Source organism: uncultured Agrobacterium sp. (assembly GCF_913777885.1).
Classification (GTDB): domain Bacteria; phylum Pseudomonadota; class Alphaproteobacteria; order Rhizobiales; family Rhizobiaceae; genus Agrobacterium.
Window position 1 is genome coordinate 1 of record NZ_CAJYTV010000021.1, and the last position, 115343, is coordinate 115343.

Annotated in this window: 103 protein-coding genes and 11 pseudogenes (1 of these 114 running past the window's edge); 59 read left to right on the forward strand and 55 right to left on the reverse strand. The window is 56.8% G+C overall.

The window, feature by feature from the left end:
- Positions 1-177: 177 nt before the first annotated feature.
- Positions 178-1239: pseudogene (locus QZ869_RS19035) on the forward strand (RHE_PE00001 family protein); the annotation flags it as partial.
- A 49-nt stretch (positions 1240-1288) separates the two neighbouring features.
- On the opposite strand, the pseudogene QZ869_RS19040 reads toward QZ869_RS19035, so the two are convergent.
- The 7 genes and pseudogenes from QZ869_RS19040 to QZ869_RS19070 all read right to left on the reverse strand — a co-directional run bounded on the left by QZ869_RS19040 (position 1289) and on the right by QZ869_RS19070 (position 9211).
- Positions 1289-2971: pseudogene (locus QZ869_RS19040) on the reverse strand (Na/Pi cotransporter family protein).
- Between the two features lie 162 nt (positions 2972-3133).
- Positions 3134-4042 (reverse strand): inositol monophosphatase, encoded by a 909-nt coding sequence (locus QZ869_RS19045; RefSeq protein ID WP_296021635.1) that lies wholly within the window; start codon positions 4040-4042, stop codon positions 3134-3136.
- Positions 4043-4069: 27 nt separating this feature from the next.
- Entirely contained in the window at positions 4070-4930 is an 861-nt protein-coding gene (locus QZ869_RS19050) for a glycerophosphodiester phosphodiesterase family protein (RefSeq protein ID WP_296021637.1), read from the reverse strand.
- Complete coding sequence (locus QZ869_RS19055) at positions 4927-6033, reverse strand: ABC transporter ATP-binding protein (RefSeq protein WP_296021640.1); 1107 nt, start codon at positions 6031-6033, stop codon at positions 4927-4929. The genes QZ869_RS19050 and QZ869_RS19055 overlap by 4 nt, the downstream gene beginning before the upstream one ends.
- Before the next feature lie 2 nt (positions 6034-6035).
- Complete coding sequence (locus tag QZ869_RS19060; protein ID WP_296106680.1) at positions 6036-6950, reverse strand: ABC transporter permease subunit; 915 nt, start codon at positions 6948-6950, stop codon at positions 6036-6038.
- A 3-nt stretch (positions 6951-6953) separates the two neighbouring features.
- Entirely contained in the window at positions 6954-7844 is an 891-nt protein-coding gene (locus tag QZ869_RS19065) for a carbohydrate ABC transporter permease (protein WP_296081776.1), read from the reverse strand.
- Between the two features lie 59 nt (positions 7845-7903).
- Positions 7904-9211, reverse strand: coding sequence for an extracellular solute-binding protein (locus tag QZ869_RS19070; protein ID WP_296021839.1), 1308 nt, complete (start codon positions 9209-9211; stop codon positions 7904-7906).
- A gap of 189 nt (positions 9212-9400) precedes the next feature.
- Here QZ869_RS19070 and QZ869_RS19075 point away from each other — a divergent pair, with 189 nt between their 5' ends.
- Entirely contained in the window at positions 9401-10555 is a 1155-nt protein-coding gene (locus QZ869_RS19075; protein WP_296021647.1) for an ROK family transcriptional regulator, read from the forward strand.
- 160 nt (positions 10556-10715) lie between these two features.
- Here QZ869_RS19075 and QZ869_RS19080 read toward each other — a convergent pair whose 3' ends face one another.
- Positions 10716-11618 carry a LysR family transcriptional regulator gene (locus tag QZ869_RS19080; RefSeq protein ID WP_296021649.1) on the reverse strand — a complete coding sequence of 301 codons (903 nt, stop codon included), beginning with the start codon at positions 11616-11618 and terminating at the stop codon, positions 10716-10718.
- A 94-nt stretch (positions 11619-11712) separates the two neighbouring features.
- On the opposite strand from QZ869_RS19080, the gene QZ869_RS19085 reads away from it, so the two are divergent.
- From QZ869_RS19085 to QZ869_RS19095, 3 genes and pseudogenes are all read left to right on the forward strand, one after another.
- Positions 11713-12729 (forward strand): NADP-dependent oxidoreductase, encoded by a 1017-nt coding sequence (locus QZ869_RS19085; protein WP_296021652.1) that lies wholly within the window; start codon positions 11713-11715, stop codon positions 12727-12729.
- 60 nt (positions 12730-12789) lie between these two features.
- Positions 12790-13089, forward strand: coding sequence for a putative quinol monooxygenase (locus QZ869_RS19090; RefSeq protein WP_296021653.1), 300 nt, complete (start codon positions 12790-12792; stop codon positions 13087-13089).
- 119 nt (positions 13090-13208) lie between these two features.
- Positions 13209-13373, forward strand: a pseudogene (locus QZ869_RS19095) (IS3 family transposase); the annotation flags it as partial.
- Between the two features lie 529 nt (positions 13374-13902).
- Here QZ869_RS19095 and QZ869_RS19100 read toward each other — a convergent pair.
- A complete protein-coding gene (locus QZ869_RS19100) occupies positions 13903-14931 on the reverse strand; it encodes an AraC family transcriptional regulator (RefSeq protein WP_296021656.1) in 1029 nt (342 codons plus the stop codon).
- Here QZ869_RS19100 and QZ869_RS19105 point away from each other — a divergent pair.
- Complete coding sequence (locus tag QZ869_RS19105; protein WP_296021658.1) at positions 14924-15259, forward strand: EthD domain-containing protein; 336 nt, start codon at positions 14924-14926, stop codon at positions 15257-15259. The genes QZ869_RS19100 and QZ869_RS19105 overlap by 8 nt on opposite strands.
- 114 nt (positions 15260-15373) lie before the next feature.
- On the opposite strand, the gene QZ869_RS19110 is transcribed toward QZ869_RS19105, so the two are convergent.
- Positions 15374-15976, reverse strand: a complete 603-nt coding sequence (locus tag QZ869_RS19110) for a TetR/AcrR family transcriptional regulator (protein ID WP_296021661.1) — start codon at positions 15974-15976, stop codon at positions 15374-15376.
- Positions 15977-16052: 76 nt separating this feature from the next.
- Between QZ869_RS19110 and QZ869_RS19115 the strand changes: the two genes are divergently transcribed.
- Positions 16053-16847 (forward strand): inositol monophosphatase family protein, encoded by a 795-nt coding sequence (locus QZ869_RS19115; RefSeq protein ID WP_296021663.1) that lies wholly within the window; start codon positions 16053-16055, stop codon positions 16845-16847.
- Between the two features lie 17 nt (positions 16848-16864).
- Positions 16865-17512, forward strand: a complete 648-nt coding sequence (locus QZ869_RS19120) for an NAD(P)-binding domain-containing protein (RefSeq protein WP_296021666.1) — start codon at positions 16865-16867, stop codon at positions 17510-17512.
- Between the two features lie 123 nt (positions 17513-17635).
- Here the strand turns inward: QZ869_RS19120 and QZ869_RS19125 are convergent, their stop codons facing one another.
- Together QZ869_RS19125 and QZ869_RS19130 are read right to left on the reverse strand one after the other, a co-directional pair.
- On the reverse strand, positions 17636-19315 hold the full coding sequence (locus QZ869_RS19125; RefSeq protein ID WP_296106683.1) for an FAD-dependent monooxygenase: 1680 nt from the start codon (positions 19313-19315) through the stop codon (positions 17636-17638).
- Between the two features lie 8 nt (positions 19316-19323).
- The gene (locus QZ869_RS19130; RefSeq protein WP_296021841.1) at positions 19324-19737 is read right to left on the reverse strand and encodes a MarR family transcriptional regulator; all 414 of its coding nucleotides are present in this window, start codon (positions 19735-19737) and stop codon (positions 19324-19326) included.
- A gap of 9 nt (positions 19738-19746) precedes the next feature.
- On the opposite strand from QZ869_RS19130, the gene QZ869_RS19135 reads away from it, so the two are divergent.
- Positions 19747-20460 carry an IS6 family transposase gene (locus QZ869_RS19135; protein WP_296106686.1) on the forward strand — a complete coding sequence of 238 codons (714 nt, stop codon included), beginning with the start codon at positions 19747-19749 and terminating at the stop codon, positions 20458-20460.
- Between the two features lie 73 nt (positions 20461-20533).
- Entirely contained in the window at positions 20534-21430 is an 897-nt protein-coding gene (locus tag QZ869_RS19140) for an ABC transporter ATP-binding protein (RefSeq protein WP_296106770.1), read from the forward strand.
- Positions 21431-22976: 1546 nt separating this feature from the next.
- Here the strand turns inward: QZ869_RS19140 and QZ869_RS19145 are convergent.
- Positions 22977-23381 (reverse strand): hypothetical protein, encoded by a 405-nt coding sequence (locus QZ869_RS19145; protein ID WP_296021673.1) that lies wholly within the window; start codon positions 23379-23381, stop codon positions 22977-22979.
- A gap of 590 nt (positions 23382-23971) precedes the next feature.
- Positions 23972-24436: a hypothetical protein gene (locus QZ869_RS19150; protein ID WP_296021676.1), complete on the reverse strand. Its 465-nt coding sequence runs from the start codon at positions 24434-24436 to the stop codon at positions 23972-23974.
- A gap of 369 nt (positions 24437-24805) precedes the next feature.
- Here QZ869_RS19150 and QZ869_RS19155 point away from each other — a divergent pair, with 369 nt between their 5' ends.
- The 7 genes from QZ869_RS19155 (at position 24806) to QZ869_RS19185 (ending at position 30189) form a co-directional block, all read left to right on the forward strand.
- Positions 24806-25297 carry a hypothetical protein gene (locus QZ869_RS19155; protein ID WP_296021678.1) on the forward strand — a complete coding sequence of 164 codons (492 nt, stop codon included), beginning with the start codon at positions 24806-24808 and terminating at the stop codon, positions 25295-25297.
- A 7-nt stretch (positions 25298-25304) separates the two neighbouring features.
- On the forward strand, positions 25305-25790 hold the full coding sequence (locus tag QZ869_RS19160; RefSeq protein WP_296021681.1) for an ABZJ_00895 family protein: 486 nt from the start codon (positions 25305-25307) through the stop codon (positions 25788-25790).
- A gap of 75 nt (positions 25791-25865) precedes the next feature.
- On the forward strand, positions 25866-27065 hold the full coding sequence (locus tag QZ869_RS19165) for a hypothetical protein (RefSeq protein ID WP_296081782.1): 1200 nt from the start codon (positions 25866-25868) through the stop codon (positions 27063-27065).
- Between the two features lie 237 nt (positions 27066-27302).
- Entirely contained in the window at positions 27303-27665 is a 363-nt protein-coding gene (locus QZ869_RS19170) for a hypothetical protein (RefSeq protein WP_296021687.1), read from the forward strand.
- A gap of 64 nt (positions 27666-27729) precedes the next feature.
- On the forward strand, positions 27730-28263 hold the full coding sequence (locus QZ869_RS19175; protein WP_296021690.1) for a hypothetical protein: 534 nt from the start codon (positions 27730-27732) through the stop codon (positions 28261-28263).
- Positions 28264-28329: 66 nt separating this feature from the next.
- Positions 28330-29376 carry a DUF3829 domain-containing protein gene (locus QZ869_RS19180; RefSeq protein ID WP_296021691.1) on the forward strand — a complete coding sequence of 349 codons (1047 nt, stop codon included), beginning with the start codon at positions 28330-28332 and terminating at the stop codon, positions 29374-29376.
- A 78-nt stretch (positions 29377-29454) separates the two neighbouring features.
- Positions 29455-30189 (forward strand): SDR family oxidoreductase, encoded by a 735-nt coding sequence (locus QZ869_RS19185; RefSeq protein WP_296081785.1) that lies wholly within the window; start codon positions 29455-29457, stop codon positions 30187-30189.
- A 34-nt stretch (positions 30190-30223) separates the two neighbouring features.
- Here the strand turns inward: QZ869_RS19185 and QZ869_RS19190 are convergent, their stop codons facing one another.
- Positions 30224-31117: a LysR family transcriptional regulator gene (locus QZ869_RS19190; protein WP_296021696.1), complete on the reverse strand. Its 894-nt coding sequence runs from the start codon at positions 31115-31117 to the stop codon at positions 30224-30226.
- A 157-nt stretch (positions 31118-31274) separates the two neighbouring features.
- Between QZ869_RS19190 and QZ869_RS19195 the strand changes: the two genes are divergently transcribed.
- The 4 genes from QZ869_RS19195 to QZ869_RS19210 are packed head-to-tail and all read left to right on the forward strand — an operon-like array spanning position 31275 to position 35136.
- A complete protein-coding gene (locus QZ869_RS19195) occupies positions 31275-33521 on the forward strand; it encodes an IPT/TIG domain-containing protein (RefSeq protein ID WP_296021698.1) in 2247 nt (748 codons plus the stop codon).
- A 25-nt stretch (positions 33522-33546) separates the two neighbouring features.
- Positions 33547-33834 (forward strand): hypothetical protein, encoded by a 288-nt coding sequence (locus tag QZ869_RS19200; RefSeq protein WP_296021700.1) that lies wholly within the window; start codon positions 33547-33549, stop codon positions 33832-33834.
- A gap of 41 nt (positions 33835-33875) precedes the next feature.
- The gene (locus tag QZ869_RS19205) at positions 33876-34703 is read left to right on the forward strand and encodes a tetratricopeptide repeat protein (protein WP_296021703.1); all 828 of its coding nucleotides are present in this window, start codon (positions 33876-33878) and stop codon (positions 34701-34703) included.
- Positions 34704-34740: 37 nt separating this feature from the next.
- On the forward strand, positions 34741-35136 hold the full coding sequence (locus tag QZ869_RS19210; protein ID WP_296021705.1) for a hypothetical protein: 396 nt from the start codon (positions 34741-34743) through the stop codon (positions 35134-35136).
- A gap of 279 nt (positions 35137-35415) precedes the next feature.
- On the opposite strand, the gene QZ869_RS19215 is transcribed toward QZ869_RS19210, so the two are convergent.
- Positions 35416-36009: a bifunctional 2-polyprenyl-6-hydroxyphenol methylase/3-demethylubiquinol 3-O-methyltransferase UbiG gene (locus QZ869_RS19215; protein WP_296021707.1), complete on the reverse strand. Its 594-nt coding sequence runs from the start codon at positions 36007-36009 to the stop codon at positions 35416-35418.
- Positions 36010-36716: 707 nt separating this feature from the next.
- Positions 36717-36923 (reverse strand): annotated as a pseudogene (locus QZ869_RS19220) (integrase core domain-containing protein); the annotation flags it as partial.
- Positions 36924-37119: 196 nt separating this feature from the next.
- Here QZ869_RS19220 and QZ869_RS19225 point away from each other — a divergent pair.
- Positions 37120-38473, forward strand: a pseudogene (locus tag QZ869_RS19225) (HD-GYP domain-containing protein).
- A 590-nt stretch (positions 38474-39063) separates the two neighbouring features.
- Here the strand turns inward: QZ869_RS19225 and QZ869_RS19230 are convergent.
- Positions 39064-39550, reverse strand: a pseudogene (locus tag QZ869_RS19230) (4-hydroxy-tetrahydrodipicolinate reductase); the annotation flags it as partial.
- 238 nt (positions 39551-39788) lie between these two features.
- Positions 39789-40517 (reverse strand): FadR/GntR family transcriptional regulator, encoded by a 729-nt coding sequence (locus QZ869_RS19235; protein ID WP_296021710.1) that lies wholly within the window; start codon positions 40515-40517, stop codon positions 39789-39791.
- A 405-nt stretch (positions 40518-40922) separates the two neighbouring features.
- Between QZ869_RS19235 and QZ869_RS19240 the strand changes: the two genes are divergently transcribed.
- From QZ869_RS19240 to QZ869_RS19285, 10 genes are all read left to right on the forward strand, one after another.
- Entirely contained in the window at positions 40923-42515 is a 1593-nt protein-coding gene (locus tag QZ869_RS19240; protein ID WP_296021711.1) for a choline dehydrogenase, read from the forward strand.
- Positions 42516-42569: 54 nt separating this feature from the next.
- Positions 42570-43658 (forward strand): substrate-binding domain-containing protein, encoded by a 1089-nt coding sequence (locus QZ869_RS19245; RefSeq protein ID WP_296021712.1) that lies wholly within the window; start codon positions 42570-42572, stop codon positions 43656-43658.
- 132 nt (positions 43659-43790) lie between these two features.
- Complete coding sequence (locus tag QZ869_RS19250; RefSeq protein ID WP_296021715.1) at positions 43791-44810, forward strand: ABC transporter permease; 1020 nt, start codon at positions 43791-43793, stop codon at positions 44808-44810.
- Positions 44811-44820: 10 nt separating this feature from the next.
- Positions 44821-46335 carry a sugar ABC transporter ATP-binding protein gene (locus QZ869_RS19255; protein ID WP_296106688.1) on the forward strand — a complete coding sequence of 505 codons (1515 nt, stop codon included), beginning with the start codon at positions 44821-44823 and terminating at the stop codon, positions 46333-46335.
- Between the two features lie 55 nt (positions 46336-46390).
- A complete protein-coding gene (gene attM, locus QZ869_RS19260) occupies positions 46391-47179 on the forward strand; it encodes an N-acyl homoserine lactonase AttM (RefSeq protein ID WP_296021721.1) in 789 nt (262 codons plus the stop codon).
- Positions 47180-47305: 126 nt separating this feature from the next.
- Positions 47306-50353 carry an FAD-binding and (Fe-S)-binding domain-containing protein gene (locus QZ869_RS19265; protein WP_296021723.1) on the forward strand — a complete coding sequence of 1016 codons (3048 nt, stop codon included), beginning with the start codon at positions 47306-47308 and terminating at the stop codon, positions 50351-50353.
- A 38-nt stretch (positions 50354-50391) separates the two neighbouring features.
- Positions 50392-51828, forward strand: a complete 1437-nt coding sequence (locus QZ869_RS19270; RefSeq protein ID WP_296021725.1) for an aldehyde dehydrogenase family protein — start codon at positions 50392-50394, stop codon at positions 51826-51828.
- A 34-nt stretch (positions 51829-51862) separates the two neighbouring features.
- On the forward strand, positions 51863-52672 hold the full coding sequence (gene fabG / locus QZ869_RS19275) for a 3-oxoacyl-ACP reductase FabG (RefSeq protein ID WP_296021727.1): 810 nt from the start codon (positions 51863-51865) through the stop codon (positions 52670-52672).
- A 43-nt stretch (positions 52673-52715) separates the two neighbouring features.
- Entirely contained in the window at positions 52716-53558 is an 843-nt protein-coding gene (locus QZ869_RS19280; RefSeq protein WP_296021729.1) for a shikimate dehydrogenase, read from the forward strand.
- Between the two features lie 108 nt (positions 53559-53666).
- The gene (locus QZ869_RS19285) at positions 53667-53849 is read left to right on the forward strand and encodes a hypothetical protein (protein ID WP_296021733.1); all 183 of its coding nucleotides are present in this window, start codon (positions 53667-53669) and stop codon (positions 53847-53849) included.
- 290 nt (positions 53850-54139) lie between these two features.
- Here QZ869_RS19285 and QZ869_RS19290 read toward each other — a convergent pair whose 3' ends face one another.
- Together QZ869_RS19290 and QZ869_RS19295 are read right to left on the reverse strand one after the other, a co-directional pair.
- Complete coding sequence (locus tag QZ869_RS19290) at positions 54140-54277, reverse strand: hypothetical protein (RefSeq protein WP_296021737.1); 138 nt, start codon at positions 54275-54277, stop codon at positions 54140-54142.
- Positions 54270-55139 (reverse strand): annotated as a pseudogene (locus tag QZ869_RS19295) (RtcB family protein); the annotation flags it as partial. The gene QZ869_RS19290 and the pseudogene QZ869_RS19295, both read right to left, overlap by 8 nt.
- A 62-nt stretch (positions 55140-55201) precedes the next feature.
- Between QZ869_RS19295 and QZ869_RS19300 the strand changes: the two are divergent.
- Positions 55202-55489 (forward strand): annotated as a pseudogene (locus QZ869_RS19300) (hypothetical protein); the annotation flags it as partial.
- The gene (locus QZ869_RS19305) at positions 55437-55613 is read left to right on the forward strand and encodes a hypothetical protein (RefSeq protein ID WP_296021856.1); all 177 of its coding nucleotides are present in this window, start codon (positions 55437-55439) and stop codon (positions 55611-55613) included. The pseudogene QZ869_RS19300 and the gene QZ869_RS19305, both read left to right, overlap by 53 nt.
- 66 nt (positions 55614-55679) lie before the next feature.
- Here the strand turns inward: QZ869_RS19305 and QZ869_RS19310 are convergent.
- A pseudogene (locus QZ869_RS19310) lies at positions 55680-56471 on the reverse strand (SDR family NAD(P)-dependent oxidoreductase).
- 156 nt (positions 56472-56627) lie between these two features.
- Between QZ869_RS19310 and QZ869_RS19315 the strand changes: the two are divergent.
- The gene (locus QZ869_RS19315) at positions 56628-57425 is read left to right on the forward strand and encodes a dienelactone hydrolase family protein (RefSeq protein ID WP_363315126.1); all 798 of its coding nucleotides are present in this window, start codon (positions 56628-56630) and stop codon (positions 57423-57425) included.
- A 129-nt stretch (positions 57426-57554) separates the two neighbouring features.
- Positions 57555-57743, forward strand: a complete 189-nt coding sequence (locus QZ869_RS19320) for a hypothetical protein (protein WP_112360776.1) — start codon at positions 57555-57557, stop codon at positions 57741-57743.
- A 550-nt stretch (positions 57744-58293) separates the two neighbouring features.
- On the opposite strand, the gene QZ869_RS19325 is transcribed toward QZ869_RS19320, so the two are convergent.
- The 3 genes from QZ869_RS19325 to QZ869_RS19335 form a co-directional block, all read right to left on the reverse strand.
- Positions 58294-58632 carry a hypothetical protein gene (locus QZ869_RS19325; RefSeq protein ID WP_111851030.1) on the reverse strand — a complete coding sequence of 113 codons (339 nt, stop codon included), beginning with the start codon at positions 58630-58632 and terminating at the stop codon, positions 58294-58296.
- A gap of 262 nt (positions 58633-58894) precedes the next feature.
- Positions 58895-59554 carry an SOS response-associated peptidase gene (locus QZ869_RS19330; protein WP_296021751.1) on the reverse strand — a complete coding sequence of 220 codons (660 nt, stop codon included), beginning with the start codon at positions 59552-59554 and terminating at the stop codon, positions 58895-58897.
- A gap of 237 nt (positions 59555-59791) precedes the next feature.
- Positions 59792-60028: a dehydrogenase gene (locus QZ869_RS19335; RefSeq protein ID WP_296106690.1), complete on the reverse strand. Its 237-nt coding sequence runs from the start codon at positions 60026-60028 to the stop codon at positions 59792-59794.
- Between the two features lie 271 nt (positions 60029-60299).
- Here QZ869_RS19335 and QZ869_RS19340 point away from each other — a divergent pair, with 271 nt between their 5' ends.
- Together QZ869_RS19340 and QZ869_RS19345 are read left to right on the forward strand one after the other, a co-directional pair.
- Complete coding sequence (locus QZ869_RS19340) at positions 60300-60782, forward strand: thermonuclease family protein (protein WP_113262250.1); 483 nt, start codon at positions 60300-60302, stop codon at positions 60780-60782.
- A 110-nt stretch (positions 60783-60892) separates the two neighbouring features.
- Entirely contained in the window at positions 60893-61033 is a 141-nt protein-coding gene (locus QZ869_RS19345) for a hypothetical protein (RefSeq protein WP_162741965.1), read from the forward strand.
- A gap of 93 nt (positions 61034-61126) precedes the next feature.
- On the opposite strand, the gene QZ869_RS19350 is transcribed toward QZ869_RS19345, so the two are convergent.
- Complete coding sequence (locus QZ869_RS19350; RefSeq protein WP_296021762.1) at positions 61127-61402, reverse strand: hypothetical protein; 276 nt, start codon at positions 61400-61402, stop codon at positions 61127-61129.
- A 270-nt stretch (positions 61403-61672) separates the two neighbouring features.
- Between QZ869_RS19350 and QZ869_RS19355 the strand changes: the two genes are divergently transcribed.
- From QZ869_RS19355 to QZ869_RS19365, 3 genes and pseudogenes are all read left to right on the forward strand, one after another.
- Entirely contained in the window at positions 61673-62425 is a 753-nt protein-coding gene (locus tag QZ869_RS19355) for an ImuA family protein (RefSeq protein WP_296021765.1), read from the forward strand.
- The gene (locus QZ869_RS19360; RefSeq protein WP_296021770.1) at positions 62346-63857 is read left to right on the forward strand and encodes a DNA polymerase Y family protein; all 1512 of its coding nucleotides are present in this window, start codon (positions 62346-62348) and stop codon (positions 63855-63857) included. The genes QZ869_RS19355 and QZ869_RS19360 overlap by 80 nt, the downstream gene beginning before the upstream one ends.
- Positions 63854-67113 (forward strand): annotated as a pseudogene (locus QZ869_RS19365) (error-prone DNA polymerase). The gene QZ869_RS19360 and the pseudogene QZ869_RS19365 overlap by 4 nt, the downstream one beginning before the upstream one ends.
- Before the next feature lie 610 nt (positions 67114-67723).
- On the opposite strand, the gene QZ869_RS19375 reads toward QZ869_RS19365, so the two are convergent.
- Positions 67724-68593, reverse strand: a complete 870-nt coding sequence (locus QZ869_RS19375) for an NmrA/HSCARG family protein (protein ID WP_113327782.1) — start codon at positions 68591-68593, stop codon at positions 67724-67726.
- 121 nt (positions 68594-68714) lie between these two features.
- Between QZ869_RS19375 and QZ869_RS19380 the strand changes: the two genes are divergently transcribed.
- Both QZ869_RS19380 and QZ869_RS19385 read left to right on the forward strand, forming a co-directional pair.
- Entirely contained in the window at positions 68715-69605 is an 891-nt protein-coding gene (locus QZ869_RS19380; RefSeq protein WP_296021779.1) for a LysR family transcriptional regulator, read from the forward strand.
- Positions 69606-69632: 27 nt separating this feature from the next.
- Positions 69633-69782: pseudogene (locus QZ869_RS19385) on the forward strand (LysR family transcriptional regulator); the annotation flags it as partial.
- A gap of 12 nt (positions 69783-69794) precedes the next feature.
- Here QZ869_RS19385 and QZ869_RS19390 read toward each other — a convergent pair.
- A complete protein-coding gene (locus QZ869_RS19390; RefSeq protein WP_113180142.1) occupies positions 69795-70697 on the reverse strand; it encodes an AraC family transcriptional regulator in 903 nt (300 codons plus the stop codon).
- 97 nt (positions 70698-70794) lie between these two features.
- Here QZ869_RS19390 and QZ869_RS19395 point away from each other — a divergent pair, with 97 nt between their 5' ends.
- Together QZ869_RS19395 and QZ869_RS19400 are read left to right on the forward strand one after the other, a co-directional pair.
- Positions 70795-71553, forward strand: a complete 759-nt coding sequence (locus QZ869_RS19395) for an SDR family oxidoreductase (protein WP_296021783.1) — start codon at positions 70795-70797, stop codon at positions 71551-71553.
- Between the two features lie 39 nt (positions 71554-71592).
- The gene (locus tag QZ869_RS19400) at positions 71593-72537 is read left to right on the forward strand and encodes a dienelactone hydrolase (RefSeq protein ID WP_112360144.1); all 945 of its coding nucleotides are present in this window, start codon (positions 71593-71595) and stop codon (positions 72535-72537) included.
- Positions 72538-72754: 217 nt separating this feature from the next.
- Here QZ869_RS19400 and QZ869_RS19405 read toward each other — a convergent pair whose 3' ends face one another.
- The 3 genes from QZ869_RS19405 to QZ869_RS19420 form a co-directional block, all read right to left on the reverse strand.
- Positions 72755-73033 carry an HU family DNA-binding protein gene (locus QZ869_RS19405; RefSeq protein WP_296021786.1) on the reverse strand — a complete coding sequence of 93 codons (279 nt, stop codon included), beginning with the start codon at positions 73031-73033 and terminating at the stop codon, positions 72755-72757.
- Positions 73034-73482: 449 nt separating this feature from the next.
- Positions 73483-74664 (reverse strand): SGNH/GDSL hydrolase family protein, encoded by a 1182-nt coding sequence (locus QZ869_RS19415; protein ID WP_296021788.1) that lies wholly within the window; start codon positions 74662-74664, stop codon positions 73483-73485.
- Positions 74665-74667: 3 nt separating this feature from the next.
- Entirely contained in the window at positions 74668-75630 is a 963-nt protein-coding gene (locus QZ869_RS19420) for a TetR/AcrR family transcriptional regulator (protein ID WP_296106693.1), read from the reverse strand.
- A gap of 594 nt (positions 75631-76224) precedes the next feature.
- On the opposite strand from QZ869_RS19420, the gene QZ869_RS19425 reads away from it, so the two are divergent.
- Complete coding sequence (locus tag QZ869_RS19425; RefSeq protein ID WP_296106695.1) at positions 76225-76749, forward strand: hypothetical protein; 525 nt, start codon at positions 76225-76227, stop codon at positions 76747-76749.
- 72 nt (positions 76750-76821) lie between these two features.
- Here QZ869_RS19425 and QZ869_RS19430 read toward each other — a convergent pair whose 3' ends face one another.
- On the reverse strand, positions 76822-78195 hold the full coding sequence (locus QZ869_RS19430) for an ISNCY family transposase (protein WP_296081794.1): 1374 nt from the start codon (positions 78193-78195) through the stop codon (positions 76822-76824).
- A gap of 470 nt (positions 78196-78665) precedes the next feature.
- On the opposite strand from QZ869_RS19430, the gene QZ869_RS19435 reads away from it, so the two are divergent.
- Positions 78666-79739: a GSU2403 family nucleotidyltransferase fold protein gene (locus QZ869_RS19435; RefSeq protein ID WP_296106697.1), complete on the forward strand. Its 1074-nt coding sequence runs from the start codon at positions 78666-78668 to the stop codon at positions 79737-79739.
- 275 nt (positions 79740-80014) lie between these two features.
- Here the strand turns inward: QZ869_RS19435 and QZ869_RS19440 are convergent, their stop codons facing one another.
- The 8 genes from QZ869_RS19440 to QZ869_RS19475 all read right to left on the reverse strand — a co-directional run bounded on the left by QZ869_RS19440 (position 80015) and on the right by QZ869_RS19475 (position 88921).
- On the reverse strand, positions 80015-80707 hold the full coding sequence (locus QZ869_RS19440) for an autoinducer binding domain-containing protein (protein WP_296021796.1): 693 nt from the start codon (positions 80705-80707) through the stop codon (positions 80015-80017).
- 60 nt (positions 80708-80767) lie between these two features.
- Positions 80768-81991 carry an aminotransferase class I/II-fold pyridoxal phosphate-dependent enzyme gene (locus tag QZ869_RS19445; protein ID WP_296021800.1) on the reverse strand — a complete coding sequence of 408 codons (1224 nt, stop codon included), beginning with the start codon at positions 81989-81991 and terminating at the stop codon, positions 80768-80770.
- 107 nt (positions 81992-82098) lie between these two features.
- Entirely contained in the window at positions 82099-82944 is an 846-nt protein-coding gene (locus tag QZ869_RS19450) for a response regulator transcription factor (protein WP_296021802.1), read from the reverse strand.
- Positions 82945-83618: 674 nt separating this feature from the next.
- Entirely contained in the window at positions 83619-84278 is a 660-nt protein-coding gene (locus QZ869_RS19455; protein WP_296021805.1) for a response regulator transcription factor, read from the reverse strand.
- Positions 84279-84299: 21 nt separating this feature from the next.
- Positions 84300-85079, reverse strand: a complete 780-nt coding sequence (gene fabG, locus QZ869_RS19460) for a 3-oxoacyl-ACP reductase FabG (RefSeq protein WP_296021807.1) — start codon at positions 85077-85079, stop codon at positions 84300-84302.
- The gene (locus tag QZ869_RS19465; protein ID WP_113327774.1) at positions 85076-86791 is read right to left on the reverse strand and encodes an acetolactate synthase catalytic subunit; all 1716 of its coding nucleotides are present in this window, start codon (positions 86789-86791) and stop codon (positions 85076-85078) included. Before QZ869_RS19465 ends, fabG (QZ869_RS19460) begins: the two co-directional genes overlap by 4 nt.
- On the reverse strand, positions 86791-88125 hold the full coding sequence (locus tag QZ869_RS19470; RefSeq protein ID WP_296021809.1) for an aspartate aminotransferase family protein: 1335 nt from the start codon (positions 88123-88125) through the stop codon (positions 86791-86793). The genes QZ869_RS19465 and QZ869_RS19470 overlap by 1 nt, the downstream gene beginning before the upstream one ends.
- A gap of 109 nt (positions 88126-88234) precedes the next feature.
- Positions 88235-88921, reverse strand: coding sequence for a GntR family transcriptional regulator (locus QZ869_RS19475; protein WP_062597711.1), 687 nt, complete (start codon positions 88919-88921; stop codon positions 88235-88237).
- 194 nt (positions 88922-89115) lie between these two features.
- Here QZ869_RS19475 and QZ869_RS19480 point away from each other — a divergent pair, with 194 nt between their 5' ends.
- The 8 genes from QZ869_RS19480 (at position 89116) to QZ869_RS19515 (ending at position 97730) form a co-directional block, all read left to right on the forward strand.
- Positions 89116-90234, forward strand: coding sequence for an ABC transporter ATP-binding protein (locus QZ869_RS19480; protein WP_296021813.1), 1119 nt, complete (start codon positions 89116-89118; stop codon positions 90232-90234).
- 119 nt (positions 90235-90353) lie between these two features.
- Entirely contained in the window at positions 90354-91130 is a 777-nt protein-coding gene (locus QZ869_RS19485; protein WP_296021848.1) for an ABC transporter permease, read from the forward strand.
- A gap of 70 nt (positions 91131-91200) precedes the next feature.
- Positions 91201-91974, forward strand: coding sequence for an ABC transporter permease (locus QZ869_RS19490; protein ID WP_296021851.1), 774 nt, complete (start codon positions 91201-91203; stop codon positions 91972-91974).
- Between the two features lie 113 nt (positions 91975-92087).
- Positions 92088-93086 carry an ABC transporter substrate-binding protein gene (locus tag QZ869_RS19495; RefSeq protein ID WP_296021852.1) on the forward strand — a complete coding sequence of 333 codons (999 nt, stop codon included), beginning with the start codon at positions 92088-92090 and terminating at the stop codon, positions 93084-93086.
- A 258-nt stretch (positions 93087-93344) separates the two neighbouring features.
- Positions 93345-94820, forward strand: coding sequence for an NAD-dependent succinate-semialdehyde dehydrogenase (locus QZ869_RS19500; protein ID WP_296098103.1), 1476 nt, complete (start codon positions 93345-93347; stop codon positions 94818-94820).
- Between the two features lie 931 nt (positions 94821-95751).
- Positions 95752-96069 (forward strand): hypothetical protein, encoded by a 318-nt coding sequence (locus QZ869_RS19505; RefSeq protein ID WP_153312772.1) that lies wholly within the window; start codon positions 95752-95754, stop codon positions 96067-96069.
- A 537-nt stretch (positions 96070-96606) separates the two neighbouring features.
- A complete protein-coding gene (locus QZ869_RS19510) occupies positions 96607-96915 on the forward strand; it encodes a DUF736 domain-containing protein (protein ID WP_062597706.1) in 309 nt (102 codons plus the stop codon).
- A gap of 437 nt (positions 96916-97352) precedes the next feature.
- Positions 97353-97730 (forward strand): hypothetical protein, encoded by a 378-nt coding sequence (locus QZ869_RS19515; RefSeq protein WP_210251745.1) that lies wholly within the window; start codon positions 97353-97355, stop codon positions 97728-97730.
- Here QZ869_RS19515 and QZ869_RS19520 read toward each other — a convergent pair.
- The 4 genes from QZ869_RS19520 to traC form a co-directional block, all read right to left on the reverse strand.
- On the reverse strand, positions 97709-98047 hold the full coding sequence (locus QZ869_RS19520) for a WGR domain-containing protein (RefSeq protein WP_296021823.1): 339 nt from the start codon (positions 98045-98047) through the stop codon (positions 97709-97711). The two genes, QZ869_RS19515 and QZ869_RS19520, sit on opposite strands and share 22 nt — an antisense overlap.
- Positions 98048-98385: 338 nt before the next feature.
- Positions 98386-100320, reverse strand: coding sequence for a Ti-type conjugative transfer system protein TraG (traG, locus tag QZ869_RS19525; RefSeq protein ID WP_296021825.1), 1935 nt, complete (start codon positions 100318-100320; stop codon positions 98386-98388).
- Positions 100307-100522 (reverse strand): type IV conjugative transfer system coupling protein TraD, encoded by a 216-nt coding sequence (gene traD / locus QZ869_RS19530; RefSeq protein WP_153312769.1) that lies wholly within the window; start codon positions 100520-100522, stop codon positions 100307-100309. The genes traG and traD overlap by 14 nt, the downstream gene beginning before the upstream one ends.
- Before the next feature lie 4 nt (positions 100523-100526).
- Positions 100527-100823 carry a conjugal transfer protein TraC gene (gene traC, locus QZ869_RS19535; RefSeq protein ID WP_112360148.1) on the reverse strand — a complete coding sequence of 99 codons (297 nt, stop codon included), beginning with the start codon at positions 100821-100823 and terminating at the stop codon, positions 100527-100529.
- Positions 100824-101077: 254 nt separating this feature from the next.
- Here traC and traA point away from each other — a divergent pair, with 254 nt between their 5' ends.
- The 4 genes from traA to QZ869_RS19555 are packed head-to-tail and all read left to right on the forward strand — an operon-like array spanning position 101078 to position 106716.
- The gene (gene traA / locus QZ869_RS19540) at positions 101078-104398 is read left to right on the forward strand and encodes a Ti-type conjugative transfer relaxase TraA (protein ID WP_296021829.1); all 3321 of its coding nucleotides are present in this window, start codon (positions 101078-101080) and stop codon (positions 104396-104398) included.
- 32 nt (positions 104399-104430) lie between these two features.
- A complete protein-coding gene (traF, locus tag QZ869_RS19545; protein ID WP_296021831.1) occupies positions 104431-104961 on the forward strand; it encodes a conjugative transfer signal peptidase TraF in 531 nt (176 codons plus the stop codon).
- The gene (locus tag QZ869_RS19550) at positions 104951-106117 is read left to right on the forward strand and encodes a conjugal transfer protein TraB (RefSeq protein WP_296106700.1); all 1167 of its coding nucleotides are present in this window, start codon (positions 104951-104953) and stop codon (positions 106115-106117) included. The genes traF and QZ869_RS19550 overlap by 11 nt, the downstream gene beginning before the upstream one ends.
- Positions 106118-106131: 14 nt before the next feature.
- Positions 106132-106716: a TraH family protein gene (locus tag QZ869_RS19555; protein ID WP_296021835.1), complete on the forward strand. Its 585-nt coding sequence runs from the start codon at positions 106132-106134 to the stop codon at positions 106714-106716.
- Between the two features lie 95 nt (positions 106717-106811).
- Here QZ869_RS19555 and trbI read toward each other — a convergent pair whose 3' ends face one another.
- The 11 genes in view from trbI to trbB are tightly spaced (at most 21 nt apart) and all read right to left on the reverse strand, a layout consistent with a single transcriptional unit that may run on beyond the window.
- Positions 106812-108110: an IncP-type conjugal transfer protein TrbI gene (gene trbI / locus QZ869_RS19560; RefSeq protein WP_296106703.1), complete on the reverse strand. Its 1299-nt coding sequence runs from the start codon at positions 108108-108110 to the stop codon at positions 106812-106814.
- Positions 108111-108123: 13 nt separating this feature from the next.
- Complete coding sequence (trbH, locus tag QZ869_RS19565; RefSeq protein ID WP_288427368.1) at positions 108124-108561, reverse strand: conjugal transfer protein TrbH; 438 nt, start codon at positions 108559-108561, stop codon at positions 108124-108126.
- 3 nt (positions 108562-108564) lie between these two features.
- On the reverse strand, positions 108565-109377 hold the full coding sequence (trbG, locus tag QZ869_RS19570; RefSeq protein ID WP_296106706.1) for a P-type conjugative transfer protein TrbG: 813 nt from the start codon (positions 109375-109377) through the stop codon (positions 108565-108567).
- Positions 109378-109393: 16 nt separating this feature from the next.
- Positions 109394-110056 carry a conjugal transfer protein TrbF gene (locus QZ869_RS19575; RefSeq protein WP_296106707.1) on the reverse strand — a complete coding sequence of 221 codons (663 nt, stop codon included), beginning with the start codon at positions 110054-110056 and terminating at the stop codon, positions 109394-109396.
- Between the two features lie 21 nt (positions 110057-110077).
- Positions 110078-111256, reverse strand: a complete 1179-nt coding sequence (trbL, locus tag QZ869_RS19580) for a P-type conjugative transfer protein TrbL (protein ID WP_153312760.1) — start codon at positions 111254-111256, stop codon at positions 110078-110080.
- 4 nt (positions 111257-111260) lie between these two features.
- A complete protein-coding gene (gene trbK / locus QZ869_RS19585; RefSeq protein ID WP_153312759.1) occupies positions 111261-111437 on the reverse strand; it encodes an entry exclusion protein TrbK in 177 nt (58 codons plus the stop codon).
- Complete coding sequence (trbJ, locus tag QZ869_RS19590) at positions 111431-112195, reverse strand: P-type conjugative transfer protein TrbJ (protein ID WP_236769804.1); 765 nt, start codon at positions 112193-112195, stop codon at positions 111431-111433. Before trbJ ends, trbK begins: the two co-directional genes overlap by 7 nt.
- Before the next feature lie 10 nt (positions 112196-112205).
- Positions 112206-114662 carry a conjugal transfer protein TrbE gene (locus QZ869_RS19595; RefSeq protein ID WP_296106712.1) on the reverse strand — a complete coding sequence of 819 codons (2457 nt, stop codon included), beginning with the start codon at positions 114660-114662 and terminating at the stop codon, positions 112206-112208.
- Positions 114663-114672: 10 nt separating this feature from the next.
- Positions 114673-114957: a conjugal transfer protein TrbD gene (locus QZ869_RS19600; protein ID WP_296106714.1), complete on the reverse strand. Its 285-nt coding sequence runs from the start codon at positions 114955-114957 to the stop codon at positions 114673-114675.
- Positions 114954-115331 carry a TrbC/VirB2 family protein gene (locus tag QZ869_RS19605; protein WP_153312756.1) on the reverse strand — a complete coding sequence of 126 codons (378 nt, stop codon included), beginning with the start codon at positions 115329-115331 and terminating at the stop codon, positions 114954-114956. Before QZ869_RS19605 ends, QZ869_RS19600 begins: the two co-directional genes overlap by 4 nt.
- Positions 115321-115343: the 3' portion of a P-type conjugative transfer ATPase TrbB gene (gene trbB, locus QZ869_RS19610; RefSeq protein WP_153312755.1), read on the reverse strand. The gene runs 943 nt beyond the window's last position; the window shows 23 of its 966 coding nt (coding positions 944-966); its start codon lies beyond the right edge, outside the window; the stop codon is at positions 115321-115323. The genes QZ869_RS19605 and trbB overlap by 11 nt, the downstream gene beginning before the upstream one ends.

The window sequence follows — 115343 nt, forward strand, 5'->3', positions numbered from 1 at the left end:
GCAGCCGCCCAATCGGCTTCAGTAGATTCACGGGCAGGTGTCGATCGGCAATATTGAAATGGATTTGGCACATCTGGCCTCATCGAAATCGTTAGCGATAATCGTTCCTACCAATAACGCCTAACTCCAACAGCCTAATGACGATTTCCAGTTTGAAACCTCAAAGTAAAAGCCACAGCCGGTGTCGCTCTGACGCGTCTCGACGAGCGCATCGCCCGCTCGCGAGTCGGTCAGGGATGGATCGAACGATCCCAGTTCACCGACGCCTGCGCCTCGCTATGGATCGATGGCGAACTGGTCCATCTCGAAGACCTCGTCCTCCACGATCACACCCGCGATATTCGCACACCCACGCATGAGCTGACAATCGCCCGCGATGTTTTGCGCACCCGTCGGCGGATCGCCGGCCAATCCCCGGATTGGGCGTTTTCTGGCGACGGCATCCGCTCGCTGCGGAAAACCTCGGAGATCGGGGCGGGCGACGCGGACGAGGTTACGACGACCGGAATTATTCGGCCGGCGATCGCGATCGACGCGGAAGGGGAGGGGGATGACACCGACGCCCAAGATCTCCCCGGCGTCGACTACGCTGCTATCGATGCGCTGCTCGCGCGCTCTGGCGCTGCGATCGAACGAGCCAAAAAGCCCGACCGGGCTCCGGCCGATCCGCTGGTCTATGATCTCGACTGGGACGAGGATGCCCGGCTCTATGAATGGCGTGGCGTGTTGCGCCAGGCCGAAAACTTGCCGGCGGTGCTGCAGGCGATCGTCGCCCTCGATGCGTGGAACGAGCTTTCGGTGCTGCAGCACGCGCCCTGGCTCGGCCGACTACTGGCCGCCTCCATCCTCCGCCAGGCCGGCATCACGTCAGGTGCCCATCTCGCCGCAATCAATCTCGGCCTGAAAACCATACCCGTCGATCGGCGGCGTCATCGCGACCAGGAAACCCGGCTTCTCGCCATCGCCCACGGATTTTTGGCGGCCGCCGAGATTGGCATGAAAGAGCATGACCGGCTGACGCTGGCGAAGACGATGATGGACCGAAAGCTGGAAGGGCGCCGGGCGTCTTCGAAATTGCCGGAGTTGGTCGAGCTGGTGATGGCGAAGCCGTTGGTTTCGGCCGGGATGGTGGCCAGGACGCTTGATGTGACGCCGCAAGCGGCGCGGCGGATTGTCGGCGAGCTCGGTCTCAGAGAGATGACCGGGAGGGGGCGGTTTCGGGCGTGGGGAATAATCTGATATAGATCGATGGCGAGCCATCACTGGGATGGCTATGACCTGAACCATCTTAAAGAAGTGTATCGCGCAGATATGCCTTCACGATCTCGAACGCGCACACCGCGCTCGTATGAGCGGCGTAAAGGCCGCTTTCCTGCATGATTGGGTGAGCGACGGAGACGATATGGGCGTTGATGCGTTTCAGATCGCGCAGCATGTCGAGATGGAGCGCGCTTGTCTGCAGGCTGTCCACGCGCCCGTCGCGCAGGCGCTCTAGATGACGCATGGAGGAACGTTTCTCCATACGGCGGACGGCGACCTTGACGTCCATCATCTGTCTTGCGAGGGCAAAGTCGCGAGTTACGAAAATCGTCTGGGCGATGCGCAGGTTGTCGAGTGTCAGCTGGAAAAGTGTTTTCAGCTCCTGAAAGCCGTCTTCGGAGAACTTCAGGCCAAGGGAGGCCTTCTTGGTCAGTGGCGGTAACAGTCCCTTTTCGATGATGTCGCCGATATGTTCGAGGTTGATGGCATGGTCGAGAACGACAAGCGAACGAGCACTGTCCTCCGCGGTCAGTCCCTGCCGTCCCAGTTTTGAAAGATAGATCTTCACCTCTTGCTGCAGGCTGTCGATCCGCTTCTCCAGAGAGGGAACGTCCTTGAGTTTCGACGGATCATTTGCCTCAAAGGAATCCGATACCCGCATCAGCATGCGCTCGACAAGATCGCCGATGCCAAGGGTCTCACGGGTGGCGCTGGCAAGTGCCACAACCGGTGTCGAAAGCTCGCTCAAATCAAGGTATCGCGGCGCATTGTCGGGCTGTGCATCCTGGGGGATCAGATGGAGCATCCAGCGAGAGAGTAATTGCGAGAACGGCCAGGCGAGTGCCGCGAGTATGAGGTTGAAGCCGAGATGGGCGTCGACGGGCAGCTTGGCCGGCGACAGCGGCAGCATTGCCAAGATGTCGGCACCATAACCTGCGAGCGGGAGGGCGACGGCGCAGCCGATCGCACGCACGATCAGATTGGCGAGCGTCACGCGCCTGGCCGATGTCGGACCGGAAAGTCAGGCGACGAGTGGCGGAATGGCGCCGCCCAGATTGGCGCCGAGCACGAGAACTATGATGAGCCCGGTTGAGAGAATGCCGGTCGATGCAAGCGACAGGATCAGCACGACGGCCGCCAGGCTGGAAGAGGAGATGAAGGCGATGCCGGCGGAGAAGGCAAGCGCGACCGGCCAGGCGTTATCCAAGAGCCCGATGAAGGCGGCAAGCGCCGGTGATTGTCGCATCGGCTCGGTCGCACTGCTCAGGAGATGCAGCGACAGCAACATCAGGCCAATGCCGATCAACGCGGTACCTCCGCCTTGGCGGGCGGTCGATCCACTGCGGTAAAGCACGATCCCGAGAAGGATGACGAGCGGCGACAGCCATTCGATGCCGGTCGCGACGATCCAGGCAGTGACGGCTGTGCCGACATTGGCGCCGAGAAGCACGATCTGCGCCATGCGCGGCTTGATCAGTTCACGCTCGACAAAGGATGCGGTCATGAGTGCGGTCGCTGTCGAACTCTGCAGTGCAATCGTGGCGATCAGTCCGGACAGAAACGAGCGAAGACTGCTACGGGTACCCGTCGCCAGCCCGGTTCTGAGCTTCGCCCCAAACGCCCGTGAAACGCCCTCCTTCACCTGCGCCAGTCCGAACAGCAGCAAAGCAACCGCTCCGAACAGATTGATCATGACGATCGTTGACGTCATCTCGCCACTCGCTCCTGCTGGTTGGTGGACAGATCTGAACCTCAGACCGCGCGTTTCCCTTAGAACCGTCGCCCGCCCCACAACAGGTCCGCCAGGGACGGGCGACAGCCTCTCTGGGAGGAGATGCTGGCTCTACTGCGCCAGCCGGCAGACAGCAGCTCTTCAGCTGCTATTGCGATGTTCAAACCGGCCATGCGATGGCCGAGCAGTGGCGGCAGATTGCTGCGTGTTTCCAGCCATCCATTCATCATGAGCGAAGACCTCGCGTGCCAGCATTTGCCAGCTGTCAGGATCGCTTGCTGTCAGCAACGCTCCGGAGCGTTTTGACGCGTCGTAGGGCAAACCGTCGACGCAAGCCACATAGGCTCCAGCCTCGGCGGCGATCAGCGTTCCCGCAAGATGATCCCAAGGCGTTAGGCGGTCCAGCATCACGAAATCCCCGTGGCCGCTGGCAAACGCACGGTACATGTGAGCCGCGCAACGGTGACTGGAAAACGCCCTTACCTTGGCGAGCCGCGCAAGAATCCCGGGTTTGATCTCTGGTGGCAGGAAATCGGTTGAGACGTATCCGACCATGTCGGGCAGTGGTGCTGGCTGTGACACCGCTAGCCGCCGTTCCGTTCCGTCAGGCCGGATGAGAAACGCGCCTCCTCCCTGCTCGGCCATGATCCAGTCGTCGCTCATGGGGTCGTAGATGACACCTGCGACAGCTTTGCCCTGCCGAACCACCGCTGCCATGACCCCAAACAGCGGCATGCCGGCCACGAAGTTGGCCGTGCCGTCGAGCGGATCGACCACGATTGCACCCTCGGCGTGGTCCAGACGCTCGAGAAGACCGGGTTCCTGCGATGCACTTTCCTCGCCGACGAACAGCACACCCGGCATGATCCGTTCGAACTCGCGTTTCAGGAAGCGCTCGGCCTCTTCGTCTGCTGCGGTAACCAGATCGGTCGCATCGGCCTTCGCACGAACGTCGAGGTCGCGGACGGCCTGAAACCGCGGCAGGATCTCCTGCCATGCGGCCTGCCGAACCTTGTCGGCGAGTTCACGAAGATCGAAGTGCATGGACATCAGCTCTCCTTGCCTGCTCGCGGCTGCCTAGATCCTGCCTCTTGCTTTCGTAGCCGCTCCAGGGTTTATCGTCTTGAGGTAGGAGCGCAGCGCCTCCATCTCGTCCGTCTGGATCGCGGAGAAGCCTGCCTTGAGCAGGCGACCCCAAATAGCGTCGGGATCTTCAAGTGCGGCGCTGTCTGTGAAACCTGGCGAGGCAACGGAATCGAGCGTATTCACCCAGAGCGTAATGCCGGCCTCATGGAAGCGATCCTGGATCGCCTCGACCTGAGACAGATCCCGAAACGACGCTTCGCAGATCAAAGGTTTCAGCTCCAAAGCAAGCTTCACCTGATTTCGCCAATCCTCATGCTCAAGGTGCGTGCGCGCGATGAATGGGACGTCATGCGAGGTAATATTGGCGCGGATCCAGTCGAGATCGTCCTCGCTCTTCAGGTCGGCCCAGAAATCAACCTGTTTCTCGACGCCCATCTGTCTCGCAAAAGCCAGAACCTCCGGAATGACATGTCGATCCTTGATATCGAGGTGGATGAAAATCCTGTCTCGCGTGAGCTCAAACACGTCTCGCAGGCTTGGCAAAGTCTCGTCCGTGAAAGCGTTACCGGGACCGCCGTCGCGGTCTCGCAACGGAAGCGATGTCAGTTCGGCCAGTGTCATCCGCTCTGGCTGGTTGTTTATACCGGCCGTGCGCTCCAGCGTATCGTCATGCAGCAGCACAAACTGGCCATCAGCGGTCCGACGAACGTCGATCTCCACGACATCGTATCCAGCCTCGATGGCACGGCGAATGGAGAGGAGGCTGTTTTCGGGTGCGTTGGTCCAGATGCCACGATGAGCGACAATCGCGCATTGACGATGCGGATCGGCCATATAGTCGAAATAATTCATGTCTTTTCCTTGAGGGCGCCGGGGATGGCCCTGCCGGTCTTCGTGTCGAAGAGGTGCAGGCGGTCGGAGGGGAATGAGAATGCCAAGACGTTGAAGTCAGGTGCGTCCGCGCCGAAAGGCGTGGCGGTACGCAGCGTTTCACCCGCAAGATCCGCTGCGATGATGGAGTGAGAGCCGAGATCTTCCCTATAACGGACCTGGGCCCTGATGCCGGATTGCATGCCGGAATTGCCCACGATGATATCCTCGGGACGGACCCCGAGATGAAAGTCGCCGGTCAGTTGGGATTTCACCACGGCCTGACCGTCAGCCAACCGCAGCGTCGTGCCATCGCCGGATACGGACAGGATATTCATTGGCGGAGAGCCGATGAACCTGGCCACAAAAACGGAGGCCGGCTGATGATAGATTTCCTTTGGCGTTCCGTATTGTTCGACTTCACCCTTGTTGAGGATGAGAATCCTGTCCGCGAGCGTCATGGCCTCCACTTGGTCATGCGTGACGAACACGGTCGTTGCCCCGATCCGTTTGTGGAGTTCGGCAAGTTCAACACGAGTATCATGACGCAACTGGGCGTCGAGGTTCGAGAGTGGTTCGTCGAACAGCAACACGGCGGGCTCGCGGACGATGGCGCGACCGATTGCAACACGCTGGCGTTGACCACCGGAAAGCTGACCTGGCTTGCGGGCCAGGTAGTCGGTGAGCCCGAGCATCTTTGCGACGACCTCCACCCTTGCCTGTCGTTCGGCCTTGGTAAAGCCCGCTATTTTGAGGCTATAGGCGATATTGTCGAACACGGTCATATGTGGATAGAGCGCATAGTTCTGGAACACCATGGCGCAGCCGCGTTCCTTCGGCTCAAGATCCTGGACTTCGCGATCGCCGATGACGATCTTGCCGCCGCTGACACGTTCCAGTCCGGCAATCATCTGCATCAGTGTGGACTTGCCGCAGCCGGAGGGACCTAGAACAACGGTAAACTCGCCAGCCCTGAACTCTACGTCCAGGTTTGGAATGATGTTGAGCTTGCCGTAGGTCTTGCTCACGTTCTGAAGCTTGATATTTGCCGCCGCGATATGGATCGCCGGATCGATGGCGTTCATTGTCATTTCTCCGAAAGGATGAGGCCCTGGACGAGATACCGCTGCAGAAGAGCGATCATCGTTAGAGGAACGATGGATACGAGGATGGCGCCTGCCATGATCAGCGGATAGTCCGGCACGGCGCTATCTTCGACGATGAGACGCGACAGACCGACGACCGCAGTCTGCGTGTCAGCCTTGGAGGAGGCGACGAGCGGCCAGAGGTAACTCGTCCAGCCGCTCAGGAACATCAGGACGAAGAGCGAAGCGAAGCTCGTGCGCGATAGCGGGAGCAGGATATCGAACAGGAAGCGGACTGGCCCCGCACCATCCATCCGGGCGGCTTTGAACAGGTCCTTCGGGAGCGTCAGGAAGAACTGTCGGAACAGGAAGGTGCCCATGCCATGGGCCAGAAGTGGCGCGATCAGACCCATTCGCGTGTCGAGGAAGCTCCATTCGCCGTGAAAGGGGGCGCCGAAGATCTTCGCGATCAGGTCATTCAACCCGGTTGCATCGAGAAGCGCGTTCAGCGGGGAAAAAACGTTGGATGCGACCTGGTAGGTGGTCACGAAGCGCATGTCGAGCGGCAGGATGACGGTCGCGAGGATCAGGGCAAAGGCGACGCCTGCCCATCGAACGTTGAAGTAGACGATCGCATAGGCTGACAGGAAGGACAGGGCGCACATTCCGGTCGCCGTCCCGACCGCAACAGCGAGGCTGTTGAGCATCTGGAGCGGGATAGACGTTTCCGTGAAGATCCGCCTGATGTTGACGAGGAACTGATCGCCGATCGACCAGACGAGCCCATTTTGCAGCATGAATTCGTACGAATGTGAAGCAGTGGTCAAAGTCAGGTAAAGTGGGATCAGGATGTAGGCGGTGCCGATGATGAGGATCAGGCTCGCGACGATATTGATGGTGCGTGCGTTCTCGACCATGGCTTAGCGCTCGTAATTGATGCGGCGGCCGAGCAGCAGGAACTGCAACGCGGCGACGCAGACGAAGAAGACCATCAGGATAACGGTCTGGGTGGAGGCGCCCGACAGGTCGTAGCTGGCAAAACCGTCGAGATAGATCTTGTAGACGAGGAGCGTCGTGGCGCCGCCAGGCCCACCCTTGGTAATTGTGTCGATTAGGGCAAAGGCGGATGTGACACTTTCGGTGAATTCCAGCACCAGCGTCAGGAAGAATTGCGGCATGATCAGCGGCAGCTGCACGTCGAAGATCCGGCGCCACGGTCCAGCACCATCCATGGCAGCCGCCTGAATGACGGTATGAGGAACAGCGCGAAGACCCGCCAGCAGGATCACGAAGTTGAACGGGATGTTGCCCCAGACATGCGCCGCGATCAACGTGACATAGGCGTCGAAGCTGTCGAATGCCGGATTCCAGAGGCCCGGAAACAGTTCGTTGAGCGGCGCCATGACGCCGACGAGCGGATTGAAGATGAAGGCAAACACTAGGCCAATCGACGCGCCGGCAATACCCTTCGGCCAGACGAGTATGTTACGGGCCGGGAGCGACATGCGGATGCCCCGATCGGCGGCAATGGCCAGGATCAGCGGCACGAGCACGGCAAGCGACGAAGCGGTGACCATGAAGATCAGAGTGCGCCAGCTTGCTTTCCAGAACTCCGGATCAGACAAAACGCGGGAGAAGTTGTCCCAGCCGACGAATTCCGAGCCGCCGCCAAAGGGGCGCTCAAGATAAAACGACCAGTAGAACGCCTGGACGATCGGCGCATAGAAGAAGAGAAGGACGAGCAGCAGCAGCGGCGCTATCAGGATGACAGGTAGCCAGCGATGCCGGAACATGGTGGATTCAAGAAACATCGTACACCCCGAACAATGGGATGGCATGAGGCGTAGACGCCCCATGCCAGATTAGCTGATCAGGGAAGTGTGACGCCCTTGTAGGTTTGCTGGAAGCGCCGCAGGAGTTCGTCGCCGCGCTTTTTAGAGTTGTCGAGGGCAACCTGCATGGTCTGCTGGCCCGCAAAGGCCTTCTGTGTCTCCTCAGTCCAGATCTGACGGAACTGGATGTACGACCCGAGGCGGATCCCGCGGGTGTCCGGCGTCGCCGGAGCACTCATCGAGTCGATACCGATGGAAGCGGTGGCGTATTTCGTCGACTTCGCATCCGGGCTTTTGCCGATCGCATCGAGCACGTCGTTCGTGACGGGCACATAACCGGTCGCCGCCGAGAAACTCATCTGCTGTTCTGGCGTGCGGACAAAGTTCAGAAACGCCTTGGCACCGTCGATTTCCTCCTTGCTGTGGCCCTTCATGATATAGATCGAGGCGCCGCCCACCAGGGTGTTGTGACGAGTTTCGCCCCTGTACATCGGCGTCAGGGACACGCTGAGTTCGTACTTGCCTTCGAACGCCTTGGTGAATGTCGTATAGGATCCAGACGAGGCCTCGATCATTGCGCATTCGCCGGACGAGAACGACGCAACAAGATTGCCGCCCTTCGTGTCGCCGTTCAGGCGGACGAGACCTTCCTTGCGCCAGTCGACGAGGTTTGTGAGATGTTTCGCGATCAGTCCCTTGTTGAAGTCGTATTCCGCATCAAGACCGTCATAACCATTGTGCTTGGTGGCTATCGGCTGGCCATGGCGTGCTGCGAACTGTTCGAAGACGATCCAAGGCTCCGCATTAGTGACGAATGGGCACGTGCTGCCCGCGGCCTTCAGCTTTCGGGCTGCGTCTACCACCTCTTCCCATGTTTCCGGGGTCTTGGTGATGCCGGCTTTCTCCAACTCGGTCTTGTTCGTATAGAAGAGAAGGGTCGACGCATTGTAGGGCTGCGCGAAGAGCTTGCCCTTCGACGTTTCATAATAGGAGCGGGCGGCAGAGATGTAGTCGTTCCATTTGACCTCAGGGAGTTCTTCCTGAACGGGTACGACCGCGTCGGACAGCATCATGTCGAGCGTTCCCGCGTCGAGCACCTGCAGAAGGACAGGCGCATTCTTGGCGCGATAGGCGGCAATGGCCTTTTGCATCAGGACTTCATAATTGCCCTGCCCCACGCAGTTGACCTTGTGCGCCGTCTGCGACGCATTGAACGCATCGCATTGCGCCCGGATCGCGGTCTCGACCGGACCCGTATTGCCATACCAGAATTCGATGTTGGCCGCGTTTGCAGTTGCGGACGCGCCAAAAAGCGCTGCGGCGGCAGCAAGCGATGACAGTTTCATAGAGACCTCCGTTTCAGACATCGCCGAGCCCTCCTCGGTCGATTGTGCGATGCCTTAGTTACTCAGGTAGGGTAACAACAATATGACGGAATGCAAGTGGTTGAATGTCGGAAAATTCAACGATATTGGTCTGGTGAGAAATTCTTGGCCGGGGAACTGTACTCCCCCTTGGTAGTCTGGGAGAGTGAAATGGCGTATTCGCCAGATCGACTGATCGCGCCGCATTTCTTTCGACCGACCGACGACATCGTTGCGACGCCAAACGAGCGAACGATCCTGCGCGTTATCTGGCGTAATCCTCGCGTGTCACGCACAGAGCTGCCGGGCATGAGCGAACTTGCTCAACAGACGGTCCATCGCCTACTGGATCAACTTGCAGATCGGGGTCTTGTGCACTTGGGCGAGCCGAAGCCCGGCCTTGGCAAAGGCCAGCCAAGTCCAATGCTGACCTTGAACAGCCGATATGCCTGGACATGCGGGATGTCCGTCAACGCCGACGTCATCGACGTCTGCCTGATGGACTTTTCAGGCGGTCTCCTCGCCGAGACAAACGTTCAATTGGCGGAAAAGACGGTCGCCCAGGCACTTGAACGGGTTCGCGCATGGGTAAACGAACAGCAAAAAATCCTTCAGCTCGATGATGAACGTTTCTTCGGCGTTGGGCTGGGGATCGCCGGTTTCCACGTCAGCGGCACGAGTTTCAATGCATCGCTTCCCCTTCACGAATGGTCGCTGATCGAACTCGGACCACTCGTCACCAGCTATTTCCGGAAGCCGGTATGGGCTCTGAACGGAGGCAAGACCGGCACAGTCGCCGAGGCCATGTTCGGGGTCGGTCGCTATATCAAGGATTTCGCTTATCTCAGCTTCAACTACGGCTTTGGCGGTGGTCTGATTTGCAACGGCGAACTCCTGCACGGAGGCAACGGCAATGCGGGTGAATTCTCCCAGATGTTCGACGATGAAGAAGTGACTCGACGACCCGCTTTGCAGCTCGTCATGGAAAAGTTGAAGTCACGTGGTGTGGAGGTTCCGTCCATAACCTATCTCCGTCGCCATTTCGATCCCCGATGGCCCGGTGTGGAGGAGTGGCTCAACGAGATCACTCCGGCATACAATCGGCTGATCAATGCGATCTGGGCCGTTTATGATCCCAAGGCAATCGTCTTCGGAGGGCAGATCCCAACATCGCTCGCGGACCTTATGATCGAGCGGACCCGATTGTTCGGCAAGCCGCGTTACGGCGTATGGCGCGCCAGCCCAAAGCTCATTGTCTCTGAAATTCTGCCGGACGCGGCAGCCATGGGTGCAGCTGCGACTCCGTTTATGCTGTCGTTTTTTTAGTGCACACATTGTTCGAGCAGTGAGGTCTAAGATCATGCGTCCGACCCGCCCGAATGTTCCGCCGGCACAACCGCAAGAGCAAGGCAGGTCCGCTTGCCGCCTGAAAGAAAAGTTGGTCTACAGATGCAATTCCGCTCTCTGCCCCGTATTGGTGCGCGCCCTAAGCCGCCTTCGTCAGCATTTCAATAAAAGCGCGAACTGCAGGATTGGTGCGGCGGCTTTGCGGCCAAACCGCAGTGATATTGTGCCTCGCGACGGCAAACTCGGACAGGATCGGCGTCAACTGCGCGCGCTTGACCCAGGCGGTCGCGGCAAAACTTGTAGCCATTCCGATTCCCGCGCCAGCCGCGACTGCGGTCATGACACCTTCGCTTGCATCGACAACAATGCCCGATGACGGGACGATTTCGACCTCACGTTCCCTAATACGGAACGGCCATCGAAAAAGCTGGCCCGTGCTTTTGTACCGCAAATTGACCGTCTCATGCTCCGCCAATTCGTCAGGATGTCTCGGGATACCATGTTTAGCCAAATATTCTGGCGATGCGTAGCAGCAAAGGCGATGGGGCGACAGACGCCGTGATAGGAGGCGCGAGTCGTCAAGTTCTCCGATGCGGATAGCCAGATCAACGCCCTCAGCGATCAGGTCGATCATCTGATCGCTGAGACGCAAGTCAATCGTAACGGTTGGGTACCGCTTCCTGAACTCCGCAACTATTGGAACGATGACATGCAGACCGATGGGAAGCGACGCCGCAATTTTCAAGTTGCCGGAGGGGGCGGCGCGGGCGGCCTTGGCCACCTGCTCGATTTCTTCTGCGTCGCGCAGAAGGCGAAGCGCCCGCTCATGCAGTTCTCGCCCCTCAGTGGTCAGCGTCAACGAGCGTGTCGTGCGGGTGAAAAGCGAGACCCCGAGGCGTTGTTCAAATCGCTGAACGCTCTTGCTGACGGCCGACGGGGAAATGGATAGCGATCGGGCCGCGGCCGTGTAGCTTCCCAAAGATCCCGCTTTCGCGAAAGCGATGAGGCCGGTCAATCTGTCCAAGGCGATTTGTTCCGTCATGGAATTATTAAAGTGAATTGCAGCGCGATTATCAATGCCGAAACGACATCTTATTTTCTGAGAGACAACAGAATTGCAGAGAGATGAGGTTACAATGACCCAGATGATGCAAGCAGTCCGACTGCACGAATTCGGTGGACCCGACGTTTTGGTGTATGAGGATGCTCCTCAGCCGGTGCCAGCGAGTGAGGAACTGCTGGTTCGTGTCCATGCGGCGAGCCTCGATCCACCGGATCTTTATTTGCGTGACGGTTATCGAGCCTTGCCTCCCGAATGGCGACCCAACGCTACCTTTCCGCTGATCCTTGGCACCGACGTCTCAGGTGTCGTCGCGGCAACGGGCAAGCAGGTCACGGAATTCAGTGTTGGGGATGAAGTCTACGCCATGGTCCGCTTCCCCGAGGACCTGATGAAAGGGAGTGGTGCTTACGCCGAATACGTCAGCGTGCCTTCATCGGAACTGGCGAAGAAGCCGTCGGGAATAGACCACCTCCACGCGGCCGGCGCGCCGATGTCGGCTCTGACAGTCTGGCAGTTTCTCGTGGAGCTAGGCCATGATGCACCCAACCCCTTTCAGTCCTTTCCGCATGCCCCAATTCCGCTTGAGGGCAAACGTGTCCTGATCAATGGCGCGGGAGGGGGCGTCGGCCATCTGGCAGTTCAGGTTGCGAAATGGAAGGGTGCTGACGTCACCGCGGTCGCCTCCGGCAAGCACGAGGTACTTCTGCACGAACTCGGCGCCAGCCAGTTCATCGACTACACCAGGACGTCCGTCGATGCAGCCGGACAGGATTTCGATCTGGTGATGGATGCCGTTGGGGGGCCAAACATTGAACGCTTCTTGAGCGTCATCAAGCCGGGTGGGGCTCTCTTCCTTGTCAATCCGTTGGGCTTTTCCGGCCACGAGGAGGCTGCCAGGCGTGGGATTACCGTCTCATCCATCCAGGTTCGCTCAAACGGCGAGCAGCTGGCTGAAATCGGTCGACTGCTTGACGACGGCATAATTCGCATCGTTATCGACAGAACGTTTCCGATGGCGGAAGCATCTGCTGCCCATCAGCGGGCTTCGCAAGGCAGCATTCAAGGCAAGATCGTCCTCAGGGCGGTTTAATGACATCAGGCCACTAGAGCGCAGCCAAACTGCTGAGGGCCCAACAGGAAGGTAATCATCATGCTGATCGTAACGGGATACATGCACGTCGATCCATCCGACGCTGCGCAATTTCTTAACGAACTAAAGGATCTTGCGATTGTGACAAGACGGCGGCCTGGAAACATCTCCTATGATGCCGCACTAGACGATCCCGGTACGGGCAGGCTGCTGATCGCGGAACGCTGGACCGATCAGGAGGCGCTGAGCGCTCATCTTGATGCACAGCAGACGAAAGCATTCGTTGCACGATGGCAGGGACGCATGCGGGGCGATGTGAGGAAGTTCGATGCTTCGAATGAAAGGGGCTTGTTGGATTGAGGCTCGCATGGAGCCTCAGCGGTCGCGGCCTGTCCGCCATCAACGCCTATGAGACAGAACTGGTTTAATTGAGAAGAGAGGATTTTCGGCTCATCGTAGCTCATTCAAAGGAAGCGAAGATGAGACAGAAAACCGGGCCGCAGACATCGTCGGCCGAGAAGACGATCAAGGATATTCGCCGCGCGACGAACAAGCTGCATTCGTCGAAGGAGAAAATTCGCATTGTGCTGGAAGGTCTGCGCGGTGAAGACAGTATTGCCGCGATCTGCCGCCGCGAAGGGATCTATGATGCCTCCACCCCCCAGGCGCTCAGGCACTGGCATGCGCGCCGCGTGAAGGGCATGCCACCTCATGTCGTCAGAGAATCCTTCGGACCTTTGTTCGTTGGTGAAGATCAGGTCGGAATGGGTCAGCAGAGCGAAGCGTTTTGCCGCCGACTTTCCGTTCCATTCTATCACCTATGCCGAGACCATGTGCAGGCGACAAGAATGGCGCCGTGGTTTTCTCATCCGAAGTCGAAAGTTGATGTCTGGGAAAATGCGGGCCACTGGATCATGCAGGATCGCGCGGATGACGTGAATGCCGCCATGCTTGGATGGATTGGCACTCTCTGAGTCATTGAAGAGCATTTTTCCAATGCTCGATGCGCCGAAAGCTGTCCCGTTTTGAGGAACTTTATCCGTGCCGTTCTCCATGTTGGCTTGATGCTGCCTATTGTGCGGAAGACATCATGGAGAACGTGCCGCGGGACAGCTGCTCCTGCAGCCTTGCCTTGGGGCAAGCAGAGCAGCGAAGCGATAGAGTTCGGCCTGGTCACCTCCTGTATTTTCCCGGCGCGCATCCGATCACGCGCTTGAACGCCGTGCTGAATGCAGAGTCTGACTGATAGCCAAGCGTAGCGCCGATCGCCGATAAGGAGAGCCTCCCCTCTGTCAGGTATTCACATGCCAGCAGCATCCGCCAGCGCAGGACATAATCGACCGGTGACGAACCCGTGACTGATTTGAACCTGAGGGCAAATTTGGAGCGCGACATGCCAGCTATTTTGGCAAGTTTCGGCAGGGTCCACGGCGCGCCAGGCTCCGCGTGAACTGCTTGGACCACCGGAGCCAGTTTTGGATCACCCAAGGCAAACAGCCAGCCGGTTCGCTCGCCGGCATCTGAAAGATAGAGCCTGAGGGCCTGAACCAGGAGAAGATGCGCAAGATTTTGGACCACAAGCCCGTGACCCGGCTGCGTTCCCGTCAATTCCTGCCGCATACGGTCTAGGGACCAGCGCAAACCTGCTTTTTCATCCTCATCGCGCAGGCGCATGATCGCCGGCATGACCCCCATCAGCATCTTGGTATAGTCACCTGAAAATGCAAAATGCCCGCCCAGGATCAAAGTGTGAGCGCCGCCACCCAGGGTCGCGATCCCGCCGCTCCAGTCGGATTCTAACAATTGGCCAATAGGTGTTGCCTCGAAACCCAGATCCCTTGCCAATCGGAATCGTTGTCCGTTTGGCAGGAGAACGCAGTCGCCTTCCTCTAGCAGAACAGGTTCGGGCCTGCCTTCGACGGCAAGCCAGCAGCAGCCCGAGACCACCGCGAAATATTTGATGCCTTCGTGTGTCTCGAATTGCAGAGACCATTGGCCACCAAGGTTGAAGCCGCCCGCCACAGAGGTATGTGGCTTCAGAAGCGAGATCAGTTCGGACAGAGGATCTATCAGCATTTTGGGACAATCGCGAAAGAATGAAGGACTTTCTATTATGGATCGGATCGCCTTGGGAAGATATCTCTCGGTTCCGCCTACGCAGGTGTGAAAAAGGTAAAGCAAGCAGGAGATCCCAATGATCAAGATGGCAATCACATTTAAAAGAAAGCAGGGAATGAGCGTCGAGGAGTTTCAGGCCTATCGTCGCGATGTTCACGCGCCGCTGCTCTTCGCTATTCCGGAAGCCGAGCTCATTCGTCGGTTTGTTGTTTCGTTTCCGATTGCTGCACCGAATTGGCCGGAACCGAGCTATGATGCGCTAGTAGAGGCCTGGTTCGACAGCGTCGAGGACATAGATGCCCTCTACTTCTCCGAGAACTTCCAAACGATCGTTGATCCCGACCACGTCAATTTCATTGACCTCTCGACGGCACAGCGGATGATTTCTCAGGAAATCGTTGTGGTCGAATAAGCGAGACATGGACCTATTCGCAGCTGCCGCTAGAAAACATTTTACATCAGAGCGGCTGATCGACGTCCAAAAAACATGATGTGACGGTGCAGAAACCCCAGCATCTGCCTGCGATCAATCCACGTTGATTCTGGCGCTCACCACTGCCTCGATCCGAAATAATATCCGATCTTCATCGCGCTCATCGCGTGACGCGGCGGCATTCACCAAGGTGGCGACAAGCTGCATAACATCCTGCACCAGATAAGGTGCAGCGGTATGTCCGCTGGCCGTGAGGATAGCAGAGAGAGCAACTGAAACCCGTTGGCGCACCGGATCGATATCGCCTTCGGCATCGAGCCGACCTTCTTCGACCTCAAGCAGCTGCGCCAGCACAGGTCGGCGCAGCTGCTGGTTTACCGCGACGCGCAAGAAGCAGCCAAGCGCGGACGAACCTAGCTGGGTCACATCGATCTGCTTTACTGCCAGCTCCAATGTTTCCAGCTCGCGACGGATCAGCGCCCGCGTGATCGCATCCTTATTCGGGAAGTACTGATAGAGCGATCCCACGCTCACCCCGGCCCGCTCGGCGATGGCGTTTGTGGTAAATGACGGCAGTCCCCCGGTCTCCAGAATGCGAGCCGCGGCTTCAATGATCACCTCTACGGTGGCGGCCGAACGCGCCTGGCGCGCGGATTTACGCGGTTTCATGGCGCTGTGGTCGGGTGTTTTCGTCATGAAAAATGCGAGTAGTGGGCAGCGGCTGGATTGGATAACCTTACTGCATCAATTCCCTTTTTAGAAGTCCACGAGAATGATCCCAATCGAAGACAATAACGCCCTTCTGGCCGAGGTCGCTTGTGCCGTACAATGGGCCGGCCAGACACTTTTGACCCGCTTTCGCACCATCCCCCCGCCGACCACCCTTGCGGAACTTCTCGGTGGCATTGAAGCCAACGACGCTGCTGTAGAGGCTGGGTTGCGGGATGCCCTGCTTGCCGCCGTTCCTGGGTCGCAGTGGGCAGCTGATGAGGAGGAGGAGGGCCCGCTTCCCGACGGCGATTGGTGGGTTGTTGACCCCGCTGAAGGCAACGTCAATCATCTGCATGGTCGACCTGGCTGGGCTGTGACAGCGACACTGGTCCGCGACGGCGAGCCAATGTTAGTGGTAGTCGATGTGCCTCTCACGGGAGATACCTACACCGCGGTCGTTGGGCGAGGTGCTTTCCTCAATGGCAAGCCAATCAAGGTCTCGGCCAAACGAGAACTGTCGGCCGCGATCATTGCGAGCGGGCAGGCCAGCCCAGGTGAGCCGGAAGTCGTCCGCATGGCAATGATAAAGTCGGCGGCAAAGTTGCTCGATGCGGCCTTGCTGGTGCGTTTGTCCGTACCCAGCACGGTCGAACTGATCGATGTCGCGACCGGGAAGCTTGACGCTTTTTGGCAGCACGGCAGTGTGCGCGCCGGATTGATCGGCGGGGCGCTACTCGTCCGCGAGGCAGGCGGAAGAGTCGTCAACCTTACAGGCGAGCGCTGGACTGCAGCCTCCGCCGATTTTCTCGCCGGTCCTGCCACGCTGGAGCCTGCCCTCCTTGCTGTCCTTTCATGAACCTCTTAGTAGATCCAATGATAAAAACACCGTCAACTATCGCAATCCTCGGGGCCGGACGCGTTGCAACGAGCCTCGCATCGGGTTTCGCCAAATCGGGACACCAGATTATCATCGGTGTTCGTGATGCCGGACACCCTGCCAGCTGGAGCGGCCCTGAAGTCCGCTTCGCTACGCACCCCGATGCAATCGCTGCGGCAGACGTCGTATTCAACGCTACACCCGGCGACAGCAGCGTTGACAGGCTGGGAGCAATGGCGGATGCGCTTGCTGGAAAGCTCCTCGTCGACGTCGCCAATGCGACGGGAAGAGACGAGCGCGGCGCGCCGTCTGGCATGCTCTACTTTAATGACAGCCTCGCCGAACGCCTCCAGTCGGCACTCCCGCTGACCCGTGTGGTCAAAACGCTCAACACTATGCTGGCGCCGGTGATGAGCAATCCGGCGATGGTCTTAGGATCGCCTGCTGTGTATTTGTCCGGAAACGACGCAGACGCTAAGGCGACGGTGCGGGCATTGCTGATCGAAATGGGCTGGGTCGACACACAGATACTTGACCTCGGCAGTATTGAAACTGCCCGCGGTCCAGAAGCCGTCATTTTGCTGGCGACCGATGTGATGAAAGTCACGGGCTTCAAGCCGTTCGCCATATCGCCGGTCAGCTGACCTTCAGTACGCACGACGCCGTCCGGCTCAACCCTCGCTCGGGGTTGAGCGTTCCACACCGCGTCGCCTCTTGCATCCTGACACCTCTGTGCCGCGTTGTCCTCAGTCAGCACTTGGCGCCACTCACGGATCACCGAAGACCCTCTGGCAATAGTCTCTCAGATTTTCGGGCCTATCTGCGTTGCCGCGATAGGCGATATGCCCATCCGGCCGCACCAGTATCAGCGAAGCCTTGTTCAGCCCATAGGCCGCATGGGCTTCATGGTCCAGATCGGAAAAGGCAATAAGGTCGCCTTCTTCCGGCGTGGCTGCTGCGAGAACATATTTTGGTCGCACGAAATCCCAATCAGCAACTTGTCTGCAAGCCTGCCGCAAAACGGGAAGCGCTTCCTTGTCTCGTCCGTCAAACGCAAGGAGCGACCAGCCCCAGCTCAGTCCACCCGGGTTATAGATCTGTTGAAACAGGGTCGTGGAACTGCCGTCCGTGGCAATGACTTGGGTATCCGGTGCCCGATCACCCGCTTTGGGACTTCCACTCGTAATCTTATCCGTGAGGCTAGTGAGTTGGTCCTCGTTCAGCGGGCTCTCTGGATAGCTGACAGACAATTGCTGCAGGTCGTCGGTGCCCTGGATCAGGGTTCCGATGTCAGGAATGACACGGGCGGCGAGATCCATCGCGGCGTCTTTGAGGGAGCCGCGATAGATGCTGTTCTTGAAGCCGCGGAGCTGCTGGTCATCGAGACGACGATGCTCTCCTCCCCGCTCCGAATCATAGGAATCAAGCACTGCTCTGCCGGCTTTGCCGTTGAGCACCATGGCCATTCGCCATGCGATGGCGACAGCGTCGTGGAAGCCGGAGTTCATGCCCTGACCACCGGTCGGCAGCGACTCATGACCGGAATCGCCAACGAGAAACACGCGGTCTTTCGCATAGTGCTCTGCGGCGCCATGCTGAAAACGGGTGTGATTGATCCAGATCGGATCATTTAAGGTCAGCGTCTCGTCTTCCGTCACTTCTCGAGCGAGAGCTTGCAACTCCTCAAGCGTTGGGTCCCGATCGGGAATGCCGGTGTCATCGGACAGGAAGAACATCCGGTGATAGCCCTCCCACACAGGCAGCACGCCGGCAAACCCACGGTGGAAGTAGAATAGCCAGATCCGGTCTCGATCGATGGAGCGCCGCCAGGATAGTTTTGCGTCGATCTGGCGGCTGATGACGTTCGGCAGCTTTTCGTGCTTGAATTCGAGGCCGAGTTCCTTCCGTACAAAACCGGAATTGCCGTCGGCGCCAATTAGGTAGCGGCAGCGCAGCGTCTCAATAGGTTCGACGACGGATTGGTTTTCATCGTCGCTGACCGTGCCAATGGTGACCAGCACCCCGTCTGCGTCCTGCACGAAAGACAGGACCTGGCGACCGCGCTCGACCTGTCGGCCGGCCTTCTCGATCTCGGCCGACAGCGTTTCTTCGATGACGTTCTGGCCGCTGTAAAGCACCGGACCATAAGGGCTCGGGACAGCCGCGACATCGACCGGATCGACGGGACGACCGTTCAGAAGCGTGTTCACCTTGGTGATGCGGTAGGATTTTTCCGCGAGCGCATCGCGCACGCCGATGCTTGCCAGAAGCTCCTGCGGACGCGCCCAGACATTATTGGCGCGCGAGTGGGTACGCGGCGTTTTACGCCTTTCGAACAGGCGGAAATCGACGCCATGATGAGCGAGCGCGCAGGCGGTGGTGAGACCGATGGGACCCGCGCCAATGATGATGACATCGGCATCAAAGCCGTCACTTCTATGGGACATAATCTCTATCATTCCTCGTTATGATGATGGGGTTCGCCGGCATGCGCCGCCAGATCGAAGCTTTCGTCGAGCACCGCGCTCATTTCGCGCAGGACGTCCATGGCGATCGCAAGACGCTGCTCGCCGATGCGGGCCAGGATGCGCTGGTCAAGGGGACGCACGGCGGTTTCGGCCTGCTTCAGCACCGCGTGTCCGGCAGCGGTGAGCACCACGAGCTTGGAGCGTCGGTGATGGGGATTGGGCTCCAGCCGCACAAAACCCTGAGTAACCAACAGGTCAGTCACGCGCTGCACAGCCTGGCGGGTCAGGCCCATGTTGCGGGCGATATGGGCTACGGGCAGAGGGGCCGCTGAATAGCCAAGGGCACCGAGTACCTGCCACGATGGCGTCGCCTTAACGGCCTTTTTGCACTGACTTGATATCGGGCTTTGATGACCGAGACCTCGCTAGCCCACTTCAGACGCCACCGCTTTCCTGCCGAGATCATCGCCCATGCGGTGTGGCTCTATTTTCGGTTCCCGCTGAGCCTGCGCGACGTCGAGGATCTGTTGGCGGAGCGCGGCATCAACGTCTCATTCCAGACCGTCTCGGAATGGGCGGCGAAGTTCGGTTTGAAATTTGCTTATCAGCTCCGGCGGTGCTCACGGGGTCACTTTGCCGACAAGTGGCAACTCGATGAGATGGTGGTGACGATCAAGGGAAAGAAATACTGGCTGTGGCGCGCCGTCGATGCGAATGGTTACGCTCTTGACGCCCTGCTGCAAAGCCGAAGGAACAAGAGGGCCGCCCTGCGTCTGATGAGAAAGCTGCTCAAGAACCAGGGCGCCACCCCGCGCGTGATGGTGACCGACAAGCTGCGTTCCTATTCTGCCGCAAAATCCCAGTTGATGCCGGGCGTCGAACATCGCTCGCACAAAGGGCTCAATAATCGGGCCGAGAATTCTCATCTTGCAGTGCGACGACGAGAGCGACGCATGATGCGCTTCAAGTCCGCGCGACAATGTCAGCGTTTCGTCTCAACTCACGGCCAGATTGCCAATCTCTTTCTTCTCCACCGGAAATTTCTGACCGCCGCAGACTATCGCCAGCTTCGCGCTCACGCCACCTCGACCTGGCGGGAAATCGCTTTGTCGATTGCCGTCTGAAACACGCGACACACGTCTTCACCGCGCGCTCCAAACCGTTAAGGCGACGCCACCCCTAGTAGGAATGATTTTGGTGCAGCTCAATCGTCCTTTCGAAATGATTGCGAGCGCTATCGAGGAATACACTACAGCACGTGTTCTCGCGGAAATGTTCCAAGACGAACTAGATCAACATCAGCAGAAGAACACGACGAAGCCTTCTCAGCTCTTTAAACCCGGCGTTGTTTCCGACATCGAAATCAAGGGCCTTTCGTTCGCCTATGCTCAAGGGGTGCCTGCTATCCTCAACCAAGCCTCCTCACACTTTAGAACTGGCGGTATAAACTTTATCGTGGGACCGTCAGGCGTTGGCAAATCAACCTTGCTGAGCATTCTGCTTGGAATCAATGAAGGTTATGAAGGCTCGGTTCGAGTCGGTGATGTAGAACTGAAAGACATCGAACGCGGATCATATCTTTCATCATTAGGATATGTGCCGCAGGAGCCCATGATGATGAACATGAGCCTGCGAGACAATGTACGTTTTGGCCGCGATTATCCGGACGCTGACGTCACAAAGGTTCTGGAGGAAGTTCAGCTAGGCTCTAAACTCGCGAGTCTCGAGCAGGGTCTCGATTTCCTCATCGGCGAACGGGGTCAGTTGCTGAGCGGTGGGGAACGACAACGATTGGCTATAGCTCGGGCAATGTTGGGAAGGCCCAAAGTCCTGATCTTGGACGAGGCTAGTTCGGCATTGGATCAGCACACCGAAGCTAGCATCTTTAGTAACCTCCGTAAAACCGCAAGAGATACCATCATCATAGCGGTGACCCATCGGTCGAACATCATTCTAAATACCGACAAAATCCTCGACTTGTCTTCAGGTAAGAACGATGTCAGACCTCGGATGGCGAAGGATGTTCCCCAAAGTGTTAAACTTGTTGACGACAAGAAGGCGACGTATCGTGCCGTTGGAAACAGGGACCGGTGAGCAGTGTGCAAGGAGAAAGATCGAATGCTTGGCTGCAATCAGTCTGTAGACCCATTTCGGAGCCGACTTGCACCGAGGCTCTACGCGATCTTGGCGCGGTCAGCGAGGACGGGTGTCGTATTTCGGCGCGGTCCGAGCCGACTGGTACAGCTCATCCGATGGGACTTACGAACTGACACATTTGAACATGGCCAATGGTTTAGTGGGCGCATCTACGAAAGACGTTGCGACCTTAGCCCGTCCGGAAAACTATTGGTCTATTTCGCTGCAACAAATCGTGCTCCCTATGGAAGTTGGACTGCCGTATCAAAGCCGCCGTTCTTATCAGCCTTGTCGCTTTGGCCCAAAGGAGACGCGTGGGGCGGCGGGGGTCTCTTTCAAGATGAAAATACTCTGCTCCTGAATCATGAGTTTGAGGATAGCAGTTGGTCGCTCGCACCAGGATTTGGATTAAAGCGAGGAATGCGAGTTTACCCGTGCGGTGTCTGGTCGGGACGTGGAGAAGATGAACCCATCAACGGGGACAGACTTGCGCGTGACGGTTGGCGGGTGATCGATGCAGCTGAGGAGCAAGTCAATGCGATAAACGCGTCAACCGTTCACAGTTTCCGAAGGCCCCGCGTTCTACAAAAATTGGCTAAGAACGGGCGGAGCCTTCAGATGATTCTTCATTCGATCGGCCGCAGTCAAAAAGCTTGGTACGGGCTGGACTACCGCGTGATTGACAGGGGTGGAGCCCTGCTTGTCGATCTTCCGGAAACGGATTGGGCAGAGTGGGATGGTGGCGATTTAGTGTTTGCACGAGCGGGATGCATTTATCGGCTCGCAAAAAGCGGCTTCCGATCTGGTGACGTTAGACCTCACAATTTATTCTCACGCCTACATGATTTTAATGCCGCACGGTTTACCGAGCTGGCGCCACCGCCAGCCGCTCTTCGTTACTGATGCATAGGGCTTTGTCGGCAACTCTGGCACCTTCATCGACTCCATCGGATACCCCGACAAGTAGAGATCGCCTTTACATCGCCCGGGAAAAATATGGCGGCGTTGTAACCGACACGGTGAATGTTGGCTATTGAGTGGATACTTCCCACGCCACGTCGCCTTTGTACGAAGACGGTTGTGTTGGTGCCATTAGAAGCGAGAAAGTCGAAAAAAGGTAGGATAATTGCCTTGATGTGGGCTACGATATTGTTTGGCTCAGGCATCCAGCACGATGGGGGCAAGAATTTTAGCTCAACATAGGCGGCGCGTCCCACTTGCTTATTACTGGTTATAAAACCGTCAACACACAGGACAAAGTTCGCGACATGGATATCGAGATGGGTCGGAAATCTTAGCGCGATGTTGTCGCCAACAGGCTCGTAAGCATACTTGGAGTTGGGCCTATTTGGGCGATGGCGCTCGAGGCCTCGCTGTCGCCCGCTAGATGCTTCCACGCAGTCCAGATATGCCTGCGTCCGATGGCCTTTGACGCGGCGGCGTTCGCTTGGCGGCAAGCCCGGCAAGGCGAAGCTCCGGTTCAGGGCCCAATGCATGCTTGAATTCATCTTTGGTTTTGGGTTGGGCCGAAGCGCCCGAACGCAATAAACCAGAAGGAGGCACCGATTAGTGTGGCATGCAGTGCGATAAAAAGCGCGCCAAAAGTGACCGACAGCGCAGAGAACCCACCCGCTTGGCCTCCTCCAATAAGTACAGTCAAACCTACCGCAAAAAAGCCCAGAACACAGCTGCCGAGAACCGTTGATTTTAAATCCGTGAGGCCAAGGTGACGCGCCACAAGGAATGACGGTATGCCGAGGAACCAGCTGAACGGATAGGTAAATATGAGGATTAGCGCTGCGCCGTGAGATCCCATTAGAAGTGTTTGTAAGCCGGCAGATACTAAAGGTGCCAACAAAAAACCAGAAACGCATCGCATAAAATAAATGTAACTGCGTTGCATCTTCATTTTATTCTTTTCGTGTTCCTGCTTGCCATGCGTGGATTGGTGGCTCGCTTTCGGTTGCGCAAATAGTCTTACAACGTTGATGCGACTTCGCAGAAATTGTCCACGACGACACGCCCTAAATCCGCTTTTGTGCAGCCCGGTTGAAGTTCATATTACACTTGGATGGCAAAGAGCTTTAAAACGAATAACGAGATATTGAGCGGCTGCAAGATCAAACGTCGCGACGATGCCTTTTACAGTGAAGCTCGCTTTTGTCGTAGAGACTACGGGTAGAACGGCCGTGATCGCCGGACACCTCCCATCACAAGAAACTCTCCGTCGCTGTTCATCGGCAGCTCGACCTTTTTGGAATCCGTTTGAAAAATGACTGTCTCTCCCTCAATGTTCCAAATTGCTCCAACGCCAAAATCGATCACAACAGCATAGGTTGTTGGGTCATCGAGTTTGCAGGACATCAACCTCAAGACGTCACGTCCGTCCGGCATTCTATCTGTTAGCGCGATTTGATGCCGGTCAAAGCCCTTAAAGCCGAGTCGCGCCAATTGAAGTGTCGCCTCCGTATGGCAACAGCCGCGGCCGTATCCAGAGCCTCACCCACAATCTTCAAGGTTTCCTTTTATTGAGGCCTCTGCCAAAGCGACGCCACCAAGGGCGATTTTCTTCATATCTGCTGTGTCGGCATCTAGAGCCTTAACATAGTACTTAATCTGACGCTCCGAGCCTGTGGCAATGAGGCGACACGACAAGTCATAATCTTTCTGTTTCGCGATTCTGCTGAAATCGCCCTTCAATCGGTCCAATCCCGCCTTGTCACCCGCATTGTAGAAAGCCGTCATCTTCTCGCGAAGCGCTACCAGTCTGGCGTAAACCTCCGCGTCCGCGCCCACCGCCGTTTGATCTTTGACACCATCGGGTCCCTTTTTTGCGGCGATTTCGACAAGCCGCCTCGCCATAGAGGGGAGGTCCACCATTGTTAAGCTGGCGAACTCCGCTTTCGCAATCTGAGGCTGTATCAAGAGAAATCCAGCGACGATCTTGGGCAAACAGGTGGGCATTCGATGGCTCCTCACTTCTTCTGTCGCACTTTGTCTTCTCTCGAAGAAAGATAGCCGCTTATAGCTGCTGGCGGCAGTTACGTTGCTGATTTAAAGCGGTATTAACTGACATTCCAACCGCGGATCGCGAACGGCGACTGGAAGCTGGCAATGGAATTCAGCAAGGTCAAATAGAAAATTTTTATACTTATTCATAAAATCAAAAAATTTGTAATTATGCAACTTGTGCAGGATGATCTGTTGCCTGACTTCAGGCAGGCGTTTGCCAAAATATATGTCTTTCCGCAGCCGATCGTTCTCCGGCTGTTTGCGAATGTCGATGTTACGACGGCACAAGCGCCCAGTTAGAAATTTTGCAAGGTGTCGCAAATGACAGGTTCTGGTTCAGTGAGTACGTCTGTTTCTCACAATATCTATCGCTCGCCCATAAAATTAACCGTTATGACGACGATCATTCTCGGTTTCGCTTCCGTTCTCGGGTTTATAGCTTATGCGCGGTTCGCTGATCGCGCGCGGGTGCCGCTCGATCACACCATCTACTGGCTGATTGGGCTTTCCGGTTTCGCGGTGGTCCTATTTTGTGTTCGGGTCCTGCCGCTTTGGAAGCATGTCGCATCGCCTGCAATCAGTTTGTCAGCCGATGGGATAACCTTTCCCGGCCATCCCACCGCAACCTGGAAGGATATCACGGAAAACGATTGGCATAGTCTTGGCGTCATTTTCATCACAGCCGGAGCCACTGTCGTTGTGCGGGCAAGAGGAAAGAGGATGGGTAGTGAAGCGATGACGCTTACGTGCAGCGCAGACGAATATTTTGCTTTGTGCGACAAATTCCGTGCCCGGGTAACACATCGTGACTAAGTGTTCTGTGTCCGACAAAGAGATCGCGGCCGTTTTCACCCGTTGGCTGTTTGGCTTTACGCTGGGTTATGCTGCAACTGGCTTCATAATGGACGTCCTACTTGGTTTTGCGCCGCCCGCGCACATGATGGGTATCGTCATAGTTTCTGCAGCCTCGCTGATTGCAGGCGATCGTTATTACAAGCGCACAGGCATTTTACCCGAGGCTACGCTGGCGTGGCGCGTATCCGCTTTGTTTATGCTCGTTAACATTGTCGTGATGGTCGTGATGACGGCGCTGGTTTCGCTGATTATCCTTTTAATGGGGGGCGAGATATTGTCGTCCCAGGATCTGACTCTCTATTCAACCTATCGCTGGGTTATCCTTGCGCTCATCGCGATGATGCTGCTCATCGAATTGCTGGGCTGCCGGATCTGCTTCAGTCTGGGCGCGCGGTCTGCGAGGCAGTACCTCCAAAAGCGGGCCGGTGACAACGTCTCCCGATCGCCTTGACCGCATTATCTTTGCCAAATTGCGGTTGCCACGGCGTACGCGCCTCCTTCAACTTTTATCAAAGGTTCAATTCTCATGATGCCAAAGTTGGTGATCGGCTCATTCGCCGGTTTGATGTTCGCCACCTCCGCGCACGCGCTGGACGGACAACGTTTTCTGAATGTCATTAATTCGCTGACCAAGCCGCAAGGCACAATCGTGTCTGCCGGCAGTGTCGAAGTGAACGGCGACGACGTCCATTTGAAATCCGTACAGCTGACGTTTCCTGCACTCGAGCATGACAGCCTCGAGATCAGTGACCTGACATTCGAAGACGTACAGCCGCTCGCTGGCGGTGGATATGTCATTGGCCGATTGTCCTTGCCGGATTTTAAGCTGGCAGAAGAGGATGTAGGCTTTTCCTACGAAGGTGTGGAACTGCAAAAATGTCAGATTTCAGGTAATCCCAAAGGTGTAACGCTTAACGAAATATCATTCTGTGAAGTGATGAAAACCGGTGCCGTCTCGCTTATCGATAAGGGGCGTGAACGCCTGCGCTTTGGTAGTTCGCATTTTACTGCGACACGCCAGCCGGATGACACGGGGCTCGGTTTTGATGGCAGCGTCGACGACTTGTTGGTGTCCTTCGAAGATACGTCTGATGCGCTTGACGAGGTCGGAGCAACCTGGAAGGCGATCGGAGTGCCGGAAGGACGGGGATATTTCAGGACAAAGGGCAGTTGGACGCTGGCCGACGGTCGCTTGACGCTTGCCGACAATGTACTTTCAATTGGCGACATCGGCACTTTGACTCTCGGTTTCGATGTTTCCGGCTACACGTTGAAGGCGATTTACGCGTTGCAAGACGCGACTGCTAAAGCCGAACAGGAATATGCGAGCCAACCGGAAATGAAGGCCCATGTTCTAACAGCTGCGATGACTGATCTATCGCAGCAGGTCAGTCTTCATTCCGCTCGCATCAGGTTTGAGGACGATGGCATCACGGGGCGTCTCATCGCTCTGGCGGGGCAGGGGAAAATGGATGCGCCTACAACAGCCAAGCTGATGTCTATCTCTGCTACGCAGAAACTCACAGAATTACAGCCCCTTCTCGGCAAAGTTCTGGTGGACGATCTAACAGCAGCAGTGACGGCATTCCTTCAAAAACCGCAGAACTTTGAACTTTCCACCCAGCCGAAGCAGCCTTTAAAGCTGCAAGACATAATTACTACAGCGCGAAATTCTCCCGACATGTTGCCCGGACTGTTCTTGATCAAGGTCACAGCCAATGAATGAGTGCCAGGATAGGAAGCAATCAAGAAGGGCGGCAAACCGCGGGATGTCAAAAATCGGAATTGAAAAGGCTTTTGTTGATTTCAAGCGGGCTGCCGCTGGATGACTCCATTTTTGCCTGCAGTCGAGGTGTTTCTCATCGGGTCATTCAAGCTCTAGATAGCGAATGGCATCCCTGAGCGACCATCAGGCACCCGTTTATGCCGGTGCCATCCATTTCATTAAACAGAAAGGAAAATTATGACGCGTCTTACTCGTCTCCCTGCGGTTTCTCTAATCGCGGTATCAATTTTCTCTGCATCACTGGCGGCTGCAGAAGATTCAGAGAAACTCTATAACGGGGCCCGCAATCAGCTGGGCCTTATCAAGTACTGCGTCGAACAGGGCCACTCGCCGGCCCAGGCCGTCACCAATTATCAAAAGATCATCGCGACCCTACCGGAGCCAAAAGATATCTCGTCTGGCGATCGATATGAAAAAGAGGGCGTGGCGGGGAATAACTTCGATGGGGAAACGTCAGTGTCTATGCAGGCGATCGCCGAAGGTATGGGCATCACTGTCGCCGATCGGTGCTCGCAACTGACAGCTCTTGGTAACCAATGATTCAGCATCCAGCCTTCCCGCTCGCTACGGCGCAGTTGGTCGGTCTGTAATCGCAAGTGCTCGCATGAGCAAAAATGTCCAAATGAAAGCAAACAGCATGCCTAGAAAATCCCTTCTTATTTTCTTCTCTGCCTTTGTCATCATGGCGCCAATCACTAGCCTCGCCCAGGAAGCTGGACTAGCAGAGCGGAGGGCCATGGCCGCCTATTCCAAGGACGTATGGCCTTCCATCGAAAAGTCCATCCAGGAGGCCGCAGGCTTTCCAGTGGCGGTATCGCTTGATCTCGGCAGGCTTGCCCTGCCCGGATACGCTGATTCCTATAAAAGCGACGATTACCTTCGTAAACCAATCATTGACCCACTGTTGAAATCGCTTGCTGCCATCAGTCACGACGAAATGGGTAAGGAAGCTCTTCAGAGCAAACTGAAAAAAATCGTTATTACCTACGACGAAGCGACAGCCCCCGCGTCGAATTATGAGAATGGTGTGGTCTTCGAGAGCGGAAATCTCACGATCAACTGGAAGCCGTTTACAAATGTCGATGAAATTGAAGCAAGATCACAGGCGGTAACGACGGTTCTCGAGAGCAACCTCTGAGTTTTTTTTCCCGAAAGACTGCGAGGCGGGAAGTGCCTCGCAGCATCAGGCCGCTGGGTGAACTGCGTGACGACTTTGAAAAAACTAGGATCCGCCGTCTTAGGTATCATCCTGCTGGCAATCATTTTTCTCGCTAAAGGAGGGGATGTTCCCTCGCTCCTGCGCGACCTCGGACTGAGCCATCTTTTTGAAAGCAAAGCGGCGTCCACCTTTCGAGAGACGTTGCAACATTCCGAGAGTGGTGGAGAAGCTGCTGCTCGGACCTCCAAGCTTGCCTCGTCAATTGATTGTATCAATCGCGTCGACGGACCTATGCAAGCAAACGCCGAAGCCTATCGTCGTTCCTTTCCCGCAGCCTTTACGGGCGGCCCGATCATCCATCGCAGTTTCAAGATTGTGCCCTACGAGGTTGACTACCAGTTTATAGAGGCATGCACCACCGAACTGCGAGAAGCCACCAGCACATCGCCCGCTAACGAGCCGTTGGACGCCGCAGCGATGGAGTATGCTAGTGCTTTGAACAATCTCATTCCCGTGATGAGGGAGGTTGACGACTATTTAACTCAGGAAACCTATCGCGATGACGACTGGCGCCTGATGAGAGACAAACTTCATCCGCAGATCATCAATCTTTTCGAGGCCTTCCTGCCTGCATCAGAAAAGCTTCGAAGAGAGATAGACGGCGCCAATCTCACACTCACGATGGAGCGTCTCGCCGAAATTGAAAGATCGAACGGCCGCGATTCTTCCTGGCATCAAATGAATCTGATGTATCAGGCACGCCTTGTGTTCAATTTGATAGTGAAGGCATCGAAACAAAACGGTCTTGCAGTCGAGAGAATCAGTTCCGCTGAAGCTGTTTTTGAGGACGCCTTGCAATCGGCGCGAAACGTGATGGCAAAAGATCCTGACGTCAGGACGCCTGCTGGAAACAGACCTGTGCTGTTCTACATAGAGCCGAGGGCAGTTAATTTTTTGACTGCTATAAGGACTTTGCGGCGAGATTTGATGGCCGGCCAGAGAGAAAAAATGGCCGAGGATATTCAGCGTATGACAGACGCTTTCAACACGATGGTCCGTGACTACAACAGCCGTATAAAAAATGGCCAATGAATACATGGCTAGTGCTTGCAGACCGCCAGTCGCAAGAAGCCCCTTGCGTTCGATTTGCGCTGGCTGTGGAGGTGCGTCTTGGATCTTGGAATAAGAGGCAAGAGGGCGATCATCTGTGCTGGCAATGACGGTATTGCTCTTTCGGCAGCGGAAGCCCTGGCACATGCGGGTGTGGCACTGACGCTGCAGGGGCAGGACACAGCGGTTCTTTCTCGTGCTGCGGATCATCTTCGAGCCGTCTATGGCGTTTGCGTTGACGTTGTTGTCATAGACGTCCGTACCGCCAATGGACGCAGGCTATTGCTTGAAGCGGCGCCGAACGCGGATATTCTCATTACGAGCGGTGATATGCCCTATGGCAACATGTGGTTCGATTGGAAGGAGGACATGTGGCGGGATACCCTTCAGGTCGGGATGTTGACCCCAGTCCTGCTGATCAGTGCAATTCTGCCCGGAATGATCGAAAGAGGCTGGGGCCGGATCGTCAATATCACGGCAGCCTCTCACAACTCCGGTCTGTCTGCTTCGGTTTTCGGTGGTCTTGCCGGTTTCGTTTCGGTGGCCGCCAGGCAGGTCTCGAGACACGGAATTGCCATCAATAATCTTTCGTCCGCAAACTTGCGGGAACCCGCCAACTATGTCCATGCGCGTGCGCCCGGTGCCGCGGGCGACAAGGCGTTCGCTCGCAGCGTTTCTGGCAGATCGCAGTTTGCACAGACACAGCGGTTCGCTGCAATGGCAGCGTTTTTATGCAGTCAACATTGCGGGTCGATGATCGGTCAGACTGTCCATATGGAGAGCGAAACAACCTGAGCAGACGATGGCTGCTTGGTCGGCGAATGTTTGGCTACCGGATGTTTTCGTTCGCGGCGACACTCAGTGCTAAGGCGAAGATACGTTCAGGAAGTTGGCTCTGCGGGCCCGGAAGCCAGAAGGCTGAGAAAGCGAGGTCAGGCAGCGAGAATGGTATCGTAAGTTCAACCAGCTCATTTCGCTTCAGGGGCCCCTCGACCAGTTCTTTTGGAATGGCGGCGATGCCCATGCTTGCAATGGCCATGTTGACAACGACGGCGATGGAAGAACTGGCATGCAGCTTGGGCGTACGAAACAGCGGGTCAGATAGAAACTCGGAAACGTAAGCATAGGGTTGCGTCATCCGGGCATAGGTCATGATAGGGAACCGGGAAAAGTCCTCAGCCAGATTACCACTCATCTCCTTCATCAGATTAGGGCTGGCGAAAAAACGGAGAGAGAAATTGCAGAGTGGCTGACTGATGGCCGTGGAACTTCCTGACGAGCCAATAAAAAAAGCGAGATCCAGTTTCTGCAAAAGCAACCTCTCTCTCAAATAGGCTGCTGTATCGACATCTATTTCCAAGGTGAGCTTCGGAAAATATTCCCCGATCTTGTCCACCAGTTTGGGAAGCCAAGTATGAGCAATGGTTTCGCCAAGACCCAGGCGAAAATTCTGCGCAATGCGAGAATTATCGGATATGCTGTGGATCATCTCCGCCCTCATCCGAAGCATGCGTTCCGCATAATCGGCAACTTCACGCCCGGCTATGTTGGGAATGACGCTTCGTTGCGACCTGTCGAAAAGCTTTACGCCAAATTCGTCTTCGGTCTGAATTATACGCGCGGAAATGGCAGGCTGGGTCGTGTTTAGCTTGTCAGCAGCAGCCGTAACGCTGCCGAGTTTTATTGTCCAGTACACCGCCTCCAATCCTTTGAAGTCGACCAACTACTGCTCCTATAATGAATATTTATCGATATGGATAAAAACAAATAATTTGTAACAATGCAATCCTTGAGCGAAAATCCGCCAATGGGGTCATGTACTAACTTCCCCTTCAGCGTGCGGGCTGATGGGGCGTGTGCAAAAGGGCGGACACTTCTTTATGATGGAAAAACTGAACGTGGTTGCATCGACAGGCAAACCCGTGAACGCGGTTTGTCGTGGATGGGGATCGAGCTTGCAGGCTGCTGTGATCAATTGTTTCGTCGCGATTATCTCGGTCGTCCTCGTAACCTTGCCTGTAAGCGCTGAAGCAGCAGGACCGTCAATATCGAGCGTCAGCCCGAATTCTGGCTCCGTGGACGGCGGTGAAACTGTCACTATCAACGGCAATGGCTTGAGCGGTACAAGAAGTGTTAAAATTGGCGGGAAAGAAGCAAGCGGCATCGTTGTTGTCGATGATCAGACAATAACCGCCATTACCCCCGAGACAGTGGTCGGCAACCATGACGTCGTCGTGACGACCGCAGGAATCCAGGCGTCGTTGCCCGCCGGATTTGAAACTACCTCTTTCGTCTCGGCACCCATCCTAACGTCAATTTCACCATCGACCGGACCCGTCAGTGGTGGGACGACCGTGACTATATCGGGTTATGGTTTCAGCAACGCGACAGGGGTTAGCTTTGGGGGCGTTGCCGCACGCAGTTTCCAGATTCTCAGCGATGGCCACGTTTCTGCCGTAACACCTAATGGCAGCTTGGGTCTCGTCGACGTCGAAATGACGAGCTCGATTGGAAGCTCGGCTGCATTGACGCAGAGTTTCACTTATATTCCGGCATCCACCAACAGCGACTTGAGCAGCCTCACGCTTTCGCAAGGCGCCCTTGCTCCCTCCTTTTCTGCAAATGTCACGGCTTATTCGGCCGAGGTCTCTGAGAGCACCGCGTCGATCGCCATTTCCGCAACTGCGCTTGAGAATGATGCGCTAGTCACGGTGAATGGTCAGCCTTCCACTTCGTCGGTTAATCTCCAGCCTGGCGCCAACACGATTACGATCGTCGTAACGGCTCAGGACGGTGTTACAACAAAAAAATATACGCTGACTGTCACCCGAAAATCGCCCGCCGGCGTGAGCGTCGCTGATCAGACAATCAACGTGCCTGCCGGCACTTCGCCCCCGGACGTCCGGCTCGACCGCAATGCCTCGGGCGGCCCTTTCACAAATGCAGCTGTAATTTCGGTTCAACCGGTCAATGCAGGCAGGGCTGTCGTTACCATGGGTGATTACGCACAGTTGGGTTCTGCCTCGCCCGTTGGATGGTATCTGAAATTTATTCCAGCACCGACATATTCTGGTACAGTCGTGGTCGACTTCAGCCTCACGAGTGCCGCGGGGAGTAATGCGGGCAGGATTACGTATAATTTGGGCTATGACCCCGCAGTTGTTGCCAACGAGATGGACAGCCTTGTCCATGGGTTCATTGAGAGCAGGCAGAACCTGATCGCCACGATGATCAAGGTGCCGGGGCTTCTCGAGCGGCGTCGAATGGATCTTTCTAGTTCCCCTGTCACCACGCGGCTTGTGCCGTCACAGCAAGGGATGTCGCTCGGCTTTTCAACAAGTCTCAGCCAGATGAATGCGGCGCGTGATGGCCAGCAGGCCGACGCCCTGCCTTTCAATATCTGGATGGACGGCGCTCTCATGTTGCACAACCGCAGTGAAAACGACGACAGATGGGGCAGTTTCGGCATGGTGTCGGCGGGTGTGGATTACCTTGTAAGCGACACGGCCCTTGTCGGCGTCTCCTTTCATTTCGATCGAATGACGGACCCCACCCGCGAAAATGCTGAACTCACAGGCAATGGTTGGCTCGCAGGTCCTTATGCTTCTCTGGAACTCGGAAAGGGGATTTTCTGGGATACGAGTATACTCTACGGCGGCTCCGCCAACGATCTCGAAACCGCATTTTGGGACGGAAGTTTCAATACAAAACGATGGTTGTTCGATACGTCGATAAAGGGGCAATACTATCTTGACGGCGTAACGACGCTGACCCCCAAAGCAAGGGCTGTCTATTTCTCGGAAAAGGTCGAAGACTATATTGTGAGAAATGGTTCGGGTAGCGAGTTGGCCGTGGAAGGTTTTACGTCTGAACAGCTCCGCCTGAGCCTGGGAGCAGAAATAGCCCGCGAATACAGACTTTCCGACGGCTCGCAGATGACGCCGAAAATTGGCGTAACAGGCGGATTTTCGGGATTGGATGGCGCAGGCGCTTTCGCGTCGCTAAACACCGGCGTCGTTCTCGAAACGGCTGAACAGTGGGCGATTGACTTCTCGATCCTCTACAGTTTGGACGGAGACGGCGGGAAGTCTGCCGGTGCGCGGGCCGCGCTAGGAAAACGCTTCTAAGCCTCCGAAAATGAGTCAACAGAAAATGAAAATAAAAACCGTAAAAAGTCGGCCTTACTTGACGTCGTTTGCATCCGCAGTGGTCACTTTTATTGCTTGCGTCTGCGCGTTGCTTTTGTGGTTTGGACAGCCGGGTAGCAATTATGTGGAAGCGCTAACGCGCTTAGCTCTCAATGTTTTCATGCCGGCATTGTTTTCCGGCTTTCTAGCAAAACGTGCGTCCAAGACGTGGCCGGTCTACAAAATCGTTGCAGTCTACGTTGCTGCTTTCCTAGCCCTTGGTGTTTTGCAGATGTTGGGCAACCATCGCTAACTTCGCATGCAATATTCAGTGGCCAGCGTGGAAAATAATCTATGATCAACATAATTCGGCATAGGGCTTTTCTCATAATTTATTGTGCCGTCTCGACGTCTTTCGTTTGCCATGAAGCTCGAGCATTTGATCCGACACTCAAATCCTCGCTTGATGAATGTCGTGTTCTCGTCACCAATCATACATTGGAGAAAAAAACAGCCGATTTTTGTGGGGATGCGGAGGCAAAGATCCGTGGGTCAAGTCCCAATACGCAAGAGCATGTTCAGGCTCTCGAACTGCTTGCCTTGCTTGCGGGTTACAATCAGCATGTCGGTCACACTGCGGATCGCTATTACAAACTGGCGCTCCAAGCTGCCCAAGCCGGTTTCGGCGATCGATCACCTGAGACTATCGAGCCACTCGTCAACCTGGCAGCTCTTTCCCTCAAATCCAACGACTGGCAAAGTGCGCGGGAAATGAGCTTGAAGGCTTTAGATGCAACTGGGAAACAACACTCGGTCGCTTTGGAGGAAAATCACAAATCCTCTCTCGAAGCGATTATCACGTCGTTCAGGATCGAGAAGAAATTATCACCGGAAACATATCGGATAGTGAACCACATTCAAGCTGAAGCAAACCTTGTGGACGCGCTCACGTTGTGGAAGGTTGCGAGCCGTGTGGAGAGAGAGGAGATTGGTATTGCCCTTCTCGAGGTCGGGAACCTACAAATGGAAGCGGGGATGCTTGAAGAGGCTGCGCGCAGCACTCAGAGAGCTCACTCTGCGCTGATCGAAACCCGGTCTGGAAACTGGGTTATTATAGCACGTAACCAGCTTGAAAAAATCGTCTCGATGCGTGACAGCGGCCAAAGTCCGGCTGCAAAGTAAAATTGAATATCTTGAACAGTGAAAGGTAAGTTTTATTATGGACGCCGGCTTTACATCGTTTATCCATGCTAGTTACCGTCTCGCGGTTTCTTCAGCGTCTGTGATGCTTGTAGGAGCAATGCCGGCACTGGCCCAAGACCAAGATCAGTTCTACTACCAAATGAGCAATCAACTCGGTATCCTGAGATTTTGTGTTGACAAGGGCTTTCCCTCTGAGAAGTCAGCAAAGATCTACGAAAGCTTTCTCGCGTCACTACCTCTTCCCAAAGACAGTACGACGGTTACAATTAATGAACAAAAGGGTCGTGAAGGTTACTATTATATGGGCGATGATAGCCAAATGGCCGTCGAGCAAATGGCTGAAGGCCTCAATCAGACGTTGGAGCAACACTGCCAGTCGTTTGATGAGAATGCCAAAGCCTTTGGCGGTTGATGTGGAAGTTCTTGGCTAATCGTCAACGGTAGAACACGACATCAGCATGACTCATGGGATGGCCGCATTGAGGCTTGGCGTTCTGTGGTGTTATGTTTCGCTCCTACCGGCACCGCGCATAAGTACTGAGCGGCGCTGCCCGTTCCCGCCGACCTCCAAACGCCGATCCAGTTTCCCATTGTGTGGTTTGAAGGGCGCCGGCCAAGTGTGCACACTCGGGTGTGTGCGAAGGTTCGGATCGTCATCCTGTTCGATTGATCATTTTACCAATTCGACGTGTCAGGATTTTTCAAAAACGACGAAACTCCATGCGACGTCAGATCTGCCCAACATATCCTCACGGATAACTTTTCGGAGCAGGTTGAGGCCAAATTCCGAGGCAAGGGCTGTTGTCTCGTCGGCCGAGACGCTATACATTTTGCGCCCTTCTGGAACAGGACCGTGCCGAAGTGAGATGCTGATACGCCCGCCAGTCGCAAGAAGGTGCTTGAGCGAAGCCATGCTCAACCACCGCTCTGCCGAATCAAGGTGCATCCAGACAGCGGTCAGAAGAATTAGGTCGTAGTGTTCGGCGCGAGCGCGGAGGTGACCGAGTGTGGGCAATGCGTCGTCGACCCACTCCAAGGCTTTTCCAGCGTGTATCCTTTGCCCTTCAAGTCGCAAGGCTTCTGTTGGTTCGACAGCGAGGACGCGGTGTCCCATATCGGCAAGAGCCGCTGCGTCGCGGCCAGAACCTGCTCCGATATCGCAAACGCTGGAAGATGCCGAAGGAAAGAGATCAAGGACATCCCGGTGTACGTCGAAGAATGTTATACTCTCGTATTGAAGCGCTAGCGTTTTGGCACCTTCAGTGTAGCCCATCTGGCCGTTCATTTTTCCCTCCAATGCCGAAAAGTTTTTCACGGCGCGATGGGTGCGCTTTCAAATTACAATAGCGCCCTACAATCTTTTTCGACTAAGCCTTTCGCCACCGTCGTTCCGCTGTCCGCACGGGCGACACTAGATCACCACACCACAAATAGCAACGATGATATAAAGACATATTTATATGATTATGTTATTTGCGAATAAGCTTAGCACCCAATTTCGGATTTTTTCCCACTTTGCCAACGAGTTATAACGCTAGGCAAGCGCCACGAGGCGCGGGCTGAGGACCATAAAAAGCGGCTGGCAGTGTCTCAATGACTTTAGCCTACATGTGTTTACCTGCGGAGGAGAGCATTGCTGTTTCGTACGCGAGGTGTGCCATCCGATCTATGCTCATCCAAGGTTCCTTTAAATGATAGCCGGGGCCGGCGGGTGAGTTCAGCGGGAAGGGGGAGGTCGTCCATCTCGTCGTACAGCAGCACTTCGACGGCTCAGGCGATCTGGTCGAGCTCTCTGGTCGTGAAGGCGGCATTGCGGCAGCTGGAGACCATTATCATCCCGATACCTAACGAGATCACCAAGGGTGTCGTCGTCTGTCGAGGTTGGCACGCTTCTTGTCGATCGCTCGATCGCAATGTCAAGCCAGGCGAAAGTTCTCTCGGGAGCCACGCCGACCATGCATACAAGGCCAGCGTATCGGGGGTATAGCAATCCTCCATCTTTTCGCGGCCATCCGCGAGGGTCGGAAACCAATGCTGGTTCAGGCACTCCATTCGGACGTGGCGATTGAATGCTTCAATGAAATTATCGGTCGGTTTGAATTGGCGCGAGAAGCCCAATGTGACGCCTTTGGCGTAAGCTCAAAGGTCAAGATCGCGAGACAGGAGCTCAGTCGCCTGATCGACACGCATCGTCTTCGGATCATCAACGCACCTTGGCCTAGACATTGCGGCCCGCCGGCCACCATTGTCGTAAGCCTTTGCCGGAGACGGGCTCTCTGTATATCTCAAATTTCTAAACTATTGAATTTTATAGAGTATTCGGTTTTTGATCTCTCGGCTCAACTGTTCAGCAACTATCGTCACGTACTCTCGCCGTCTCAACAGGGCACGTAGCATGACCGGCATCCAGATCCGACTGGCGGAAATAATCGAAGCACTGAGCAAGGCGCTCGATATGACAGAGGGGCAGCCTGATGGTCATTGCATTCGTTGCTGCTATATAGGCACGCATATCGGCCGGGAGATCGGTCTGAATGACGATGGCCTTCGAGATCTCTATTACACCCTTCTCCTGAAAGACCTCGGCTGCAGTAGCAATGCGGCTCGCATTTGCGAACTCTATCTCGCCGACGATTTGAGCTTCAAACACGACTTTAAGCGGGTTGATGGAAGTCTGAGCCAGGTTCTACGTTTTGTCATTGGCCACACAGGCATGCAGGCGGGTCTCGCGGAACGCTTCCGCGGCATTCTCAACATCCTCCAGAACGGCGGCAGGCTTTCGACCGAGTTGATCCAGACGCGTTGCCAGCGTGGGGCCGACATTGCCCGGCAGATGCGATTTTCCGAGAACGTCGCGCAAGGGATTCTCGGTCTTGACGAACACTGGAATGGTGGCGGCAAGCCGGACAGAATTGCAGCAACAGAAATTCCGCTATTTTCGCGAATTGCTCTGCTGGCGCAGGTCATCGACATTTTTCACGCAAGCGGTGGCCAATCCAGCGCGATGAAGGAAATCCTCAAGCGCAAGGGCGAGTGGTTCGATCCGACCCTTGTCGAGGTTTTTGAAGGCTTGTCGGAGCGTCCGGGCTTTTGGGAAACACTGCATTCAACCGATCTCGAAGCCACGGTTCTTACGTCCGAGCCCGGGCAGCAGGCCATTATAGCGGATGATGATTATCTCGATGATATAGCCGCCGCCTTCGCCAGGGTCATTGATGCTAAAAGCCCTTACACGTCCGGTCATAGCGATCGGGTCGCCCTGTTTACGGACCTGATTGCGGAAGAGATTGGAATAGACTTCGCGGGGGTGCAGGTTCCTGAAACGGGCGGCCCTGCTCCACGATATCGGAAAGCTGGGAGTCAGTAACAGCGTGTTGGACAAGCCCGGCAAACTCGACGATGCGGAATGGGCTCAGATGGAGCGCCACTCCGAATTCTCCGAGCACATCCTTTCCAGGATCGGCGCATTTGCGAGCGCCGCCGTCATTGGCGGAGCACACCATGAACGATTGGACGGTAAGGGTTACCCTCGCGGACTGTCGGCAGAAGAGATATCCATGGAGGTGAGGATCGTTTCAACGGCAGACGTATTCGATGCTCTGACAGCTGACCGGCCGCATCGCGCTGCCATGCCGATCGAAAAGGCCATCGCGATATTGTGGGACGGCGCTGGGCAGGCGCATGATCCGATCTGTATCGAGGCTCTTGAACGGGCTCTTGCCAAAACGGCTCTCAGACAGGCGGCGTGACCGTGGACACGCCCAAGCAATCCTGGCCGAGAGACCTGCCATCGCAGGAAATCGGTGTGCGTTAAGGCGCCCTTCAGACTGTCACTAGTAAAGCATGCAACATTGTCCCAGAAAACGTGATTTTTTTACAATGGGTTGTAAACTTCAAAGGTTCGATGCCTTTCAAGGCGAAGTACACTCGCATGTCAACGCCGGACTAAAAAAGCGGCCAGGCGGCGGACTAGAGGTGCATGACGATGGCCATGAACTTGTCGCTATTTCCCGGATACGTCATGAGCGAAAGGGGTTTCGAAGGTGAGCGCGCTGGCTCTGCTACAAGCCCGTCGATATTGGCTGGGTGGAAACTAACAGCTGGTACTTTTTGTCGGCATAGGGAATGATGTTGCAGCTTACATCTCACTCGAACCATCCACAGCGTGAAACTTGTGATCCCTACTGGAGGCGCAACGATGGGCAGGAAACCGGACAACGATCTCGTCAAGGAAATTCGCCGCGCAGCCGACCGGCCGCTTGCGTCAACGTACGTCCCCGAGGGATGGGCTGGGTTAGCAGGCGATAACTATCCAAAAATCTCCCGTTCCGAGCAGCGGCTTCGCCAGCATCAATGCCGTACCTGAAGGGGCATCGATTTTCCGCCTATGATGGGCTTCCAGAACTTCTATGTCCCAAGTTTCGGGCTGGAACGTGCCGGCAACTAGGCCGACAAGGCCGATCAGCATATTTATTTATACCGATTGAGAAGTTGCCCTAACGCACAATAGGAATCCGCTGCGCGGCTCTTCCGATCCTTGAGATTTCTTCCGGCCTGAACCCTGTCGCACCGATAACTAGAGCTGGTTTCCCGGTTTCGGCGCATAGCTCGGCCAGTTCGGTGGCGGCGCTTGCCGTCGAGAAGTCTAGGATCACGTCAGCCGCCTCGATTGCGGTCGCGTGCTCAACGAATTTGCTCCCCGTGTTGCCCGCACGCCGAAAGCTGCCTACATGTGTGAAGGCCGGATCGGCGACGAGAAGCGGGATGACGGCACGGCCCTTTTGGCCGTTTGCGCCAGCTACGGCAATTTTGATACTTGAGGCCAAGGTATTTCCTTTTCGCGAAATTTCAAATTGAGGCGAGACTTGTTTGCCTGCCTATGGGGCATCGCAGCATAGGAAGTTTTTAGGTTTTCGTTCCGACACCGGCCTAGCTTGGGAACAAAATGGGATTTAATGCGTCAGATGAAGCACTTCAAATCTCCTTTGAAAACCTCCTTACAGCCCGTCTCAATCTTCCTTGGCGGCGAGTACGGAACTGCTGCGGTTGTATTCAGTGAGAAGGCTAGGGTTCAATATAGAGAGCAAGCCGCTTAGCTGCCCCGATCAGATGAGCTTCTGCGGCTTTTCTGGCCGCCGGGGCCTGGCCGGAGGCAATTGCTTCAAGGATAGCTCGATGCTCACCTTGGACTTCTTGAACCAAGCCACTTTTTAAGCGGGCAGTGTTTTCTCGAGCTTTGCGAATGAAGTTCCTCACATTCGCATCCAGAAAATCCGACATGTCACGGAAATACGGATTCCGGGCTGCATCGACGATTGCGCGATGAAACTCCATGTCTTCTTCGACACCACTCTCACCGCGATCAATTGCGGTTTGCATGGCACGGAAGCAGCCCTCAATTGTCTTGAGGTCTTGCTCCGTTCGGCGTTCGGCCGCACGTGCGGTTGCCGCAGCTTCCACCGCCATCAGAAGCTCAATGACATTGCGAATGTCGAGCGCGTCATTCACGTCAAAACTTGTGAAACGAAAATTCTGCTCCCGCGTCTCGCTGACGAATGCACCGAGCCCCTGACGCGTCACCACGAGCCCATCACGCTTCAGCGAGTTAATCGCCTCACGCACAATAGGACGGCTCACGCCATAAGTGTCTGCAAGGGTTCTCTCCGTCGGAAGCTTGTCGCCAATAGCATAAGCGCCATTTATGATCTCGGCTCTAATGCTGTCGGAAACAGAATCTGCAAGCGATGGTCCTCGGTTGATCAGTTTTGTAGTAGGCATTTTGATTCCTCCCAACGCGCTACACACCTTGCTTCATGTTCTTGGGTCTTTGACCTCCAGGAATCAAATTCGCTCCCCATTTCGCACCAGGAATGTAGCATCTCCGGTAACACGTCTTGAGGGGCTTTAACCAAGAGTTCGGCATTTTTTTTGATTTAAGCAGATTTCCACTTGTCAGGCAACTTGGTTTCATGGTTAGTTTACATCAGAGGAAAAGGCCGCTCTGGAGACGGCCAATGTTCGACGGGCATTGCCGATCGCACGAAAGGGAGGAAAATCATGTGCATGAGATATTTGCGACAGATCATGGGTTTGTCTGTCTGCTGACTGCGTCGGTGGCAATACCCTAATCGGCTTGGCGCTGACGGCTTCCCGCTAGGCCTCGCTGTAAGACATCAAGACTTCAAAGCGAGTATTCCGATGAATTTCGACTGCGTCATCATTGGCGGAGGAACGGCCGGTTGCGTCCTTGCCAACCGTTTGACCGAAGACGCCAACCGCAAGGTTCTTCTGCTGGAGGCGGGAGGCGAGGGCAAGGGATTTTGGGTCAACATCCCCGCCGGTTTTGGTAAGCTGCTTGTCAATAAGCACTTCAACTGGCGCTTCTGGACCGAGCCCGAAGAGAATGTGCTGCAGCGACGAATCGTGGTTCCGCGAGGCAAGGGCCTTGGCGGGTCCTCTTTGATCAACGGCATGATTTTCGTGAGGGGACAGCCGCAGGATTTCGATAATTGGGCGCAGCTCGGCAACAAGGGTTGGGGCTTTCAGGATGTACTTCCCTACTTCCGACAACTGGAAAACTGGGAAGGCGGATCCAATGAACTTCGCGGTGGCGAAGGACCGTTGAATGTGGTCCAGGTGAAGGAGCGCCCCGTGCTCTCCGAAGCCTTCATCGACGCTGCTTTGCAGGCCGGATTTCGGAAGAACCCGGACTACAATGGCGCGGAGCAGGACGGGTTTGGGTACTACCAGGTCAATCAGCGTGATGGACGCCGCTGGAGCGCGTCGACGGCATATCTTCAACCAGCTCGGAACCGTCCCAATCTCGAAGTGCATACCAACGCGCATGTCACGCGTGTCATCTTGGATGGTACCCGCGTTACCGGCGTGGAATACTACCGAAACGGGCAGAAATGCCAGGTTTCCGCCAAGGAAGTCGTTCTGGCTGCCGGCGCTGTTCAATCCCCGCAGATACTCGAGCTTTCCGGGATCGGAGATGCTGAGGTGCTGAAATCCGCAGGCCTCCCCGTCAATCATGTATTGCCAGGGGTTGGCGCAAATTACGCCGATCATTTCTGCACCCGGATGAACTGGCGCGTCAGTCAGCCGATAACGTTGAACGAACAAACCCGAGGTGTCGCCCTTGCAAAGGCGGTCGCCCAGTATTTCACGACCCGCAAAGGCATCCTGACATTGGCGACCGGGCTGGCCCATGGTTTTGTCAAAACACGCCCGGGGCTTTCGTCTCCGGACGTCCAGTACTTCTTCATGCACGCAAGCTACGCCAATGCCGCGGACCGGAAACTCGATCATGAGCCGGGGATGACGATCGGCGTTTCGCCTTTGCGTCCGGAATCGCGTGGCACGATTCATGTCAAATCCGCAGATCCGTTTGCAGCACCCGCAATTCGACCGAATATTCTCGCAACGAGCGAAGATCAGGACACGCTCGTCCGCGGCATGAAAATCGCAAGAAGTATTGTCGGGCAGAGCGCTATGAAGCCCTTCGTTTCGCATGAGATGAGCCCCGGCAAACACGTCGAGACCGACGAGCAATGGCTGCATTTCGCGCGTGAAAACGGCCAGACAATCTATCACCCCGTTGGCACGTGCAGCATGGGAACAGGACCCCGAGCGGTCGTCGATGATCGTCTTCGCGTCCATGGAATTGAGGGTTTGAGGGTGATCGACGCTTCGATAATGCCAACGCAGATTTCCGGGAACACTTTGGCGGCTGTCCTCATGATTGCTGAAAAGGGCGCCGCCATGATCCGGGAGGACAGAGCAGCCTGACCCGCGCGGCAGGACGCTCTGAGAGGTAGAGACTTTTACAAGGGAGGAATGGAAATGACGAAGTTTTGGAAAGAAGAAATGCAGGAGCACATCGGCTTCAACCGGCGGCAGATTTTGGCCGGCCTTGGGGCCGGGATTGCTGCCGCTGGTGCGTTTGCCGCGACGGCTCAGTCGGCCTATGCCTTGACTAGCGAAATCCCGAAGTTTGTTTCGAACGGCAAGAAGGTCAAGGTCGGCCTTGGTCTTTGCTACGGCCCGTTCAACCAGCCGTGGCGGCGTGGTTGCTGGCGGATCGCAAAAACGGTTCTGGACAATGGTGGCGAGCTTGTGACGGTTCGCGGCGAACCTTCCAAGCAAAGCGAGCAGGACTCGGCGCGCCAGCTTCTGGACCGCGGCATCGACGTTCTCGTCCTGGGCATCTATTCCCAGGAATCTGAAACCGCATACATCGTTGAGGAAGCCCATCGCCGCGGCATCAAAACGGTTGGCTTCATGGTCCCGGTCAAGGATTCCCCGTCGGTCCAGGAAGACACCTGGGCAACTGGGACAGCAATGGGTTACTGGCTCCAGAACAAGCTGTCACGCCAGGGAACCATTATCCAGACCGCCGAAGATCGCGGCTTTTACACTCCGTTCGACCAGGAAGTCGATCAGCTTGAACTCATGACAAAGTTCGAACCGCGTATGAAGATGCTACCGTTCATGACGGGTTCGACATCGACGTCCGACCAGATTTCAAAGGGCCGTGAAAACGCCTTGTCGCTTTTGCAGTCGAATCCGGATCCGAAAAGCCTTCAGGCTATCGTCTCCTGGTGGTGGCCGCTGACCGTCGGCGCCTCGCAGGCCCTGACGCAGATGGGCCGCAATGCACTGGTTGTTAACCACTACTTCTCGGATCAGTTGCTCAACGAAATGGCGTCTCCTGACAGTCCGATCGCATTTTCCACGGACGTTCCCTACCACACGGCCGGCGACAAGATCGGCGAGATCGCAATGGCCCTCGGTCAGGGTCAGGAAATCCCGAACCATACGTACCGTGTCCCCGTGACGGCGATTGAAAAATCGGAAGCTGCGGGCGCTCTTGAGGAGCTTAAGGCGATGGACCAGAAGGCCATCGAACTCCTCAAGAACTACGGTGGCTAAACACCCTCCCCAGGGACCGGGTCCGGAGACAGGTCTCCGGGCCCGGCAAGACCGGGAAAAAATCTGGAAAACCGAGGGCGCGAGATGGAAACGCGGCGCCCGGTTCAACACCTTTCCAAGGAGACATCCGCGATGTCCACATCCTCGACAGGCGCCGTCGCAAAGGCCCGTACAGACATTCAAGCCGAAAGCGGCGCGAGCGCGATCCTTACCTTCCTTCGACGTTGGGGAACGATTCTGGTCATCATTCTCTTCGGGGTTTTCTTCTCGCTGATGAGCCCGTATTTCGGCACGGTTTCAAACTTCAACAATATCCTGTTCTCGATGATCGTCAGCGCGTTGCTATCGATGGGGCTGACCTATGTCGTAGCCGCTGGGAGCTTCGATCTGTCGATTGGCGCGGTCGTGACGACCACGTCGATCATTACCGCGCTGCTCATTCCAAGCATTGGCTGGATCGGGGCGACCGCCGTTGGCCTCGGTGCAGCCTGCCTCATCGGCGCAATCAACGGCATGCTCGTCACCTATGGCCGGCTCTCCGGCATCGTCACGACGCTCGGTGTGATGTTTCTTCTTGGCGGCGTGAATACCTATCTGTCGGGCGGCTATCAGATCCCGGTTGACTACAACGAAGCTGTATTTAGGTTCCTGGGGCAGGGGCGTGTCGGTCCGATTGCCTTTCCGGTCATCATCCTAGTTACCGTCTTCGTGTGCGGATATATCCTGTCAACGCGCAGCAAGGCCGGACACTACATCGGTGCGGTCGGCGACAACCCTATGGCGGCCTATTATTCCGGCATCAGCGTGTATCGCTGGGTCATCGTCAGCTTCATCCTTTCCGCCTTGTTCAGTGGCATCGGCGGCGTCCTTTTGACATCGATCTCTTCGTCGGCGCAGCCGGTCGGCGGCCAGGGCTATCTTCTGGAAGCATTCGCCGCCGTGTTCCTTGGTGCGACCATTCTGGGCAAGGGCAAGCCGCATGTTCTTGGTACGCTGCTCGGTGTTTTTTTCCTCTACATGGTCAGTTCCGGCATGAACATGATCGGGATCTCCTTTGCCACGCGACAGCTGTTCAATGGTTTCGTTTTGCTTGCCGCAGTTGGCGCCAATGCCGCCCTTAATCGTGAAGAAATTCACCTGAAGTTCATTTGAGGAGGCGACCATGGCAACTCCATTGATCGAACTCCGGGACCTGGCAAAGGATTTCGCCGGAATTCAGGTTCTCAAAGGCATTTCCCTCTCGTTCGAGCGCGGCGAAGTTCATGGTCTGCTGGGCGAGAACGGTGCCGGCAAGTCGACGCTGATCAAGATCCTAACGGGTGTCTACTCGCCGTCGAGCGGAGAGATATTGCTCGACGGCAAGCCGATCCATGTTCACCGTCCGGTGGATGCGCATGCCCACGGACTGGGTGCCGTCTATCAGGATTCCGAGCTGGCCGGCAGCATGACGGTGGCCGAGAACATTTTGCTCGGAAACGAACCGAGCCGTTTCTGGGTCAACAGACGCAAAATCCGCGAAGAGGCGGCCAGGATCATGCAGGAGATCGGTCTCGATCTCGATCCTGATCGTAGGGCATCGACCCTTACGGCAGCGCAAATGCAGATGGTGACGCTCGCGACGCTGTTTCACCGCCGTTACAAGCTGATCATCCTTGATGAACCCACAGCACGTCTGTCGGCGAGCGAAAGCGAGCTTCTCTTCAAGATGATCGCCACGTTCAAGCAGAGCGGCATCACGATCGTCTATATTTCGCACCGGCTTCATGAGGTGAAGTTGCTTTGCGATCGCGCAACGATACTTCGGGATGGCCGTGTTTCTGGGACGCTTGAACGTGGCAAGATCGAAGAGGAAGTTGTGACCCAACTCATGGTCAACCGAAGCTCGGCGGATCTGCAAATCGAAAATAACGGGCGCAGTCAGGAACGTGTGGTTCTTGAGCTCAAAGGGCTGTCGACGTCGAGACTGGCCCCGCTCTCCTTGACTGTCAGAGCCGGGGAGATCCTCGGTGTGACCGGCCCGCTGGGTGCCGGCATGGAGCAGATCGAAAAATGCCTCGGCGGACTTTCCGTCTATGACGGCGAGATCGTCATAGACGGATCGGTCAAGGTCATTCGTAGTCCAGGCGACGCGTTGAAAGCCGGAATCGCGCTCATTCCCGAAGAGCGGCGCAAGCAAGCCCTGTTTCCCAGCCTTTCAATGGCAGAAAATGTCAGCCTGCCGGCTCTTTCAAAACTTGCAAAGTTTGGTCTCGTCCAGGGAATGGCAAAGCGCCGTTACGCCGAAGGCATCATTCAGCGGCTCTCGATCTATCCCAACGCGCCCGATCGACCGATCCGATATTTTTCGGGCGGCAACCAGCAGAAGGCGGTGATCGGCAAATGGCTGGAACGCCAGGCGAAGGTCTATGTGTTTGTTGAGCCGACCTCGGGTGTCGATGTCGGTGCGATCCGCCAGATCTACGAAATCATCCTGAAAATAGCGGAAGCTGGCGCGGCCATCATCGTCATCTCCACATCTGTCAAGGAACTGCTGGCCCTGTCGGAAACAATCATGGTCGTACACGACGGTGCTGTATCCGCGCGTCTTCCACGATCAGGATGTGACAGGGACGGTCTGCTGGCGATGACGATCAGCAAAGATGCCAATCCCAAGGCCAACATGGCTGTCAGCGCATAGGCTGCGGTCGACAATAGCGGGCAGTTAGGAGCCCATCGTTCGAGGAGGAATGATAGTGACAGAGATCCGTCTTTACATGTTCCAGACGGGACACATCCGGCAGAAGGAAGTCGACATCAAAATGGGTAGGGGCCAGGGAGAGTTTATCACACCGATCCCATGGTACCTGATCACGCATCCAAAGGGCAATGTTGTCATTGATGGAGGGATTGCGCTTGAGGCTGCACAGGATCCGAAGGGTCATTGGGGCGCGACGGCCGACGTCTACTACCCATTGTTGACGGAAGACGAGACCTGCATCAACCAGATGGTCAAGGCCGGGTTCAAGGTCGAGGACGTGAAGTACGTTCTTCATTCTCACCTTCACCTCGATCACACGGGTGCCACCGGAAGGTTCCCGAACGCAACCTATATCGTGCAACGAAGCGAGTACCAGTATGCGTTCAACGCCGACTGGTTTTCGGCAGGCGGGTACATCCGCAAGGATTTTGACAAGCCCGGTCTCGACTGGTTCTTCCTTGAAGGCGACAAGACCGACGGGTTCGACCTTTACGGCGACGGTGTGATCAAGCTCTACACGTCGCCAGGTCACTCACCCGGCCATCAGTCATTCCTGATCACGCTTCCACAAACGGGTCCTATCATGCTGGTGATCGATGCTGCCTATACGCTTGATCACTGGAATGAAAAATGCCTTCCAGGCTTCATGACGTCAGCCGTGGAAACGGTGAGAAGCGTCAAGAAGCTAAAGATGATTGCCCAGCAGACGGATGCGATCGTCGTCACAGGCCACGATCTTGAGGGCTGGAAGCAATTCAAGAAGGCGCCCGACTTTTACGCCTAGCACAGCTTCAGCATCCGTGATGGGGCGAAAATCTTGCCCCATCACCACCATCCCTATGTGACAGTGACCGCTCCTTCGGCGGTATCCACGTTTCGTTGAACCTGATGCAGTCCAGGAAATGCTTCCATGATTCCGCGCCTCGCTCCAGATCCTCAAGATGCCTCACTAGTCAATGAGTATCTCGTCGCCGTTGCCAAAGCAGGGTTTGCCGGAGACCTAAGTGCAGACCGCTCGACCCAGGTGGTTTTCGCAACGGACAATTCGATTTATGAAATCGCCCCTCACGCCGTCTTGTTTCCCCGCACCTCAGATGATGTATCGGTGGCGCTCAGGCTTCTCGCGCAGCCCACTTTCAGAAACGTGAAACTGGCGGCCCGAGGCGGAGGAACCGGCACCAATGGCCAGTCTCTCGGCGACGGGATAGTCCTCGATCTTTCGAGGTATCTGAACGGCATCATCGAAATGAACGTCAGCGAGGGCTGGGTTCGTGTCCAGGCCGGGGTCGTTAAAGATCAGCTCAACGCTGCCCTTCAACTGCACGGGATGTTTTTCGCTCCGGAACTGAGCACATCCAACCGAGCAACGATCGGGGGAATGGTCAATACGGATGCGAGCGGCCAAGGCTCGTGTCTATATGGCAAGACCCGTGATCATGTTCTGGAACTGAAGTCGGTCCTGTCCGATGGCACCGTTTGGACCTCTCGCCCGCTCGATGATCTGCAACTGGAACACGCCAAGCGAACGCCGGGTATTGTCGGCGACCTTCACCGGTTCATCGATCACCTGCAGCGAGACAATGCCGCGGCCATCGAGCGGCAGTTTCCCAAGCTCAATCGCTGCCTAACGGGCTATGACCTTGCCCATATCAGAAACGGCGAGGGAAAGTTCGACCTCAATTCCGTTCTCTGCGGCTCCGAAGGCACCCTGGCCGTGATCACCGAAGCCAAACTGCGAATTCTGACGATCCCACAGCATTCGGTTCTGGTCAACGTCCGGTACGAGAATTTCGACGCCTGCCTGCGCGATGCGCGCTCCATCATCGCGTTCGGAGCGGCATCGATCGAGACGGTTGATTCGAAGGTGCTCGGTCTAGCGCAGCAAGACATCGTCTGGGATGGCGTGAAAGAGTTCTTCCCATCGATTGGCGGAGAGCCGACGCGCGGCGTCAATCTCGTCGAGTTCGTCGGTGCCACGGCGGATGAGGTCGAGACGCGGCTTGCTCGATTGGTAGCCTCGCTCGAAGCCGAGGGTCGTATGGCGGGCCGCCTCGGTTTTACGATCGCGCGCGGCGAAGCGGCTGTCCAGCGCATCTGGCAGATGCGAAAGCGCGCCGTCGGCCTTCTCGGCAACATGCAGGGCGACAAGCGACCGATTGCATTCGTCGAAGACACGGCAGTTCCCCCGGAAAATCTCGCCGACTACATCGCGGAGTTCAGGGCGGTGCTGGACAGGCGCGGCCTCGACTACGGCATGTTCGGCCATGTGGACGCGGGCGTTCTGCACGTCCGTCCAGCCATCGACATGAAGGCGCCGGACCAGGAAAGGCTTATTCGCGAGATTACTGACGAGGTCGCAAACCTGACTCTTAAATATGGTGGACTGCTCTGGGGCGAACACGGAAAGGGTGTTCGATCAGAGTATTCACCGCAGTTCTTTGGATCGCTTTATCCGCTGATCCAGGCGGTCAAGAAGATCTTCGATCCAGCCAATCAACTCAATCCGGGCAAGATCGCTGCGCCGGGCAGCCAGTCGCTCTTGAAGATCGACGGCGTCCCGACCCGGGGTCAGGCAGATCGGAAAATTCCGCAGGGTGTTCGAGCTGTATATACCGACGTGATCAACTGCAATGGCAATGGCGCGTGTTACGATTGGGATCCCGAAACGGCCATGTGCCCGTCCTGGAAGGCGACGCGGGAGCGCCGGCATTCGCCGAAGGGTAGGGCGATGCTGACCAAGGAGTGGCTGAGGCAGCTTTCAGCCAATGGGTCTGACCCATTGCTGGAAATGAAAAAGGTGCGCTCGCTCTCCTCTTGGCGTGACGTCCCCGCCAAGCTGCTGAACTCTGCTTTTCATGGCAGGGTGGAGGCCGATTTTTCGCATCAGGTCAAGGACGCGATGGACGGCTGCCTGGCGTGCAAGTCATGCGTGGGTGGTTGTCCGATCAAGGTCAATGTGCCGAGTTTCCGCTCGAAGTTTTTGGAGCTCTACCACAGCCGCTATGCGCGCCCGCCGAAAGACTGGCTGGTAGCGAGCCTCGAGCGCCTTCTGCCGCTCCTCGCCGCCGCACCCCGGTTGACAAACGCCGTGCTCAAGGCTTCACCCGTCACGGGCCTCTTGCGGGCTTTCGGACTGGTCGATCTGCCGCTGCTGACGGGGATAGACCTGCGCCGGGAAATGGCAGCAAGAGGATTGGCGTTCGCTACGCCTGCAGCACTGGCGTCGATGTCCGTAGAGGAAAAGAAACGCTCTGTTGTTGTCGTGCAGGATGCGTTCACCAGTTTCTACGAGACCCGGCTGGTCCTTGATACGCTCGATCTTCTGAAGGGGCTGGGCTTCAACCCGCTCCTGTCTGTCTATCGGCCCAACGGAAAACCTCTGCATGTCCACGGTTTTCTGAAGCAGTTTGAAGCCACTGCGCGATACCAGGCCGCGCTTCTGAGCAATTATGCCGCTCTTGGCATTCCACTTGTCGGCATTGACCCGTCCATGACCCTGACCTTTCGCTCCGAATATGTCGAAGCGCTCGGGCCGAGGGCCGCGCCGAAGGTTCACCTGTTGCAGGAATGGCTGGCGGCCAGACCGTCTCGTGGTGTCGTGGCGACGGGCAAGCGATATGCGCTGCTGCCGCACTGCACCGAGCGTGCGACGGCGCAGAGCAGTCTTCAGAATTGGGTTTCCATCTTTTCCGGCTTTGGTCTTCGCCTGAATGTTGTCGACGCGGGTTGCTGCGGCATGGCGGGCACATACGGCCATGAGGCCCGCAATGTCGAAACCTCAAAAAACATATTCGAGATGAGCTGGAGCAGACACATCGAAGAAAGCCAGCCCGAAGAGGAACTGGTGGCAACGGGCCATTCATGCCGCTCGCAGGCCAAGCGGTTCGGACAGGTGACCCTTCGTCATCCGGTACAGGTTCTGTTGCGGCATCTTCGAGAATTACCCCCGGCGAAATGACGCCGAAAGACAGCTTTTAAAGCATGCAGGAGACGCGAATGACCATTCATAAGAATTATATTGCCGGCCAATGGATCGACGGGGCCTCCGCCGTCCGGGACATCAATCCCAGCGACACCACTGACGAGGTTGGCGTTTATGCTTCGTCCAACCGAGCGCAAGCTGAAAGCGCCATCGACGCCGCCTATGAGGCTTTTCCTGGATGGGCCGCGGCAAGTCCTGAGCTCCGCTCCGACATTCTCGACAAAATCGGAACGGAAATCGTTGCCCGCAAGGACGAACTCGGCGGGTTGCTTTCGCGAGAGGAAGGAAAAATCCTGTCCGAAGGCATTGGCGAAGTCGTCCGCGCTGGACGAGTCTTCAAGTTCTTCGCTGGCGAAGCGCTTCGTTTGAATGGTGAGCGTGTGACCTCTGTTCGCCCCGGCGTGGAGGTGGAAGTCTTGCGGGAGCCAGAGGGCGTCATCGGCATCATAACGCCGTGGAACTTCCCGATCGCGATTCCCGCGTGGAAAATCGCTCCGGCACTGGCCTATGGCAACACGGTCGTCTTTAAGCCAGCCGAGCTTGTTCCAGGCTGCGGCTGGGCGCTGGCGGACATCATCGCACGGGCTGGCATGCCGGAGGGGGTGTTCAATCTGGTCATCGGCCCTGGGCGCGAGGTCGGGCAGGCCTTTGTCGAGTCCCGCAAGGTCCGTGGGATCAGCTTCACAGGCTCGGTCGAGACGGGGCGCCGTATCGGTGCTGCCTGCTTCGAACGCGGTAAAAAGGTTCAGCTCGAACTCGGGGGCAAAAATCCGCTCATCGTCATGGATGACGCAGACCTTGATGTTGCCGTGAATGTTGCCGTGAACGGCGCCTACTTTTCGACAGGGCAGCGGTGCACGGCATCAAGCCGGCTGATCGTCCAGTCCGGTATCCATGACCGCTTCGTGCAGGCGGTCATCGAAAAGCTTCAGGGGCTGAAGATCGGCCACGCTTTGGCCGCCGACAGCCAGATCGGCCCCGTCGTCAATCAGAGCCAACTCGACCAGGATCTGGACTATATCCGCATCGGCCAAGGTGAAGGGGCAAAACTTGCCTTCGGCGGCGCGCAGATGAAGCTTGAACATCCGGGGTTCTATATGTCTCCGGCGCTCTTCACCGAAACCTCCAATGATATGCGGATCAACCGTGAGGAGATTTTCGGTCCGGTTGCAAGTGTTATCAGGGTGGACAGCTTCGAGGAAGCAATAAACATCGCCAATGACACGGAGTTCGGCCTGTCGTCGGGGATATGCACGACGTCGCTGAAATATTCCTCCGAGTTCAAGCGACGTTCCGGTGCTGGCATGGCGATGGTCAACCTGCCTACGGCAGGTGTGGACTATCACGTGCCATTTGGCGGCAGAAAGTCGTCTTCCTACGGTCCGCGAGAGCAGGGCGCATATGCCCGAGAGTTCTATACGGTCGTCAAAACGACCTACACGCAGCCCTGAACCGAACGAAAATCCGCATAGACGAAAGGGTGCCATGCAAGAACGTGAAAAAAACACCATTGAAATCGCAAATCGCGCCAGTCACGCAGGGCGGCATGTTCTGGTCACGGGCGCCGGGCGCGGAATAGGCCGGGCGATCGCGATCGGTTTTGCCAGCCGCGGCGCGCATGTCGGCGTTGCCGACATGAATGAAGACGACATCAAAGAGACAATCGGTCTGATCGAGGCCGCCGGGAGAGGCTCGGGTCTGGCACTCAAACTCGATGTATCGGACTACGCCGCAGTCGAGAGTGGTGTGACCCATGCAGCCACATTGCTTGGCCGCCCGTTTGACACTGTCATCAATAACGCTGGGATCTCGCCGAAGCATGACGGTGTTTCGCACAAGATCTGGGAAATGGACCCCGCCGAATGGGGCCGTGTCGTCGGGGTCAATCTAACCGGCAGTTTCAACACGATCCGTGCGCTTTCGCCAGCAATGCGAGAGGCAGGTGCCGGCTGGATCGTCAATATGTCGTCCGTTGCCGGGCAAGCTTACATGCCGCTTGTGGCCTGCCACTATTCAGCGACGAAATCCGCAATCCTCGGATTTACCAGACACCTGGCAGGTGAACTTGGCCCCTTCGGTATCCGGGTAAACGCGATCGCTCCTGGCCGTATTGAAACGCCGATGGTTCGTGGGGTCGCGAGCGAAATCAATGATGAACAGGTTCGCATGACGCCCATGGGCCGTCTCGGTGCATCCGAGGAGGTCGCCGATCTCGCGCTTTATCTCACGTCACCGGAAGCCAGCTTTATCACCGGGCAGACCATTGATGTCGCTGGCGGGTTGCTCATGACCTGAGCAATTCGATGATGAATCAACGGCTGCAGTAGAAAGTGACATCATGTCAGACCACCAGAAAGCTGAGAAGATCCCTGAGAAGGTCAACCTGATTACGGGAAAAACGCGGGTGTTCGCCATTCTGGCCGACCCTATTTACCATGTTAAGACCCCGCAGACGATGAACGCCGTTTTTGATGCCCATGGGCTGGATTGCGTGCTCGTCCCGTTCCACGTCTCACCCGCCGGGCTGCCCGTTCTGGTCGAGGGGCTGCGCAAGCTGCAGAACTTCGGCGGGTTCATTGCTACCGTCCCGCATAAGCCCTCCATGCTCGCCCTTTGCGATGAGGTCACGGATGCAGCGCGGCAAATCGGTGCGGTGAATTGCGTGAGACGGGAGGAAGACGGGCGGCTGGTCGGAACGATGCTGGATGGCATTGGTTTCGTCGAGGCGATGCGTTTGCGCGGTGCCGACGTGTCCGGCATGAAGGTGTTCCTGGTCGGAGCAGGGGGCGCGTCGAGCGCGATCGCCTTTGGCCTCGCCGATGCAGGCGTCAGCCATATCACAATTTCAAACCGATCTGTCGTCCGCGCTGTCGAACTGGCATCCCGCCTGACGGCGGCCTATCCGGGTCTTTCGGTAAGCACCGACGATCAGGATATCGAGCATCACTATCTTATCGTCAACGGGAGTACGCTTGGGATGCAGTCGTCAGACGCCCAGCCCATCGATTTCACCCGGATACACGCAACGCATCTTGTCGCCGATGCGATCATGGAGCCTGCCATCACGCCGCTGCTTGCAGCCGCGCAGTCCAAAGGCGCTACGATATTCCCCGGAAAGCCGATGCTGGAGGCGCAGATCCTATTGATGGCCAAGCATATGGGGGCGCTGCCGCAAGACTAAAATGTGGCGCCGAAGCTTCGTGTTTTGCTGAAAGAACCGCTCTTCATCCGCCCGGGAGGTCGGGTGATGCAGACTTTCCCGATGTTTAACAATCCAAGGGAGGATGTAATGACACAGACCACTATTCAACTGGATACCCCGCTTCCGCTGCCTTGCGGCGAGACGCTGCCGAACCGGCTTGGCAAATCCGCCATGACCGAGGGGTGTGCCGACGCCCTTGGGCGTGCGACCGAATATCGTGAGCGTTGGTTATCGATGGTTATAACACCAACTGACAATCATACGATGTGAATAACCGTAATATTCTGATAGAGTTCCTATAAGAAATCATTTGCCATGATTTCAATGCCTTACGATTGTGCGAAAATAAGCATGACGGCCCTGATGCGGCCGGCTTTCGACGCCGGGTGTGGCTATTAGCTTCCGTTTTCAATTGAAGCGCTGAGCGAAAAACTTGGCTCTGAAATTTCCACTTGCGATTTCACTGTAGAGGAGGGGAGGGGCACTCAAGCCATTGAAGCTCTGGTCGATCCACCGCAAATTGTCGTGTTTGGAAGGTTATTGCGCTGGCCCTCGGCTGGTCAGCTCGTTGCGGGTGAGATGCTTTTGATATCGAGAGTGATCAATAGCGCGACCAGGAATGCTGCGATGGTGGCAAGCAGAAATGCTCCGACGAAGATCGCAAGTGCTCTTGCCAAGCCAATGTCTAGATCATGCATGAACCAACGGACCTGCGCTTGCGCGGGCATTGCCAAGTTGTTTTGCGTTGGGTGCATTCTTCTGCCAGTTGCCGGCCATGATGCTCCCGAACGGAATCACTTCGTCGACTACTTCGGCAAGACCATAATGCTCGATCTGCGCCCGCACATTTGCGGCGCTCTTGTAGGCGCTGGGAAGCTCCGACACGTCGGCAAAGCCAGAGAAGAAGCGAACATCGAGACCGCTTGTCTCCTTCTCAAGAATTGCCGCGATGTTGTTCGGGCTGAGCCCACGTGAATCTGCTCCATATTCTGCCGACAACTGGCGCACATGGGCGCTGCGCGAAATATTGCGCCCCGCGCCATGCGGCGAGAAGCCGAGACCATGAGCGGCATTCGCTCCGCGAACGATCAATACCGGTTCCGCCATATTGAGCGGGATGATGGTCAGATCGGTCGCATCATGTCCCCAATTGTCGAACGCAGGCGTCGCGCCCTTGCCGTGATAGAATAGCCCGTCAGACTTCCGGAAAACGAAATTGTGCTCGTTCCAGAAGCGATCGGCGACCTTGACCGAGAGTTTCTCCGCCGCCATGTCGTGAAGGATATAGTGGTTTTCCTTCGTCCACTGGCGAATCGTCTGCAAGGCGGACCAATAGAGATCGCCTTCCTCGGTATCTGCCGGGATCCATGCATTCTCTCGATGGGTCTCGGGCGATAGCTGTTCGCGAAACCGGTTGGCGACCTTCATACCCTTGTCGTAGAGCCGTGCACCCGGAGCTCGCGATCCATGATGGGTGACGAGCGCCGTTTCACCGGTCGACTTCATTGTGCCGACGTAGGCGAAATGGTTGCCGTCTCCTTGGGTTGCAAAGTGTTCGATGTCGGCCTGCAAGCGGGGTGCCGAAGAATCTAAGCACCCTAATAGTTCTTACATCGGATGCTGCACTACGGCACCTCTATCCGGACGACCGCATCTACAGGTTTTGGGCATGCTTCAGAAATGCCTTCGCACGCGACGCCGGCCTTTGGATCGACCACTTTCTGCTTAGCCCGGATCCCGTCGAAAAACTCGTGGGAGCCCAGGTCGACAAGCATGTCCGGGGCTGGGAGCACGCCAGTGATCACGCGCCAGTATGGATTGAACTGACTGAGAAGACTGCAAAAAAAGGAGAGAGAAATGATCGACGAGTGGAAGCGCGAGGTTGGCGCCAGGCTGGAGCAATTGGTTGATAGCCTGGTCGCTAACGGCGTCAGTTACGAGGACGCCTGCAGTATGATAGTCGTGCAGGTCAACGCCCTCATGGTGGCCCGTGAGCACGATCAGGATCCCGCTGACTATGAAAGCCGTCGATGAGCCGGCCAATGACTGGCCGGCGGTGGAAGAATGAAGACCCGTCGAATAGAACGTACCGCTCGATGCTTACTGGGGCGGCTGACCATTGGACGCCGATATGCCGCCATCGACAGGCAGGTTGACCCCGGTCACGAAGCGCGCATCGTCGCTTGCAAGAAATGCGATTACGGCCGCAACGTCTTCAGCCTCGCCGGGCCCCCTGAGCGCAAAGCGTTCGTTGAACTTCGAAATCAGCTTCTCGTCGTCCATCATATCCTCGGTCATGCCTGTTCGCGTCAGGCTTGGGCACACTGCGTTGACCCCGATGCCGTCCTTGCCATGGTCCATGGCCACAGCCCGCGTGAGATTGGTCACTGCACTCTTGGCGGCATTGTAGGCTGCCATTCCCCAATCGCCACCGGTGCCGGATACCGAGCTGACGTTGATGATGGAGCCCCGCGATGACTTCAGATGCGGGAGCGCCGCACGGCTGGCGTAGAAGACGCCATCGACATCCGTTGCCATTACTGTACGCCAATCGTCTGTGGTCAGGGTGCCGACGTCGCCTTCGGCGACGACGCCCGCATTGTTGACGAGAACGTCCAAGCGTCAGAACTTCTCGACGGTGCGAGAAATCAGCTCCTTTACTTCGTCCTCATTCGACACGTCCGCCTCGGCGATCATAAATTGATCATCACGGAAAGGCTTGGCGACCTCTTCGAGCTTCGATCTCGTGCGGCCGACCAGTGTCACGACAGCGCCTTCGTCGAGAAAACGCTCCGCTGTCGCCTTACCTATTCCTGAGCCTGCGCCAGTCACGACGACGACCTTGTCTGCAAATCGCTGCATTGAAATCTCCTTGAGTGCGCAGTGGTGCATCCGCTCGAACGGGAGATATGCGGGGTTGTTCCCGATCCAGGGGCTCGGCCGTTTTGAGGGACACCGTGACCGTAACGAGAATGTCAGTGCCGGTCTGGCAGCGAAGCGGAACGAACATTCGGAATGCAGGTTGATCGGATGCAACAGGAACGCCCCATGACGTCGTCACATCTCGCGACCCTAGTCTCTCTTTTCATCATCCTTGTCGGCGCGACCTACCTCGTCGCGAATCCGGATCGAGTGTTGGCCGCGGACAGAGGAAACAAACTCGTGTCCCAGGCGGTCGACCCTGCTGGGAAGCCTTTGCAAATTGTGCAGGCGGAAGGCACCCAGAAACAAACCGCCTCTCAAAAAGGAGTGGTTCGCGCCGATCATCTGGTGATCCTGTTCCACGGGATCCGAGGACGAGGGTCCGTTATGCAGGCAGTGGGAAATTCCTGGCAGGCGACGCTTCCGGACACGGCATTCGTCGCGCCTGACGCGCCGTTTCCGCATAGGTCAGGCGGTCGTCAGTGGTTCGCCGTCGATGACCAGATAATGCGTCCCGAGCGGATCGACGCAGCGCGTCGAGCGTTCGACGGCGTGGTCTCCGAGATCATCAAACGGGAAGGGTTCGAAAACGCGCTCGACCGGGTGGCCTTCGTCGGGGTCTCGCAAGGCGCCATCATGGCGCTGGATGCGGTTGCTTCGGGTCGTTGGAAGGTAGGATCTCTCGTCACCTTCGCCGGACTGTTGCCGTTGCCGCCGACTTCGTCTTCTGTCGAAACGGAAATCTTTATGATGCATGGTTCTGCTGACAGGACCATACCAGCCGCTGCGACGACGACTGCGGCGAACCAACTCAAAGCGGCGGGGTTTCCCGTGACGTCAAAAATCTATCCTGGCGTCGGTCACACGATCTCTTCGGAAGAAGCCCGAGATGCCGCGACCTTTCTTCGCGACCGTTTCAAATAGGCGCTGGCGAACCCGCAAGGCGCGGTATCTACAAGAGGTATCCTTCATCGCACCACGCTCGCCGCTTGAGCTTTCCTGATCATGTTGTAACCATGGCTTCGGCCAATTACGGCCAAGGAGGATTCGGGAATGTGGAAGTCGGTTTTGATTGTCGCCGCACTCACGTCTTTCGCCGCTGCGCCGGCGAGCGCCGAGCAGTGCCGCGATGCGAAAGGCAAGTTCGTCAAATGCGAGACGACTAAGAAGAAGGTCCAGTGCAAGGATGCCAAAGGCAAGTTCGCCAAATGCGGCACTGCCGGCGCCACGCCTGTGAACTGAGCCGAGATGGTGGATGGCGGCCTCCAGGTGGGCTGCCATCAGCCGCTAGGGATTGCCGTCAGGCTCACCTTCGTCGTTTTGATCCAAGACCGGTAGGTAGGCGTTTTGCTCCAACCATTCTCTGACGATAACCCCGCAGCAATTGTTCACGGCTGTAGCCGAGTTCTTGGGCGACGCCGCGTAAGGCTTCCTCGATGTCGTCGCCCAACGTGGGGGCGGGAGAGGGGAAAGAGATTTTCATCCTAATAGCCACGTGGACGCAGCGACGCCGCCGGACGGCCGCAAAGACTCCCATCGGCGGCTAGATCGGACGGCGAGTAGCAGTTGCCAGGATACCTTATGGGACGCTGAGTGGGGGGTGCACGCCGCCATCAGACAAGAGATCAGAATAAGCCCTACGGATCGAGAAAGAAACTTTTGCATGTTGTGCTCCCGAGAATCCTAGAAAGCACAGCATTGTTTGGGAGTCGATCATAAAAGGACGCGACCGGCATGCTGGCCAAGCCCACCGCTGGGTTGGGCCCGCTTGTTCCAGCGGGCCGTAACGACGCTACCAGCGGTACTCGCGGTAATCGTACCCGCCTCTTCGCCATTCGCGCTCACGCTCCCAGGCTCTTCGTTCGCGCCACTCGCGCCGCGCCTGACGTTCTCGCCACTCACGACGAGCTTCCCAATCTCCACGACGACCCCACTCGCGTTCGTAGCGCGGTGGACCGTTCGGCCGGCAGAAGCCGCGGGGTGATAAGTGATACCCGCGCCCGCAAGCGTAATCGATCGTTTGGATGTCTGTCGTATCCCGCGCCAAAGGTTGCGCCATGGGCATTGCGTTCGCACTTGATCCCATCAGACCACTTAACAAAAGCACCGCGCCTAGAACTAACTTGCGCATTTCCATCACTCCTCGTTTGGTGGAGTGATTTAGCTCCCGATCCCGTGAACGGCGGCTGAATGAATCTTGATCGTTTTGTGGCAGCGTCCCAAAGCTCAACGAGCAGCGGATCGAGGAACGTCCCAATACGGATAGTGCTCCGAGCACCACCACTGCGGGGCGTCGATTTTGTTGTTGGAATAGCCGAGACCACCCCACTTCTTGCAGCCTGGATGCGAGCAGTAGTGGTTGATATGGATTCCGTCTCCGGCTTTCTCGTCGCTCACAGCAGCATTCCTTGGGGCGCCGCTTCCGCAACAGGCAGCAGGATCAAGCGCTCATCGGGCAAGGGCCTTTGAAGTGTCTTTGCCTCCTCCCACGTCGCATTCATCCATACGTCCACTTCCTCTCGGGTAGTCAACACCACGGGCATCGCCTTGGGGTGGATAGGCTTGACGACGTCGTTCGGCTCGCAGGTGAGGAAGCCGAAAAGCTCATGGTTGCCGTCTCGCGGGTTCTTCATCGATCCGCGCACGCCGTGCCAGTCAGTCCAGATGCCTGCGAAGAACGCCAAGGGCTCTCTTTCGTCGATCGCGAACCATCGCTTCGTCTTTCGAGGTTTGGTGTCTTCCCACTCGCAGAACCGCGTCCATGGCACGATGCAACGGCTCTCTGGCCTCAACCATCGGCGCCAGTGAGGCGACGTTACGTTGCGAATGTTGGTGACGCCTGTATCCGGTCGATCGCCAAGAATGTTCGGCGGGGTCGGCATACCCCAGGTGAGGCCGACAAGCTCGCGCACTCCGTCACGGTTTCTGATAACCGGGGCAGGGCGGTCAGGATAGACCTCTACTTCTGGTTCAAGGTTCAGCCTCTCGCTCATCGCCCCAGCAATGTCTCGCATTGCTTCCTGATTGGTCCTGACCTGATAAAGATTGCACATTCGTCACCTCGGTAGTTTGGCTACGGACAACTCCATGTGGCCCTCGTGGTTGCACTTGCTGCATCGGAGAAGCTTCTTAAGGCCGTCAACCGCCCTACCTTGGGTCGTCCTCGACGTGATCAGGTCGGCGCCCTCGTACCTCCAGGCGAGCCCACGGTGATCAGACGCCGCAGCACCTCGAGGCCCCGGAAATACGACGGAAATCTTCGCCTTAGGCAGCGACCGCGTTGCTAGCCTTCAGCGGGAATTGCGCTCCTCGTCGGGCATCCATCCTCTCGTATATCCTGCGCTCATGGCCGCGGTTGCCAATGCAAGCTGCTCCCGCAGGTGCCGAACGTCCTCCATCAACGTCTCGATCGCAGCTCGGTGGTCCCCATCGTGCCATGCTACGAGGTGGGCAACTGGATCTGCTACAGAATCTTTCAGCGTCGGGCGCGCGTTTTCATCTCCGTTCTCGAAGTTCAATTTCCGCATGTCGTTGTCGGAAGCACGCACCCTTCGTGCTACCGATGTTCGGTTTATGTTCTAGTTTACGGAAGAGTCAACTATGATTCAAAGGAGGGGGAAGGGTCTGTCGGGATTTAACACATATCGGCGTCGACAACTTGGCATCCTGTCGTTCGCCTTTGCTTTCGTAGCGCTGAAGAGATAGTGCGCAGGACGCCGTAATCGGTAGCTCTTGAGCTATCTCTTTCACGAAGCGAACGGATTATCTCCAAACCTAAGCTCAATCTGGAATTATGACATGATCAGGACAACCTCGCTCGTATTAGCCTTGGCGTTCACTCCCTCGCTTGCTGCCCCGGCCGATATCACCGGGCGGGCATCCGTCATCGACGGCGATACGATCGAGATCAATGGAGTGCGGGTTCGCTTCGAAGGCATCGACGCACCCGAGAGCCGTCAGATTTGCGAGAACGCTTCAGGCAAGGCGTACAGGTGCGGTCAAGCAAGCGCGAAAGCTTTGGATGCCTTCCTTGCCAAATCGCGTCCGACGAAATGCACGGCGACAGGTACCAGCTACGATCGCGTCGTAGGCTATTGCGTGCGCGCCGATGGTATGGACGTCAACACGTGGATGGTGCGCAACGGGCACGCCATCGACTGGCCGAAGTACTCCGGTGGCCGGTACGCCCCCCAACAGGCGGAAGCCCAAGCGGCGCATGCCGGTATATGGGCCGGCGCATTCGACCTTCCCTGCCTCGTACGCGGCGCGCGATGCGATTGAGACACGGCGGCGGATGATGGGTAGCCCGACCGCGCCACTCTCGAGGCGGTGGTTGTTTGGGAACGTTCTGTCGTTAGTCCGGTTGGATGGTCAGCAAAAGGAGAATATCCATGAGTGACAGGAAGCCAGACCCGTCTAGCGACGCAGCCCGCACCGGTGAAGATGCGGATAAGGATCGCGAGGAACTCAAGAAGAAAGCCGAGAAAGGCATTGAAGACGCTACCGGCAAGAAGCCGAAGGGCGAGATCTAGACGAACAAATTGAGGTCGGGGAGGATTCCTGCACACCGAAATCTATGTTCTCCTCACTCTCAATTTCGCGGATCTTTCAAAGAGGTCGGACGGCTAGCCATCTGCATCCAGCGACTGGAGACATCGAAACCTCATCTCGCAAAGGTCGCCGTCGGGATGGCATAGACGGTCACAACCCATGGCCAGGCGCCGGCGGAGCTTGGAGAAGCTCACGCTGGCGCCGAACTTCGCAACAACCGCCTTTCGTTCTAAGCTATCAACGCGTTCACACCGGATGCACTCGATTTCGATGTTGGGCAGCCGGACGTCCTTCAGCGTGTAGCTGCGCTTGATGTGGGGCGTCGGCATGAATTTAGGCGTCTTGGCCACTATACCAACTCCCTTCGGTACCTCTGAGGACTTTGGATATCCACATCCCTCCATGACGACAAAAATATTCTCCACGAACGGGCCATGTAGAATCTAGTTACGGTTTTGATTCAACTTCACGAATCTGCAGTGTTGCTAATCTTGAGCGAAGATTCCTGATTTTCAGGCGTCTTGACTCCGGACAAGATACGGAACAGAAGGGGAACAATCAAGTTCTAGCGACATGATGTCGTCCCTGTTCAACTGCGATTTCGGAAGGATTCGTAACCGATGTCGGCTGCCCGCGATCAAGTGATTACTGATCTGCGAGAGCGCATCTCTTCCATTCAAGGAGAGGGCGTAAAGAAGGCGGGGTGCCTACCTTTCGGCGTCGATGAGATTGACGAAATCCTTCCGGGAGGCGGCCTGGCGTATGGCGCGCTGCATGAATTCGCGGGCGGCGGTTCTGGAACCGTTGACGGAGCGGCCGCCGCGCTGTTCGCAGCCGGCATTGCCGCACGCACGAAGGGTCCGATCGTCTGGTGCCTGACGAGGCCCGATCTTTTCTTCCCCGCTCTCGCTCAGGCGGGGCTTCATCCTCGCAGAGTAATCTTCGTCGAAAGCGACAAAGAAGAGGACGTTACCGCCAGCATGGAGGAAGCCCTTTCATTCGGAGGTCTTGGCGCAGTTGTCGGGGAAATGGTCAGACTGCCGATGGTCGTCAGCAGGCGCCTGCAACTCGTCGCAGAACGTACAGGCACCATGGCGCTTGTGGTCCGGAGGTGGCGAAGGCAGACCGAGGCAAACGACTTCGGGCAGCCGACCGCCAGCACTACACGGTGGCGTGTGAGTGTGACGCCGTCGGAAGAACTTCCGGTGCCGGGAGTCGGGAGACCTCGATGGTTTCTTGAGTTGATGAGATCGCGTGCGGGCGAATGTGCTGAGTTTTACGTCGGAGCGTGTGATGGCGAGGGTCGTATCCATATATCTACCGAATTTGCCGACGGACAGGATCAGACGAGACGATCCGGGTATTCCGGATGACCAGCCGATCGTGGTGATCGCCAGGAGCGGGTCCAAACGGTGGGTGTCGTCTGCCGACGTCGCGGCTCAGAAAATCGGTGTTCGCGTAGGGATGCCTGCCGCGAAGGCGCAGGCAATCTTCCAGGGTCTCATATTGGTTGATGCCGATCCCGCCGCGGATGCTGTCGCACTCAATCGTATCGGTTTCTGGGCGCTCGCGCGCTATTCGCCGATCGTCGCAGTCGACGGCATTGATGGTCTAGTCATGGACACCGAAGGCGCGGATCATCTTCAGGGTGGGGAGTTGCCAATGACGACCGGTATCGTGAACACCTTCCTGTCGCGAAAGCTGACGGCGAAGGTTGCCGTGGCTGATACCTGGGGAGCGGCCCACGCGTGTGTTCGAGCCATCAACCGCGACACTGTGATAGTGCCTCGCGGTGAAATAGTGCGCGCAGTCGAGAAACTTCCGATCTCTCTGTTGAGGCTCTCCGACAAGATCGTCCAGGATCTCCTTGTCCTTGGCTTCCATTCGATCGGCCAACTTGCGAACACGCCGCGTGCGCCGCTGGCGCTTCGTTTCGGACCGGAAGTCGGCAGGAGACTGGACCAAATGTTTGGTCGAGTGTCGGAGCCGATCGACCCCATAAGGACAGCGGATCTTGTCGAGGTCTCTCGTTCTTTCCAGGAGCCGATCGGAGCGGCGGAAACGATTGACAAGTATGTCGGCAGGTTGGTGGTCCAACTTGTGGCGGAACTCGAGAAGCGCGGACTTGGAGCGCGAAGAACCGACCTCATCGTCCACAAGGTAGACAACACCATTCAGGCAATACGCGCCGGAACTGCAAAGCCCGCGCGCGACGTCGGCTGGTTGACGAAACTCTTCAAGGACCGGACCGAGAAGATAGAGCCGGGGTTCGGTATCGAGAGACTTGTTCTTGTCGCCGTCGCGGCCGAACCTTTAGTGGAGGAGCAGAAGGAATCGTCGCTTGTCGAGGAGGAGCATGGGGACATCACTCCGCTGATCGACATCTTCGCGAACCGCGGACAACGGGTATATCGCTTGGCGCCCGTTGCATCCGATGTTCCTGAGAGGAGTGTCCAGCGGGTCCCGGCTATTGCGGACGCTGTGGAGACTGCATGGGTGAGCCATTGGCGCAGACCCGTGCGGTTGTTCGACAAACCGGAACAGATCCAGGCGATTGCTCTCATGCCCGACTATCCGCCCGCAAGCGTGACGTGGCGCGGGAAGCGTCACCGGGTGAAGCGAGCCGACGGTCCAGAACGCATTTTCGGCGAATGGTGGATGCGGCCCACGGAACTGGAGGCCGTGCGGGACTACTTCGTCATAGAAAATGATGACGGGGAGCGCTTCTGGATTTTTCGCTCCGGAGATGGGATCGACCCGGAAACGGGCTCGCATAAGTGGTTCATGCACGGGATTTTCGCATGAAGTACGCGGAGCTTCAGGTCACGACGCATTTCAGCTTCCTTCGTGGAGCGTCGTCGGCGCATGAATTGTTCGCGACGGCAAAGGAGCTTGGCATCGAAGCCATCGGCGTCGTCGATCGCAACAGTCTCGCCGGAATCGTGCGCGCGCTAGAGGCTTCCCGCGAAACTGGAGTGCGGCTGGTCGTCGGCTGTCGGCTCGATCTACAGGATAAGATTTCGATCCTCGTCTATCCGACGGACAAAGCGGCATATTCGCGGCTCACCCGCCTGATCACTTTGGGGAAGGGCAGAGGCGGGAAGGACAACTGCATCCTTCATCTGGATGACCTTGCCGTTTACGCAGAAGGGATGGTCGGCATCCTCGTGCCGGACCTCGCCGACGAGGTCTGTGCCGTCCAACTCAGGAAGATGAACGAGATTTTCGGCCGGCGAGCTCACGTGGCGCTCAGTCTTCGGCGACGACCCAACGACCAAATGCGGCTCCACGAGCTTTCAAATATGGCGGCAAAGTTCAGGGTGAAGACGGTCGTCACCAACGACGTTCTCTTCCATGAGGCGTCTCGCCGTCAATTGCAGGATATCGTCACGTGCATCCGCACCAACACGACTATCGACGACGTGGGTTTCGACAGGGAGCGACATGCCGATCGCTACCTCAAGCCCCCGGAGGAAATGGAGCGGTTGTTTCCGAGATACCCCGAAGCACTTGCTCGGACGATGGAGATCGTAAGCCAGTGTACCTTTAGCTTGGAGGAACTGACGTACGAGTATCCCGAGGAGGCGCTGATCGACGGCATGGATGCCGAGCAGTCGCTGGAGCATTGCGTCCGCGAGTGCATCCCCGACCGATACCCGGAGGGACTGCCACAGAGTGTCCTACGAGCGGTTAGACACGAGTTGGATCTGATCAAGGAGATGGGGTACGCGCCCTATTTCCTCACTGTTTACAGCATCGTTCGCTTTGCTCGTTCACGAGGAATCCTTTGCCAGGGGAGGGGATCCGCCGCAAACTCTGCGATCTGCTACATCCTCGGCGTCACTAGCATCGACCCCGAAACCAACGATCTGTTGTTCGAGCGGTTCGTCAGCAAGGAGCGCAACGAACCGCCAGACATCGACGTCGATTTCGAACACGAGCGTCGGGAGGAGGTTATTCAGTGGATCTACAAGACATACGGGCGCGACCGAGCGGCGCTGGTCTGTACGGTCACGCGTTATCGAGCCAAGGGTGCGATCCGCGACGTCGGCAAGGCTATGGGTTTACCGGAGGACGTGACCAAAGCCCTCTCGTCGGGGCTGTGGTCGTGGTCGGAGGAGGTGACGGAGCGCAATGTGCGCGAGCTGAATCTCAATCCCGACGACTACCGTCTTGTGATGACGCTTCGTCTTGCTCGAGATCTCATGGGTGCTCCTCGACATCTCGGCCAGCATGTAGGTGGCTTCGTGCTGACGCGTTCACGCCTAGATGATCTCGTTCCAATCGAGCCGGCGGCGATGGAAGATCGCCAGGTTATAGAGTGGGACAAGGACGACGTCGAAGCCTTGCGAATGATGAAGGTTGACGTGTGGCGCTCGGCATGCTGACGTGCATGCAGAAGGCTTTCGACTTGATCCGGGAGCACAAGCACGAAGATCTCGATCTTGCCAAGGTTCGGCAGGAGGACGGGGCGACATATGCGATGATCCGTAAGGCTGATACGCTCGGCACATTCCAAGTCGAAAGCCGAGCGCAGATGGCGATGCTGCCGAGGCTCAAGCCGAGAACGTTTTACGATCTCGTCGTCCAGGTCGCCATTGTTCGGCCAGGCCCCATACAGGGCGACATGGTCCATCCGTATCTCCGACGCAGGGAGGGAAAGGAACCTGTCGAATACCCGACACCGGAGCTCGAGGCGGTGCTTGGCAAGACCTTGGGCGTGCCCCTGTTTCAGGAGAGCGCGATGCGCGTCGCCATGGTTTGCGCAGGTTTCACCGCCGGCGAGGCTGACCAGCTCCGAAAAAGTATGGCGACTTTCAAGTTCACTGGAGGCGTATCGCGGTTTCAGACCAAGCTAATCGATGGAATGGTCAACAACGGCTACAGTCGCGAATTCGCGCAGAAGACCTTCTCACAGCTTGAAGGGTTCGGCAGCTATGGTTTTCCTGAAAGCCACGCTGCATCGTTCGCGCTCATTGCGTACGCAAGCTGCTTCATCAAGTGCCATTACCCGGACGCCTTCGCGGCAGCGCTCATCAATTCGCAGCCGATGGGCTTTTACGCCCCGGCACAGATCATCGGCGACGCGCAGAAGCATGGCGTCGAGGTTCGACCGATCTCCATCCAACATTCACGCTGGGACTGCACACTCGAGGAAATCCCCGGCAGCAACCGACACGCCATCCGGCTGGGTATGCGCCAGGTTGCTGGGCTGGCAGCTCGGGACGCCGCCAGAATTGTCGCAGCAAGGATCGAACGGCCGTTCGAGAGCGTCGACGACGTATGGCGTCGATCGGAAGTCCCATCGGAAGCGCTTGTACAGCTCGCCGAGGCCGACGCCTTCAGACCGGCATTCAACATCGAGCGGCGTGATGCACTCTGGGCGATCAAAGCATTACGAGACGAGCCGCTTCCACTGTTCGTGGCGGCGGCAGAGCGAGAGATGAAAACGGTCGCCGAGCAGCAGGAGCCGCAAGTTGAACTCAGGCAGATGACCGAGGGCCACAACGTGGTCGAGGACTATCAACACGTCGGCCTGACTCTTCGTGCGCATCCTTTGTCATTCCTGCGACAGGATCTCACCGCTCGCCGGATCGTCACATGTACAGATGCGATGAATGCCCGTGATAAGAGCTCGCTCTGCGTTGCTGGGCTAGTGCTCGTGAGGCAGAAACCCGGATCCGCGAAGGGCGTCATGTTCATCACCATCGAGGATGAGACCGGACCAGCGAACATCGTCGTGTGGCCGTCGCTTTTCGAGAAACAGCGTCGGATCGTGTTAAGCTCAAGCATGATGGTGATCCACGGGAAAATCCAGCGGGAAGGGGACGTCGTTCACTTGATCGCGCGGCAGCTTTACGACCTCTCTGCCGATCTGTCATCTCTGTCGGACCGCGACACCGAGTTTCGGAATCCGAGTGGGCGTGGCGATGAGTTCGCGCATGGCTCTCATGGCGGCGGCGATGTCCGCGATAGACCGAAGCCGAACAAGGTTCGTGACATCTATATCCCAGACCTTCACATCGACACTCTTAAGGTCAAGAGCCGAAATTTCCAGTAGGGTGATCTAGCCGTTTAATTATCAGCCTAGTGAAGATGTCCACTGGGTCGGCGGTCCGGGCGTCTTTCCGTCCGGTAGCAGTCGGTGCAGGTGATCGTGAACGACGTCTGCACTGAATGGCTTTCTCCCGAAGGTTGCATCTTCCGGGAGATATCCACCTTGGGCACGATCTGTCCCGATGCGACTACGATCTCAAATTCCGGACAGGACCCTGCACATTTTTGGGCGAGAAAAGCCGTCGAGCTTGCTCGGCGGCATCTGCGCGTCGGTAAAAGGAGTTTTACGCTGGCGCACGCTGCTCCAGGATCGATATAGCTTGATCGAGCGTAGCCGCCTCCAGCACTCGAAATCCAGCGTCTTCGAGAATATCCGAAGCGTCCGTTCTTACAAGCGCATTGTCGTGATGACCACAGGCGTTCGTGCTAACGCGTGCTGCATGTACGAGGAGACATGTTCTGCCAGCCAGACCGCTCATAGGCCCGCCGGCAGAAAAGGCGCGCATCACGCGCCTTGATTTCGAGACCCGCCCATATGTGCGCGCGGGACAAGATCATTTCCCACTGGGGCTCTACTGAAGCGGTCGCGGTTGTTATCGAGGGGCGCGCGCGGTTCAGGCAGATGCGGCAAGCTGCGAGGCAAACTCGCGATAGCTGTGCAGCGGGCGGCCCAGGATTTGCGTCAGCCGCTCGACATCGCCAGCGTTTGGAACCATGCCGTGGCTGACGTAGCGCTCAGCCATCAGGCGCATTTCATAGGCCATCCACTTAGGCATGATACTGGCGAGGTTTTGTTCGAAGCCGGATGGATCATCGCCGCCATAGACGACAGGGCGGTCCAGAACATCAGACCAGATGGCTGCGAGTTCCAAGCCAGTCAGCGTCTCCGGGCCGACCAGATTGATCGTCTCGCTCGGCAGTTTTTCCGCGGCGCGGTCGCGACGAAGGAGCTCGGACGCAGCAACTTCTGCAATATCTCTGGTGTCGACCATGGCAACACCCTTGCTCCCGATCGGCATCGGGTAGACAGCGTAATTGAAGATGACGTCTTTGATCATGACTTCGTTGTCGATGAAGTATGCCGGCCTCAGGATCGTGGCGCTAAAGCCCATCGCCTCCAGCATGCGTTCGGCGCCAAACTTGACGGCGAAGTGCGGCACATTCACTGCTCGGTCGGCATCGAACACCGAGAGGTAGACGACACGTTCGACGCCGGCTTCGCGCGCAACGTTCAAAGCGATGATGGCCTGGGTGAATTCATCGCCAGCGACCGCGTTCAGCAGGAACAGCGTGCGGACTCCATTGAAGGCGCGGCGGAGCGCGTCGATATCGAGCATGTCTCCCTGCACAACATCGACGTTCGAGGCAAAATTGGCCTTGGCGGGATCACGCACGAGGACACGGACATCCGCATTGCGTGCGATGAGCTGGTCAACGACATGGCGGCCGACACGGCCAGTGGCACCGGTTACAAGAATGGTCATTGGGGTTCTCCTTAGTTTACTGTGAACGACTTCGGTTTCGAAGACACCTCGACTATGGCTGGTTCACATTCAACCCAATAGACGCTAAAAATAGACACATCGTCTCACTGGTGGAACACTCATGGATTTGGCTGCCCTTGTTGATTTTGTCACCGTTGCCCGGCATGGCGGCTTCGGCCGCGCTGCCCGCGCTTCCGGTCGGCCGAAGGCAACGCTTTCGCGCCGGGTCGCTGAACTGGAAGCGAGCCTTGGCCTACGGCTGTTCGAACGCGGCTCACGGATGCTCAAGCTGACGGAGGAGGGGCGGGCGCTTCAAGAGCGGGCGGGTGCTCTGCTGATCGAACTGGAAGAGACTGCTGCCGCCATAGCGTCTGGCGGAGACAGGTCGCGTGGCAGGTTGCGGATCAGCGCGCCATTGCTGTTCTCCCAAACTGCCATGGGCAAGCTGGCTGCCGGCTTCTCCCTCAAGTATCCGGAGGTGCGCATGGAGGTGACGACCGAAGATCGCCCTGTCGATATGGTGGAGGAGGGATACGACCTCGTTATCAGGGTGAACCCCGATCCAGACGAGAGCCTGTTGGGCCGCGCCTTCCTGCGTGACGGGTTGGTGGTCGTGGCGGCACCACAGCTCGCATACGACAGCAGAGCCACTGTGCCAGTCGTCATACGCGGCACGCCGGGTCAAACGAGGTCATGGACAATGAACACACCGACAGGGCAGCTCAGTCTTCAAATCGATCCCGTGCTCAGCCTTTCCTCTATGACCATGGTCCGCGATGCGGTGCGCATGGGCGTCGGCGCGGCGCGCCTTCCCCTGTCTTTGGTAAGCCACGATCTCGCTGAGGGGCGGTTGGTTCGTTGGGGAGATGTCGAAGGGCCGGAAACGGTGCTGTGGGCGCTCTACCCATCACGTCGTCTCCTCAGCGCGAGAGTGTCTGCATTCCTTGACTATCTCAAGCAAGCCTTTCCTCTGGGGACGGCCGATGAGCTAGCAGCCTATGTCGAGGAATAACTTTGAAGGCGTGACGCTTCTCGCCGGGGCGACATCAAAGGATCCGAGGTCGCGCTCTGGGCGCTTTATCCGTCGCGGCTTCTCTTGAGCGCGCGGGTCTCTGCCTTGCTTGATTTCCTGATGCAGGCTTTCCCCAAGGGAACACCTGAAGAGCTGGCCGCCTATATCGGTGGGTAAGGGTCGGACGCGTTAGGCCGCAGCAGCAACTGCGCGTGAATACGCCCCAGGCGGCATTCCCACATGCCGATTGAAGGCCACGCTGAAGGCGCTTGTCGATCCATAGCCGACGCGCTGGGCGATGTCGGCGATGGCAACATCTTCGCGGAGATATTCTTTCGCGAGCGCCATACGCCATCCGGTCGCGTATTCCATAGGCGCGACGCCAACTTCCTTGCGGAAACGATCGAAGAAGGTCGAGCGAGACATGGCAGCCTCCTGGGCAAGCGTCTCCACCGTCATGCTGCGACCCGGATCTGCGTGGATTCGGCGCAAGGTCGGCGCCAGCAGTGGGTCGGCCATGCCGCGCAGGAGACCCGGCGGTGCTTTGGCGCTTGCAACTGACCGCAATGCGTCAATGAACAGAACATCCAGCAGCCGATGAAGCACCATTTCGCGCGCAGCACGGTCGGCCCTCGTCTCGTCATTGATCATGCGGACCAGGGCCATCAGTCGTTCTTCCCCATGAACATGGATGACTTCCGGCAGCAGCGATACGAGAAGAGCCTTGTCATCCGAGCCGAACGTGCAATGCCCGACCAGTGCCTTGATTTCCGCCGGCGCTTCCGGGTCGCCGAGGCGAAAAACACCGGGGCTGGTTTCCATTCGCTGGGGAAGCGCGCCGCGTGGCGGCGGTTCCGTGCTGCTCATCGTAAACGAGAAGATGTTTGGGACCAGGACGAAGTCACCCGCAGTGAGCACCATCGGCTCACGACCGGCAATCGTCATCAGGCAACGTCCTTCGACCACCGCGCAGTAGAACGGGCTTCCAAGCTCGGTGCGCTCAACAAGCCACTGACCGCCACCCGTCACAAGCTTTGAGATGGAAGGTCTTGCTTTCAGTAGGGAAACGACTTCGGCGACGGGATCGGTCATTTTTCGGATTTATGCTAAACAATATCGGACATACGCATATAGCAAGTCCGGATTATCCGGTCCATCTTCAGGTCAGTTAAATGTCAGGAGACGGAACATGCCAAAGATCCTCATCACCGGTTGCTCGTCCGGTTTCGGCCTCGCCATCGCACAGAAATTCTTGAACGCCGGGTGGGACGTCGTCGCCACTATGCGCGCGCCGCAAAACAACCTTCTTCCTTCGGACGGCAGGCTCGAAATCCTGCCGCTGGATGTTACCAGCGCAGACAGCATTGCCGAGGCGGTGGAAGCCGCAGGCATAATCGATGCTCTTGTCAATAATGCAGGCGTCGGCATGCTCAATGTGCTCGAAGGCTCGGAGATGTCTAAGGTTCGCGAACTGTTCGAGACAAACGTCTTCGGCGCAATGGCGATGACAAAAGCTGTCCTTCCGCAGATGCGGTCCCGTCGCTCAGGCATCATCGTCAACGTCAGCTCTGCCGTCACGATCAGGCCGCTGCCAGCACTTTCGGTCTACAGCGCCAGCAAGGCGGCCCTCAACGCATTTACGGAGAGCCTCGCGCTCGAAGCGGCTCTGTTCGGAATCCGCGCCAAACTTGTTTTGCCAGGCTCGGCGCCGACGACGGACTTTGGCAAGAATGCAGTCTCGCGCATGGGCATGGAAATTCCCGAGCCATATACCGCCTTCGTCGACGACTACATAACGAAGCTGCGTTCGGGCGCGCAAGTCACCACTGCGGAGGCGGTTGCAGAGGCCGTCTGGCGGTCTGTGACAGAGATCGACGCGCCGATGAAGTTCCCCGCGGGGGCCGACGCGGAAACCTCATTTCGCGAAGCCGGTCATTTGCTCGCCTGATCATCGCCAATCGAAATCTACCTTTGAAGGTCTGGACCCATGAACAATCTGATCAATCTCGCAAAGCATATTCCGACGCCTGATGCCACTCTCACCGTGGCCTACACGCCGATCCGTCTTTCGATGTCGGGCCGCCAGCCGTTGGAACTGCGTCTGACCGCGCCCGCAAGCGGCGACAAGCTGCCGATCGTGCTGCTGTCGCATGGTTACGGCCCTTCCAACTATATCCCGTCAAAGGACGGCTATGCTCCCCTTGTCCAGTTCTGGGCGGAAAGAGGGTTCGTCGTGATCCAGCCGACGCATGCGAGTTCTCGGGTCGGCGGCCTGCCGTCAGATGGACCCGGCGCGCCTTTCTTCTGGCGTGAGCGTGTCGAGGAGATGAAGGCGATCCTGGACCAACTGCCGGAGATCGAGAGACAGGCGCCGGCCGTTGCTGGGCGGATGGATCATGCACGCATCGGCGCGGTGGGTCATTCCTTTGGCGGCCACACCGTCGGGCTCCTGCTCGGCGCACAGGTGAATGGTGAGGATTTTTCCGATCCACGCATCTCGGCGGGCGTTCTCCTGACAACACCAGGACGCGGCGGCAAGGACATGACGCCTGAGAGTGCTGCCCGGTTTCCGTTCTTCGACGTCAATTTCTCGACCCTGACGACACTCAGCCTCGTCGTTTGCGGTGATATGGACAATCCGCATTTTACCACCCGCGGTCCTGAGTGGCATGCAGATGCATTCCACGATGCACCGGGCGCTGAGGCAATGCTGATGATGCACGGGGTCGGGCATGGTCTTGGCGGCATTGCAGCTCTCGACGCAAAGGAAACGGAGACTGAGGCACCAGACGTGCTGGAAGCGACACGACGTCTTACGCTCGCCTGGCTTCAGACAGCGCTTGGCGCGGACAAGGGCGCTTGGCCAAGAGCTTGCCTCGCGCTTAAGCGTGAGGCCGCAACGCTTGCGACGGTCATGGAGAAGCAGCTTTAGTCGCCGTGGCAGTTGGCTCGGTTGAAGCCGCGCCAATGATGAGAAACCGGGCGCCACGTGCTGGCGCTCGATGCACTCGACAACCCGAGCCTCCCGGTCCCGATCTACCCAACGCCGATCGAGGTTGAGGGGGAGGTAAGCCTCTCCCTCATCTCGCTCTGATCAAACCTAGACTGATCTGGAATGCCCCGCCCGCCATTGCGCGGCTCTCCAGGGGTCACTTGTTCAGTGCATCCTTGAGCGCCTTGGCAGGCGCGAAGGTCAGCTTGTTGGAAGCCGCGATCTTCATGGCTTCGCCAGTTGCAGGATTGCGCCCTTCGCGCTCAGGCGATGCCTTCACTTTGAACTTTCCGAAGCCAGGGATCGAGGTTTCCGCGCCGGAGCTTGCTGCGTCGGCAATAGCGCGAAAAACGGCTTCGACGATTGCCTTGCCCTGAACCTTTGTCAGGCCGTTGTCGGCGGCGATCTTGTCGGCAATTTCATTGGTGGTAGTCATGGAAATATCCTCGAAAGTGAAACAATACCAAATCCGTGTCAGTTTCTGGCCTGCCTGTCATCAGGGACGAGGGCGGCATCGCTTACATCAGGTGGCTGTCCACAACTCGTTCCGATTTTTATCCGCCTGCGGTGTCTGCGAAGGACATTGAGGAACAGGCATACGGTCTCGCTTTCACTGTCGAAGAGATGGACCATCTGCTGTCCACTCGTTCGATCTCTCGCTCCCCAAGGCCGCATAAGCGCGTCCTCTTCCAGACAGTGTCGGCTGGACAGTCACCGCGTAAATCCGGGCTTCTTTTGATGGGCGTTGAGCTTAACATCATGGTAACAGTGCCGTTCAAGCCTTCACTCCGGAATGGCTGATGAGCATCTTTCTTGTTCGTCGCGGCGAATCGATTGGCAACCTGGATGAACAGGCTTAAGGCCAGTTTAGCGATCATATGGCGCTCAGGCCTGTTTTTTCGCTCGTGGCGTTATTTGTCGGAGGACCGGCGCAAATCGGGCCGCGATAAGGCGGTGGGTCTCAGCGTCGGGGTGCAGTCGATCCGGCAGCGGCAGACGCTCATGGTCCAACGCTCCGTATAGCTGCAGCCCATCTAAATAGTACATATTGGCGTCATCGCGAACCCGTTGCTCGACGATGGCTTTGAGATGTTCGCGCACAATGCTCAGATTGAGCTTGCCGGCGCGCGTTTCCTCCGGCTTGCCGAGGGCGACAAACGTCGTCTCGCCCTTGGCCAGGGCGTCGAGGTCAAACGTTCCTGGCCCTGGCGTCATCTCATGAATAGGACAATAAATCGGAGACACAACCAGGAGCGGCGTTTCGGGGTGTCCGTCCCTGATGGTATCGAGAAAGCCGTGCACTGCAGGGACGAAGGCACGAACACGCATCAGGTCAGCGTTGACAAGGTTGATGCCAATCTTGAGGCTGATGATGTCCGCCGGTCGGTCTCGTATGGCTCGGGCCGTGAAGGGATCGAGAAGGGCATTGCCGCCAAACCCCATATTCATCAGATCGAAGCCTGCGGCGGACGCGGCGATCGCCGGCCATATCCCGGTGGGCGAAGCAGCGTTCGATCCATGGCTGATCGAGCTGCCGTGGTGAACCCAGACGGGCTTTTCCGGGCTTGTTGACGGGACGATAGGAGCATTTGCTCTAAGCGCCCCGAGCTCGGTGACTTCGTTATAGGGCAGCCAGATTTCGACACGCTTTTCTGTGCTTGGCAAATCGTCGAACCGTAGGGTCTGAGCACCCGCCGGTTCCCGAACCGTGGTTCCAGAAGCCATATCAAGGCGCAGGACAGCCGCGTCCCTGACGGATTGCTGGCAGTAAAGGTCACCATCAACACACAGGTCATAGATGCCCACCGGGCGAGGCGGCACGCCCACAATCTGTCGCCGCAAGGTCATGACGTCGAGCTCGATGGCGGTCGCTGCGGTGTCAAAAACCAGCCGGACGCCCGACGGCTCGGCTTCTACCATCGCCAGCGTGGAGTCTGAGCATTGCGCACGGGCCCGGGCGGGAAGCCGGTGAGGGAGCAGTCCGAACTCGGTGTGTTCAAGCTGAACGAAGCCGCGCAGAAGGGTAGGTTCTATTGGCACCGACGTGGTGAGTTCCGAGTTTGTCATCTTTCAAATGCTTTCAGCTATGTTTCTTTGGCCCGCCCAGCTTTGGAGCAGGCCATCGAGGCCTTCAACGTCGCGCTTCCATGAGAGTTCGGGCTCCGGGTCGCTGTGACTGAAGCTTCCGGCCAACTCTAGAAGGGAAAAGCCCAGGACGAACGAACCGATCAACCGGGTGGCGTGCACGCGATCCTCATCCCTCAACGAGTATCCGCGCAGCATCGCGTGATTGACCCGGGCTAGGCGCGCCCCGCCGCTGAGGGCCGCGCTTTGCGCATCGAGTGGATAGCGCGAGGCCTGGAACAGCCCTGGGTGCTGTCGCGCAAAGTCGCGATGTGTGTTGACGAGAGCAACCAGGGCATCCTTGCCCGCGCGGCCCGCTATCGCCTCTTCTGTCCTCTCGGCCAGAGAGTCGAGCGCTAAAAGGCCAACACCCTTTTTCAGCTCGTGTAGATTTGCCACATGTCCGTAGAGACTAGGTAGCCGGACGTCGAAGATTCGGGCAACGGCCGCTAGTGTGAGGCTTTCGAAGCCCTCGTCATCTGCAAGCCGACCCGCCGCGGCGATGATCTTGTCTTTGTTCAAACCGGCTCTCGCCACCATAACCTCTAAAACTAATGCTGTTTGTTTATTTCCTAATATCATTAGTTTTGGCGTTGTGAAGCATGAAGTTTGTGGATTGCCGCATAACGGCGGCGTTTTTGGCTTCAAAAGGCCGGCGGGAACGTCAAGTGAGGTCAGATACAGCCCTAGCCGCCAATCGTGTGCGATTTGGGCAACCCAGAGGGCAATTTGCCCCGGAGCGTATGACATGCTTAACGGCTTTTCTAGTAAGGCGGAGGAGCTCTCGCTGAGAAGGTCGCCGGTGTGACACTGCCGAAATAGCCGAAGGCTTTCTTGGCCGCCGACGTTCGCCGTGATTAGTCCGGAGACTTCGTCCTGATTCAAAAACTTTACGGTGACTTTAGCCACAGCGATCGATTTTGGTTTTTGGAGCTAATTCCATACCTGCTCGGCGAGAGCCCGCGACGGCGGCGCTACGCCAGGCGGTTTAAGGGTGAGTGAGTTCCCAACCGTATCCAACTCTCGAGTAGGTTGCGATATGGGCATTGTTGCGCGGAAATCGCGAAACATGACATTGGCGAGGAACTATTCCGCGCGGCGCCCATTCCGTTTTGCGAGGAGAGTGTCGCATTTCTATCCGGCCCAACTGTCGCATTACTAAATGGGCGCTACAAAGTTTGTGGCGGCAAGGTTGAAATGTCGCGGATTTCGCAAAGTTAAAATGTCGTGGGCGCATTGGTCAGCCCTTTAAAAATGCGACACTCGCGCCAACGGTCAGCCCCCGACCGGACCGGCTGGGCCGGGTTGCAAGGGTAGGGAGGGGGCGGGTGATGGAATACCCGTTCGGCTTTAGCCTCCTCAGCCGTAACGACTGCATTGCGCCAAAATCGGAAGCAGGTCACCCGACCAGTTGCACGTCGCGCTATTTAAAAAATTTTCAATGTGTAGTGTTGGTCCCGATTAGGATGTGAGAAGCTGAGCTTCATGGAAAGGTTGGACAGGATGAGCATAGTTTGGAATGTGCTTCCAAAAGAAGGCCTGGGGCCGCTCGCGTTTGGCATGACGCAAGCCGATGTCGCAAAATTCGAACACATCATGGGTCCTGTCGATGAAACGCAAGAAGAGACCTTGCCCGATGGACGCTTGGCACTAAACGAGTTTCGTCATCGCGACGCGCCGCTCTGCTCGTTTCAAGACGGAATTCTTACCTATATTTCGATCGGCCAGTCCGACATCATCGACGTCAGATTCCATGACGTGTCCGTTTTCAAGGATGATCCGAAACACGTCTACTCAACCCTGGGGCGGGCAGCTACTTCGGTTTACTGGCACCACAACAGCGTAGTTATGCCTTCCTTGGGCTTGGAACTGGCCGGTTTCGTGATCGAATACAGCCCTAAGGGCAAGCCACCGATCTTCGTGAGCAAGCAAACGGGGTTCACTTGGCCGCAATTAGTGCTGTTTCAGCCCGGTCATGAACCGTTCACCGAGAATAACCTCATTGAGATATCGAACCAAGCGATGTGAGCACCCGAAGGGACGACTTGGCGTTACTCCCCTCCCATCGTTCGCATGTCCTCTTCGGGCTAGGGGCGGACTTCATTCAGCCGCATGCCTTTGCGCCAAAGCTCGAGCACGCTTGGCAATCACATCCGGATCATTCATGAAATCCGTGCGCCGACCGGGCTTGCGGCCTCTCGGCTTGTAGCCGATCTTCTCACTGTTGGTCTTCGGGGCAGCGGCGTGGTCTCGATCTTGCTGCTCCTTTATGTAGGCCAGCACGTCGCCAAGACGCTTGTTCTCCACAACCGCAGCATGCGTCACGCTCTGGTCCTTGTCGAAGGTCCTGTAGAGTAATGAGTGACCTTTCCATCTGATATCCAGGCGACCATCGGCATAGGCATAGGTCTCGACATACCTGCCGACCAAGCCACGCGTGATGTCGTTCTCTTCAAGCATGATGCGTTTGCGTTCATAAGAGAATGTTAGCTGCGCGCCGACATATCTTTCTTCACGTTTGCAGAGAATATCTTTCAGCCTGTTTGCTGTCATGTTGACAGGTCGATGAAGGTTATCAGAACGGGCAGGGGTCACCGCAAAACGATCATTGTAGTGTGAGATGAATGTCGGCAGGAAAGCATTCCCGGCTTCCATGTCGCTGATCCTGGCCAGCCGCAATTCTTTGACGAGTCGATCTTGAAGCGTTCGGTTCATACGCTCGACGCGGCCCTTGGCCTGACTGGAATTGGCGCAGAGAATCTCGATGTGCAGCTCTGATAACGCTCGACCGAACTGCGTCATGCCTTGGCCGCCCTTGGAGTCTTTCTTTGCCACCCTGAAGACCGAATGCTTGTCGGAATAGAAGGCAATCGGTGCGCCGTGCTCTTCGAGGTAAAGCGCCAGTGCCTCGAAATAGGTGAAGGCGCTCTCCGATCTAACAAACCGGAGCTGCATCAGCTTGCCGGTGGCGTCGTCAACAAATACTAGCAGAGAGCAGGCCGGACCACGATCCTCAAACCAGCGATGCTCGGAGCCATCGATCTGCACCAGCTCGCCATAAGCCTCACGCCGCAACCGCGGCTGATGAAATGTCCGGCGCTGCTTTCTCGAAAGCCAAATTCCGGCCCCCTGCATCCATTTGCGTAGCGTCTCACGCGAGACTGTGACGCCGTGCTCCTCCTGAAGCTTCTCGGCCGCGAGCGTAGGTCCAAAGTCAAGATAGCGTTCACGCACCAGCATCAAAACATAATCGCGAACGCCGCGGGCGATCTTATTATTCGACGGGCGACCGATCGCCTTGTGTCTGATCGACGCCGCACCGGTGATCTCAATACGATCAAGCAGGCGCTGGACATGGCGCTTGCTGATCGCCAGCAAATGCGCCGCTTTGACTATAGTCATCCGGCCATCAACGACTTTGGACAGTACCTCGATCCTATGCAGGTCGCGCTCGCTCATCGTAATCAGTCCCATCTGCAGTCTCCCAGAGGTCAATCAGACCCGGGGAGTGTGACATTCTAACTTTGCACAAACAGGACATTTTAACTTTGCGGCTACAAAAGTTATATCGCATAACATTTATTATGGAACTAATTCAATGGGTTAGCCGGAATTCCGTCTCAGAGCTTTCCTGGTAGCAAGCTTCTTGCTCATCTATCGGGATCGACAGTATGGCTCGAGAGCTACCAACACGGGAGATAACCGCATCGACAACATTGTTAGAATGTTCAGCCGAAGAGGAAAAGAATAGACGTGCGTATCCCTGCGATGAGCATGGACAGTATCGCTGATTTCACCCTCATCGTGGTCTGGGTACGGTAAGTTGGATTTTCACACGACCTCAGAGTGGCTTCTCATGTACGAGAAGAAGATAAAGAGCGAAGCATTGACAACCCCGAACCTAGTTATAATGTTTTTGCAAATTCATTATAACTGGATCGATAATGAAACAGATTGACCTCGTTTACAGAACGGCATTCGCTGAACTCGCGCAGCGAACCTTCGATGCTCAGTTTAGGGCAGACTTCCCCCTTGAAGGTCGATTTGTCTCCGTTCCGGTCAAGGGCCGCAATTACTGGTATTTTGATCTTCCTACCCCTGAAGGCAAGGACAAGCGGACATATGTCGGCCCAGAGGATGATGCAGACATCACTAAACGGGTGCAAGCCCATAAGGAAGTGAAAGACGATATCCGGGAGCGGCGCAAGCTCGTCACTATGCTCCTGCGCAGCGGCGGGTTGTCAGCGCCGGATCGGTTCGCAGGTGAGGTGACCAAAGTCCTTGCCGATGCGGGGTTATTCCGTTTAAGAGCGCTCGTCGTCGGTTCCGTGGCTTTCAGTTGCTATGCCGGCCTTCTTGGTGTTCGACTCCCAAGTACCTCTATGCAAACAGGTGACGCTGACTTCGCGCAGGACTTCGCCATCTCGGCCGAAGTCAAGGACAGCCTGCCTCCGATCCTCGACCTCTTGAGATCGATAGACAGCACGTTCCGGGCAGTCCCCCACCAAGCCGACAAGGCAAAAATCGTTTCGTTTTCGAATTCGGTTAACTACCGGGTCGAGTTCCTGACGACGAACCGTGGATCGGATGACTACACGGGCAAGCCATCCCCTATGCCTGCACTTGGAGGCGCCTCTGCCGAAAACTTGCGGTTCTTGGACTTCCTGATTTACGAGCCCGTGCGGACCGTCTTGCTCCACCGGGAGGGCGTGAGCGTAAATATCCCTTCTCCCGAGCGGTATGCCGTGCACAAGTTGATCGTGGCGTCTAGGAGGCGCACAGACGTCCTTGGGCGTGCCAAGAGGGATAAGGACCTCGTACAGGCTTCCTTACTGTCTGAGGCGCTTGCCGAGACGCGGCAAAGCTATTTGCTAGCTGACGCGTACCACGAGGCGTGGGGGCGTGGAGAAGCGTGGCAGGAGGCTATCCGGTCGGGCCTTAGGTTAATGCCGGACCACGGCAAGCTGGCGTTGGCAGATGCCCTCGGAGTCACAGTAGATCAACTCGGTAACGGGTAGGTAAATCTAAGCACATGTCTGCAAACCATTGCCGCCATCACCCGGTAGCTGACGAAAGCCATGGCGTGGTTGATAGCGAAACGGAGAAGGCGACGACTTCGCCGTCAGGTACGAAATGGTGTCCGCTATACTTCCCCAAGAACGTAGGATTTTGATGGTGCTGGATCGGCGATACGATAGCGCCGTGTCCTGCCGGCGTACATACTTCCGGGGAGGTGCTGGAATTTGTAGTTTTGTTCGACCATAACGCGTCTGCCACACTTACTGCCAATCCTTCAAATCAGTTGTCGCTCTTTTGCTGCCGCTGTTGCTTGAGCGAGGGATACGGCTCCCAGTGCCTCTTTCGCGTTTTGAATGACGAACCGCACGCCTCCATAGGAAAGGCCTTCCAGATCAGCTACGACAGAAATACTCTTGCCTTCGGCGATCCAACGCAGGCACCTTGTTTCTTTTGGATTTAGGCTTGCAGTCGTTTGCGTCCGCGCGTGTTTCAGGCGGACGTGAAGTTGCGCTACCGCTGTCGCTGCTAGAACCGGATCGGTACCAGAGATGTCTGCTGGCACCTCGGATGGTGAATAAAGCGAAAAGATCGCTTGGTGACCAAAACCGGTCGCAATCGGTACGGTCACTCCACTTCGGATACCCAATTTTCTCGACACCTTTCGCATTGATTTCGTCGTCTCGGATGGATTTTTCTGTTTCTCCTGTTCCGGCCATGAATAGATCACGCGTCGCCGCCGTGCATTTATGACCTCTGGGGCTTGGAGTATTCGTCTCTCCCTCAGGAATGTCTCTTGCCACTCAAGAGGCAGATTCGTTTGGTAGTCGATGATTTCGCACTTGAGCTTAAGGTAACAAAAATATGCGAAGCCCCCTTCCTGGGTAAGTTGATCCAGCCTTTCGCATATCTGTCCTACGTCACCTGGCAGCGCAGTCAGGTCGAGAAGCTTGGTGAACCATGCATTCATGCCAAGGGTCTCCTCAGACTGTGAAGTGATGTTCTCATGACGCATGCTGAATGGCTGGAGTCAGCACTTTGCTATAGCTTCGCAGAGTCGTCGAACGTCCACTTCGTCATGGGACGCAGTAAGACACACTCGAACCCCTGCCCTCCCCTTGGCAACTGTGGGAAAGAATATCGCGGAGGTGTAAAAACCATCATCCAGCAACTGCCGCACGACGGACACCGCCCGATCTTCCGAACCCAGTTGGATCGTCCGGATGGGGAGCAATGCCCCTCTTTGCTCCGTGTGCACCAGGTCGTCGAAGATTGCGAGATTGGCTTGGAGGATAGCTTGTCGATGGGCCAACACATCCGTCTGATGAAGCAGAGCCGAAGCATTCGCCGCGCCAATCGCTGCGACATTGAGCGAGGCTGAAAAAGCATGCGCTATTGAGTATCGTCGGAACAGCTCTTCCTGCCGAGCTGTCGAGAGCATCAGAAGCCCTCCTGAAGCGCCGAAACCTTTGCCTAGAGACGCCGCTATGATTGTTCGTTCGTGCAGTTGTCCTGCCAACTGCGATCGTGCGAAACCTTCACCGCTTTTGCCCCAAATTGAAACTCCGTGGGCGTCGTCAATATAGAGGAACAGGCCGTATCGATCTTGGAGCGTTCTCAGGTCAGCAATCGGAGCGCTACCGCCCATCGAATAGACTCCGTCGCAGATATAAGCCACCGTTTCGTTTGCACGACACAAGTCTTCAAGCGCGTTCATGTCGTTGTGAGAAATGGTCTCCACTCGTGTTTCGAGCGCAACAGTTCCTTTGTGAAACGCCAGCGTTGCGTGGGCGTGACGGTCGAACACCATGAGGGGCTTTTTCCCCGATGTGAGATGTCCCGACGCGATGATCGGTAAAGCTCCCATGTTGGCTGCAAGCACGGTGGTGTAGGTGACAACGCGCGCTTGAAAAAGACTGGAAAGCCGTTCTTCCAGGTCAGCAAGAATTGCGAAATTAAGCCGGGTTCGCGCGCAAGACCAGTGAAGGGCGCCATATCTTCGCATGGCCTCGATAGCACCTTCGACAAGGGTTGGATGGTTGTCCAGGCCGAGGTACGAGCACCTTACGAAATCGGTCACCTTTCGCACGGGCTGGCCGTCGTCGATGATGTCCACCGTACGCCCTTCACCGGGGATGGCGTAGAGTGCCATCAGGCCCTGATTATGAGCTGCCGAAAAATAGCTCTGCGCGTGATCGATGAGATCTCGAGTGTTGCGCGTGGGGTGATAAGACTCCCGTCTATCAGTGGTCATTGGTTCGCTCCTCCGCATTTTCAACATGCTGAGGAGCTTGAGCTAAAATCTATGTCGTTCAACAAACGGCGTCGAAATGTTAAATGAAAGCTTTGCGACACCCGATTTCATAATTCGGTTGATGTCCGCCCCCCTTCTGGCATGTCGAACTCGATGGCATAGCCGTTGGTCCTGGCGGTCCGGATCACATTTCTACCTAGGGCAGTCTGAAGTTGTCGTCTGAGACGACCGACGTGCACATCTACGGTGCGTAACTGCACATACACCTCGGGTGGCCAAGCGTTTTCTATCAGGTCGTTTCTACTGAACACTCTCCCTGGGTCGCTCAATAGGTGTGACAGGAGTTTGAATTCGATTGGACCGAGATGCAGTGACTTGCCGTTCACAATTGCCTGTTTACGGCTATGATCAACCTCGATTGGCCAAAGTTGAGATGCTTCAACGGCCGACGGTCGATCGTGTTTGCTTCCGGGAGCGAAATTTATGCTTCTTAGAAAGGCGATGAGATGTGGCGGCCAGAAGGGTCGGACGAGGCACTGGTCCGCGCCCTCTCTCATCAGCGACATGTAGAGCTCCGTATTCCCATTGGGGATTGCAGCGAGAAGCGGGAGAGCTGTGGTGGCTTCCTTGGACTTTATCAACCGACAAACGCTGACAGCATCGTCGACTTCTGCGTCCAAGACGATGCCCGCAACTCCGCAGACTGACAATTTTTCTTCCAGATCCTTTCGATTGCACAAAAGAGCGCTGAAGCCTGCGCCGTTGAGAATATGTTTCAGGATGGTGAAATAGTCTGGATTGTTCGTGTAGACTGCTATCTTCGACCACTCAGTCGCGTTCTCGGTCATTGATATCCTCGCAAGCTTTATCCTGCACATCAATTTTGATGTCACAAAATCTTCGAAAATATCGCTTATGATATTTGATGTCCTATTATAACTGTCAGAAATCATCTGAAAAATTTACATTCGGTTGAAATCGTCAAAAATTTGTGACATCAAAAAAATACGTGTGTGTTGTGTCACTCCGCTAATATTCGAAGTCACGCTGCAAGGAAGCCAAGGGGCGAAAATACAGCGAATGCCTGTATCTCATTTATGAGCCAAAACGCCCGGCTTCATCCAAATTCCTGCGTCTGGGCGTAGGAGGCACAATGACATATTCGAGCTACACGGCGGGACATTCGCGCCGTGCCTACAATCAAGTCAACGACGCGCGTCTCAATTCAGCGGCTGACTTCGTTCGCGGCCTATTCGGTGAACAGGCAGCCACAGCTGTTGCGTTCTGCGCTCTGGATGCGCGACTTGACGGTGACGCAGAAGAATTCAGGTTTTGGACCGCCGTGTTTAAGAAGCTCACAACGTTAAACTAGGTTGGTGTGGCAAATTCCTGGGTTCTTGATCGACGTCGATATGACGATGCGACCTGTCGCTGCGGTTCGCTACAAAACTCAAACTGGTGGAGTTTGGCGTCACCGCAGCAGCGCCAATTGCGCATCAAGACGTGAAGAGGGTCGGCGAACTGCGTGAAATGACTATCCACTCGATGACGGCGTCGAGCACACGCGCGGCAGTAGCAAACTTATTTGATGAAGGCTAACGTACTGAACAACTTGCGATCAATGGCATTATTTGAGGACGTAGCCCTCTCCACGAATGGTCCTGATCAAGTCGCTCCCACATGAGCACAGCTTGTGCCTTATCCGACCAATATGAATATCTACAGTTCGCGGCTCGACGTTCGCCCCCGCGGGCCAGCAGGCATCAATAAGATCGTCACGGCTGACGACACGCTCGGTATTCTCGGCGAGATGCTGCAAAAGCCTGAAATGAAGCGGTGTAAGTTCAATCTGAGAATTGCCGCGTTTCACCCGTCTTGCCGCAACATCTATCTGGACATCAGCAAAACGAATTATGTCTGAGCCGCGTGAGCCGCCACGTTCAACTTGGTCGCTGCGCAAAAAATCCAGAAGTTCTTGCGGTTCGAATGGGCGGTTGATGACAAAGTCGAAGAGTTGATTTGCATTGTAAGCCAAGCGCTCTTCGGCAAACGGAAAAGCGACCAGGTCCAAATGAGTTCGGTCAACTTGAAGCCGATTTGCTGCAGCCATAAGAGTACATGCGGGGAGTGCAAGTATGGCTGCACCCTTACCTGCCATCGCCTTAGCTTTGGAGACTATCCCGTCGATGCTTGAGGCAATTTCCACCGTATGCTCTGCCTGCTGAAGCACGTATCGGAGTATGAGGTAAAGTTCAGGGTCGGTGGTGTGAACGATGATAGGACGCACTATCGCTGCTCCCAAAAGGCCTCAGGTTGGTACGAACTCGCCGCCGTTGACGTCCAAAATTGCCCCGTTAATGAAGCTTGCCTCTTCCGAAACTAGAAAAGCAACTGCGGCGGAAACATCGTCCGCCACCCCCAATCGACCTGCAGGGATGCGTTTCATTGCCTCGATATTCACAGGGCTTTCTGGCGACCCGGACATCGGAGTTATAATTCGGCCAGGAGCAATCACGTTTACGGTAACGCCTTTGCTCGCAAATTCGCTGACTAAAGCCCTCGCAAGTCCGCCCAGTCCAGCTTTTGAAACAGTATAAGCGACACCAGCGACTTGAGGTCTGGTGCGAGCTGCAAGCGAGCCGATCAGAACGATCCGACCGAAGCCTTTAGTTGCCATCGGCCCAATCGTCGCTCGCGTGCACAAGAACGCTCCCGTCAAGTTCGTGGCAATGACCTCATCCCATTCGCCGGGTTGCACGTCCCCGAACCTTCTTGCATTCCCATTCGCGTCTTTGGGGGAGATGCCGACACAGTAGACCATCGTATCGGCACTTCCCCAGACGGTGTTGACCTTCTGGCAGAACTGGTTGATCTCCCGTTGGGATTTGACATCCACTTTCTCGATCAGCGCCCTGCCTGAGGCAAGCGCTTCGGCCAAAGTGGAGCGCGCCACTTGCGACGCGCTCTCCGTATGTCCGAATGCGGCTACCCTGTAGCCAAGACCAAGAAGTCGTTGGACGATCGAGAGTCCGATCCCTGACGTGCCCCCTGCGACGATTACGGTCCTGCTCTTCCGGTCCTCGGTCATGCCGCGCTATCCATTTGCGCGAATAGGGACAACGCCGGATGGGCGTCGGGATCCGTTTTGACTTCAATCAAGAGCGGCGATGTCCGGCCTTTGATCCGCGCAAGTGCGTTGGTGAGCTGGTCCGGCCCGGACACGTGAACCGCTTCACACCCGCACGCGCGAGCAATGGCGCCGTGATCGACGTCGACGAAGTGGCACGCCGTCGTGTACGCCCCAAATTTTACGGTCTCTGCGTCTTTCTGGAAGCCAAGGATACCGTTGTTCAAGACGATGATCGTGATTGGGATGTCCATGCGCACAAGAGTCTCGATTTCCGCCCAGCTGTGAGCGAAGCCGCCGTCGCCCACCAGCGCAACAACGTCGCTCGAGGGCGCGGCCACTTTCGCCCCGATAGCTAAAGGCACTCCCCAACCAAGCCCTGCAAGGCCCCGAGGCGTTATGATACGTGTCTGAGGAGATGAGATGCGTAATTGACCGATCACCCACATCGATGAGTAACTCGCGTCCGCGACGACCGTCGTATTCGGGCCGAGGAGCGTTTGAAGCTCCGCCATAACGCGCTCAGGCCTCATAGGAGTTTCTTCGCAGGCTGAGTAGACCTGCCGCTCTGCATTGAATGCTTCCCAGCATTCGCTGAGCTTCTTCTCGACTCCGTTCCGTGACTTCATCCGACCGTCTGGATCGAGCGACTCTACTTTTTGCCGCAGAGCTTTGAGCGTCTCATGCGCGTCGCCAAATAGCCGGATTGCTTCGTAGTTTCGGCCAATCTCCTGTGGGTCAGCGTCGATGTGTATAATCGTTGCGTCCTGCCCATAGTGTCTCCAACTGTCGGTTCCGTTCTGGTTAGTTCTTGTGCCGACCAAGAGAACGAGATCCGCATTTTGAACGATTGGAAGCGTATGGCGGCCAAGTGACTTAGGACCCACCAACGACGCTAGAACGCCTCCAGAAAGGGGGTGAAATTCATCTACCGCCCCCTTCCCCATATTGGTTGTGAAGACTGGCAGAGAGCATCTGTCCTGCAGAAGCCTCAACTCATCGATCGCATTTGAAGTGATGACGCCACCGCCTGCTATGACGACGGGGTTGCGGGCTGCGGCGATCGCATGGGCGGCAATGTCGATCTGCTCATCTGAAGGTCTGAATCGGTCAAGTGGCCAATTACCGAGACTTCTGCGTCTCAGTCTCGTCTGCGTTGCCGAAGTCGCCCTCAGCAAATCAGCCGGAAGGAGAAGGGCGACAGGGCCTGGTCTTCCGGATGTCGCTGCCGTGAACGCTGCGTCCAGGTAATCGTCGACGCGTTCCGCTACATTGATGCGTTTGACCCATTTCGTGCAGGATTGAAAGAGGCTGATCTGATCGAGGTCCTGGAATGCGTTCCGGTCCGTCTGATCACGCTCGACATCTTGTACCAATGCGATGACGGGAACGCTTGCTTTCATCGCTTCCGCCAGGGGCGCTACCAGAAGTGCTGCGGCTGGGCCATTTTGAGCCGCAACAATTCCTACTTTCCCAGAACGACGGGCGTATCCATCTGCCATCGCCCCGCCCATGTTCTCCTGCCGGTAGGCGACTTGCCGGATGCCTAGTTTCTCGGCCGCGAGTATCACTGCTGACGGGAGGCTTTGACCGAAAATAAATTCGACTCCATGCCTCATCAGGCCTGTGGCTATCTGCTCCGCAACCGTGCAGTTTGTAGTATTCGTCGTCATTATGCGGCCTCCCCGGCTTTGTTAGAATCGGAAGCTAAAAAGTCGTCAAAGACAGAAATGATCTGGTCAGCATCCCCTTCGCTCATCGGAGTAGAGAGCGAGGCTGCCGCTCCTCGTGGCAAAATGATGCCATGCGCTGCGAAATGGCGGTGCAGGCGGCTTAGTGTCTTTGCATCGTTAGACACGGCGTGCTTATGTCGGGAACTACTCGACGCTGTTGAACTGACATGGACGCGAAATAATGAAGCGGCGCCAGTCACGAAAAAAGCTGCGTCGTGATGGGCAATGCGTGACGCCAAACCGCCCCTGACGCGGTCACCCAGCTCTTCGAGCCGTTCGAATGTGGCTCTCGTCAATGCCTCCATTGCAACCTTGCCCGCCATCATCGAGACAGGGTTCGCTGCAAAAGTGCCACCTTGTGGGAGTCCAGCAACCCCATTGTCACTTGCAAAGAGGTTCATGATCTCAGCGCGTCCACCGACCGCACCTATAGGGAAGCCGCCGCCGATAATCTTCCCCATCGTAATCAGGTCCGGTTCGAGACCGTATCGATGGGAGGCTCCGTGAAATCCTTGCCGCAAGTTGAGAACCTCGTCGGCTATCAGTACCACACCATGTTTCTTGGCCAGGAGGTTAGCGGTCTCAAGGAATTCGGGAAGCGGCTGCATAAGGCCGGCGCGGCTAGGCATGGGATCAATGAGAAGTGCCGCAAGACGATGCGCGTTCTCCTCCACTTTCAGTTTCAAATCCGCTACATTGTTAAAATCGATGACGATGACGTCGTCGAGGACATAACTCGGCGTACCGGTGAAGCTCGAAACCGGCATACCAGCAGCGGTTGTCTGTCCGGCTTCCGCCCAGTCGTAAGCGCCGTGATAAGCGCCTGCCAGTCGCGCAACAGCGGTCCGTCCCGTTGCTGCTCGCGCCGCTTTGATCGCAAACATGACGGCGTCGGTACCGCTGGTGACGAAGCGGATTTTTTCAACGGCAGGAATTCGATCAACAAGCAGCTCTGCAAGTTCGATCTCATGTTTCATTGGATTAGCGAAGCATGTACCGCGGCGGAGTGCTGCGGCGGTCGCCTCAACGACGGGTGAAAATCCGTGACCATGGATGAGCGTCGTGAAGTTGTTGTTCAGGTCGAGAAAACGGCGCCCGTCGACATCTGTTAGATATGCGCCCTCGCCAAAATCCGCGAAGACGGGAAAAGGATCTCTCTCAACCGTCGCCCTCGTGATGCCGCCCGGAAACACTAATCGTGCACGTTCGAAGAGTTCCTCCGATAGCTTTCCTCCGGTCGTGTGAGCCGGCGCTGCCCTGCGATCTGATGTCATAATCTCTGTCCTCACCAAGTTTGAAAGAACAGGTTTGCCTGCTCTTCACATTTTTGTTGCAACAAAAATAGGAAGAGTCAATATGTGACATCAATCTTTAGGTTGTGTCTTATCCTTGTTTGTCTGGCGCTTCTCGCCGTAATTTTCTGTAACCGTCGCGAATATCGTTCTCAAACGCAGCTTTGACGCTAATCGGATCCTGCTCGGTGAGGGCCTCAATCACGACGAGATGATTGTGTACGCCGCTCCGTGTTTCGGCGAATTCAGGATAGAGATTGAGGAGGGTCGGGCCAATGCGTACCCATAGCGATTCTATTATCTCAAGAAGGCCGCTCATGCCGCAAAGATTGTATACCTCGAAGTGAAATTCCTTATTGTGCCAAAGTGCGTCCTGATACCTGCCTTCTTGCAGTGCAGTGTTGATAACTATCTGAATTTCCTGCAGTCGCTGAATAGTTTCCGCTGTCGCATTCCGCGCCCCATATTCAGCAGCGGTGCCCTCGAGAGCGATCCGCGTGACTGTTATGTCCTTCAGCTGGCTGCGATTTATGGTCGGCACAACCAGTGTTTTGGGTCCTGAGAATACGAGCGCCGACTCCGTTATGAGTCGATTGAGAGCGTCGCGAGCCGGCGTGGTACTAACGTCCAGCTCGGCGGCTACACCTCTGACGGTGAACTTGTAGCCGGGGGCGTAGCGTCCTCTGATCATTCGTTCGCGGAGAACGTCGTATACGGCGTTCCCCATACGCTGCCCCTGGGCAGCTACATCACCCTCATCACGCGCACTACCTGCCATATTCCCTCGATCCTTGTTGACTCGCTCATTTTTTGATGTCACAAAAATCAAATGTGAAGTTAGTGTAAAGCTTATGTGACGCCAATTGCGGGTTTCTACCACGCTTTGGACGTCTCGTCGCCGGGTCTGTCTCGTTCTGACAAACTGGCTGATTCATAAGCCGATCTGCACCCACGAGATGAGGAGGATACAATTTGATCGGGGAAGCCTTACAACTTAATCGCCTGGTGAAACGATACGATGACACGCTCGCCGTCGATGATTTGAATTTAACCGTCAACGCTGGTGAGTTCATGTCTGTGCTCGGTCCGTCCGGCTCCGGCAAGACGAGTATCCTGTCCATGGTCGCCGGGTTTGAGCGGCCGAGCAGTGGGGAAATCATTATCGGTTCGAAGGAGGTGACGCAGCTTGCTCCCAACGACCGCAACATCGGAATGGTGTTTCAGAAGTACGCCCTCTTCCCCCACCTGACGGTGAGACAGAACATCGCCTTCCCATTGAAGTTGAAAAAAAGATGGAAGGAAACATGGAAGTCACGGGCAGACGAGATGCTTGAACTTGTTCAGCTGGCATCATTTGCGGACAGACTGCCAGCTCAATTGTCGGGCGGTCAGCAACAGCGCGTTGCGGTCGCGCGCGCGCTCGCTTTCGAGCCGCCTCTTATGTTGATGGACGAGCCACTGGGAGCTCTTGACAAGAAGCTTCGAGAAGCCATGCAGATCGAGATTAAACGTATCCAGCAATCTGTCGGCGCGACAATCCTCTATGTTACGCACGATCAGGAAGAAGCTCTGACTATGTCGGATCGCGTCGCCATCATGAAGAGTGGAAGGGTGATGCAGATTGGCACCCCTATTGAGCTTTACCGATCGCCAAAATCGACTTTCGTTGCGGATTTCGTGGGGAGGATGAATTTTCTTGAGGGCGAAAGCTTCGCTAGGCAGGACGGCGGACAGGATATCCGTTTGTGCGAAAATATTACTCTCACTATGCCAGCCGACTACAGAAGTCACACGGTTTCATCAGGCGGACAGGAGCGGGTCACGATTGCCTTGAGGCCTGAAATGATTGGTATCGACGCACGCGAGGAAACAAAACCTAATCGAATTCCAGGTGTAGTAGAACATTCAATCTTCATGGGCGCCCATGAGGTCCTCATAGTCCGGCTTAGTCTGCCAGGCCGGCCAGCAGTCGAGGCGCAGGTTCCACACGTCTTTAGCGCAGCGCCCTTCAAGCCGGGGCAGGAGGTCGATGTCATAGTCGAACCAAATGCAATGTGTTGTTTTTCCGCTTCCGAGAGGTCCGCTGCATGAGGATCTTTCGAAACAAGTCACGTTGCTCGACTTGGCAGAGCGTTTTGCTCGCACAGTCTTCGGCAACGACGTACTCTCATTTCACAGCCACGCTGTTGCTCTTGCCGTTCCTTTTGGTGATGCTCGCTGGTTTCGTTTATCCGCTCTTCAAATTGGTCGCTCTGAGCCTGCCTGATTTGAGCTTCTACCACTACATCAGGATTGTGGACGAACCGCTTTACCTAGCTGTTCTGCTTTCAACAGTCGCTGTCGCTGTTGCAGTTATGGGCGCTGCGCTTCTCCTTGGATTCCCAGTCGCGTATACGATGACGCGCCTCAAAGGGCGATTGGCCACAATCGTAGCAGCCTGCGTTATCATCCCCTTGTGGACGTCCGTACTCATCAGATCATATGCCTGGATCGTGCTCCTGCAACGCAACGGCTTGATCAACGAACTACTTAATTCTGCAGGCATGATCTCAAGTCCTTTAAAGATGATTTACACCCAGGGTGCAGTCATCTTGGCAATGACGCATGTTCTGCTTCCCTTCATGATCCTTCCCATTTACGCTGCCCTGCGTGCAATACCGGAGCACTTCGTAAATGCGGCGCGAACCCTCGGGTCAGGACCTGTCCACGCATTCGTCAGGATTACAGTGCCCCTAGCGCTCCCTGGGATATTCGCAGGATGCGTCATGTGCTTCGTGCTGGCCCTCGGCTTCTACGTCACGCCAGCTCTGGTCGGTGGACCGGGTTCATTGATGATGGCGACACTTATAGGTCAGCAAACGACGGTTCTGCTGGATTGGCCCTTCGCCGCAGCGCTGTCCACTGTTCTGTTGGCGTTCACGCTGGCAGTCATCATCCTCTTTAGAAAGACGTTGGCACTTAGCAAAGGATTGACCAGTGGTATCTGACAACCTCAGCCTCGCCTCGCACGATCTGCTGACCAAGCAACCTCATTCTCATACTCCTACAAGAGCGGTCATGGGGACGATGCTTTCAGCATCAATCGTCACAGCAATACTAGTATTCCTCGTTCTTCCGACATTGCTGGTGGTTCCGTTAAGTCTGAATGATGGGTCTTACCTGGAGTTTCCGCCGCGCGGCTTAACCCTGAAATGGTATCAGGCATATTTTGCTGATGCCGACTGGATGAGTGCCACTCGCTTTAGCTTGAAGATCGCCATTCTGACAGCAACGTTGTCCACGCTAATCGGAACTATGGCATCTTTAGCGATCTCGAAAAGCACCCTTCCTGGCAGGGAGTCACTCCAGGCGCTCGCGCTCGGTCCCATGATCGTTCCGCATGTGGTCGTCGGTGTCGCACTCTATCTGGTGTTTTCGCCGCTACGAATGACTGGCACGACTGTCGGTTTCGTGCTTGCGCACACAGTGCTCGCTGTTCCGTATGTCGTGATCGTCGTCGGCGCTGCATTGCAGAAACTCGACACCACCCTCGAACTGGCGGCAAGAAGCTGCGGAGCAAGCCGCGTACAGGCATTCTTCTTAGTAGAATTGCCCATTATCGCCCCGAGTGTAGCGGCCGCCGCGGTCTTCTCTTTCCTCGCATCCTTCGACGATGCGACGGTATCGTTTTTCATCTCGGACATCGGAGGCAAGTCCATAGGAAGAAAGATGTTCGAGGACATCGACTTCAATCTCACACCTATAATAGCAGCTGCATCAACCGTGCTTATCGCAATTTCTCTTGTTCTCATGGCTTGCGCACAGCGGCTGACAGCGAATCGCTCGAAATAGAATAGTCAACAGCTCGAAAGGACTTTAAAATGACCCACTTAGGTCAGACGCCGAAGGTTTGCCCAACTGCGGTCGGGTATTCGGTCGCAGTTACGCTGCTTGCCACAGTGCTCATGCCACTTTCCGCAGAAGGGGCTGAAAATGTTGTAATTGCCACAACAGGGGGAACTTACGAAAAAGTTTTACGTGAAGAATGGTTCGAACCCTTCACGGAAGCGACCGGAATCGAAGTAATAGCTGTTTCTGCTACCGACGCTGAAAAGCGAGCCAAAGCGTCAGCAATGGTGCAAACCGGGAACGTGACTTGGGATCTGTTCTTGGAAGGAGAAATCCAGGCTGGATCCCAGCGCCACTTCGACATCACCGAGGATTTGACCGAGTTTTGTAAGCATTACACCCAAAACATCGATCTGGTCTCCGATACTTGTGCGAGAGGGGGCGCGCGTCTTCAGTCGACTGCGACGCTTCTAGCTTATAAGCCGAGCGAAGGCGGTGATAATCCTAAAAATTGGGCCGACATGTGGGATACCGAGCGGTTTCCTGGAGGAAGGGCGTTCCCCAACTTTGACGACCCTTGGCGGGTGTTAGCCGCTGCTCTGCTAGCGGATGGTGTCAATAAGGAAGACCTTTTCCCTTTGGACGTCGAGAGAGCTCTGCGGAAACTTGAAAACATCCGCCCGGCGGTTGAGCTCTGGTGGAAGACAGGCGACCAAAGCGTTCAAGGCTTTCGAAACGGCGAGTACAGTCTCGGTCAGATTTGGCTGACAAGGGCGAAAGCCCTCCAGACCGAGGGCTTTCAAATTGGCTGGAGCTACGATGGCGCATTTCTGGTTGGCGACCGCATCGCGCTCATCAAGGGAGCAAAAAACCACGACAACGCTCTTAAACTCGTGGCTTTCTGGCTCGATCATCCCGAAGCTCAAGCGAAAGTCTGCGAGCGGCTTTCCTGTACGCCTCCTAGTCGCCGCGCCCTCGGCATGATGTCAAAAGAAGCGCAAGAAGGGTTGCCATCTGCGGAGGAGATGGACAGCAAGGTCATCACTCCCGATGCCGAGTGGATAAACGCAAACATGGGATTGCTTGTCCAACGGTGGAACAGCTGGATCCGCTGAGCGCGAAATTTGTCTCAAGGCCGAGAGCGGCTGTCCATTCCACATGAATAAGGGCTCAAGTTGGCGAGATGTCACAGGGCACTCCCATCGAGCTTGCCTCCGCGACCCTCTAACGTTGTCCAGCTGGAGGACATCGCAAAGTCAAGGCCTCCAAACTCTCATCGAGATTTCCTCCCGCTATTACAAGGTGGGAGGCTCACCCAACATTCAGATCATCGTATTCGCAGCTGTGAGACGCTGCGCTTTCTAGGGAGCGACATCGTGGGAAACTTTGACCTCGCATCGAAATTGGAAGATCCAAGCCTTTTTGTACAAAAGGCGTTCGTTGACGGCGAATGGATCGCGACCGGAAGCGGAGCAACATTCGATGTTCTCGACCCTGCGACGGGTCGTAGGATCGCATCGGTGCCAGATCTCAATGCAGACGATATTGAAAGAGCGATTCACGCTGCCAGCCACGCGCAGAAGTCTTGGGCTAAGCTGACGGGCAAGCAACGTGCTTCAATGCTGCGCCAGTTCCACGATCTTGTTGTGGCAAACGTAGATGATTTGGCGATCATTCTAACAGCTGAAATGGGCAAGCCACTCCAAGAAGCCCGGGGAGAAATTCTCTACGGCGCCGCTTACATCGAATGGTTCGCAGAAGAGGCAAAGCGTCTGAACGGCGATGTAATCCCGGCTCATCAGGCCGATAAGCGCATCCTTGTACTAAGAAGGCCAGTCGGCGTCGTTGGAGCCATCACGCCATGGAATTTTCCGAACGCAATGCTTGCTCGCAAGTTGGCGCCCGCCTTGGCAGTCGGCTGCTCGATTATCGCTAAGCCAGCCGCACAGACTCCGCTCTCGGCCCTGGCTCTCGCCGTCCTTAGCGAACGCGCCGGAATATCAAGAGGTATCTTCAATGTCGTCACATCAAGCGACGCAGAGATGGTCGGACAAAGTTTCTGCGCAAATGAGTTGGTCGCGAAGATTTCATTCACCGGCTCGACCAATGTCGGCCGCATTCTGATGCGTCAGGGTGCCGATCAGATCAAGAAGCTCAGCCTTGAGCTTGGTGGTAACGCGCCTTTCATAGTGTTTGACGATGCCGACATTGACGCAGCCGTCGAAGGGGCTGTTGCGGCTAAATTCCGGAACGCAGGGCAAACCTGCGTTTGTGCAAACCGCATCTATGTCCAATCAAGCGTCTATGATGAGTTTGCGGCCAAGCTCGCGAAACGCGTTGACGCCCTCAAGGTCGGGAATGGCTTTGACGCTGGCGTAGAGATCGGACCTCTGATTGACGGCAACGCGATGAAGAAGGTCAAGAGTCATCTCGACAACGCTCTGGCAAACGGTGCACGCGTGGTAGCCGGCGGTTCTTCAGTCCAAACCGGCGGGCAGTTCTTCGCTCCCACGGTGCTTGTCGCTGTGACCTCGGACATGAAAGTTACTCGCGAAGAAACCTTTGGGCCTTTGGCCCCACTCATCTCGTTCGATACGGAAGAGGAAGTGATCCGTTCGGCCAATGACTCAGAGTTTGGACTGGCCGGCTACTTCTATTCGAAGGATCTTGCTCGCATTTTCAGGGTCGCCGATGATATGGAGACTGGGATGGTCGGCGTAAACACAGGTCTTATCTCCACAGAATTGGCCCCTTTCGGAGGTGTCAAGCAGTCTGGACTCGGACGCGAGGGATCGAAATACGGTGTAGATGACTACACCGAACTCAAATACGTGTGCTTGGGTCTTTAAAGGCGCCGGCACGTTGCCAAAATAGGTTCTCAGTAAGGCATGGAGTCTATTTGGAGGCGGCGGGTAACCATATGCTATGCCGGTCAAACGAGGTGCCAGACCGTCACGCTATAGGCAATCAGTCTACGGGTACTCGTGCAAAACAGAATGGCCGTGCGCTCGCCGACAATGTCGACTCCGACCCGTACCGGCTTCGTCGCGAACGATCTGCAGGATGGCGGCTGGCACTGTAGCTATTCGAGGTTCAACTCGCTTCACACCCAAACAAGGAAGGTGTCGCCACTCGTGCATAGCTGCGTTGCACAATAAATGTTGTTAGGCTGATCAAAAATCGTGCATAATGGCGTTAGTTGTTGCACATGGCGGTAGCCTCCCAGTTCCGCCGCAGCAGCTGTTCCCCTCTGGAGGTTTCAAATCTCCGCACTTCATGGGCCGCGATTTCCGCTGGCCCATTTTTTTATCTTTCGTTTGACTTTGCTGGCGATCACGACCAGGCGATGACGAGATCGCGTTTGGTCAACCAACTCATTGTCCTTGCGAGCACCAGGTCAGAAATGTTTCGGGGCTGGCGCCTTCCGACGGCCTTCATCGTCATGTTCAGGAAGGCGCTTTGTACCACGCCATCTCGCTACTTTGCTGGTCGGCTCTTGAGCCATGAACGCACATCTGCCTTGGTAAATGACTCTGGATCCGCGCTTTCGGCTTGAAATAGCTCTCCATCGATAACATCTAAGGACTACTTCCCGATGAGCCGATGTCCTGCTCGCTGCAATCGCCGCGGCGTTCGACGTTGTCCCGGGATACAGAAGAAGGCGCTCCCCTTTCGGGTTGAGCGCCTTTTTTTGTCTGATGCGACCGCAAATGTGATGCTGCACCTTGACCGCGCAGCCTTCGCGAATGAGATCTGCATTAAGAAACTTCGTGGAAGAACATGCCTTTTTTTCTCGTGACGCAGACATCGCTGGTCGAAGCACAGGATGAGCAGGAGGCCGCTCAGATAGGCGTCGGCCGCCTTCGCTCTGGAGGACAGGTCACCGTCGCGGTCAAGTCGGATGAGACGACAATCACGCATGTCGTTGTCTCCTCAGTGGCCGAAGAACCTTTCAAGCTCTCAAATTCCGGGGCCGCCGACCCACCGCCTGCTGCTGTCGCTATCGCCGAAGCTGGTCCTGCTTCAGCGGAAAGCAGGAAGCTGATCTTGAAGCGTATGCTTTCAGATGGTCTCGCCCTTCTCGGGCGCCGAACCTAGTCCCATCATCGGGTTATGGCTGATGCTAGCAGTCTCGTCTTCGAGCGTCGGTTCGAATCGAAAGTGAGGATCGAAAAATTGATCCTGCAGGCCGCGATTCGCGGATGCACGATATCGCACGAGGCATAGCGGGCAAGCAGGCCAGTGTTCGGGCCGTCTCGTTTCCCCAACTGAAGTGAGCGGTGACGGCGGCGCGAGCGAGGTGATGGAACGGATGCCAGTGTGCTCGGGGAAAATGCCGAGGCAGGCTATTGCAATATCCCTTTACGACAGGGTTCCCGGCAACCCATCTGCGGCTCGATGAGGCATGTCTGACCGGAGACCGGCTGCGCCTCGATCGCCTTCCCGCAACGACAAGGCTCAGATTTCTTACCCCGTATCCCTCACGGGCTCCTCCTCGCCCACTAACAAATATGCGACTTGCCGCCCTTCATTGCATTGCGGCCTTATCAGGTGCGGTCCGATCGTCTCCGGTCTTGTCGACTGCCATCGAGGCCGCGGTGGGCGCGGCCCCAACACGAGAAAAGGAATACGACAATGGCTACCATCGGCAACTTCACCTCCACCGAAAACGGCTTCACCGGCTCCATCCGAACTCTCGCCCTGAACGTCAAGGCCCGCATCGCTCGGGTCGAGAACCCATCCGACAAGGGCCCGCAGTTCCGCGTCTACGCCGGCAGCGTCGAGCTGGGCGCCGCTTGGCAGAGGACCTCCGAGCAGGGCCGCGACTATCTCTCGGTTAAGCTCGACGATCCAAGCTTCCCGGCTCCGATCTACGCGACGCTCGCCGAGGTCGAAGGCGAGGAAGGCCTCCAGCTCATCTGGTCCCGCCCGAACCATGACTAATCAGAATCACGAGGCTCCGCCACTGGCGGGGCCTTCTTTCCTACCAAGAGATCAGAGCCTGATCAGGCATTGAGCCGAGTCCGGATTTAGGGGTGGCATACGGAGCAGGAAGCTGCTCAGAATGTATGATTGTGTCAGGTGAGTGCGCCGGCCTCTAGGATGGGCAGTGCCCCCAATTTGCTTTACCCGTCTTTGAGGGCAGCTGCCGCAAATCGGCCCCCACTCCACAGATTTCCGGTCGATGGCGCGATCCTTGGCCTTGCCATCCCCTCCCGGACTCGTCTGTCATAGTTCACAAAGGTCGAGGAGACGAACACGACCTACGAACTCGAAATCCAGATCCAAGACTACGGTCCTTTTTGACCACGACGCGACGCTTGCGGCCATATCGGTCGACATCACAGCCAGGCCCCGCTTAAATCTCTAAGGGACCTCCGTTGATCAGCTTGAGCATCATGTCTGTCGCGCTGTTGCCAAGTGCCGGCTCCACGAGCACCTTGGCTCGCCCACATCCGGCGTGTCGATTTTGGCGATCAAATCTTCTGGCGGGTTTGCCAATTAGTATCTCTATCGACGACGCAGGCCATACGCCAGACCGCAACGCATTATTGGAATTGGAGGCTTACCTCGAGGCTTTTGTCGCTCAAGTAAGCTGGATGTTGATTGACGTGTTGGAAGCTGAAAACGCCACGACCAAAGCCAACAAGGTCGCTCGGATTGATCTCGACGCTCTCCTATCAGCACCCACTCCTGTTCTCGTCTTCATCCTCGCCCTTCAAGGCTACGAGCCCTGTCATCTACCCGCGGGCTCCTGATGGGCCACGGATGAGTAGCCGCGACGCTTTTTCTGACGGAGAAGCTCTAAAAACAGATCGACTGCCTCCTGCTCAGTCTCGAAATGGTGACTCATCGTCTGGCCGCGCGTTCCGATACGACCCCAACGTCGCATCAGGCAAGCTTCCCCAAAAAGGTTTGGCTCGATCGACATCGCATAGAAGCGAGCCATGTTTCTCGTGGCGTCTGAGCGCTCGATATAAAGGTTATAGGGCTGGATGATCATCTCGGCATGATCGTGCTTTTTGGAATCTTCGTCCAACGACAGTTTTGAATCGCTCGGGAGTGATTGATTCATTTTCGTGATCTGGCGATGCAGTCGTGCTTGGCCGGTCCGCCTCCGGCGTACGTGTCTATGCGCTGTCGCGAACGAAGTCCCCGTTCGATCTTCGCTATTGGCCAAGCCATCAGCAACGCGGTGACGGAGGTCTTCGGCGGACTGACCGAAGGGGGTACCCGACCAGTAGACGGCTTTCTCAAGCAGAATGCCTCGGTCGGGGGCAGTCGGTCCCGGCTTCCGCTAACGCGGCGCTATGCTAAGCCTCCTGCGGCTGCCCGATAACCGACCGAAGCATGACGAGAATTCCCGAAATCACGCCCTGGCGGTCGTCGCTATGCTGATTTCTCCGATGCTCTTCATTTTGAATGGCGGGGCGCTGCGCGCGGCGAGAATCTGCTCTGCGCCACGCAAGCTTTCATATCGTTTCGCCGGAACCAGATGGCGCGACCGCACCTGAGCGGCGGGTTTCCTGCCGTGAAGACGATCTGCTCGTCAGCTCTCATCCGCAGCACTTCATGCGGCTGGATGAGCGGCCGAGCGGCAACCTGCTTTGACCGGGTACGTGACGACCCGCGCGACTGAAAGCTGCGGCTAACCTGATCGATCTCGACGGTCGTCATACCGCAGCGGCGAGAAATGTAATCTGCTGTTTCCGGATCGTTGATTGCGGCAAAGCTGATCCAGCTCGCGCTCTCGAACCACTTGCTGGACGCGTCGCGCCCCCCATAGGTTTCGCGCAACTGGCCGATCGACTGGTAGATCATTGTCAGCGTGATGCCATACTTGCGGCCAGCATCCCGGGCGGTCTCCAGAATGCGCATGTAACCGAGCCGCGCGACCTCATCGAGCAGGAACAGCGCCCGCCCTTCCATCGCGCCATCGCGATTATAGATCGCATTCAGGAATGAGCCGATCACGACACGCGCCAATCCGCTATGGGTCTCCAGTGTCTTCAAGTCGATGTTGATAAACACGTCTGTCGTTCCGGATGCGATGTCCTCAGTTCGAAATGTCGAACCCGAGACCAGCGACGCATAGTTCTGGTAAGAGAGCCAGTGTGTTTCCTTGATGGCGTTGGCGTAGACGCCGGAGAATGTTTCCGGCGTCATGTTGACGAAACCGGCGACGTTCTCTTTCACGAAGTCCGAATCCGAATTGTTGAAGATATCCTGGAGTCGCTGGCGAAGCTTCGTTTCGGGTTCTGATAGATTTCTGCGTACCTGGCGCAGCGTCTGTTGGTCCTTCGGCGTATGACCGGACAGGCAGACGTCGGCGATGATTGCGGTGAGGAGTTGCAAGCCTGAAGCACGGAAGAAGTCGTCGCGCACTCCGTACGCGCGACCGCTATCGCTCATGATCCATGATGCGACCGAGGCGATGTCCTCCTCTTTGGTGCCGCCATACTGACCGATCCAGTCGAGGGCGTTGAAGCCGTTCGCGGGCATGCGCGGATCGAGGATCCTGACGCGCCGGCCGGCGTCTTCACGATGTTTCGAGACCATGGGCGCGACCTCGTTCGACGGATCGAGCACGACGAGCGGTCCGCCCCATTTCAGAGCAGTCGGGATTGTGACCGCGGTCGTTTTGAAACCGCCCGATCCAGCGAAGACGATACCATGCGAGGAGCCGAACGATCCGTCGAAACAAAGCAGGGGCGACTGGCCTCCAGCACCCCACGTCTCACTGTTATCTGCACGGAAGGAAACACCGCTGGCACCGTCACGGTCGACGCGATACCGCTCACCGACGACGATGCCGCCGGTCGTCGGGAACAGCTTTTCGGCTCTGGCAAGTGTCATCCAGTCGGCCTCGCCGTGCAGAGCGCGTTTGCCAACGATGCGCTTCGGCGTAGCCCGCGCAAATGCGGCGTTGCCGACCATCGCCACCCGCACTGCAAAGCAGCCTGACATCAGTGCAGCGGCCGTGCCGATCATGGTCGGGCCATCGAGGTAGGATAGCGCAGACTTTCCGGCTGGGACCTGGGGTGAGAGCACTGCCAAGCGTATTCCTTCCCGCAAGCACGCCACCAGGATGACCACCGTATTGCCGATAGCGGCTCCAAGGCCTGCAGCGCGAATGCTCGGCGACCCAGCCGTTCCGAACAGGAAAATCAGGCCGAGCGCAGCCGCCAACATATAGGGTGCGGCGACCCCTACCCGTCCAAGAGTAAGCCTTGCCGCTTCGGAGTTTCCTAATCCGGCAAGCCGCGTCTCAAAGCCTGTCATCGCGAGCATGGCAGCGCTCATCATGGCCACAGGCAGAACGATGAAAACGATCCTATTCGCCTTCATTGCCGAACGCCTCCTCCCCGATCGCCGTCAATCGTGTTCGCTCCTTTTCGTCGGACTTCAGCCGCTTCTGCAGGTCGATCAATGCGCCGAGCAAAAGCGCCCGCCCCTCAAAACGAAGGCCTGCTTTGACGATCAGGCCGCCGAGCTCAATCTTGTCACGCGTATCCTTCTTCCGGGCATCGGACGTAGCTTTCCTCCTCATCCTTTCAAGCCTCACGATCGCTGCCCGAAGTCGCGCCAAACGAGAGCGCTTGTGAACGCCCACTGCCCGTGGCGCTTTCCCCTGTGCCGTTCCGTCCGCTCGTGCCCGGCTTGCCTCCGCGAAAGCGTTTGGCCAGTTCATCGAACACTGCCTGAAGCTCGCTCTCCTCGATTTCTATCTCGCCGAGGCCTGCCCGAAGTGCGATGCGACCAATACGCTCGGCCTCTCTCGTTTCCGCGTGCTTGAGCTGTTCCTGAAGCTTGGCGATTTCTTCGCGGATCTTGGATGATGGCTTTTTCATCTCTGGATTGTCCTCTGTTGCTGCATTACGTGGTTCACGCATCCAGAGTCCTTCAGATCGGCATGCCGATCTACTAGCAGAAATGCGAGTAGGCGGAGCCTACGCTTTTGAGCATCATCCCGACCGTTCGAAGGACGGATCCGAAGGGCGCAATTATACGTCGCTGATGCGACGCCATGCTTCTAGGCCCTGGCGGGGCCTTCCGCTCCTCATGAACAAGTTGATTTCGTTGGGTTGAAGGAGCTCGTCCGGTAATGGCCGTTCCGCATTTCTCAGTCAGCATCGTTACGCGCGGCTCCGGCCGCAGCGCAGTGCTGTCGGCGGCGTATCGGCATTGCGCTAAAATGGACTACGAGCGGGAAGCCCGCACCATCGATTACACCCGCAAGCAGGGTCTGCTGCACGAGGAGTTTGTGATTCCGGCCGACGCACCTGATTGGCTGCAATCCTTGATTTCCGATCGATCCGTATCTGGCGCCTCCGAATCCTTCTGGAATAAAGTCGAGGCGTTCGAAAAACGCTCCGATGCGCAGCTCGCCAAGGATGTCACCATCGCCCTGCCGATCGAGCTGTCAACCCAGCAGAATATCGAGCTCGTCAGGGATTTCGTGGCACGCCACCTCACCGCCCAGGGCATGGTGGCGGACTGGGTTTTCCACGACGCACCGGGCAATCCGCACATTCATCTGATGACCACTTTGCGGCCGCTGACCGAAGACGGTTTCGGCTCGAAGAAGGTGGCGGTTAGGGGACCGGATGGCAGAGCGCTGCGCAACGATAGCGGCAAGATCGTCTACGAGCTTTGGGCTGGCGGGCTCGATGATTTCAATGCGTTTCGCGACGGCTGGTTCGCCTGCCAGAGCCGACATCTCGCGCTTGCCGGACTCGATATCAGGATCGATGGCCGGTCCTTTGAGAAGCAGGGCATCGATCTGACGCCGACTATCCATCTTGGCGTCGGCACGAAGGCGATCGAGCGGAAAGCAGCCGGTGGGAATGGACCTGCGGGGGAAGAAGCTGCGCTCGAACGACTGGAGTTGCAGAAAGAGCGACGAGCAGAGAACGCCCGTCGGATCCAGCGTCGTCCGGAGATCGTGCTTAATCTTATCACCCGGGAGAAGAGTGTCTTCGACGAACGAGACGTCGCCAAGATCCTTCATCGCTATATCGATGATGCAGGTCTCTTCCAAAGCATGATGGCGCGCATCCTGCAGAGCCCCGAAACCATCCGGCTTGATCGCGAACGCATTGACTTCGCGACTGGGGTCCGTACGCCGGCAAAATATACGACACGCGAACTACTCTGTCTCGAAGCCGAGATGGCTAATCGGGCGATCTGGCTCTCGCAGCAGTCGTCGCATGGTGTCCGGCCGACGGCGCTCGAAGCGACGTTTGGACGTCACCAACGGTTGTCCGAAGAGCAGAAGACCGCAATCGAACACGTTGCCGGTGGTGCGCGGATCGCCGCCGTGATCGGCCGCGCTGGCGCCGGTAAGACAACGATGATGAAGGCGGCGCGCGAGGCATGGGAAGCAGCCGGTTATCGTGTCGTTGGTGGTGCCCTCGCCGGCAAGGCGGCGGAAGGTTTGGAGAAGGAAGCGGGTATCGTTTCACGCACGCTTTCGTCCTGGGAGCTCCGCTGGAGCCAAGGTCGCGGGCAGCTCGACGATAGAACGGTCTTCGTGCTGGACGAGGCTGGCATGGTTTCGTCACGGCAGATGGCGACATTCGTCGAAGCCGTCACAAAAGCTGGCGCCAAGCTCGTGCTTGTCGGCGATCCGGAGCAGCTTCAGCCGATCGAAGCGGGTTCTGCTTTCCGCGCCATTGCCGATCGCATCGGCTATGCGGAACTCGAAACGATCTATCGCCAGCGTGAGCAATGGATGCGCGATGCATCGCTCGATCTTGCGCGCGGTCATGTCGGCAAAGCCGTCTCAGCCTATCAGTCGAATGGCAAGATGATCGGCTTTGAGCTGAAGGCCGATGCTGTCACCAACCTCATTGCCGATTGGAACCGGGATTACGATCCTGTCAAGTCGACATTGATCCTAGCACACCTGCGCCGTGACGTCCGAATGCTGAATGAGCTGGCGCGCACGAAGCTCATCGAGCGCGGCATCATCGAACATGGTTCGCCGTTCAAGACCGCCGACGGTGTCAGAAGTTTTGCTGCCGGCGACCAGATCGTCTTCCTGAAGAACGAAGGCTCGATCGGCGTCAAGAACGGCATGCTGGGCAAGGTGGTGGAAGCAGGACCTGGTCGTCTCGTGTCCGTCATCGGCGAGGGTGAGCACCTGCGCCAGGTTATCGTCGAACAGCGCTTCTACAACAATGTCGATCATGGATATGCCACAACGGTGCACAAAAGCCAGGGCGCGACCGTAGACCGGGTCAAGGTGCTGGCGTCCCTCTCGCTGGATCGTCACCTCACCTATGTGGCAATGACCCGCCACCGCGAGGATCTTGGCGTCTATTACGGCAGCCGATCCTTCGCCGAGGCCGGCGGTCTGGTCGAGATCCTGTCGCGCAGGAATTCCAAAGAAACGACGCTCGATTACGCCGGCGGCAGCATCTACCGGCAGGCATTGCGCTTTGCCGAGGCGCGCGGCCTTCACATCGTCAACGTTGCCAGAACCGTTGCGCGTGATCGTCTCGAATGGACGATCCGGCAGAAGCAAAAGCTTGTCGATCTCGCCGGCCGGCTCACGGCCATGGGCACCAAGCTCGGCTTTGCCTCCTCGACGGCCAGCACAATTCGAACGTTAGCAAAGGAGAACAAACCAATGGTGGCCGGTATCACCACCTTCCCGAAATCGATCGATCAGGCAGTTGAGGACAAGCTTGCATCCGATCCGACATTGAAGAAGCAATGGGAAGAAGTCTCGATGCGCTTCCATCACGTCTACGCGCAGCCGGAAAGCGCGTTCAAAGCCGTCAACGTCGACGCGATGTTGCGCGACCAGGTGGTTGCCGAAAGGACCATCGCTAAGATTGCGAGCGAGCCTGAAACCTTCGGTGCACTCAAGGGCAAGACGGGTCTACTCGCCAGCCGCCGCGACAAGATCGACCGGGATCGGGCGCTGAAGAATATCACGCCGCTCGCCGACAGCATCAGCGATTATCTCCGCCAGCGTGGCGATGCCGAACGGCGAAATCGGGCCGAGGAGCTTGCGGTCCGCAGGCAGGTCGCGCTGGAGATCCCTGCCCTCTCTTCCAATGCAAAAAGCGTGCTGGAACGCGTCCGGGACGCCATCGACCGTAACGACCTGCCCTCGGGGCTCGAATATGCGCTTGCCGACAAAATGGTGAAGGCCGAACTCGAAGGTTTCGCCAAGGCAGTCACCGAACGCTTCGGAGAAAGAACCTTCCTGCCCCTCGCAGCGAAGGACACAGCCGGTGAGGCTTTCCAGCGCGTGACGTCCGGCATGAACGCCGCCCAGAAGAGTGAGGTGCAGCAGGCCTGGAACACGATGAGGACGGTAGAGCAACTGTCTGCCTACGAGCGCAGCGTGACGGCACTCAAACAGACTGAAGCACTTCGGCAGACAAGGTCTCAGGGGCTCACTCTCCAATGAAGATGCGTCATCGACAAAGAGTGCCGTGGCGCATGAGACGGCTCGTCTGGTTCTATCGGTTCTGCAGCGTCAGCTTGATAACGCTTGGCCTCATTCTGCTTCTCGGAGGTGCAGGTTTTCGGGTTAATCTTACACCCAGCGAGCCCGTGGGTTTGTGGCGGATTGTCAAGCCCAATCGTCCGATCTTGGTCGGAGATCTGGTCTTCATTTGCCCACCAGACACCGACGCGATGCGCAAGGCGCGGGCGCGGGGATATCTCCGCTTCGGGCTCTGCGAAGGCCTCGTCGCACCATTGATCAAAACGGTTGTTGCGACAGCCGGACAGGCGGTCCAAATCAGTGACGTTGCGCGCGTCGATGGCCGTCCGCTCCCTTATTCGAGGGTTTCCCGCACGGATGGCCAAGGGCGCGAGATGACGCCTTATGACGGTGGTGTCGTTCCGCCCGGCACGGTCTTTCTCCATTCCAACTTCCCGGGTTCGTTCGACAGCCGGTACTTTGGTCCATTGTCGATGGATGGCATCCTCGGATTGGCACAGGAGGTCTGGACCTATGCACCGTGATTTCTTCCGAACGGGTCTCCTCTTCATTTTATCGGCTGGCGCCGGATGGATCGGTTGGAGTGGTCAGGCGCTCCTTCTCCCCGTTGCATGTGCCTTCCCCGTGCTTTGGTCCCTTGCACGGACACGACTTCAGGCAGCCGGAATCTCCGCAGCGTATTTCCTCGCTGCATCGCGTGGACTACCGCAAGGCGTGGCAAACTTCTATGGTCAGGATATCTGGCCCGGACTTCTGCTCTGGTTCGTCGGCTCTTCCGCGTATGTGACAGTCCATGTGCTGCTCTGGACCAATCACGAGGGCTGGCAGAAATCTTTGCGATACATCGCTGCGTGTCTGATGATGGCGGTGCCACCTTTCGGCATTCTAGGATGGGCGCATCCGATCACCGCCGCAGGTGTTCTGTTTCCAGGGTGGGGATGGTGGGGTCTGGCAGTGATGGCAGCCGGCCTCGCCGTTATGACAACGCGGTACAGGCCGGCTGCAGCCATGGCCATAACAGGCTTCTGGCTCTGGTCCGCCGCTCAGTGGACGCCACCAAACCTACCTGCGTCGTGGATGGGTGTCGACCTCAAAATGGGCGCGTCTTTAGGACGCGAAGCTGGTATCAACCGGCAAAAAGAGCTGATCGACGTTGCTCTTGCCCAGCCGCCTGGCACAACCGTTGTACTGCCGGAAAGTGCTCTCGGTTTCTGGACGCCGACGGTTGCTCGCTTCTGGCAGAAAGGGCTCAATGGGACTGGCATCACGGTCGTCGCTGGAGCGGCACTCATCGATGGTCGCGGCTACGACAACGTGATCGTGAGAATATCCGCTGGGAAGACGGAGGTTCTCTACCGGGAGCGAATGCCGGTGCCCGGATCGATGTGGCAGCCGTGGAGAGCCTGGATTGGTGGTGATGATGAATCTGGCGCGCGGGCACATTTCTTTGCGAATCCCGTCGTAGAGGTCGGCACTTCAAAAGTCGCGCCGCTGATCTGCTACGAACAACTCCTCGTCTGGCCAGTTTTGCAATCGGCATTCCACCGCCCCGACCTTATCATTGCAGTCGGAAACGGTTGGTGGACCGCGGGGACGTCGATCATCGATATTCAACGGTCAAGCAGCGAGGCCTGGGCCCGGCTGTTTGATCTCCCTCTCGTCATCTCATTTAACACTTGAAACATGGAGATCACATGCTTGATGCTGCGTTGATCAAGGAATGCGCCGATCCTTCGTTGAAGCCTGCAATCGTCGAGCAGTTTGTCCAGGCGGTCGGTTCGGACGATCCGCTTGCCATAACGGTGAAGTCCGGTGGCCGTCTGATCCTCATTCCCAAACCGAAAACACCCGAGGAAGCGATCGAGATTGTCCGTGAAAACATCGCTGGCTCTATCGTGCGGGTTGGTTTCACCCAGATCTCGGCGGGCATTGGCCTGAAGCATGCTTCTGAGTTAAAGGTCGATTTGGTCGAGCCCTGCGCCAATCTGAGGATGGGCACAAGGATGTTCGCCAAGATCCTTCGGATCGTTGCGAAGTGGTACGGCAACCCGACCAGCGAAGAGGTTTTTCCGCAGCTGTTCGATGACGCGATCCACGCCTGGCGAACCGGTAAGTTCGAGGGTGAGAGCGTGTTTCAAGCTGAGGATCCGGGTGGAGCGGTCGTGCAGCGGTCGGAGGTGGAGGTCGAGAATACTGGCAATGGCGAAGATGCACTGGCTCAGAAGCCGGAGGACGCTAATATCCGGATTGATTTGAAGAGGATCGAGGATCGGATGTGACCATAATTAAGATTGGACGGAACTCGACTTTAAAACAGACGCTCATGGGTTGCAGGGCTCGGCAGCTAAGGCCGGTTCCATAAGTCAGGTTACCTCTAGTTTCTGTAAGGCTGCGGGAAGACAATATCTTGATCTACTAAAATATTGAATTTGTAGCCTGGCCGGATCCTGATGGTAGGCTGTACATTAAGGGTCTTTGAAATTGTCTGCTCGGCCACTCTTCCGAAACTCTCGGCGAAATTCCGGCGTGCCGCATCAGAGGCAGTATCCTGTCTTGCCAGTGTCGAGCTTTCCGGCATCGACATATCGATCCCCGTGCCGATGATGGCAACAAGCGCGGCAGACCCAAAGGTGCGCCAGAGGTGACGATCAACCTTGTCTTTAAAACCTCCATACCCCTCGGCATCCGTTCCGGACATGCCGCCAATCTGAAGTGTCGACCCGTTAGGGAAAATCAGGTCGGTCCAAACGACGAGTACCCGCTCCTGGCCGAATGATACCTTGGAGTCATACCGACCAAATAGCTTCGCACCCTGCGGGATCAGCAGCCTGTAGCCGGTGGCACTGTCGTAAACATTCTGGCTGACCTGCGCCGAAATCCTGCCCGGAAGATCTGAATTCAAGCCGGTAATCATCGTGGCCGGTATCACCGATCCACGCTTCAACTCGTAGGGCGAGAGCTGCGGCACCACTTGGTTCGGTAGGTAGCCAAGATCCTTGATGTCCTGATTGAAAAAGTCTTCCTTCGAAGTCTGACCGTTTTGATCGACATTCTGTCCGAGCAGACCGGACTTCATCGCGGCGGCATAGAGATCCGATGCACTGTTCGTCGCGGCATTGAGCGGTTGACGGGTGTCCGTCCTGCTTTCGGAAGCGTTCTTCTGGATCTCGGAAACGTCAACCTTAAGCGGGGAATCGAGTGCAGTCGCGCGTGCCTGGAGGCTTGCCATCCTCTGACGCTGGGTTTCGCGAATGACTTGCTCGTCCTGTTCTCGCTTCAGCCGCGCCTTCCACTCGGCTTCCGGCTCAAGCTGCGATCGCCGTTCCGTCCGAATCTCGTTTCGCCGCTCCACCACAGGATCTCTCACCGGCTCGCGGTCGACGATTACGGGCGTCGGCTGAAATACTTCTCGTTGCTCCGGTTCGCCTATGATCCCGTCCGTCACGCCTCGTTTCAGTTGATCGCCAAATGTGGTCGCTGGTGTCTTGGAGGTAGTGTCGAGTTCGTTTCCACTGTTGAAGGAGAGACCGCGCCAAGACAGGCCGACGATCACAACGCCGAAGAAAAGAACGATGATGACGATCGCAACGATGATCGGCAGGCGATTGAGGCGCCGCATGGTTTGTTGCTCGTCGGTATTGCCCGCCGTGCCGAGCTGAAGCGATTGCGCCATGGTTGCCCTCCCCTCAGTTACGCTGCATGATAGAAAACGGACTGGCGGGCGTCGCGCCCGCTGACGTTGCTGTGTAGGCCCTGCCGAGCGAGATGGCCGGTGTGCTGACCCGGGCAAGGACCTGTCCGTCGAAACTGTCGATCGACCACGCAACCTCGACGGACTTTTGATCCTTGCCTACTTTCCCGTCGGCGATGACCGTATATCCCCATCCCTTCAGCGCGGCCTCGAGAGCAGCGGCGTATTCCGAGGTGTCCTTGTCCATCTTGAGGATCGTGGTGCCGGCCGGCCCGACCTGTTCGGCAAGGCGGCTTGCCATATCCTCGGCGATAGCGCTGGCGGTGGCGCCAGTGACGGTAATCGGTGTGGAACTCGTAGTCAGCGTCTCATCCGCAGTCTGGCAACCGGAGAGGATGGCGGTTATAATCATCGCGGCAATGGTCTTGTTCATCGGTCAACCTCCCCGCCGGATCGTGATCTTCTGCTGGCGCCAGCCAACCCCGGAGACGAGCACGGCTTTGTCGACGGCGTAGTCGACGATCATCATGTCGTTCTTCATGCGATAGTTGACGATGCGGTTTTGCCCCCCGCTAACCACAAACAGCACCGGTGCATCCTGCCCGGAGATCGACCGGGGAAACTGGATATAGGTCTTGGCGCCGTCGGTATAGACGCGCTTCGGCCGCCAAGATGCTCCGCCACTGACCGAATAGGAGAAGTTCAGCTTGTCCGGAGCGGTTCCCGGAATGCCGCCGGTCTCAAGCCGCGCGTTGATGTCGGCCAGTTTGGTCGAGACGTCCTCCGGGTATTCGAAGCCGATCCGGGCCATGTACTGACTTGAATGGGATTTGAGCTGGATATGGTAGGTCCGCCGAGAGGTCGTGACGACCATCGATGTGACGAGGCCGGCCTCCGACGGCTTCACGATCAGGTGGATCGCCTGTCCGCCGGTTGCTCCAGACGTCGCCGGCTCGACCTTCCAACGGACAGTGTCACCGACAAGCACGTCTCGGACGATCTCGCCCCCTTGCAGCTCGATGTCGCAAACCTGAAGCGGTGAGCACACAACCGAGGGCTGGGTTTCGCCAAACAGAAAGATGACCTTACCATCAGGCCCGGTCGTCACGAGACCGGGCGTCCCCCGCCATTTGCGCGAGATGTTGGTCCCCTTCACCTCGTTCGACGTCATGCTCTGCGCCATCGCGCAGTCCGCAAGGACGAGTCCGGCCATGCAGCCGGCGGCCGCGATCAATCCTGTTCTGTGCATGTGAATTTCCCTGCCCTTAAAGCTGTGCGGTCCACTCGAAGTCCTGGACATAAAGACCGATCGGGTTGAGGCGGATGATCGCCTCGTCCTGTGGCGCGGTGAGCGCGACCGTCGCGATGCCGCGAAAGCGGCGCGTTCCGGTCTGCTTGCCCTTGCGATCACGCTCGTATTCGGTCCAGTCGATCTGGTAGGTCTGGTTGGACAGTGCCACGATGTTGTTGACCTCAACGGCGACAGTCGATGTCTTGGCCTTTTCGAACGGCGAATTGGCGCGAAACCAGGCATTGATCTTCTGGGTCGAGGGATCGGACGTCCTGAGAAGCGCATAGGTCCGGTCGATATATTGCTTCTGAACCACTGCGTCGGGGGTGATCGACTTCAAGCTGGTGATGAAGTTGCCCAGTGTCGCGCGCACGACGCGGGCATCGGCATACTCGATCTGCTGGGGGAAGCCGGCTGTAACCGACGTGCCGAGCTTATCGACTTCAACGATGTAGGGCACCAGCTTGACCTGCGTGCTGAGATACATGGCATAGGTGAAGCCTATCACGGCCATGGCTAGTCCAAGTATCCCCACTATTCGCCATGCCCGCGCGGACTGGACGTAGGATCCATATCGTTCCGTCCATTCCTGCCGCGCGGCAAGGTACGGACTATCGGGCGGCCGGTTTGCTGCCATCGCGTGTCGCCTTTCTGATGATTACTTGTCGTTTCGTTCTGGCGGCATTTTGGGACCGCTTTGTCCGGTTCGGCTCTGATTGAGCTTGGCGTTGGCCAGCCCCATGATCGAACCGGCATAGGCTCCGGGCGAACCGATCGCCTTTTCCTTTGCGGCCAAGCCGGCTGCTTTACCAGCAGACGTGACCCCGGCTGCCGCGCCGCGAAATTCTGCACCGATCACAGAGGATCCTGATGCGCGTGCTGACTGAGTTGCAGTGGCTTCAGCGCGAAGAGCAGCAACCGCGAGCGACGCCGCGCCAAGTGCGAATGATGAAGCCTGTCCCCCATGGCGGATAGTTTCCATTCCACCTGTGACCGATGCCCCTTGAACGACGCCCTGAATGATGTTCGGGACATACACGGCGATGATGAAGACTACGACCGCGATCCCGGCGATCGCCAACGCGGTCTGAAACTGGTCCCCGACGTCGGGCCGGTTTGCGAGACCAATCAAGACCTCGGATCCGATCCGCGAAATCATGACCAGAGCCATGAGCTTCATGCCGACCGAGAACGCATAGATCAGGTAGCGGACGGCGAAGTCCTTGGTGAACGATGAACCGCCAAGTCCCAGCATGATCATGCCGGCAAGCAGGCCAAGATACATCTCGACCATCACTGAAACGAAGATCGCGGCAACGAGCGAGAATGCGATCACCGTTACGACCATCGAAAAAGCGGCCGAGATGGCAAGCGCATTGTCCTCGAACAGTCCGAACTGCACCTTCTCCGACATCTTGGTCGCAACGGCCAGTCCAGCATTGAACACATCCGCCGGCGAAGCCGTACCTCCACCAGCGCCGATCTGAAACAGGCTATCGACGACCGCCTTCGCGAAGGCCGGCCCCTGCGCGAGAACGAAGGCGAAGAAGCCCACGAACATGATGCGTCGGACCAGCTCAGCAAACCAGCTGTCGAGCGATGCGGCTTGAAGCGCCAGCCAAACGGCGGATATGCCGATTTCGATTCCGGCGAGGACCCAAAACAGGGATCTCGCCGCATCCATCACGGTGGTTTCCCAACCCTTAGCGGCGGTGGTGATCTCGTTCTGCAGCGCTGTCAGGACCGACCCCTCCTGCGCCATCGCGGGCTGGAACGACACGACGACGAATGCGACGAGCACCGCAATGCCCCTGATCTTGTTGAGCTCAGAGATCATACGATCACCACTCGATTCTCATCTTCTCGCCGCCCGACGTCGGGTATTCCTTCGTTGAACCGAAGAATTTTTCACGCCGCTCCTGCGCTTCATGCTTCTCCGAGAGCATGAACCAGAGCCCTGTTGCTCCGAAAGAGATGATTATGACAACCATGGCCATGATCAGTTTCGTTCTCACCATTCCACCTTCATTTTCTCGCCGCCGGATGTTGAGGGCGCGGTCGACTTGAAAAATTCCTGCCGGCGCGCCTGGGCAAGATCCTTGTCCGACTGCTCGCTTTGAAGCCACGTGCCCATCATCGTCATATGCTGGGAGACCAAGCCACGCAGCTTCTGCATCTGGGAAACCTGCTGGGCTGCGATCTGGTGTCCGACCTGGAGCGCCTTCATCTGGCCGTCGGCCGACTCCGACATTAATCGCAGCGAACTCATCGTGCCCTCCTCGGTGTTGAACTGATCTGCTGTGAGGCTCGCAGCCTTTAGTGTGCTGCCGATCGTGTCCCGGTTGGTGTCCGACCACGATTGATAGGTGTTTGAGAATGTCTCGGCGTTCGGCAGATCGGTCTTCAGGTCCGAATAGCTCTTGAACCGCTGTTGAAGGACATCGTCGGCATTGCCCATTGAGAATGAAATGCTTTGCCCCTGATCGACAATGCTGCGCAGACGGTTGAGATCGCGTTCGACCTGGCCCCAGATGTTGTCGGGTAGCCGTGCGGTGTTCTGCAGCATGTTCTCGTAGATCTTCAGCTGGTTCTGGATCTGCTCCGCCAGTTGGGTGATTTGGGTCAACTGATTGTCGACCTGAATGCCGGAGCTTTTCAGAAGGTCGATGAGCTGAGCATTGTTGGCAAGCTGCGTCCATTCGGTGGCAGCGCCGGTCGCAGACCCGGCATGGGCGGAAGCAACCGGTGAAAGTACGATTGTCGCGGTCATCGTCATGATGATCCAGCTACTGGACGTTGAGGTGCGAAGTGGCATCGTGCACTCCTCTCGATTGAAGCCAATGGGTAGGCCAATTCAGACCATGTTCTGCCTTCAGCGCGCGTATCCGCTTCAGGTCTTCCTTTGCTGATGCGCCCACAAAGCTCAGTGCCACCGGCCCGAGCGACATATCGAAGAGCCGCCGTCCGTCCGGCGTGGCGACGTAGTATTCGCGCTTCGGGATGGCACTAGAGACGATCTCAATCTGGCGCTCGTTGAAACCGATCCGCTCATAGAACTCGCGGGTGCCCGGCTCACGCGCGGCACCATTTGGCAAGCAGATCTTGGTCGGGCAGGATTCTTTAAGCACGTCGATGATGCCGGAGCGCTCGGCGTCGGAGATGGATTGCGTCGCCAGAACAACGGCGCAATTGGCTTTGCGGAGAACCTTGAGCCACTCCCGGATCTTGTCGCGGAACACGGGATGACCGAGCATCAGCCAAGCCTCATCCAAAAGTATCAGGCTCGGAGAGCCATCGAGCCGCTTCTCGATCCGGTGGAAGAGATAGGTAAGGACAGGTACGAGATTACGCTCGCCCATGTTCATGAGCTCTTCAATCTCGAAGCATTGGAACGCGCCAAGCGTGAGGCCGTCTTCTTCCGCGTCGAGAAGCTGACCCATCGGCCCGTCGACGGTATAATGATGAAGGGCATCCTTGATCTCTCGCATCTGCACGCCGCTGACAAAGTCCGACAGCGATTTTCCAGGTGCTGTCGCCATCAGGCTGATCTGGCGTGAGATTGCATTGCGATGGTTGGGCGTGATGGTGACGCCCTGGAGGGCGATAAGCATTTCGATCCACTGAGTTGCCCAGGCACGATCGCTATCGGTGGAAAGATCGAACAGAGGGCAGAAAGCAAGCGCTCCCCCCTCTCCGATCTGGTCATTGCCCATCTCATAGTGGTCGCCGCCGGCGGCAAGCGTCAGGGGAAGGAGCGAGTTGCCCTTGTCGAACGCGAAGATTTGCGCAAACTCGTATCGGCGAAATTGCGCGGCGATCAGTGCCAGGAGCGTCGATTTACCCGAGCCCGTTGGTCCGAAGATCAGGGTGTGGCCGACGTCGTCGACATGGAGGTTGAGACGAAACGGCGTTGAGCCCGAGGCCACCTGCATCAACGGCGGTGAGTTCGCCGGATAAAACGGGCATGGCGCCACCGGATTGCCCGACCATACCGAGTTCAGCGGAACGAGGTCCGCCAGATTGCTTGTGTTGATCAGCGGCTCACGGACATTGGCGTACCAGTTACCCGGCAGACTGCCGAGAAACGCATCCGTCGCGTTCAGGCTTTCAATGCGTGCGCCGAACCCCTCCGCCTGGATCAGTCGACGGATGGCTTCCGCCTTTTCCTGCAAGGTGTCGCGGTTTTCATCAAACAGGATCACGACCGGTGTGTAATAGCCGTATGCTACAAGCTGGGACGAGGCTTGAGCGATGGCGTCTTCGGTCTCGGCGACCATAGTCATAGCATCCTGATCGACCGATCTACTCTGCGTCTGGAAAAGCTGGTCGAAAAAAGGGCGAACCTTTTGCTGCCATTTCTTGCGCGTGCGTTCGAGCTTCTGGCGCGCCTCTTCCGCATCGAGGAAGATGAACCGTGACGACCATCGATAGGTCAGAGGCATCAGATCGAGATTGTTGAGAATGCCGGGCCAGCTCTCGGCTGGCAGGCCATCGATGGCGACCACCGCGAGAAACCGGTTCTCGACCTTCGGCGTCAAACCATGCTCTAGCTCTGCCGTCACGAGCCAGTCGAGATACATCGGGACGTCGGGCAAGCGAACCGGATGGCTCTCCCCCGTGATACAAAATCGAACGAATTGCAGGAGGTCGTCGTAGCGTGCGATCCGTGTCCCACCTCTCTCGCGGACCTCGCGGGTCTGCATGCGGGCAATAGACAGGGTGTTGGTCAGATACTGTTCGAGTTCCCGGATCGCGTTGAGGAACACGAACAGGACGGTATCTGCGTAGGATTTCTTCCGGCTCTCCTCGTCCGAATAGATGTACTTGCTGAGCGCCGTCTTCCTCGACTCGAGCGGCCGGTACGTAAGAATGATCGCATGTTTGCTCTCGAAATGCCCCTGCTCGCGCTGGAAATGGGTCCGGCGTTCGGCATCGATGGCGCGGGTGACGGGATCTGGAAAATCGCACTGGGCTGGCGAGGGATAATCAACCGTCGGCACCCGGACCGCTTCGACTTGGATCATCCAGCCTGTTCCCAGACGCGACAGGATCGCATTGATCTGCCGGGATAGCTCGTTGCGCTCGTGGTCGGTTGCGCTTTCGGAGTCCGGGCCTGCGAAGTACCATCCGGCCATAAGGCTTCCGTCCTTCAAGAGGAGCACGCCGTTGTCGACCAACCCGGCATAGGGAACGAGATCAGCGAACGAGGGGCCGGTCGCGCGGAAACGTTTGAGGGCAGCCATCGGGACACCTCTAGTATTTGCGCCACGGGGAAGCCGTTGGCCGATAGTGGGCTTTGTAGGAAATGTGACGGGCATAGACTTGCCGCATCAGCGGATCGGATTTGGCCATCAGGCGGAGTAAACCGACGATGACGATCCATACGGCCACGCCAAAGAGCACCGAGTAGACGGTCAGCACGACGAAAATCAAAATCACGGCTGCAAGCCCGGTGATCAACACCAGTTCACGGTCGGCGCCAATCAAGAGGTTCGGTCGCGACAGCGCGCGATGGATGCGATTGCGTTGGAGGCTCACAACGCCTCCTCCCCCGCTCCGTCCGAAACGACCTGCGTGACCCGTTCTTTAGGCATGCCGATCGACGCACCTGTGGCCCCAAATAGGCCGACGATCGTCGTCGCGCCGAGCAAGATGCCAGCGACCAAGACGACATAGACCAGCCTGCGAGCAAAATCATTGAGCTCACCACCGAAGATCAGCATACCGCCGGCGATTGCGACGGCTGCCAATGCGATATAGCCGGCGACGGGGCCAGTGATTGATTGCTGAATCTGTTGAAGCGGCCCTTCCCATGGAAGACTCCCTCCGGAACTGGCAAAAGCGGGGGAAGTAGCGAAAGCAATAGACAAGGCCATGGCGGCAAGCGCCAGGAGTGATCTCTTATGCGGCATCTCGGCTCTCCT

Coding starts and splice junctions, on each gene's coding strand:
- QZ869_RS19045 (WP_296021635.1), bottom strand. CDS start 4,042: ATGTCCATGCACTTCGATCTTCGTGAACTCGCCGACAAGGTTCGGCAG.
- QZ869_RS19050 (WP_296021637.1), bottom strand. CDS start 4,930: ATGAATTATTTCGACTATATGGCCGATCCGCATCGTCAATGCGCGATT.
- QZ869_RS19055 (WP_296021640.1), bottom strand. CDS start 6,033: ATGAACGCCATCGATCCGGCGATCCATATCGCGGCGGCAAATATCAAG.
- QZ869_RS19060 (WP_296106680.1), bottom strand. CDS start 6,950: ATGGTCGAGAACGCACGCACCATCAATATCGTCGCGAGCCTGATCCTC.
- QZ869_RS19065 (WP_296081776.1), bottom strand. CDS start 7,844: ATGTTTCTTGAATCCACCATGTTCCGGCATCGCTGGCTACCTGTCATC.
- QZ869_RS19070 (WP_296021839.1), bottom strand. CDS start 9,211: ATGAAACTGTCATCGCTTGCTGCCGCCGCAGCGCTTTTTGGCGCGTCC.
- QZ869_RS19075 (WP_296021647.1), top strand. CDS start 9,401: ATGGCGTATTCGCCAGATCGACTGATCGCGCCGCATTTCTTTCGACCG.
- QZ869_RS19080 (WP_296021649.1), bottom strand. CDS start 11,618: ATGACGGAACAAATCGCCTTGGACAGATTGACCGGCCTCATCGCTTTC.
- QZ869_RS19085 (WP_296021652.1), top strand. CDS start 11,713: ATGACCCAGATGATGCAAGCAGTCCGACTGCACGAATTCGGTGGACCC.
- QZ869_RS19090 (WP_296021653.1), top strand. CDS start 12,790: ATGCTGATCGTAACGGGATACATGCACGTCGATCCATCCGACGCTGCG.
- QZ869_RS19105 (WP_296021658.1), top strand. CDS start 14,924: ATGATCAAGATGGCAATCACATTTAAAAGAAAGCAGGGAATGAGCGTC.
- QZ869_RS19110 (WP_296021661.1), bottom strand. CDS start 15,976: ATGACGAAAACACCCGACCACAGCGCCATGAAACCGCGTAAATCCGCG.
- QZ869_RS19115 (WP_296021663.1), top strand. CDS start 16,053: ATGATCCCAATCGAAGACAATAACGCCCTTCTGGCCGAGGTCGCTTGT.
- QZ869_RS19120 (WP_296021666.1), top strand. CDS start 16,865: ATGATAAAAACACCGTCAACTATCGCAATCCTCGGGGCCGGACGCGTT.
- QZ869_RS19125 (WP_296106683.1), bottom strand. CDS start 19,315: ATGTCCCATAGAAGTGACGGCTTTGATGCCGATGTCATCATCATTGGC.
- QZ869_RS19135 (WP_296106686.1), top strand. CDS start 19,747: ATGACCGAGACCTCGCTAGCCCACTTCAGACGCCACCGCTTTCCTGCC.
- QZ869_RS19145 (WP_296021673.1), bottom strand. CDS start 23,381: ATGAAGATGCAACGCAGTTACATTTATTTTATGCGATGCGTTTCTGGT.
- QZ869_RS19150 (WP_296021676.1), bottom strand. CDS start 24,436: ATGCCCACCTGTTTGCCCAAGATCGTCGCTGGATTTCTCTTGATACAG.
- QZ869_RS19155 (WP_296021678.1), top strand. CDS start 24,806: ATGACAGGTTCTGGTTCAGTGAGTACGTCTGTTTCTCACAATATCTAT.
- QZ869_RS19165 (WP_296081782.1), top strand. CDS start 25,866: ATGATGCCAAAGTTGGTGATCGGCTCATTCGCCGGTTTGATGTTCGCC.
- QZ869_RS19170 (WP_296021687.1), top strand. CDS start 27,303: ATGACGCGTCTTACTCGTCTCCCTGCGGTTTCTCTAATCGCGGTATCA.
- QZ869_RS19175 (WP_296021690.1), top strand. CDS start 27,730: ATGAGCAAAAATGTCCAAATGAAAGCAAACAGCATGCCTAGAAAATCC.
- QZ869_RS19195 (WP_296021698.1), top strand. CDS start 31,275: ATGATGGAAAAACTGAACGTGGTTGCATCGACAGGCAAACCCGTGAAC.
- QZ869_RS19200 (WP_296021700.1), top strand. CDS start 33,547: ATGAAAATAAAAACCGTAAAAAGTCGGCCTTACTTGACGTCGTTTGCA.
- QZ869_RS19205 (WP_296021703.1), top strand. CDS start 33,876: ATGATCAACATAATTCGGCATAGGGCTTTTCTCATAATTTATTGTGCC.
- QZ869_RS19210 (WP_296021705.1), top strand. CDS start 34,741: ATGGACGCCGGCTTTACATCGTTTATCCATGCTAGTTACCGTCTCGCG.
- QZ869_RS19215 (WP_296021707.1), bottom strand. CDS start 36,009: ATGAACGGCCAGATGGGCTACACTGAAGGTGCCAAAACGCTAGCGCTT.
- QZ869_RS19240 (WP_296021711.1), top strand. CDS start 40,923: ATGAATTTCGACTGCGTCATCATTGGCGGAGGAACGGCCGGTTGCGTC.
- QZ869_RS19245 (WP_296021712.1), top strand. CDS start 42,570: ATGACGAAGTTTTGGAAAGAAGAAATGCAGGAGCACATCGGCTTCAAC.
- QZ869_RS19250 (WP_296021715.1), top strand. CDS start 43,791: ATGTCCACATCCTCGACAGGCGCCGTCGCAAAGGCCCGTACAGACATT.
- QZ869_RS19255 (WP_296106688.1), top strand. CDS start 44,821: ATGGCAACTCCATTGATCGAACTCCGGGACCTGGCAAAGGATTTCGCC.
- QZ869_RS19265 (WP_296021723.1), top strand. CDS start 47,306: ATGATTCCGCGCCTCGCTCCAGATCCTCAAGATGCCTCACTAGTCAAT.
- QZ869_RS19270 (WP_296021725.1), top strand. CDS start 50,392: ATGACCATTCATAAGAATTATATTGCCGGCCAATGGATCGACGGGGCC.
- fabG (WP_296021727.1), top strand. CDS start 51,863: ATGCAAGAACGTGAAAAAAACACCATTGAAATCGCAAATCGCGCCAGT.
- QZ869_RS19280 (WP_296021729.1), top strand. CDS start 52,716: ATGTCAGACCACCAGAAAGCTGAGAAGATCCCTGAGAAGGTCAACCTG.
- QZ869_RS19285 (WP_296021733.1), top strand. CDS start 53,667: ATGACACAGACCACTATTCAACTGGATACCCCGCTTCCGCTGCCTTGC.
- QZ869_RS19290 (WP_296021737.1), bottom strand. CDS start 54,277: ATGCATGATCTAGACATTGGCTTGGCAAGAGCACTTGCGATCTTCGTC.
- QZ869_RS19305 (WP_296021856.1), top strand. CDS start 55,437: ATGATCGACGAGTGGAAGCGCGAGGTTGGCGCCAGGCTGGAGCAATTG.
- QZ869_RS19315 (WP_363315126.1), top strand. CDS start 56,628: ATGACGTCGTCACATCTCGCGACCCTAGTCTCTCTTTTCATCATCCTT.
- QZ869_RS19320 (WP_112360776.1), top strand. CDS start 57,555: ATGTGGAAGTCGGTTTTGATTGTCGCCGCACTCACGTCTTTCGCCGCT.
- QZ869_RS19325 (WP_111851030.1), bottom strand. CDS start 58,632: ATGCGCAAGTTAGTTCTAGGCGCGGTGCTTTTGTTAAGTGGTCTGATG.
- QZ869_RS19330 (WP_296021751.1), bottom strand. CDS start 59,554: ATGTGCAATCTTTATCAGGTCAGGACCAATCAGGAAGCAATGCGAGAC.
- QZ869_RS19335 (WP_296106690.1), bottom strand. CDS start 60,028: ATGCGGAAATTGAACTTCGAGAACGGAGATGAAAACGCGCGCCCGACG.
- QZ869_RS19340 (WP_113262250.1), top strand. CDS start 60,300: ATGATCAGGACAACCTCGCTCGTATTAGCCTTGGCGTTCACTCCCTCG.
- QZ869_RS19345 (WP_162741965.1), top strand. CDS start 60,893: ATGAGTGACAGGAAGCCAGACCCGTCTAGCGACGCAGCCCGCACCGGT.
- QZ869_RS19355 (WP_296021765.1), top strand. CDS start 61,673: ATGTCGGCTGCCCGCGATCAAGTGATTACTGATCTGCGAGAGCGCATC.
- QZ869_RS19360 (WP_296021770.1), top strand. CDS start 62,346: ATGGCGAGGGTCGTATCCATATATCTACCGAATTTGCCGACGGACAGG.
- QZ869_RS19375 (WP_113327782.1), bottom strand. CDS start 68,593: ATGACCATTCTTGTAACCGGTGCCACTGGCCGTGTCGGCCGCCATGTC.
- QZ869_RS19380 (WP_296021779.1), top strand. CDS start 68,715: ATGGATTTGGCTGCCCTTGTTGATTTTGTCACCGTTGCCCGGCATGGC.
- QZ869_RS19390 (WP_113180142.1), bottom strand. CDS start 70,697: ATGACCGATCCCGTCGCCGAAGTCGTTTCCCTACTGAAAGCAAGACCT.
- QZ869_RS19395 (WP_296021783.1), top strand. CDS start 70,795: ATGCCAAAGATCCTCATCACCGGTTGCTCGTCCGGTTTCGGCCTCGCC.
- QZ869_RS19400 (WP_112360144.1), top strand. CDS start 71,593: ATGAACAATCTGATCAATCTCGCAAAGCATATTCCGACGCCTGATGCC.
- QZ869_RS19405 (WP_296021786.1), bottom strand. CDS start 73,033: ATGACTACCACCAATGAAATTGCCGACAAGATCGCCGCCGACAACGGC.
- QZ869_RS19415 (WP_296021788.1), bottom strand. CDS start 74,664: ATGACAAACTCGGAACTCACCACGTCGGTGCCAATAGAACCTACCCTT.
- QZ869_RS19425 (WP_296106695.1), top strand. CDS start 76,225: ATGAGCATAGTTTGGAATGTGCTTCCAAAAGAAGGCCTGGGGCCGCTC.
- QZ869_RS19430 (WP_296081794.1), bottom strand. CDS start 78,195: ATGGGACTGATTACGATGAGCGAGCGCGACCTGCATAGGATCGAGGTA.
- QZ869_RS19435 (WP_296106697.1), top strand. CDS start 78,666: ATGAAACAGATTGACCTCGTTTACAGAACGGCATTCGCTGAACTCGCG.
- QZ869_RS19440 (WP_296021796.1), bottom strand. CDS start 80,707: ATGAATGCATGGTTCACCAAGCTTCTCGACCTGACTGCGCTGCCAGGT.
- QZ869_RS19445 (WP_296021800.1), bottom strand. CDS start 81,991: ATGACCACTGATAGACGGGAGTCTTATCACCCCACGCGCAACACTCGA.
- QZ869_RS19450 (WP_296021802.1), bottom strand. CDS start 82,944: ATGATTTCTGACAGTTATAATAGGACATCAAATATCATAAGCGATATT.
- fabG (WP_296021807.1), bottom strand. CDS start 85,079: ATGACCGAGGACCGGAAGAGCAGGACCGTAATCGTCGCAGGGGGCACG.
- QZ869_RS19465 (WP_113327774.1), bottom strand. CDS start 86,791: ATGACGACGAATACTACAAACTGCACGGTTGCGGAGCAGATAGCCACA.
- QZ869_RS19470 (WP_296021809.1), bottom strand. CDS start 88,125: ATGACATCAGATCGCAGGGCAGCGCCGGCTCACACGACCGGAGGAAAG.
- QZ869_RS19475 (WP_062597711.1), bottom strand. CDS start 88,921: ATGGCAGGTAGTGCGCGTGATGAGGGTGATGTAGCTGCCCAGGGGCAG.
- QZ869_RS19485 (WP_296021848.1), top strand. CDS start 90,354: ATGCTCGCTGGTTTCGTTTATCCGCTCTTCAAATTGGTCGCTCTGAGC.
- QZ869_RS19490 (WP_296021851.1), top strand. CDS start 91,201: ATGGGGACGATGCTTTCAGCATCAATCGTCACAGCAATACTAGTATTC.
- QZ869_RS19495 (WP_296021852.1), top strand. CDS start 92,088: ATGCCACTTTCCGCAGAAGGGGCTGAAAATGTTGTAATTGCCACAACA.
- QZ869_RS19505 (WP_153312772.1), top strand. CDS start 95,752: ATGCCTTTTTTTCTCGTGACGCAGACATCGCTGGTCGAAGCACAGGAT.
- QZ869_RS19510 (WP_062597706.1), top strand. CDS start 96,607: ATGGCTACCATCGGCAACTTCACCTCCACCGAAAACGGCTTCACCGGC.
- QZ869_RS19520 (WP_296021823.1), bottom strand. CDS start 98,047: ATGAATCAATCACTCCCGAGCGATTCAAAACTGTCGTTGGACGAAGAT.
- traG (WP_296021825.1), bottom strand. CDS start 100,320: ATGAAGGCGAATAGGATCGTTTTCATCGTTCTGCCTGTGGCCATGATG.
- traD (WP_153312769.1), bottom strand. CDS start 100,522: ATGAGGAGGAAAGCTACGTCCGATGCCCGGAAGAAGGATACGCGTGAC.
- traC (WP_112360148.1), bottom strand. CDS start 100,823: ATGAAAAAGCCATCATCCAAGATCCGCGAAGAAATCGCCAAGCTTCAG.
- traA (WP_296021829.1), top strand. CDS start 101,078: ATGGCCGTTCCGCATTTCTCAGTCAGCATCGTTACGCGCGGCTCCGGC.
- traF (WP_296021831.1), top strand. CDS start 104,431: ATGAGACGGCTCGTCTGGTTCTATCGGTTCTGCAGCGTCAGCTTGATA.
- QZ869_RS19550 (WP_296106700.1), top strand. CDS start 104,951: ATGCACCGTGATTTCTTCCGAACGGGTCTCCTCTTCATTTTATCGGCT.
- QZ869_RS19555 (WP_296021835.1), top strand. CDS start 106,132: ATGCTTGATGCTGCGTTGATCAAGGAATGCGCCGATCCTTCGTTGAAG.
- trbI (WP_296106703.1), bottom strand. CDS start 108,110: ATGGCGCAATCGCTTCAGCTCGGCACGGCGGGCAATACCGACGAGCAA.
- trbH (WP_288427368.1), bottom strand. CDS start 108,561: ATGAACAAGACCATTGCCGCGATGATTATAACCGCCATCCTCTCCGGT.
- trbG (WP_296106706.1), bottom strand. CDS start 109,377: ATGCACAGAACAGGATTGATCGCGGCCGCCGGCTGCATGGCCGGACTC.
- QZ869_RS19575 (WP_296106707.1), bottom strand. CDS start 110,056: ATGGCAGCAAACCGGCCGCCCGATAGTCCGTACCTTGCCGCGCGGCAG.
- trbL (WP_153312760.1), bottom strand. CDS start 111,256: ATGATCTCTGAGCTCAACAAGATCAGGGGCATTGCGGTGCTCGTCGCA.
- trbK (WP_153312759.1), bottom strand. CDS start 111,437: ATGGTGAGAACGAAACTGATCATGGCCATGGTTGTCATAATCATCTCT.
- trbJ (WP_236769804.1), bottom strand. CDS start 112,195: ATGACGATGACCGCGACAATCGTACTTTCACCGGTTGCTTCCGCCCAT.
- QZ869_RS19595 (WP_296106712.1), bottom strand. CDS start 114,662: ATGGCTGCCCTCAAACGTTTCCGCGCGACCGGCCCCTCGTTCGCTGAT.
- QZ869_RS19605 (WP_153312756.1), bottom strand. CDS start 115,331: ATGCCGCATAAGAGATCACTCCTGGCGCTTGCCGCCATGGCCTTGTCT.